Source organism: Stenotrophomonas sp. YJH_SMC_127, from assembly GCF_059372445.1.
The window spans coordinates 1-93,656 of sequence record NZ_JCAFVO010000012.1; the positions used below are offsets into that span (position 1 = coordinate 1).

The following is a 93,656-nucleotide window of genomic DNA, read 5'->3' on the forward strand; positions in this document are numbered from 1 at the left end:
GAAATGGTGATGCCGGGTGACAACGTCAAGATGGTCGTCACCCTGATCAACCCGGTGGCAATGGACGAAGGCCTGCGCTTCGCCATCCGCGAAGGCGGCCGTACCGTCGGCGCCGGCGTGGTCTCGAAGATCATCGAGTAATCTGGTAGTATCTGCGCCCCGATGTTGCCTGGGTAGGGCATCGGGGCGTATCAAATGGGAAAGCAGGCACAGGATGTGCCTTGTGTTCCCCGGACCAGGAAGGGTCAATGCCATTCAGGCGGCGTCAACAGGCGACTGTTGACAGCTGCCTTGCGTGCCATTATGCTTCTACGTCTGGGCAGGCCGGGAAACTGGTCTGCCTACGTTTTTGAGGTCCATGGAGTGACCTTGTCGGCCTGCAGGACTGCGGGCCGTCCGTATTCAGGAATTTCATGGGGCAAAGCAACCCAGAGGCTTTGTCTGTCGCTCTTTTAACGAAGGAACCTACCGCCATGGCGGACCAAAAGATCCGGATCCGGCTGAAAGCGTTCGATCATCGTCTGATCGACCGTTCGGCCAGCGAGATCGTTGAAACGGCAAAGCGGACCGGCGCGCAAGTGCGTGGCCCGATCCCGCTGCCGACCAAGATCGAGCGTTACACCGTTCTCGTCTCCCCGCACGTCGACAAGGACGCGCGTGACCAGTACGAGACCCGCACGCACAAGCGCGTGCTCGATATCGTTGACCCGAATGACAAGACCGTGGACGCGCTGATGAAGCTCGAACTGGCTGCCGGCGTCGACGTTCAGATCAAGCTGACCTGAGGACTACGACCATGACGAAGAAGTATTCGTTGGGCTTCGTGGGCCGCAAGGCCGGCATGAGCCGCGTGTTCACCGAAGATGGCCGTTCCATCCCGGTGACCCTGATCGAAGCAACCCCGAACCGCATCGCGCAGATCAAGACCGTCGAAACCGACGGCTACAGCGCCGTGCAGGTGACCGTCGGCGCGCGTCGCGCTGCCCTGGTCAACAAGCCGGAAGCCGGCCACTTCGCCAAGGCGAAGGTGGAAGCGGGTCGTGGCCTGTGGGAATTCCGCGTTGAAGACGCGCAGCTCGGCGATTTCGCCGTTGGCGGCGAAGTCAAGGCGGACATCTTCGAAGTCGGCCAGATCGTCGACGTCCAGGGTGTCACCAAGGGTAAGGGCTTCCAGGGCACCATCAAGCGCCACAACTTCCGTATGGGCGATGCAACCCACGGTAACTCGCTGTCGCATCGCGCGCCGGGTTCGCTGGGTCAGCGCCAGACCCCGGGTCGCGTTTTCCCGGGCAAGAAGATGTCGGGCCACATGGGCGCGGTGCAGCAGAGCACCCAGAACCTGGAAGTGGTCAAGGTCGACGTCGAGCGCGGTCTGATCGCCGTTCGCGGCGCCGTTCCGGGCGCGGCGGGTGGCGATGTGATCGTCCGTCCGGCGAGCAAGGCATAAGGAGAGATGACGATGGAACTCGTTATCACGGGTAGCAACAACAAGGTCTCGGTCTCCGACGCCGTGTTCGGTCGCGATTTCAGCGAAGATCTGGTCCACCAGGTCGTCGTTGCCTACCGCAACGCCGGTCGCGCCGGCACCAAGGCACAGAAGACTCGCTCCGAAGTGGCTGGTACCACCAAGAAGTCGAAGAAGCAGAAGGGCGGCGGCGCGCGTCATGGCGCACTGACGGCTCCGATCTTCGTCGGCGGCGGTGTCACCTTCGCGGCCAAGCCGCGCAGCTTCGAGCAGAAGGTCAATCGTAAGCAGTACCGTGCCGCCATGTGCGCGATCCTGTCCGAGCTGAACCGTCAGGGCCGTCTGACCATCGTGGAGTCCTTCGATGTCGAAGTGACCAACACGAAGGGTCTGATCGCCAAGCTGGCCGGCCTGGAAGTGGGCAAGCGCCCGCTGATCGTCACCGAAGAAGCGTCCGAGCACCTGTACCTGTCCGCCCGCAATCTGCCGTACGTGCAGGTGCGTGACGTCCAGGGTCTGGATCCGGTCTCGCTGGTGGGTGCCGACACGGTCGTCATCACCGCTGACGCGGTCAAGAAGGTCGAGGAGTGGCTGGCATGAACAGCAACGAAAAAATCTTCAGCGTGCTGCGTGCCCCGCGTGTCTCCGAAAAGACCGCGCGCCTGCAGGAACTCTCCAACCAGTATGTCTTCGAAGTTTCGAACGAAGCCACCAAGGCCGATGTAAAGGCCGCGGTTGAGCAGCTGTTCGACGTCAAGGTCGAAGCCGTCAACGTGGTCAACGTCAAGGGCAAGAACAAGTCCTTCCGTAACCGTGCTGGCCGCCGCGGCGATTGGCGCAAGGCGTACGTTCGCCTGGCCGACGGCCAGTCGATCGATGTAACGGCCAAGGCCTGAGGTACATCCCATGCCATTGATGAAATTCAAGCCCACTTCCCCCGGCCGCCGTTCGGCCGTGCGCGTGGTTACGCCCGACCTGCACAAGGGTGCTCCGCACGCCGCACTGGTCGAGTCGCAGAGCCGCTCGGGTGGCCGCAACCACCACGGCCGCATCACCGTGCGTCACGTCGGTGGTGGTGCCAAGCAGCACTACCGCATCATCGACTTCAAGCGCAACAAGCTGGGCATCCCGGCGCGCGTGGAACGCATCGAATACGATCCGAACCGCACCGCCCACATCGCCCTGCTGTGCTACGTCGATGGTGAGCGTCGCTACATCATCGCCCCGAAGGGCCTGAAGGCCGGTGATCAGGTGATCGCTGGTTCGGATGCCCCGATCAAGGCCGGCAACACCCTGCCGCTGCGCAACATCCCGGTCGGCACCACCATCCACTGCATCGAGCTGAAGCCGGGCAAGGGCGCTCAGATCGCTCGCGCCGCTGGTGCGGCCGTGCAGCTGGTGGCTCGCGAAGGCATCTACGCCACCCTGCGCCTGCGCTCGGGTGAAATGCGCAAGGTTCCGGTCGAGTGCTGCGCCACCATCGGCGAAGTCGGCAACGACGAGCACAGCCTGGAAAAGCTGGGCAAGGCCGGTGCCAAGCGTTGGCGCGGCGTCCGCCCGACCGTTCGTGGTGCTGCCATGAACCCGGTTGACCACCCGCACGGTGGTGGTGAGGCCAAGGCCGGCCAGGGTAACCCGCATCCGGTCACCCCGTGGGGTGTTCCGACCAAGGGTTACAAGACGCGCCATAACAAGCGCACTCAGCAGTTCATCGTCCGCGATCGTAGGGGCTAATCGACCATGGCACGTTCACTCAAGAAGGGCCCGTTCGTCGATCACCACCTCGTCAAGAAGGTGGAGGCCGCTGCGGGCAGCAAGAAGCCGATCAAGACCTGGTCGCGCCGTTCGATGATCCTGCCTGACATGGTAGGCATCACCATTGCCGTGCATAACGGCAAGAACCACATCCCGGTTCTCGTCAACGAGAACATGGTCGGCCACAAGCTCGGCGAATTTGCCATCACCCGGACCTTCAAGGGTCACGGTGGTGACAAGAAGTCGGGCAAGTAAGGAGAGATGACAATGGAAGCGAAAGCCATCCTGCGCACTGCGCGCATCTCCCCGCAGAAGGCTCGTCTGGTCGCTGACCAGGTGCGCGGTCTGCCGGCCGAACGTGCGGTCAACCTGCTGAAGTTCTCGGACAAGAAGGCTGCCCACCTGATCAAGAAGGTGGTGGAGTCGGCAATTGCCAACGCCGAGAACAACCAGGGCGCCGACGTCGACGAGCTGAAGGTTCAGACCATCATGGTTGATGAAGGTCCGACCCTGAAGCGTTTCATGGCGCGGGCGAAAGGCCGCGGTACCCGCATCCTCAAGCGCACCAGCCACATCACTGTGGTTGTGGGCGCCGCCAAGTAAGCGGATAAGGAAAAGACCATGGGTCATAAAGTTCATCCGATTGGTATCCGCCTCGGCATTTCCAAGGACTGGAACTCCAAGTGGTACGCCAACAAGGCCGAGTTCGCCGGTTACCTGGCAGCCGACCTGAAAGTGCGCGAAATGCTGCGCAAGAAGCTGGCCCAGGCCGGCATCAGCAAGATCCTGATCGAGCGTCCGGCCAAGACCGCTCGCGTGACGATCCACACCGCCCGTCCGGGCGTGGTGATCGGCAAGCGCGGTGAGGACATCGAGAAGCTGCGCAAGGAAGTGAGCGAGATGATGGGCGTCCCGGCGCACATCAACGTCACCGAAGTGCGCAAGCCGGAACTGGACGCGCAGCTCGTTGCCGAGTCGATCGCCCAGCAGCTGGAGCGTCGCATCATGTTCCGCCGTGCAATGAAGCGCTCGGTCGGCAACGCGATGCGCCTGGGTGCCCTGGGCATCAAGGTCAACGTTGGTGGCCGCCTCAACGGTGCTGAAATCGCCCGTTCGGAGTGGTACCGCGAAGGCCGCGTGCCGCTGCACACCCTGCGTGCCGACATCGACTATGGCTTCGCTGAAGCCAAGACGACCTACGGCATCATCGGCATCAAGGTCTGGATCTACAAGGGCGAGGTCTTCGATTTCTCCCAGGTTGGCCAGGAAAAGCAGGACGACACCCCGTCGCGCAACGATCGTCATGATCGCGGCGACCGTGGTGACCGTCAGCGCCCGGCCCGTGAAGCGAGGTAACGACAATGTTGCAACCCAAGCGAACCAAGTACCGCAAGGTACACAAGGGCCGTAACGATGGCCTGAGCTGGAGCGCCAACGCTGTCAGCTTCGGCGAATACGGCCTGAAGGCAACCGCACACGGTCAGCTGACCGCGCGTCAGATCGAAGCGGCCCGCCGCTCGATCAGCCGCTACGTCAAGCGCGGCGGCAAGATGTGGATCCGCGTGTTCCCCGACAAGCCCATCACCAAGAAGCCCATCGAAGTTCGAATGGGTTCGGGTAAGGGTAACGTGGAATACTGGGTGGCCCAGATCCAGCCCGGCCGCATGATCTATGAAATCGAGGGTGTTTCCGAGGAAGTGGCTCGCGAGGCGTTCCGCCTGGCCGCCGCCAAGCTCTCGGTCACCACCACTTTCGTGACCCGTACGGTGCGCTGATGGATATCAAAACTCTCCGTGAAAAGTCGGCTGACGAACTCAAGGCCCACCTGATCGACCTGCGTAAGGAACAGTTCTCTGTCCGTATGCAGCAGGTCACCGGCCAGCTGCCGAAGACCCACGACATTCGCCGGGTCCGTCGCGAGATTGCTCGCGTCAAGACCCTGCTCGGCAGCACGAAGTAAGGATGGCCGCTATGAGCGACAATACTGAAAAGAAGACGCTGCGCACGGTCGAAGGCCGTGTCGTCAGCAACAAGATGGACAAGACGGTTACCGTCCTGGTTGAGCGTCAGGTCAAGCACGCGCTGTACGGCAAGTACATCAAGCGCTCGACCAAGCTGCACGCCCACGATGCCGACAACGCCTGCAAGGAAGGCGATGTCGTCCGCGTGACCGAGATTGCTCCGATGTCCAAGACCAAGAACTGGCGCGTGGTGGAAGTCATCACGCGTGCGGCTGAATAAGGAGTCTGAATCATGATCCAGATGCAGAGCTACCTTGACGTCGCGGACAATTCGGGTGCCAAGCAGGTGATGTGCTTCAAGGTGCTGGGTGGTTCCAAGCGCCGTTACGCCGGCATCGGCGACATCATCAAGGTCACCGTGAAGGATGCGATTCCGCGCGGCAAGGTCAAGAAGGGTGAAGTGTATGACGCCGTCGTGGTGCGTACCCGCAAGGGTGTGCGTCGCGCCGACGGTTCGCTGATCCGCTTCGACGGCAACGCTGCCGTCCTGCTGAACAACAAGCAGGAGCCGATCGGTACCCGTATCTTCGGGCCGGTGACCCGTGAACTTCGTTCGGAGAAGTTCATGAAGATCGTCTCGCTCGCTCCCGAAGTGCTGTGAGCGACAGGAGATAATCATGGCTAACCGTATCAAGAAGGGCGACCAGGTTGTCGTCAACGCTGGCAAGGACAAGGGCAAGCAGGGCGAAGTCGTCCGCGTCGACGGCGACCGTGTGGTCGTCGCCAACGTGAACATCGTCAAGCGCCACACCAAGCCGAACCCGCAGGCAGGTGTTGCCGGCGGCGTGGTCGAGCGCGAAGCTTCGATCCATATCTCCAACGTGAACGTGCTGAACCCGGCTTCGGGCAAGGGCGAACGCGTTGGCTTCAAGGTGCTGGAGGATGGACGCAAACTGCGTGTGTTCCGCTCCAGCGGTGAGGCGCTCGACGCCTGAGGAATGTGAAGATGACTTCCCGTCTCGAAAAGATCTACAAGGAAGAAGTGGTGCCGGCGCTGATGAAGCAGTTCGGCTACACCAATCCGATGGAAGTACCGAAGCTCGTCAAGGTCACCCTGAACATGGGTGTCGGCGAGGCTGCCACCAACAAGAAGATCCTGGAAAACGCCGTCGCGGACATGACCAAGATTTCCGGCCAGAAGCCGGTTGTCACCAAGTCGCGTATCTCGGTTGCGTCGTTCAAGATCCGTGATGGTTGGCCGATCGGCTGCAAGACCACGCTGCGTCGCCACAAGATGTACGAGTTCCTGGACCGCCTGATCAACATCTCGCTGCCGCGCGTGCGCGACTTCCGTGGTGTTTCCGGTCGTTCCTTCGACGGCCGCGGCAACTTCAACATGGGTGTGAAGGAACAGATCATCTTCCCGGAAATCGACTTCGACGCCGTCGACGCGATCCGCGGTATGGATATCGCCATCACCACCACTGCGAAGACCGACGCGGAAGCGAAGGCGCTGCTGGCAGCGTTCAAGTTCCCGTTCCGTAACTGATCTGTCGAGGAAACCGAAATGGCAAAGACCTCCATGGTCAACCGCGACATCAAGCGGGAAAAGCTGGCCAAGAAGTACGCTGAGAAGCGTGCGGCTCTGAAGAAGATCGTGTCCTCCGTGGACGCGACCTACGAGGAGAAGATCGACGCCGCAACCAAGCTGGCCAAGCTGCCGCGCGATTCGTCGCCGAGCCGTCAGCGCAACCGTTGCGAGCTGTCGGGTCGTCCGCGTGGCGTGTACAGCAAGTTCGGCCTCGGCCGCAACAAGCTGCGCGAAGCCACCATGCGTGGCGACGTCCCGGGCCTGCGCAAGGCCAGCTGGTAATCCCAGCCGGCCCTGCGATCAGCAGCCCCTGCAGGGGCCGCTGAACCGGGGAGGGGAGGCGTTCAGCTTCCTTTCTGCGAAAAAACCCGAAGAGCCCGACGCAAGTCGGGCTCTTTTGGCGTATACTCCCGCGTCTTGCCCTGTGCAGACGGGGTTGTAGGAGTGGGCCCCGGCCCGCTGCATCAAGGGACCTGGCCCGTTTCCAGGAGACAACAGATTTTCGCGAAAGCGGATATCGGTGCACTCAAAGGTACTCATATGAGCATGACTGATCCCATCGCCGACCTGCTGGTCCGCATCAAGAATGCGGCCGCAGTTGGCAAGCAGACGGTGAAAGCCCCGTCGTCCAAGATCAAGGTTGCGATCGCCCAGGTCCTGAAGGACGAGGGTTACATCACCGACCTGCGCGTGACCCAGCTGGAAAACAACAAGTCCGAGCTGGAAATCGTGCTGAAGTATTTCGAAGGCAAGCCGGTCATCGCGACCCTGAAGCGCTTCTCGCGTTCGGGCCTGCGCCAGTACCGCGGCAAGAGCGAGCTGCCGAAGGTCATGAACGGCCTGGGTATCTCCATCATTTCCACCTCCAAGGGCATCATGACTGATGCGCAGGCGCGCCAGCTGGGCGTCGGCGGCGAAGTCCTGTGCTTCGTGGCCTAAGGCGAAAGGAGTAGAACTATGTCCCGCGTAGCCAAGAAGCCGATCACCCTGGGTAAGGTTGAACTGAACGTCCAGTCGGACAGCGTCACCGCCAAGGGCCCGAAGGGCACCCTGTCGCTGGCCAAGCCGGCCGGCATTGCCATCAACGTCGACAATGGCGTTGCCACCCTGAGCACCGAGAACGCCGAGCTGGTCGCACTGACCGGCACCGTGCGTGCGATCCTGTCCAACATGGTCAAGGGCGTGTCCGAAGGCTTCGAGCGCAAGCTGGAGCTGGTTGGCGTGGGTTACCGCGCTGCCATGCAGGGCAAGGACCTGAGCCTGTCGCTGGGCTTCTCGCACCCGGTCGTGTTCGTGGCGCCGGAAGGCATCACCATCACCACCCCGACCCAGACCGAGATCCTGGTCCAGGGCGCTGACAAGCAGGTCGTCGGTGAAGTCGCCGCCAAGATCCGCGCGTTCCGCAAGCCGGAGCCGTACAAGGGCAAGGGCGTGAAGTACTCCGACGAAGTCATCATCCGTAAGGAAGCCAAGAAGGCGTAAGTGCGAGTCCCTCGCAAGAGCCCGCACATCCATGTGCGGACTCCTCAGGGAGAAGCCCATCCTTCAGCTTTCAAGGAATAATCAAAATGAACAAGAACATCGCCCGCCTGCGTCGCGCCAAGTCGACCCGCGCCCACATCCGTGAGCTCGGCGTCGCCCGCCTGTCGGTGCTGCGCACCGGCCAGCACCTGTACGCCCAGGTCTTCACCGCTGACGGTTCGAAGGTGCTGGCTGCCGCCAACACCACCCAGACCGACGTCAAGGAAGGCCTGAAGAACGGCAAGAACGCCGATGCCGCTGCCAAGGTTGGCCGCATCGTCGCCGAGCGCGCCAAGGCCGCCGGCGTCGAGAAGGTTGCCTTCGATCGTTCGGGCTACCGCTACCACGGCCGCATCAAGGCCCTGGCAGAAGCGGCCCGCGAAGCCGGCCTGCAGTTCTAAGGGACAAGGGCAGGGGGCCGATGGCCTCCTGCCTGCCTGCTCGCCAGCCTGAGCGAGGCTGGACGGCGCCGCTCTTCTGCAGTGGCCCACCGGAACAACGCGTCACTCCACAACCATAAGCGGCCTCGAGCCGTACATACCCAAACAACCAAGGAATCAACATGGCAGAAGAGCGTCAGCAGCGGGGTCGCGATCGCGACCGTAACCGCGAAGAGAAGATCGACGACGGCATGATCGAAAAGCTGGTCGCGGTCAACCGCGTCAGCAAGACCGTCAAGGGTGGCCGCCAGTTCACCTTCACCGCCCTGACCGTTGTCGGCGACGGCGAAGGCAAGGTCGGTTTCGGTTATGGCAAGGCCCGCGAAGTGCCGGTCGCCATCCAGAAGTCGATGGAACAGGCCCGCAAGAACCTGGTCAGCGTTGACCTGAACAACGGCACCCTGTGGCACACCATCAAGGATGGTCACGGCGCAGCCCGCGTGTTCATGCAGCCGGCTTCGGAAGGTACCGGCGTGATCGCCGGCGGTGCCATGCGCGCCGTGCTGGAAGCCGTTGGCGTGAAGAACGTGCTGGCCAAGGCCACCGGTTCGCGCAACCCGATCAACCTGGTGCGTGCCACCGTGAAGGGCCTGTCTGCTGCGCAGTCGCCGGCTCGCATCGCGGCCAAGCGCGGCAAGAAGGTGGAGGAACTCAACCATGGCTAATGAGTCCAACAAGACTGTGAAGGTCCGCCTGGTGCGTGGCCTGCGTGGTACCCAGTCGCGTCACCGCCTGTCGGTGCGTGCCCTGGGCCTGAACAAGCTCAACGATGTGCGTGAACTGAAGGACAGCCCGCAGGTACGCGGCCTGATCAACAAGGTTCAGTACCTCGTCCAGGTTGAGGAGTAATCGACCATGACTCTGCGTCTCAATGAACTGAGCCCGGCACCGGGCGCCCGCACCGAGCGCACCCGCGTCGGCCGCGGTATCGGCTCGGGCCTGGGCAAGACTGCCGGCCGCGGCCACAAGGGTTCGTTCGCCCGTAAGGGTGGCGGCAAGATCAAGGCTGGCTTCGAAGGCGGCCAGACCCCCATGCAGCGTCGTCTGCCGAAGATCGGCTTCCGTTCGCCGATCGCCAAGGACACCGCTGAAGTGCTGCTGTACGCGCTGGACAAGCTGCCGGCCGGTGAGATCGATTTCGCCGCCCTGCGTGCTGCCAAGCTGGTCCCGAGCACCGCAAAGAAGGCCAAGGTCGTCGTCAAGGGCGAAGTGACCAAGGCGTTCACCCTGAAGGGTATTGCTGCCACGGCGGGTGCCAAGGCTGCAATCGAAGCTGCCGGCGGCAGCGTAACGGAGTAAGAAAATCATGGCGCAAGCTGGCATCGGTAACCTCGCGGGCGGAATGGGCAAGTTCACTGAACTTCGCCAACGTTTGCTGTTCGTCGTCGGGGCTTTGATCGTCTATCGCATCGGCTGCTACGTGCCGGTGCCGGGCGTCAATCCCGATGCCATGCTTGCCATGATGCAACAGCAGGGCGGCGGCATCGTGGACATGTTCAACATGTTCTCGGGCGGCGCCCTGCACCGTTTCAGCATCTTCGCGCTGAACGTGATGCCGTACATCTCGGCATCGATCGTGATGCAGCTGGCCGTGCACATCTTCCCCGCCCTGAAGGCGATGCAGAAGGAAGGTGAGTCCGGCCGCCGCAAGATCACCCAGTATTCGCGCATCGGCGCCGTGCTGCTGGCAGTGGTGCAGGGCGGCTCGATCGCGCTGGCCCTGCAGGGCCAGGTCTCGCCGTCGGGCGCTCCGGTCGTGTATGCGCCGGGCATGGGCTTCGTGCTCACTGCCGTGGTCGCACTGACCGCCGGCACCATGTTCCTGATGTGGGTCGGTGAGCAGGTCACCGAGCGCGGCATCGGCAACGGCGTGTCGCTGATCATCTTCGCCGGTATCGTGGCGGGCCTGCCGGGTGCGGTCATCCACACCTTCGATGCCTACCGCGACGGCAACATCCAGTTCATCCAGCTGCTGCTGATCGCCATCGTCGTGCTCGCCTTCACCTTCTTCGTGGTGTTCGTCGAGCGTGGCCAGCGCCGGATCACGGTCAATTACGCGCGCCGCCAGGGTGGTCGCAACGCGTACATGAACCAGACCTCGTTCCTGCCGCTGAAGCTCAACATGGCCGGCGTCATCCCGGCGATCTTCGCCTCGAGCCTGCTGGCCTTCCCGGCCACCCTGGCCATGTGGTCCGGCCAGGCCGCCAACCAGAGCAGCTTCGGCCAGGTCCTGCAGAAGGTCGCCAACGCCCTGGGCCCGGGCGAGCCGCTGCACATGATCGTGTTCGCTGCGCTGATCACCGGTTTCGCGTTCTTCTATACCGCGCTGGTGTTCAACTCGCAGGAAACCGCCGACAACCTGAAGAAGTCCGGTGCGCTGATTCCGGGCATCCGTCCGGGCAAGGCGACCGCCGACTACATCGACGGCGTGCTGACCCGCCTGACCGCGGCCGGCTCGGCGTACCTGGTGATCGTCTGCCTGCTGCCGGAACTGATGCGCACGCAGCTGAACGCCTCGTTCTACTTCGGTGGTACTTCGCTGCTGATCGTGGTGGTGGTGGTGATGGACTTCATCGCCCAGGTGCAGGCGCACCTGATGTCCCACCAGTACGAGAGCCTGCTGAAGAAGGCCAATCTGAAGGGTGGCAACCGCGGCGGTTTTGCCCGCGGCTGATAGGCCTGTTATACTTTCGTCTTCCTGACGTGATGGTCCCTCCGCTTCGCGGACTCCGGCCACACAAACGAAGGGCGGCCCCCGCAGCGGTTCCGGGTGGGGGTGTGATGAGGTGGTCCCGCGCTGGAGTAGCGCGGGCGGCCCCGGGGGAAACCCCAGGTCCAACCCCATCCGGCGCCGGAGCCTGGGCACACTCCCCAGGCCGGGTTCATGAAACCAATGGTTTCACGGGCTTCCATGTAAACCGGAACCTTGTTAGTATCGCTAGTTCACTTTTTTGATCCATCCTGCCGGATTGGCGTGCCCGAGGCGCGCTGTCGGCCATCACTCAGCTGGAGAACCGCGTCATGGCGCGTATTGCAGGCGTCAACCTGCCAGCCCAGAAGCATGTCTGGGTCGGGTTGCAAAGCATTTACGGCATCGGCCGTACCCGTTCGAAGAAGGTCTGCGAAGTCGCAGGCGTTGCTTCGACCACCAAGATCCGCGATCTGTCGGAGCCGGAAATCGAGCGCCTGCGCGCCGAAGTCGGCAAGTACATCGTGGAAGGCGATCTGCGCCGTGAAATCGGTATCGCGATCAAGCGCCTGATGGACCTGGGCTGCTACCGCGGCCTGCGTCACCGTCGTGGCCTCCCGCTGCGTGGCCAGCGCACCCGTACCAACGCCCGCACCCGCAAGGGTCCGCGCAAGGCGATCAAGAAGTAAGGGACTGAGAAATGGCTAAGCCCGCTGCTAAGACCAAGAAGAAGATCAAGCGCGTCGTCACCGACGGCGTTGCCCACGTCCACGCTTCGTTCAACAACACCATCGTCACCATCACCGACCGCCAGGGCAATGCTCTGTCGTGGGCGACCTCCGGTGGCGCTGGCTTCCGCGGTTCGCGCAAGTCGACCCCGTTCGCTGCCCAGGTGGCTGCTGAAAAGGCCGGTCGTGCTGCGCTGGACTACGGCGTGAAGTCGCTGGAAGTCCGCATCAAGGGCCCGGGTCCGGGCCGTGAGTCGGCCGTGCGTTCGTTGAACAACGTCGGCTACAAGATCACCAACATCATCGACGTGACGCCTATCCCGCACAACGGGTGCCGTCCGCCGAAGAAGCGTCGCGTCTAAAGGGAGCGATAAGAAATGGCTCGTTATATCGGTCCTACCTGTAAGCTCGCCCGCCGCGAAGGCGCCGACCTGTCCCTGAAGAGCCCGGCGCGTGCGCTGGACTCGAAGTGCAAGCTGGAGCAGAAGCCCGGCCAGCACGGCGCCACTGCCCGCAAGGGCAAGCTGTCCGACTACGCCACCCAGCTGCGTGAAAAGCAGAAGGTCAAGCGTATCTACGGCCTGCTGGAGCGTCAGTTCCGCAACTACTACAAGAAGGCCTCGACCAAGAAGGGCAACACCGGCGAGAACCTGCTGCAGCTGCTGGAAACCCGCCTGGACAACGTCGTCTACCGCATGGGCTTCGCCGTGACCCGTCCGGCTGCCCGTCAGCTGGTGTCGCACCGCGGCGTCACCGTGAATGGCAAGTCGGTCAACCTGGCTTCGTACCAGGTCAAGGCTGGCGACGCCATCGCCCTGTCTGAAAAGGCTGCCAAGCAGCTGCGCGTCCAGGAAGCCCTGACCGTCGCCGCCCAGCATGACCTGAGCCCGTCGTGGGTTGAAGTGGATTCCGGCAAGTTCACCGGCATCTTCAAGGCTGTTCCGGATCGTTCGGATCTGCCTGCGGACATCAACGAAGCGCTGATCGTCGAGCTGTATTCGAAGTAATTCACATTGGAGAGCCCCCGGCGACGGCCGGGGGTTCACTAGGAGAACCCGCAACATGACGGTTACCGCCAACCAGGTTCTGCGTCCTCGCGGTCCGCAGATCGAACGCCTTACCGACACCCGTGCAAAGGTCGTTATCGAACCTTTGGAGCGGGGTTACGGGCATACGCTGGGTAATGCCCTGCGTCGCGTGCTGCTGTCGTCCATCCCGGGCTTCGCCATCACGGAAGTCGAAATCGACGGCGTGTTGCATGAGTACACCACGGTCGAAGGTCTGCAGGAGGACGTGCTCGAAGTCCTGCTGAACCTGAAGGACGTGGCCATCCGTATGCACTCCGGCGACAGCGCCACCCTGTCCCTGTCCAAGCAGGGCCCGGGCGTTGTCACCGCTGCCGATATCAAGGTCGACCACAATGTGGAGATCCTGAACGGCGACCATGTGATCTGCCACCTGACCAAGGATACGGCGATCAACATGCGTCTGAAGATCGAACGTGGTTTCGGCTACCAGCCGGCTGCCGCGCGTCGTCGTCCGGACGAAGAAACCCGTGCCATCGGCCGCCTGGTCCTGGATGCCTCGTTCTCGCCGGTCCGCCGTGTCGCCTACGCCGTGGAAGCGGCGCGTGTCGAACAGCGTACCGACCTGGACAAGCTGGTCATCGATATCGAGACCAACGGCACCATCGATGCCGAGGAAGCCGTGCGCACCGCCGCCGACATCCTCAGCGACCAGCTGTCCGTGTTCGGTGACTTCACCCACCGCGACCGCGGTGCGGCCAAGCCGGCCAACAACGGCGTGGATCCGGTGCTGCTGCGCCCGATCGACGATCTGGAGCTGACCGTGCGTTCGGCCAACTGCCTGAAGGCTGAAAGCATCTACTACATCGGCGATCTGATCCAGAAGACCGAAGTGGAGCTGCTGAAGACCCCGAACCTGGGCAAGAAGTCGCTCACCGAGATCAAGGAAGTGCTGGCTCAGCGCGGCCTGTCCCTCGGCATGAAGCTGGAGAACTGGCCGCCGGCCGGCGTCGCCAGCCACGGCATGCTGGGCTGATATCGGTAATGCCTGGAGGCTCCACCGCTTGCGGTGGAGCCTTCAACGCAACACACCATGCCACGACGAACCGCAGGTTCGCGGGCAGGTCGTCCAGGACGGGCGGCCAGGACCAACCGCAGTCCGCGCAGTAACGCCAGGATGGCGACAACGATCCACACAGCCGCATCATTAACCAAGGAATATCACCATGCGTCACCAGAAGTCTGGCCGTAAGTTCAGCCGCACCAGCGCCCACCGCGAAGCGATGTTCAAGAACATGGCCGCCTCGCTGTTCAAGCACGAGCTGATCAAGACCACCCTGCCGAAGGCCAAGGAACTGCGCCGCGTTGCCGAGCCGCTGATCACCCTGGCCAAGGTCGACTCGGTCGCCAACCGCCGTCTGGCCTTCGCCCGCCTGCGCGACAACGAAGCCGTGGGCAACCTGTTCACCATCCTGGGCCCGCGCTACGCGAACCGTCCGGGCGGCTACCTGCGCCTGCTGAAGTGCGGTTTCCGCGCCGGCGACAACGCACCGATGGCCTACGTCGAGCTGGTTGACCGTCCGGTCGTGGCCGAGGAAGTGGCCGAGTAATCGGACCGCTCCAACGCGACACAGCGAAAGCCCGGCGCCTGCCGGGCTTTTGCGTTTCCAGGGGTCGGATCCCTTTCCGCAGGAAAGGGCTCTGACCCCAAGCAGGCAGCACCGCAGGTCAGATCCCTTTGCATTCGCAAAGGGATCCGACCCGCACCGTTCCGACAGGCGTCACCTGTGGCGGTTCGAATGGGGCGCGCTCTCGGTTACGCTTGGCGCCTTGATCCATTCGAGCGTTGACGATGAATCCACTGCGCTGGCCCTTCCGCGCCCAGTTCTTCCTGGGCTTCCTGATCTGCGCGGGCCTGCTCGGCTACGCGATCTTCCTGCAGCTGAAGATGGGCCTGGAGCCGTGCCCGCTGTGCATCTTCCAGCGCCTGGCTTTTGCCGCGCTGGGCCTGTTGTTCCTGATCGGCGCGCTGCACGGGCCGTCCAACCGTCCCGGCCGCGCCACCTACGGCGTGCTCGCCTTCATCGCGGCGGCCGTCGGCGTGGGCATCGCTGCGCGCCACGTCTACGTGCAGATGCTGCCGCCGGAGATGGGCGCGACCTGTGGCCCGCCGCTGAGCTTCCTGCGCGAGACCATGGGGCCGCTGGAAGTGTTCCGCACGGTGCTGACCGGTACCGGCAACTGCGGCAACATCGACTGGACGTTCCTGGGCCTGACCATGCCGATGTGGTCGGGCGTGTGGTTCGTGCTGCTGGCGCTGTGGGCACTGGTGGTGTCGCTGCGCAAGGTCAAGCGCTGAAGCAGGATGGGGTCGGATCCCTTTGCATCGCAAAGGGCTCTGACCCCATTCCCGGTGCGGGGTCAGAGCCCTTTCCTGCGGAAAGGGATCCGACCCCTGTCTCCTCAGAAGTCCTGCTGCAGGCTCAGGTAGGCGCCGCGGCGCGGTCCCCATTGCGGGGCGAACACGCCGACACCGCCGCCATCGCGCAGCTGGTAGCTGCGATCCAATGCGTTGATCACGGCCAGCTGCACGTGCAGCGGATGGCCGCTGTCGGCATTGAAATCATGCCCGGCGCTGAGGTTCACCTGCAGGTAGGACGGCAGCTCGCCGCCGTTGGGCACGCCCTCGATATCCGAACGCAGGCCGCTGCCGAACACGTAGTTGGCACCGACCCGGTTGTGCCCGGCGAAGGCGTAGCTGAAGCCCCCCGACGACGTCAGCTTCTGGTCGTGGTCCAGGTGGATCCAGTGGTCGGCCACATAGGCCAGCGCGTCCGGATCGAGGTTGTACTGGCTGGTGATGACCTGGGTGCCGATGGCCTTGTTGTACGCCGCGTTGAAGTAGGCGCTGAACGGACCGCTGCTGTAGTCGGCACTGAACTCCAGCCCACGGATATGGCCGCGGCGGTAGTTGAACGTCGAGTAGATGTAGGCGGCGCCGAACTGGCCTTCGTCCTGCAGGCGCGCGACGCGGCGGTCGTAGGCGTCCAGGCCCAGGGTCAGGTGTTCACCCAGCTGCTGCGAGACGCCGATGTCGTAGTAGTCGCTGCGTTCGGCCAGCGGAATGTTGTTGCCGCCGCCCGGCTGCTGGTTGGTGGTGCCGTCGTACAGGGCGATATCGCTGCTGGCGATCAGCTCACTGGCCGGTGGCGTGAAGTAACGCGAATAGCCGGCATGCACGGTGGTGCTGTCGCTGGCATTCCAGACCGCGCCCAGGCGGGGGCTGAGCTGGCCCTCGGTGCGGCCGAAGGCCTTGTAGCGATCACCACGCAGGCCGTAGTTCACTGTCCAGTCGTCGCCGATCTTCCACTCATCCTGCACGTACACCGCCAGCGTGCTGGCGTGGAAGGCGCTGCGGTCTGGAATCAGCAGTGGCGTGGTGCTGGATTGCTGGCCGGCGCCATCGACCGGGAACACCCAGCTGTTGTTGCTGGCGCGCGCATTCTCGTAGTTGCCGTACAGGCCGTAGCGCAGCGTGTGGTCGTTGCCCAGCGGGGTGGAGAAGTCGGCCTGCAGCGTGTTGGCGCGGTTGCTGCGCTGGACCTGCGAGGCGACGCCACTGAATACCAGATCGCCGATGACATCCGGGTTGAACGCCACGTCGCTGTAGCGCTGCCCGGCGGACAGCTGGTAGGCGGTGCCGCCCAGCGTGCCCTGCAGCACCAGCATGCCGAAGCGGGTGGTCTCGCGCTGGGTTTCATCCAGCTGGCTGGAGTCGAAGGTGGTCGTGTCCTGGTAACCGAACTGCGGGGTCTGCCCGGGATTGACCGGGATCTGGAAGCGATTGTTGGCGAAGCCGGCGAACACGCTCAGGCGGGTGTTCTCGTTGACCAGGTAGGTCAGGTCGGCGAAGGCTTTGCCCTGGTGCGTGTCGTCGTGCAGCGGCTTGCGCGAGCGGGTCGGGTTCTCCAGGCCGACCTCGTTCTGGTCGTAGTTGCCGGTCAGGAACCAGCTCCAGCGCCCTTGATTGCCCCACCACGAGGCATTCGGATTGATCTTGCCGAACGAGCCTGCGGTCAGACCGGCGCTGCCGCCATTGCCGAGCTCGGCGCCGCTGCGGGTGGTGATGTCGACCACCGCAGCGGTGCGCTCGCCGAACTGCGCCGGCAGCGCCCCGTCCATCAGGCGGATGCTCTTGATGGTGCGGGCATCCAGGGTCTGGCCGAAGCCGGAGATCGATTCGGGCAGCAGTACGCCGTTGATGCGGTACTGCAGGTTCGCGTGGTCGCCGCGCACGTGCACGCCACCGTAGGAATCCTGGACCACGCCCGGAGCCTGCAGCAGCACCTGGCTGAGCGGCGCGGAGGCACCCAGCGGCTGCTTCTGGATGTCCTCGGCGGTGATCTGGTACTGGCTGCTGCCGATGTCCGGCGACAGCGCATTGCGGGCCTGGTCGAGCTGGGCGCTGACAGTGACCGTGTCGAGGTCCTTTACGGGAGCGGCGGCATCGGCGGCCATAGCGAGGGTGGGCAGACTGGCCAGGGTCAGGGCGAAGGTAATGCCGGTAGCGAGCAGGGAGGGCTTCATGGCAGATAGGCTGTGGAAGGGGCCGACGGGGACGAAGTGTTACTTCGTAACAGTGCGTGGCGAATCATGCGCCTGTCCGGGCGGCCGTGGCCATGCGGTTTCTGGCCGATCGCGATGCCCTTTCCCCGGCGTTCAGTCATGTGCAGGGCGTGCCCAGCCCTTTGCGCCAGCGGCTGGCTCTGCGACCATGACCGCCCCCCTCCCCGGAAGTCTGCAATGAGCCTGTCCGCCGTTCCGCCCGTCCTCGATCCTGCCGCGACCGCCGCTGGCGCTGCCTGGTCGCCGGAGAGCTGGCGCGGCAAGACCGCGCTGCAGATGCCGACCTACCCGGACCCGGTGGCGCTGGACGCTGCACTGCATGAGCTGAAGCGCCTGCCGCCGCTGGTCACCTCGTGGGAGATCCTGGCGCTGAAGCAGCAGTTGGCCGAGGCCCAGGAAGGCAAGCGCTTCCTGCTGCAGGGCGGCGATTGCGCCGAGAACTTCAGCGACTGCGAATCGGGCACGATTTCCAACCGGTTGAAAGTGCTGCTGCAGATGAGCCTGGTGCTGGTGCATGGCCTTCGCCAGCCGGTGATCCGCGTCGGGCGCTTTGCCGGCCAGTACGCCAAGCCGCGTTCGGCCGATACCGAGACCCGCGACGGCGTGACCCTGCCCAGCTACCGCGGCGATGTGATCAATGCGCCGGCGTTCACCGAGGCGGCGCGCCTGCCGGATCCGAAGCGGATGCTGCAGGCGCATGCGCATTCGGCGATGACCATGAACTTCGTGCGTGCGCTGATCGATGGCGGCTTCGCCGACCTGCATCATCCGGAGTACTGGAACCTGGAGTGGGTGCGGCATTCGCCGCTGGCCGCCGAGTACCAGAAGATGGTGGCGTCGATCGGTGATGCGGTGCACTTCATGGAAACCCTGGCCGGGGCCCGCGTGCACAACCTCAACCGCATCGACTTCTACACCTCGCATGAAGCGCTGCTGCTGCCCTACGAGCAGGCGCTGACCCGGCAGGTGCCGCGCCAGCAGGGCTGGTTGAACCTGAGCACGCATTACCCGTGGATCGGCATGCGCACCGCCGCGCTTGACGGCGCGCACGTGGAATACCTGCGTGGCGTGCGCAATCCGATTGCGATCAAGGTCGGCCCGTCGGTGACGCCGGACCAGCTGCTGCGCCTGATCGATGTGCTCAACCCGCATGACGAGCCAGGGCGACTGAGCTTCATCCACCGCATGGGGGCAGCGCAGATTGCCGATAAGCTGCCGCCGCTGCTGGATGCGGTCAAGCGCGATGGCCGTCGCGTGCTGTGGGTGTGCGATGCGATGCATGGCAACACCGAAAGCACCGCCAATGGCTTCAAGACGCGCCGCTTCGACAACGTGCGTGGCGAAGTGGAGATGTCGTTCGATCTGCATGCGGCCGCAGGCACGCGACTGGGCGGTGTGCACCTGGAACTGACCGGCGAAGACGTGACCGAGTGCACCGGTGGCGCGCGCGAACTGACCGAGCGTGACCTGGAGCGCGCGTATCGTTCGACCGTGGATCCGCGGTTGAACTACGAGCAGTCGCTGGAGATCGCGATGGCGATCGTGCGCAAGCAGGAGCAGGTGCGGTAAGGGCGTTGCGGCAGGGCTTGCAGCCCTGCACCTGCTGACGCAACGGCAACAGCATGCATTCCGTGGGATGGCGGGGCGATGTGGGCAGGCAGGACACGCCGTGAACCCCCCTCCGGGGTCCGGCCCAGCCGCTGGCGGCTGGGCGTTCGGGCGCATGCGAAGCAGTGCTTCGCAAGCAAAGCGCCCTCACCCATGGGGGCTCGATGGCGCCATCCATGGCGCCAACGGTCCTGCCTGCCCACATCGCCCCACCTTTGACAGATTCCGGCAGCTGTTGGTAGGTGTCGACCGTTGGTCGACACGATTTTTCTGTCAGATAGCAGTATTCAAAATGGGCTCCGACTCCGTGCCGACCAACGGTCGGCACCCACCATCAGCAGCAGGTTCCGACAGATCCGGTTACGGGGCGTGAGCCGCATGGGCCCGAGGCATGCCTCGGGCGGGTTGGGCAGGACGCCCAACCCCGGTCTTGCCGTGTGCGCAGGAAAGCGCACACGAGCAAGCGGCGACCGAGCCTCCATGGGCGAGGGCGCTTTGCTTGCGAAGCTCTGCTTCGCAAGCGCCCGAACGCACAGCCGCCAGCGGCTGGGCCGGACCGCGGAGCGGGATTCACGGCGTCTCCCGCAACCGGACCGACCCCGCCATCCCTCGGAATGCACGCTGTTGCTGTTGCTGTTGAGGTTGCCGGCCAGCGGCCGGCACTACCGCAGGTGCAGGGCTGCAAGCCCTGCCGACCCACGCCCCGCTTACGAACGACTGACGTGGCGCTCATGCGCCATGCGCGAGTCTGTCCACTTGGCTGTTCGAGTGGAGGTGGCAACGGTGCACTGGCAAAGCGCACAGGCATACGCATGGCCGTTGGGATTGGCCGTACTGGTGGGCGGCATCGGCGCGTGGCTGATCCTGTGGATCTACCATCGGCTGAAGGGGCGCGATCGTCGGCGCGCGCGTATCGGGCGTGTGCTCGGGCTGCCGATGGCCACCGCATGGCCGCTGCTGCTGTTGATCCCTGCATTGCAGGCCACGCCGCTGCAGGATCCCGTTCTGGGCAACCTGCAACGGGTGCTGCATATCGCGCTGACCGCGTGCTTCATCTGGCTGCTGGTGCGGGCGGTGGCGGCGGGCGAACGTGCCATCCTGCGCAGCCATCCCATCGATGTCTCCGACAACCTGGAAGCGCGCCGCATCCAGACCCAGACGCGGGTGCTCAGCCGTGTGCTGATGGGCGGCATCATCGTGCTGGGCGCATCGCTGGTGCTGCTGACCTTCCCGATGGTGCAGAAGATCGGCACCGCGCTGCTGGCCTCGGCGGGCCTGATCGGCCTGGTGGCCGGTATCGCCGCAAAGCCCGTGTTCGGCAATCTGATCGCCGGCCTGCAGATCGCAGTGACGCAGCCGATCCGGCTGGATGATGTGGTGATCGTCGAAGGCGAGTGGGGGCGCATCGAGGAGATCGGCAGCAGCTATGTGGTGGTGCGCATCTGGGATGAGCGGCGAATGGTGGTGCCGCTGACCTGGTTCATCGAGAACCCCTTCCAGAACTGGACGCGGCGCAGCGCCGACCTGCTCGGCACCGCGTTCCTGTGGCTGGACTATCGTGCCCCGGTGGCAGCGATCCGTGCCGAGCTGGAACGCATCTGCCGCGGTGAAGCGCTGTGGGATGGCAGGGTCTGCGTGACCCAGGTGACCGAGACCAGCGAGCGCGCGATCCAGGTGCGCCTGCTGGTCAGTGCGCGCAGCTCCGGTGATGCCTTCGATCTGCGCTGCCTGGTGCGCGAACGCATGCTCGATTTCCTCGCGCGCGAGCATCCGCAGTCGCTGCCGCAGGTGCGTGCGCGGCTGCAGCATGCAGACGAACTGGACATGCCGCGCGGTCCACGTGCGCGCACTGCGGATGTGCGTTCGCCGGGGGCTGAAGACGGTGAAGCGGCGATCGTGCCGGTAGAGCTGGAGCCCGAGCGGTAGCGCCGGCCGCTGGCCGGCGAGCTCGGTTCTGCCGGCCAGCGGCCGGCACTACCGCAAGCAGGATTTCGCGGCGTTACCGGAGCTCACGGCTCGCCGGCGTCGATCAGGGTGTCGGTGTCGAAGTGCGGCGGGCGTCGCGCGCGGGTGCGCTGTTCGTAGGCGTAGGCCATTTCGATCAGCTTCGGTTCGCTCCAGGCGGTGCCCATGAACAGCAGGCCGACCGGCAGGCCATTGATCTGGCCCATCGGCACGCTGAGGCTGGGATAGCCGGCGACGGCGGCGGCGCTGTAGCTCTCGCCAGGGAAGTCGTCGCCTTCGCTGCGGATCGGCCACGCCACACCGGTGGTCGGCGCCACCAGGGCATCGAGCTGGTGGGCGGCGAGGGCGGCGTCGATGCCTTCCGCGCCGGCCAGCCGGCGCGCATCGCTGCGTGCACGGATATAGGCGGGGTCGGCCAGGCCGGCGGTAGCGTCGGCCGCCACCAGCAGTTCCTGGCCGAACAGGCCCAGCTCCTGCTTGCTGTGCGCCTGGTTGAAGGCGATCAGGTCGGCCAGGCTGCGTAGTGGCGCGCGATGGGTGCTGAAGTAGCGCTCCAGCCCGGCCTTGAATTCGTACAGCAGCACCGTGCGTTCCGCCTCGGCCCAGGCGCCCTGGTTGGGCAGCTCCACCGGCACCACGAAGGCACCCGCCCGACGCAGCTCGGTGGCCGCCTGTTCGATCAGCGGCGGCATGCCGCGGTATTTCAGCAGCGGTGTCTGCAGCAGGCCGATGCGCTTGCCACGCAGGCCCTGCGGGTCCAGGCGCGCGGTGTAGTCGTACACCGCGCGGCCAGGCATGGTCGCCGTGGCCGGGTCGGCATCGTCGCGGCCGGCGATAGCGGTCAGCACGGCTGCAGCGTCGGCGACGCTGCGGGTCATCGGCCCTGCGGTGTCCTGGCTGAAGGAAATCGGGATGATGCCCTCGCGGCTGACCAGGCCGACGGTCGGCTTGAGGCCGACGATGCCATTGACCGCCGCAGGGCAGACGATGCTGCCGTCGGTTTCGGTGCCGATCGCCACGCTGGCCAGGTTGGCGGCGACCGCCACCGCGCTGCCGCTGCTGGAACCGCAGGGCGAGTGGCTGAGGCGATAGGGATTGCGGGTCTGGCCGCCGCGCGCGCTCCAGCCGGACACCGAATCGTTGCCGCGGAAATTGGCCCACTCGCTGAGATTGGTCTTGCCCAGCACCACCGCGCCGGCGTCGCGCAGCCGGCGCACCAGGTAGGCGTCGTCCGGGCGGAACCCCTGCAGGGCCAGCGAGCCGGCGCTGGTGGCCATCGGGGCGGCGTTGATGTTGTCCTTCAGCAGTACCGGAATGCCGTGCAGCGGGCCGCGCAGGCGTCCATCACGGCGCTCGCGGTCGCGCGCAGCGGCTTCCTTCAGTGCATCCGGGTTGAGCTCGATCACCGCGCGCAGGCGCGGCCCGGTGCGGTCCAGGGTGGCGATGCGCTGCAGGTAGGCCTGGGTCAGGGTGGTGCTGTCCAGCTCACCGGCGCTCATCCGCGCCTGCAGGTCGGTGACATCGGTTTCGGCGTACGGGAACGGCACGTTGCGGCTCGCGGGTTCGGCCGCATGCGCGCTGGACGCGGCCGGGCTGCAGCCAGCCGAAAGCAGCGCAGGCAGCGCGGCAAGCAGGCAGGTCAGCAGAGGCGGCAAGGACGGGCGCATGGGGCGGCTTGGTCGGCTCCAATCCCCAGTGTAGCCGGTGCTCAGCGGTGGCGCTTGCGCAGGTCGCGGGCGAGGACGTAGACCACGATCAGGTTGATCGCCAGGATCGTCCACGATGGCCAGCCGGGATGGCGGATGATCGCGAAGATGTCGAAAGGCAGGTACAGGGAGGCGGTCAGGCAGCCCAGCCAGGAGGCCCAGGCCTTGGCCCGCCACAGGCCCCAGGCTTCGACCAGGTGCAGCAGGCCGTAGCCGATCATCCCCGCCGCGGCCAGGTGCACCGCGTCGGGGCTGATCATGTGCAGCAGCGAGGGCAGGGTGCCATGGTCCGGATCCAGGCTGAAACGCCGGATCAGGACCATGATGCCGTGCCGCAGCGGCTGCGGTCCGAGCACTTCCAGCCCGGTGGCGGCCAACAGCGCCAGCATCGCCTTGCTCGCTTCGAGCAGGGCGATGACGTGGAGGCCCGGATGCCGGTGCGGATCCGGGTTGTAGCCGCTCTGGTCCACGGGGTGCTGGCTCAGCCGCCGCGCGAAGCCTTCTTGCGGTCGCTTTCGGTCAGGAACTTCTTGCGCAGACGGATCTCCTTGGGGGTGATCTCGACCAGCTCGTCGTCTTCGATGAAGTCCAGGGCCTGTTCCAGCGAGTACTTGATCGCCGGGGTCAGCTGGATCGCGTCGTCCTTGCCCGAAGCGCGCATGTTGGTCAGCGGCTTGGTCTTGATCGCGTTGACGGTCAGGTCGTTGTCCTTGGAGTGGATGCCGACCAGCTGGCCTTCATACACGTTGTCGCCTTCGGCAGCGAAGAGCTTGCCGCGCTCCTGCAGCGGACCCAGCGAGTAGGCGGGAGTGACGCCCGGCGCATTGGCGATCATCACGCCGTTGATGCGCTTGGCGATCGCGCCCTGTTCCTTCGGACCGTAATGGTCGAACACGTGGAACAGCAGGCCCGAACCCTGGGTCAGGGTCTTGAACTCGTTCTGGAAACCGATCAGGCCACGGGCCGGGATCTGGTATTCCAGGCGCACACGGCCCTTGCCGTCCGGTTCCATGTTCTTCAGCTGGCCCTTGCGGGTACCCAGCTTTTCCATCACGCCGCCCTGGTGGATTTCTTCGATGTCCACCACCAGCTGCTCGATCGGCTCCATCATCTGGCCGTCGATTTCCTTGATGATCACTTCCGGGCGCGACACCGCCAGCTCGTAGCCTTCACGGCGCATGTTCTCGATCAGCACCGACAGGTGCAGTTCGCCGCGGCCGGAGACCAGGAACTTGTCGGCGTCTTCCAGCTGTTCGACCTTCAGTGCCACGTTGTGGACCTGCTCGCGGTCCAAGCGGTCCTTGATCTGGCGGCTGGTCAGGAACTTGCCACCGGACAGGTCCTTGTTGCCGGCGAACGGCGAGTTGTTGACCTGGAAGGTCATCGAGATGGTCGGCTCGTCGACGGTCAGCGCCGGCAGGGCTTCGGGGGTATCCGGGTGGCACAGGGTGTCGGAGATGGTCAGCTCCGGAATGCCGGAGATGGCCACGATGTCACCGGCCTCGGCCGTCTCCTGCTCGATGCGCTCCAGGCCCAGGAAGCCCAGCACCTGGGCGACCTTGCCGTTGCGCTTCTTGCCTTCACGGTCGATGACGGCGACCTGCATGTTCTTCTTCAGGGTGCCGCGCTGGATACGACCGATGCCGATCACGCCCACGAAGTTGTTGTAGTCCAGCTGGCTGATGCGCATCTGGAACGGGCCTTCCGGGTCCACTTCCGGACGCGGGGCGTGCTGCATGATTGCTTCGTACAGCGGGGTCATGTCGCCGTCGCGCACGGTGTCTTCCAGGCCGGCATAGCCGTTCAGGGCCGAGGCGTAGACGATCGGGAAGTCCAGCTGCTCATTGGTGGCGCCGAGCTTGTCGAACAGGTCGAAGACCTGGTCGATCACCCATTCCGGACGCGCGCCCGGACGGTCGATCTTGTTGACCACGACGATCGGCTTGAAGCCCATCGCGAAGGCCTTCTGGGTGACGAAGCGGGTCTGCGGCATCGGGCCGTCCATCGCATCGACCAGGATCAGCACGGTGTCGACCATCGACAGCACGCGCTCGACCTCACCACCGAAGTCGGCGTGGCCGGGGGTGTCGACGATGTTGATCCGGTTCTTGATGCCGGTTTTCTTGTCTTCCCAGGTGATGGCGGTGTTCTTGGCCAGGATGGTAATGCCGCGTTCCTTTTCCTGGTCGTTGCTGTCCATCACGCGCTCGGCGAGGACGGTACGCTCGGACAGGGTGCCGGACTGCTTCAGCAGCTGGTCGACCAGGGTGGTCTTGCCATGGTCGACGTGGGCGACGATGGCGATGTTGCGAAGATTTTCGATGGACATACGAAAGGGGGCCAGTCGGCGCCGGATTTGGAAAAAGAAGTCCAACATTATACGTCGAACTTGACGATTCGCGAAAAGGTGGATTTCACGCCTGTCACGGGGCCCATTCAGCTGGGCATCCGCCGCCCCGGCCGGGGCCGCCAGGACCCGGCTGCGCGGCTCCCCGTCCGGGGGCTGAAGCGGGGCGCTTCACCAATGGTCGAAGCCGCCGCCGACACGAGGCGGGTGTAAACTAGGTGGCTAGACGCATTCCCCTTTGCATCAAGGATCTTCATGTCCCTCATCGCCACTTTCGACACCACCCAGGGCCCGATCAAGGTCGAGCTGTTCGCCGACAAGGCACCGCTGACCGTGGCCAACTTCGTGAACCTGGTCAAGCACGGCTTCTATGACGGCCTGATCTTCCACCGCGTTATCGCCGACTTCATGATCCAGGGCGGCTGCCCGCAGGGTCGTGGCACCGGCGGCCCGGGCTACAAGTTCGAAGACGAGAAGAATGGCGTGAAGCACGAGGTCGGCTCGCTGTCGATGGCCAACGCCGGCCCGAACACCAACGGCAGCCAGTTCTTCATCACCCACATCAAGACCGATTGGCTGGACGGCCGCCACACCGTCTTCGGCAAGGTCCTGGAAGGCCAGGCGATCGTCGATTCGGTCAAGCAGGGCGACGTGATCCATTCGATCACCCTGGAAGGCGACGTCGACGCCGTGCTGGCCGCCCAGGCCGACCGCGTCGCGGAGTGGAACAAGCACCTCGCCGCCTGATCCCCCTTCGAAACGGCCACCCACGGGTGGCCGTTTCCCTGTTCCCCGCCGCCCGCCAGGCCTGCGTGGCTCTGCCCGCGGCGTCCCATCAAACGCTTGCAAGCAAGAGGAAACCCCCATGAAAGCACCCGTTCGTGTTGCCGTGACCGGCGCCGCCGGCCAGATCGGTTATGCCCTGCTGTTCCGCATCGCCTCCGGCGAAATGCTGGGCAAGGACCAGCCGGTCATCCTGCAGCTGCTGGAACTGCCGGTCGACAAGGCCCAGGCCGCCCTGAAGGGCGTGATGATGGAGCTGGAAGACTGCGCCTTCCCGCTGCTGGCCGGCATGGTCGGCACCGATGATGCCGAAGTCGCGTTCAAGGACGCCGACATCGCCCTGCTGGTTGGCGCACGTCCGCGTGGCCCGGGCATGGAGCGCAAGGACCTGCTGCTGGAAAACGCCAAGATCTTCACCGCCCAGGGCGCGGCGCTGAACAAGGTCGCCAGCCGTGACGTGAAGGTGCTGGTGGTCGGCAACCCGGCCAACACCAATGCCTACATCGCCATGAAGTCGGCCCCGGACCTGAAGCCGGAAAACTTCACCGCCATGCTGCGCCTGGACCACAACCGCGCGCTGAGCCAGCTGTCGACCAAGCTCGGCAAGCCGGTCGGTGGCATGGAGAAGCTGGTCGTGTGGGGCAACCACAGCCCGACCATGTATCCGGACTACCGTTTCGCCACCGCCGATGGCGCGTCGATCGCCGATGCGATCAACGACCAGGAATGGAACGCCAACACCTTCATCCCGACCGTGGGCAAGCGCGGCGCGGCGATCATCGAAGCCCGTGGCTCGTCTTCGGCCGCTTCGGCCGCCAACGCTGCCATCGACCACGTTCGTGACTGGGTGCTGGGCAGCAACGGCAAGTGGGTCACCATGGGCGTGCCGTCCGACGGTTCCTACGGCATTCCGGAAGGCGTGATCTTCGGCTTCGCAGTGACCACCGAGAACGGCAAGTACACCCTGGTGAAGGATCTGCCGATCGACGACTTCAGCCAGAAGTACATCGACAAGACCCTGGCCGAGCTGGAAGAAGAGCGCGCCGGCGTTGCCCACCTGCTGGGCTGATGCAGGCGGTACCGGCTCGAGGCGGTACCTCTTTCATCAAGGTAGGTGTCGACCGCTGGTCGGTACATTCCCATCGAGGTAGGTACCGACCGTTGGTCGGTACGCAGAACGGGGAAGCTTCGGCTTCCCCGTTTCTGTTTGGACGGATACGGAGCCGCATGATCCACCTGCATTACATCGACGACGCGCTGCTGGTGGCCGAGAAGCCGGCCGGCCTGCTGTCCGTGCCCGGCCGCGGCGCCGAGAACCAGGATTGCGTGGTCGCGCGCCTGCAGGCGCTGTACCCGGATGCGTTGACCGTGCACCGCCTGGACCAGGTGACCTCCGGCCTGCTGCTGCATGCGCGCGGCAAGGACATGCAGGTGGCGTTGTCGATGCAGTTCGAGCAGCGCCAGGTCGGCAAGCGTTATGAAGCGATCGTGGAGGGGCTGCTTGAAGGCGATGCCGGCGACGTGGACCTGCCACTGATCGTGGACTGGCCAAACCGGCCGAAGCAGATGATCGATCACGAACGCGGCAAGCCGGCGCTGACGCGCTGGCGCGTAATGGCGCGTGATGCCGAAGCGCAGCGCACGCGCGTGGCGCTGGAACCGGTTACTGGCCGCAGCCATCAACTGCGCCTGCACATGGCCAGTCTCGGCCATCCCATCGTTGGCGATGTGCTGTATGACGCCGCGCCTGCGCAGCGCGTGCATCTGCATGCGCGCAGCCTGCGGTTCACCCACCCGGTGACGGGCGAGGCGCTCGCGTTCGAGTCCGCCACTCCGTTCTAGGGGTTCGGCAGGGCTTGCAGCCCTGCACCTGCTACGAACCGGAGCAACGTCAAAGGCCAAGGCGGCGCTGGTCTTCTGCTTGCTGGGCGGGGCGGTGTGGGTGGGCAGGACACGCCGTAACCCCCCCTCCGGGGGCCGGCCCAGCCGCTGGCGGCTGTGCGTTCGGGCGCTTGCAAAGCAGTGCTTCGCAAGCAAAGCGCCCTCACCCATGGGGGCTCGATGGCGCCATCCATGGCACCAACGGTCCTGCCAACCCACACCGCCCCATCCCCGACAGATTCCTGCGGCGGTTGGTAACGGCTGTCGCTGTTGGTGTTGGTAGGTGTCGACCTTGGTCGACACGATTTTTCTGTCAGATATCGAATTGAATATTGAATCTGGGGATCCGACCCCGTGCTCCGACAGATCGCGGAAGTCTGTCGAAGGCGGGGTGGGTCCGGTTGCGGGGGGCCAGATCAGTGAGCCGCATGGATGCGGCGACCGAGCCTCCATGGACGGATTCACGGCGTCCCCCGCAACCGGACCCACCTCGCCATCCCACGGGAAACCCGCTGTTGCTTCGGCTGTTGCTTCTGAGGTTGCCGGCCAGCGGCCGGCACTACCGCGGGTGCAGGGCGCAGCCCTGCATGAAAACCCCACCCCCTACCAAGGTAGGGCGGCCCGCGCGGCAGCGCCGGACTATCCTCGAACCCATGACTTTGTCTGGGAGGGCTGCGTCATGAACTACGAGGAAACCTACCGTCGCTCGATCGACGAGCCGGAGGCCTTCTGGGGCGAGGAAGCCAAGCGCATCCATTGGCACAAACCGCCGCAGCAGGTACTCGACTACAGCAACCCGCCGTTCCGGCGCTGGTTTGTCGGCGGTGAAACCAATCTCTGCTACAACGCCGTCGACCGCCATCTGGCCGAGCGCGCCGACCAGCTCGCGCTGGTTGCCATTTCCACCGAGACCAGCAGCACCCGCGAGATCACCTATCGCCAGCTGTATCGGGAAGTGAACGACTTCGCTGCCGCGCTCAAGCACCTCGGCGTCGGTCACGGTGACCGTGTGGTGATCTACATGCCGAACATGGCCGAGGCGGTATTCGCCATGCTCGCCTGCGCGCGCATCGGCGCCGTGCATTCGGTGGTGTTCGGTGGCTTCGCCGCGCACAACCTGGCGCTGCGCATCGACGATGCCAAGCCGAAGCTGCTGATCGCCGCCGATGCCGGCATGCGCGGTGGCAAGCTGATTCCGTACAAGCCGATGGTCGATGCAGCCTGCGCCGAAGCCACGTCGCCACCGCCGCACGTGCTGATCGTGTCGCGCGGACTGGATGCCGCCGAACCACGCGTGCCGGGCCGCGATGTGGAGTACGCCGCGCTGCGTGCGCAGATCGGTGAGGTCGACGTGCCGGTGCAGTGGCTGGAATCGAGCGAGCCGAGCTACCTGTTGTATACCTCGGGCACCACCGGCAAGCCGAAGGGCGTGCAGCGCGATGTCGGCGGCTACGCGGTGGCGATGGCACAGTCGATGGAAACCGTGTTCGACTGCAGGCCGGGCCAGGTGATGTTCTCCACTTCCGATGTCGGCTGGGCGGTAGGCCATTCCTACAATGTGTACGGCCCGCTGATCGGTGGCTGCACCTCGCTGCTGTACGAAGGGCTGCCGACCAACCCGGATCCGGGCATCTGGTGGGCGCTGTGCGAGCAGTACAACGTGCGCACGATGTTCTCGTCGCCCACCGCTATCCGCGTGCTGAAGAAGCACGATGCGGACTTCATCCATCGCCACGACCTGCGCGCGCTGAAGTACCTGTTCCTGGCCGGCGAGCCGCTGGACGAACCGACCGCGCACTGGATCAGCGAAGCGCTCGGCAAGCCGATCATCGACAACTACTGGCAGACCGAGACCGGCTGGCCGGCGCTGACCCTGCTGCCGGGCCTGGAGATGAAGCCAGTGCGCTTCGGTTCGCCGGGCTTCCCCAACCTCGGCTACCGGATGAAGGTGATCGACGAGAACACCGGTGAGGAAGTCGCACCGGGGCAGAAGGGGGTGCTGGTGGTGTCGCCACCGTTGCCGCCGGGCTGCATGAGCACGGTGTGGAACGACGACAATCGTTTCCTGCAGAGCTATTTCAGCCACTTCAAGGAACTGCTGTACAGCTCGCTGGACTGGGCAATCCGCGACGACGATGGCTACACCTTCATCCTCGGCCGTACCGATGATGTGATCAACGTGGCCGGGCACCGGCTGGGCACGCGCGAGATCGAAGAGGCCATTTCGAGCCACCCGCGCGTGGCCGAGGCTGCCGTGATCGGGGTCAAGGACGAATTGAAGGGGCAGGTGCCGCTGGTGTTCGTCACCCTCAAGCAGGGCCTGGATGGCGAGGATCCGGCGCAAGTGGTGGCCGAGATGATGGCCACGGTGACCACCTCGCTCGGCGCAGTGGCCCGCCCGGCGCACGTGCACGTGGTCAACGCGCTGCCCAAGACCCGTTCGGGCAAGCTGCTGCGGCGCTCGTTGCAGGCGCTGGCCGAGCAGCGCGACCCGGGTGACCTGTCGACGCTGGACGACCCCGGCGCGCTGGAGGAGATCCGCCGGGCGCTGGGCCGTTGATCCGGTCGTGCCGGCCACTGGCCGGCACCCCCATCCACCCCGAGGTTGCCGGCCAGCGGCCGGCACTACCCGCAGTACTTGCGCTAAGCTCGGCCTGTCATCGACCTGCAATACGCGGCTCGCGCCGGGGAACGCGCGTGCCGTCCGGAGATGGCAACACAGGGGGGCGTGCCCGCGAGGGCGCGCCGGCATTGCGCATCGAGCGAGGGGGAGGCAATGGCATTGCTGCACGCCAAGACGGCTGCTGGCCGTCAGGAAATCGAAGACCGTAGCCGGCGCCTGCCGGCGGCACTGCGTTCGATCCTGCTGATGGTCGATGGCCATCGCAACGACACCGAACTGCGTGGCCTGTTCGAAGGCCTGCGGGCACCACCGGACGCGCTGGAGCAATTGTCAGCACAGGGCCTGATCGAAGTGATCGGCGGAAGCGCAGAGGTGGCGCCGGCGCGCGGCATCAGCACCGGGCGCGAACAGGACCCGGCGCTGTACCAGCAGTTGTACGACGCGATGAGCGAGGCGGTGCGCCGCCACCTGGGCCTGAAGGGCTACTTCATGCAGTTGAAGATCGAACGCTGCACCGATGCGCTGGCGCTGGAGCGCTTGTGCCCGGAGTTGCTGGCGGCGGTGGGCAAGGCGCGCAGCCCGGCATTGGCGCAGCGCTGGTGGCAGGAAACCCAGGCGGCGGTGCTGAACGCTGGCAGTGAGATCGTGCAGGCCTGAGCCACCGCGTAAAGTGATCGGTTCACTTCCCTACAAGGAGTCCCGCGTGCAGGACGACCACGACGACACCGACACCCCAGGCTGGGACGCGATCAATGCGGCGCTGGCGCCGCTGTATGCCGGCCAGGAGCCGCGTCACTTCGGCACCGCGCTTCCGTACACGCTCGGTGGCCAGGATCCACTGGATGGCATCAGCGTGTACTGGGCGGATGCGCCGGTACCGCACTGGCATTACATCACCTACGGCTTCTCCGAGCTGTACGCCAAGGAGAGCAGTGATGCAGATGCCAGCGGTTATGGCTTCGAGCTGACCTTCCGTCTGGCTGCCGAGGCCGGTGAGAACGCCGGCAGCACCCCGCCGGTGTGGCCGATGAACCTGCTGCAGAACCTGGCGCGCTACGTGTTCGGCAGTGGCAACGTGTTCGAGGATGGCCATCACCTCAACGCCAACGGTCCGATCGCGCTGGAGACCGGCACGCGGCTGTGCCATCTGGCCTTCATTGCGGACCCGCAGTTGCCGGCGCGGGACACGGCCAACGGCCATCTGCAGTTCCTGCAGCTGGTCGGATTGACCGATGAGGAGATGGAGGCGGTCAAGCGTTGGTCGACGCGTGGCGTGCTGCAGGCGCTGCTGCCGGCAATGCCGCTGTGGATCAGCGATCTGCATCGCGACAACCTGCTGGACGATCCGGCGCTGGCACAGCGGGTGCAGGCCGGCAGCGAACGCGAGGGTTCCAGCACCGGCATGCTGTTCATCGAGACCCTGGACTGGCGGCAGGAGGCGGGCGTCACCACGCTGGTGCTCGGCGCCGGTCAGGTCGCCAGCGTGTGCGAACTGTTGCCGCTGCGCCTGCGCCACGGCAAATCGCTGGAACTGGCCAGCCGCGAGCGGCAGTGGGAGTTCATCGCGCAAGGGGGCGGTGAAGCGGCGGACGTATCCGCCGACAGCGCGCGCTGGTCACTGGACGAGGCGGGCCTGCAGGCCCTGGCAGGGGTGCGCGCCGAGCGCGGGGTTTACCCGGTGGCGGGGGCGCTGCGCATCGAAGTGGTGCCGACCTACCTGCGCGATGCCAAGGGGGAAGTGATCCGCCAGATCGGCTGATCGCGCGAATGATATCGAGAGGTCGGAGCCGCCTGCTGCGCAGGCGGATCCGACCCCGTCTGGTGGCCGGTGGGGTCAGATCCGTCCGCCACGCGAACGGCTCTGACCCCTGACCAAGGTCAGGCCAGGCCTTCGGCCTTCAGCGCGGCCTGCACGCCGGCATCGGCATCCATGCGTGCCTTGTAGGCGGCCAGATTGTCCAGGCCCGACAGGTCGACCTTGGTGCCGGCGGCCCAGCGCAGGGTGATGTAGAAGTACGGGTCGGCGAAGCTGCGGAAGCCGGCCAGCCAGGGCTTGTCGGCCAGCTGCCTGTCGGCGATCTCGAACAGGCCACGCAGGCGCTTGTGCGCGGCGGCGCGGATCGCGTCGTACTGGCCTTCGTCGGCAATGAACTTGCCCGGCGCGAACAGCGGCGAGAAGGCCGGGTGCACGTCGGAATTGACGAACGCCAGCCAGCGGGTGGCTTCGGCGCGCTGGCGCGGGCTGCCGTCACCGCCGAGGCCGGCCTGCGGGAAGCTGTCGGCGATATAGCCCATGATCGCGGCGTTCTGCAGCAGCACGAAGTCGCCGTCGACCAGCGCGGGCACCGCACCGGCCGGATTGATCTTGAGGAATTCCGGACCCTTCAGGGTGTCCTTGTTCAGCAGTTCAACCTCGAACGGCTGGCCGGTCCACTGCAGGGCGATGTGGTCGGCGGTGGAACAGGCACCGGGCTTGCTGTACAGCTTCATGGGAACTCCAGGTGATGCGGGCGGGAAACGCCCACTATCCCAGAGCCTGCCGGCAGGCGGCAACGCTGCCGCCGGCACGGATCGTTACGACTGCCGCGGCTTGAGGTTCTGCACCTTATAGAAGGTGTGATCGCCGATGGTGGCCACCTGGTAGGCATTGCGCCAGTTCGGGCTGGCGATGGACAGCGCGGCGAAGTGGCTGGCACCGGGCACGATCTCGCGGCGCTCGCCGGCCGGCAGCGCCCAGTTGCGCTCGGCGTCGAAGGCCACGTTCATTGCCTCGCTCCAGGCCGCGTCGTTGCCCAACTGGGTGCCGGGGGAGACGATGGTCGGTGCGAACTGCTTGCGCGCGGTGACCACCTGGCACATCGAGTCGCCCCACAGGCCACTGTCGAGACGGCGCAGTGCGACCTCGGCGACGGCCTGCTGGCCGCGCAGGGTCTGGTCGCGGGCTTCCAGGTAAACGGTGGTGCTCAAACACAGTGAATCAGCGGCCGGCTGCGGCAACAACTGCGACAGCCAGAGAATCCAGGCCAGTTTCATATAACTCCTTGCTCCGTATGGGTCGCACTTTCCGGTTCCGGCCGCAGGGCGACAGGAGGCGGGGTACGACTTGGCGTCATGGGGAGGCGGCCATCGGGGCCGCCCCGTGGGCAGCCCCAAAAGAAACGACCAGTACCGATCGTGGGGGGCTGCGCCGGCTCACCGGAAACTGGCTGGTGAGCGGAAAGATGGCGCAAGGTAGGGGGGCGTAGCCGAACGCATCGTGAACCGCTCGGCTTGACATTCAGGTTCAATGAGGGTGACGGAAATCACATTCCGCCCCCCATTCAGGCGCTCATCAGAGTGCGGCGGCAACCCGGCTGCCCTGGTCGATGGCGCGCTTGGCGTCGAGTTCTGCGGCCACGTCGGCACCACCGATCAGCTGCGCGTTGACGCCGGCCGCCTGCAGTTCGGCCTGCAGCGTGCGGTTCGGTTCCTGCCCGGCGCAGATCACCACATGGTCGACCGGCAGCAGCTGTTCGCTGCCGTCCACGCGGATGCGCAGGCCTTCGTCGTCCACCCCGAGGTACTCGACGCCACCGAGCATGCGCACGCCCTTGGCCTTCAGCGTGGCGCGATGGATCCAGCCGGTGGTCTTGCCCAGGCGCGCGCCGGGCTTGCCCGGGCTGCGCTGCAGCAGCCACAGCCGGCGCGGCGAGGTTTCAACCTCCGGCCTGGCCAGTGAGCCGCGGGCCTCGAAGGTGCTGTCCACGCCCCATTCGGCCATCCAGCGCTGCGGGTCGAGGGAGGGGGACTCGCCGGCGTGGCTGAGGAATTCGCCGACATCGAAGCCGATGCCGCCGGCGCCGATGATCGCCGCACTGGTGCCGACTTCGACCCGGCCCAGCAGCACGTCCAGGTAGCTGACCACCTTGGCGTGATCGGCACCGGGGAAATCGACCTTGCGCGGGGTGATGCCGGTGGCCAGCACCACCTCGTCGAAGCCGGTCAGCTGGGCGGCATCGGCGCGGGTGCCGAGGCGCAGCTGCACACCGGTTTCGGCCAGTTTGTGGCGGAAGTAGCGCAGGGTCTCGTGGAACTCTTCCTTGCCGGGGATGCGCTTGGCCACGTTGAACTGGCCGCCGATCTCATCATTGGCGTCGAACAGGGTGACCTGGTGACCACGCTGGGCAGCGACGGTGGCACAGGCCAGGCCGGCGGGGCCGGCACCGACCACCGCAACCTTCTTCGGCGCAGCGGTGGGGCGATAGACCAGCTCGGTCTCGTGCGCGGCGCGCGGATTGACCAGGCAGCTGGCCAGCTTGTTCTCGAACACGTGGTCCAGGCAGGCCTGGTTGCAGGCGATGCAGGTGTTGATCGCCTCCGCGCGGCCGGCACGGGCCTTGTTCGGCCACTGCGGGTCGGCCAGCAGCGGGCGCGCCAGCGACACCATGTCGGCGCCGCCATTGGCGAGGATGCGCTCGGCGACGTCGGGCATGTTGATGCGGTTGGTCGCCACCAGCGGCACCTTCACATGCGGCTTGAGCTTGGCGGTGACCCCGGCGAAGGCAGCACGCGGCACCGAGGTGGCGATGGTCGGAATGCGCGCTTCGTGCCAGCCGATGCCGGAATTGATGATCGTTGCGCCGGCCGCCTCGATGGCCTGCGCCTGCTGCACGATTTCTTCCCAGCTGCTGCCGTCGTCGACCAGATCCACCAGCGACAGGCGATAGATGATGATGAAGTCCGGGCCGCAGGCCTCGCGGATGCGGCGTACGATCTCGACCGCGAAGCGCATGCGTTGGCGCGCGTCGCCGCCCCAGGCATCGGTGCGCTTGTTGGTGCGCGGGGCGATGAATTCGTTGATGAGGTAGCCCTCCGAACCCATCACTTCCACGCCGTCGTAGCCGGCCTCGCGGGCCAGCTTGGCGCTGCGTGCGTAATCGGCGATATGCCGGTCGACGCCGCTGGCCGACAACGCGCGCGGGGTGAACGGGTTGATTGGTGCCTTCAGCTTCGACGGTGCCACCGACAACGGGTGATAGGCGTAACGGCCTGCATGCAGCAGCTGCAGGCAGATCTTCGCGCCGTGCTGGTGCGCGGCGGCGGTGAGCTGGCGGTGCGGCCGCACTTCCCAGGGCCAGGACAGCTTGCCGCCGAACGGCTTCAGCCAGCCGACCACATTCGGTGCGAAGCCGCCGGTGACGATCAGGCCGACGCCGCCCTCGGCGCGCTCGGCGAAGTAGGCCGCCAGCCGCGGGAAGTCGCGGGCGCGATCCTCCAGGCCGGTGTGCATCGAGCCCATCAATACGCGGTTGCGCAGTTGGGTGAAGCCCAGGTCCAGCGGGGCGAACAGATGGGGATAGGCGCTTTCGTTGGCTGGCGACATGGTCGATACGCTTGCGTACGGAAGCGCGAAGCGTGCCGCGAAACGGCGGCCGGGGCAAGGGCCGCTGGATGGCGCCGGCGGCGGCGCCCCCGAACTCCGGGGCGGTCGTGCCGGCCGCTGGCCGGGTACGGGGCAGCTCAGGGTGATTGCGGCTGCCGGGCAGCGGCGGGTACGACCGGGGGGCGGCCGATCCCGAACCAGCCCAGCGTGACGCCGCACAGCGGGCCGATCAGCAGGGCGAAGGCGAGGGTGCCGAGGCCGACATTGCCGCCCAGCCACCAGCCCAGCAGCAATACGCTGCCTTCGATCAGGCTGCGCACCTTCCAGATCGGCCAACCGGTGCGGGCATGCAGGCCAGTCATCAAGCCATCGCGCGGTCCCGGGCCGAGGCGGGCGCCGATGTACAGGCCGGTGGCCAGCGCGACCAGCAGCATGCCTGCACAGAACATCGCCAGCTGCCAGCCCACGCCGATGGCCGGTGGCAGCAGCCACAACCCGAACTGTGCGGAGGGACCGATCAGCATCACGTTGAGCACCGTGCCGACGCCCGGCTTCTGGCGCAGTGGCCACCACAGCAACAGCACCAGTGCGCCGATGACATTGGTCGCCAGCCCGAAGGACAGCGGCGTCTGTGCGGCGATGCCCTGCGACAGCACGTCCCAGGGCGCCACGCCGATGGCGGCACGGATCATCAGCGAGGCACCGAAGCCATACAGGAACAGGCCGGTGATCAGTTGCAGCAGGCGCAGGGGCAGGGCGGTAGGCATGGTGGGCTCGGGGGAGAGGATATCTGTTTCCACCGTATCCCTGATTTCCTTGAGGCCATAGATACAGATCCCAGCCAATCCGCTGGTACAGGCAGCGCCGATCCTGCATGCGGGCGGTTGTGCAGGGCCGCGCCCGTGCTCTGCTGGTGGCGGCAGGCGTAGCAGCCTGGCGTGGGCTCGGCCTACATCACGGCGTCAGTCGTCCCAGCCCACCAGCGCCAGCTTGCCCACCGTGTGCCCGCTGGCCAGGCGCTGATGCGCGATGTCCAGGTTGGCCGCATTGATCGTGCCCAGCGTTTCACTGAGCGTGCCACGCAGCTGGCCGGCATCGATCATGCTGGCGGCGCGGCTGAGGATGCGATGCTGTTCGATGCAGTCGGCGGTGGCGAAGCGCGAGCGCGCGAACATGAACTCCCAATGGATGCCGATGCATTTGGCCTTGTACGGATCGCCGATGCGCAGTGCGCCACGCGGCTCCACGATCAGGCCGACATGGCCCTGTGGTGCCAGCAGCTGGCCCAGTTCGTCCCAGTAGTGATCGGTGTCGGCCAGGTTGAGCGCCACCTGCACTGCGTCGATGCCCAGTGCCTGCAGCTGGGGCTGCAGCGGCTGCCGATGGTCGATCACATGCGTGGCCCCCATCTGCCGGCACCAGTCGATCGAGGCCTCGCGCGAGGCGGTGGCGATCACCTCGAAGCCGGCATGGCGGGCCAGCTGGATCGCCATCGAGCCCACGCCTCCCGCACCGCCGATCACCAGCAGGTGCTGGCCGCCATGGCGGCGATCATCCAGATGCAGCGGCATGCGCTGGAACAACAGCTCCCAGGCGGTCAGCGTGGTCAGGGGTAGTGCGGCGGCTTCGGCGAAATCGAGCGTGGTCGGCTTGCGGGCGACCAGGCGCTCGTCCACCCACTGGTACTGGGCGTTGCAGCCCGGCCGGGTAACGTCACCGGCGAAGTAGACCTCGTCACCAGAGGCGAACAGGCTGGCCTCGTCACCGATGGCTTCGACCACACCGGCGGCGTCCCAGCCGAGCACCCGGGGAACCTCAAGGGTGGCCGGATCGGTAGCGGCCCGCTGCTTGCCATCGACGGGGTTGACCGATACCGCTTCGATCCGCACCAGCAGATCGCGGCCGCGAGGAGGCAGCGGCGGCGGCAGCAGGACATCACGCAGGGCAGGTGCGTATTCACGACTCAGGGCGACGGCTTTCATCACGGCTCCGGCTGGGTTCGTGATCCCATCATAAGGTTCCTCACGTTTCCGCAAACCTGCTGAACCGTGCGATGCAATGTGCTGCGCAGTATGTCGGTTTTCGCGCTTAAACCCCGTCAAACCCTTGCAGCGTGTGGGTCTTGCGGATTTTCATCATCCTGTATAGGGTTTCAACGTCGGACCGGTCGACGGTCGGGCGCAACACTTCACATGTTACGGGACTGTTAACATGGCCTTCACCCGCCTGAGCATAATGTTCGCGGCGGTGGCGTGCTGAATCGGCTGTCGTACATCGACGCACTAGTGCTGGCCCATGCCTCTACCGGTTTCATACCCCCGAAATAGGAGCTGTACTCAATGAACAAGAAGATCCTTACTGCCGCGCTGCTGGGCGGCCTGGCTTTCGCCCAGGCAGCTTCGGCGCAGGAGTTCGATGACCGCTGGTACCTGACCGGTTCGGCCGGCTTCAACTTCCAGGACAGCGACCGTCTGACCAATGACGCTCCGTTCGTGACCCTGGGCCTGGGTAAGTTCATCAGCCCGAACTGGTCGCTGGACGGTGAACTGAACTACCAGAACCCGAACTTCGACAGCAACCAGGACCTGAACTGGTCGCAGTACGGCGTCTCGCTGGACCTGCGTCGCCACTTCATCAAGGAAGGCCGCGGCTGGAACCCGTACATCGTCGGTGGCCTGGGCTACCAGAAGTCGGAAGAAGAGTACGCTGCAATCGACAACAACGGTCCGCGCCAGCGTAAGGACGGCAACGTTGCCGCCAAGCTGGGCGTCGGCCTGCAGACCACCTTCGAGAAGCGTGTTGCTGTCCGCGCCGAAGTGGCCTACCGCGCTGACTTCGACGACCAGAGCATCGCCGCCAAGGACGAGAGCTGGTTCGGCGACGTGCTGGCTTCGGTCGGCGTCGTGATCCCGCTGGGCCCGGCTCCGGTCGCGGCTGCTCCGGCTCCGGCTCCGGTTGCCCCGAGCTGCGCCGACCTGGATGACGACGGTGACGGCGTCAACAACTGCGACGACAAGTGCCCGAACTCGCAGCCGGGTCAGACCATCGGTCCGGACGGTTGCCCGGTTCCGGTCTCCATCGACCTGAAGGGCGTCAACTTCGACTTCGACAAGTCGAACCTGCGTCCGGACGCCGTGGCGATCCTGAGCGAAGCCACCGAGATCCTGAAGCGTTACCCGGATCTGCGCGTTGAAGTTGCCGGTCACACCGACTCGAAGGGTACCGACGCTTACAACCAGAAGCTGTCGGAGCGTCGCGCCACCGCCGTGTACAACTACCTGACCAAGAACGGCGTCGACGCCGGTCGCCTGGTCGGCCCGATCGGCTACGGCGAGAGCCGTCCGATTGCTCCGAACACCAACCCGGATGGTTCGGACAACCCGGAAGGTCGCGCCAAGAACCGTCGTACCGAGCTGAACGTCCAGAACTAAGTTCTGACGCTCTGCCAGTAGGACACAGCAGGACCCGGCTTCGGCCGGGTCTTGTTGTTTCTGCGGTCCGGAACCCGGCGTTTCAGGCGCGGGAGTAACCGTTCGTCGGGATTTTGCCCATAAAACCAATGAGTTGCCGTATTCATTGAAAGTGGCGCTTGAAAGCTGTCGCGGCATTGCTAAACTCGCCGCGTCACTTCCTTTCCTGGATGCCCTTCATGCTGCGCTCTGCATCGGCCGCCTTCCTGGCGCTGGCCCTGGTTCCCGCCGCCCACGCTGCGGTCGATTGCTCGGTCAACACCAGCGCCTCGCCGCTGCCGTTGCCGGCCACGACCATCGCGCCGGTGGCCGACGAGCTCTACATCCGTGGCAACCAGCTGGGCATGCCGGCCGGCGTGCTGAGCAGCAACTACGATCCGTCGCAGTCGCTGGACCAGGTGCTGCAGCGCCTGCGCATCGATGGGTGCCAGAACATCGCCAAGGCCATTCCGAGCGCACCGGCGGTGAAGCCGAACGATCCGGCGGCCTACAAGCCGCAGACCGAATTCGACAACACGCCCTGGCGCTTCGACATGAGCCAGAACGGCAAGCGCATGACCGCCGAAGAGTTCGACGCCTGGATGAAGGCGCGTGGCGTGCGTGTGGTCAAGGCGCGTCCGGCTCCGGCCGCCACTCCGGCTGCGGCCGAAGCACCGGCTGAGACCAAGCCGGTCGACAAGAAGTAAGCGCGGCGGGGAGCAGAGGCTTGCGCACGCGCCGCCCACCTGCTGCCCCCGCTGCCCGCTCCCACGCACCGCGTGGGCGTGCGGTTCCGGATGTCTCCAATGGCGTGCGCCATGGCCTGGCGCGCGTGCTGTCCAAGGCCGGCGTGTGCTCACGCAGCGAGGCCGCGCGCTGGATTGCCGAGGGCCGCGTGCGCGTGTCCGGCCGCATCATCCGTGATCCCGAGTTCCCGATTGCCAGTCCGCACCCGCCGATCGAAGTCGATGGCCGGCCGATGGATGCGCCGCAGCGCCTGTACCTGATGCTCAACAAGCCGCGCGGCGTGGTGACCACGGCGCAGGACGAGCGTGGTCGCGACACGGTGTATCGCTGCTTCGATGGTGCCGGCCTGCCGTGGATCGCGCCGGTCGGGCGCCTGGACAAGGCCAGCGAAGGGCTGTTGTTGTTCAGCAATGATCCGCAGTGGGCGGCGCGCCTGACCGATCCGGAGACCGGCCCACAGAAGACCTATCACGTGCAGGTGGATCGTCTTCCCGATGAGGACACCCTGGCCGCGCTGCGCGCCGGTGTCGAGGACGAGGGCGAGTTCCTCGTCGCCCAGGCCGTGCGCGTACTGCGCAGTGGCGACAAGACCGCATGGCTGGAGGTGGTCCTCGACGAGGGACGCAACCGCCATATCCGCCGCCTGTTGGCGGCCTTCGACCTGCAGGTGCTGCGCCTGGTCCGGGTCGCGATCGGTGGGCTGCTGCTCGGCGATCTCGGCAAGGGGCAATGGCGGGTGCTGGAGGTCAGCGACCAGCAGCGGCTGGGGGCCGCTGCACCGGGCTGATCATCGCCCGCGGCCGGCAGTTGCCGGCCACCGTTCCAGGCGTAGGGGGCGCCTGGTTGCTGAATTTTCCGAACGGAGCCTGCCCATGTACCACCCGACCCTCAACCAAACCCTGCGCTGCGCAGGCCTGCTGCTGCCGATGGTGCTGCTGGCCGCCTGTGGCGGCCACAAGAAGGTGGCCAAGGCGGAAACGCCTGCCGAGACCCCGGTGGTGGAAGTGAAGACCCCGGAGCTGGATGGTCGCGGCAGTTACCGCTTCCTGATGAGCAACGGCGACAAGAAGATGACCGCCGATGAGTTCGATGCCTGGATGAAGGCCAACGGCATCCGCGTTGCCAAGGGCAACGGCCAGGACGCCGCCGCCAAGCCGGTAGTGGTGGCCAGCAAGGAAGAGCCGAAGGGCAAGAAGAAAAAGAAGTGACGCCTGGCGGTGCCGACCCTGGCCGGCACGCCCTCAGGCCACGGCGGGTGCCGACCGTGGTCGGCAGCCATCCAGCCCGGTAGGTGCCGACCTTGGTCGGCACGCTTTGACCAGCGGGGTCAGGGCCTTTTCCGCAGGAAAGGGATCCGACCCCGGCATGATCAGCCCTTGACCACGCCCAGTTCGACACCAATGCGGGTGAACGCATCGATCGCGCGATCCAGGTGCTCGCGGCTGTGCGCGGCGCTGATCTGGGTCCGGATGCGGGCCTGGCCCTTGGGCACCACCGGGAAGAAGAAGCCGATCGCGTAGATGCCTTCTTCCAGCAGGCGCTCGGCGAATTTCTGCGCCAACGGTGCGTCATACAGCATTACCGGGTTGATCGGATGCACGCCCGGCTTCACGTCGAAACCGGCGGCGGTCATCTTCTCGCGGAAGTAGGCGGTGTTCTCGGCCAGCGTGCTGCGAAGGTCGTCAGCGGCAGCCAGCATTTCGAACGCCTTGATGCCGGCGGCCACCACATGCGGCGGCAGCGAGTTGGAGAACAGGTACGGGCGCGAGCGCTGGCGCAGCAGTTCGATCACCTCGGCGCTGGCGCAGGTGAAGCCGCCCAGTGCGCCGCCCATGGCCTTGCCCAGAGTGCCGGTGATGATGTCGATCTTCTCCAGCACGCCCTTGACCTCGGCCGAACCACGGCCGGTAGCGCCAAGGAAGCCGGTGGCGTGGCATTCGTCGATGTGTACCAGCGCGTTGTACTTCTTCGCCAGCGCGGTGATCTCGTCCAGCGGCGCGATGAAGCCGTCCATCGAGAATACGCCATCGGTGGTGATCAGCTTGGTCTTGCAGCCTGCGGCATCGGCGGCCTGCAGCTGCGCTTCCAGATCGGCCATGTCGCAGTTGGCGTAGCGGAAGCGCTTGGCCTTGCACAGGCGCACGCCGTCGATGATCGAAGCATGGTTCAGCGCGTCGGAAATGATCGCGTCGTTCTCGCCGAGCAGCGGCTCGAACAGGCCACCGTTGGCATCGAAGCAGGCCGCGTACAGGATGGTGTCCTGCTTGCCGAAGAAATCGGCGATCTGCTTCTCCAGCTGCTTGTGCAGGTCCTGGGTGCCGCAGATGAAGCGCACCGAGGCCATGCCGAAGCCGTGGGTATCCAGCGCATCCTTGGCGGCCTGGATCAGGTCCGGATGGTCGGCCAGGCCCAGGTAGTTGTTGGCACAGAAGTTCAGCACCTTGCGGCCATCCTCGAGGGTGATCTCGGCCGACTGCGGGCTGGTGATGATCCGCTCGGACTTGAACAGGCCCTGGGCGCGGATGGCGTCCAGTTCCTCGGCGTAGTGGCGGGTCAGGGCGGAGGAGGCGTCGGTCATGGCGTGGGCACGGCTCTGAACGGGGAAACCGTTGATTCTACCGGGCTACGACGGCCTTCGACCGGGCCGGGCAGGGCACCGCCACGGGTGGCACATGTTGCATCGCAATAGCAAACGGGTTAAAAATTCGTGAACTGCGCCTGTCTGGCGCCGGTTGCCCGCTCCCCCTTCCCGCCCCCGCCACCCTCGGAGACGCCCATGAAGCACGCCCGTGCCTGCCTCGCCATTGCCGCTGCCCTGACCCTGGCCGCCCCGTTCGCCGCCAGCGCCCAGGAAAACGAATCGCCGTACAGCTGGAACGTCACCGCTGTTTCCGATTACCTGTTCCGTGGTGTGTCGCAGACCGACGAGGATCCGACCCTGCAGGCCGGTTTCACCTACACCAGCCCGGTTGGCCTGTACGCAGGCGTGTGGGGCTCGGGCGTGGATTTTGGTGCGGGTGACCCGAAGACCGAGGTCGACTACCTGATCGGCTACGGCGTGGACGTCACCGAGCGCGTCAACTTCGACGTGCTGCTGAACCGCTACACCTACCTGAAGTCCAGCCACCAGAACTACAACGAGCTGATCACCACCACCACGCTGGATGACACCTACAAGCTGACGGTGGCCTACACCAACGATGTCTGGAACAGCAGCACCGATGGCTGGTACTTCGGCCTGGGCGGCAGCTGGGGCCTGCCGAAGGACTTCACCCTGAATGCCAACGTCGGTCGCAGCACCTTCGAGGACGGCATCGCCAAGGACTACACCGACTGGAACGTCGGCGTCGCGCGCCAGTTCGGCCTGTTCAACGTCGGCCTGGGCTACTACGGCACCGACGGCAACGGCCGTGACAATTCCGGCAAGCTGGCCCACAGCCGGGTGATGCTGAGCGTCGCCGTCGGCAAGTAACGCCGAAGGCGTTACGGGTAGTGCCGGCCGCTGGCCGGCAACACCAAAGAAAAAGGCGCCCATCGGGCGCCTTTTTCAATTTCAAGGTGTGCCGAGCAAGCTCGGCACCCACCCATCGCGCACGGCGAAGGGTCAATTCCAGCTCAAAACAACCTTGCCGGCCTTGCCTTCTTCCATCAGGTCGAAGCCCTTCTGGAACTCGTCGATCGGCAGCTGGTGGGTCATCACCTTGCCGAGCGGGAAGCCGGACAGCACCAGCTGGGTCATCTTGTACCAGGTCTCGTACATCTTGCGGCCGTAGATGCCCTGCACGGTCAGGCCCTTGAAGATGATCTTGTCCCAGTCGCAGCCGGCGCCCTTGGGCATGATGCCGAGCATGGCGATCTTGCCGCCGTGGTACATGCAGTCGAGCATGTCGTTGAACGCGCGCGGGTTGCCGCTCATTTCCAGGCCCACGTCGAAGCCCTCCATGTGCAGCTCCTTCATCACGTCCTTCAGCGACTGGTTGGCGACGTTGACCACGCGGGTGGCGCCCATGTCGGCGGCCAGCTTCAGGCGGAAGTCGTTGACGTCGGTCACCACCACGTTGCGCGCACCGATGTGCTTGCAGATGCCGGCGGCGATGATGCCGATCGGACCGGCGCCGGTGATCAGCACGTCTTCGCCGATCACGTCGAATTCCAGCGCGCAGTGTGCGGCATTGCCGTACGGGTCGAAGAACGCGGCCAGTTCCGACGGGATCTGGTCCGGAATCGGCCACAGGTTGCTGGCCGGCATCACCATGTATTCGGCGAAGGCGCCGTTGACGTTGACGCCGATGCCGACGGTGTTCGGGCACAGGTGCGGGCGGCCGCCACGGCAGTTGCGGCAATGGCCACAGACGATGTGACCTTCGGCCGAGACGCGCTGGCCGATCTCATAGCCGGTCACCGCCGAGCCGAGCGCGGCAATGCGGCCGACGAACTCATGGCCGATGGTCAGGCCCGGCTTGATGGTGCGCTGGCTCCACTCGTCCCACAGGTAGATGTGCAGGTCGGTGCCGCAGATCGCGGTCTTTTCCAGCTTGATCAGGACCTCGTTCGGGCCCGGGGTCGGAACCGGAACTTCTTCCAGCCAGATGCCCTTGGCCGCTTCGCGCTTGACCAGGGCCTTCATCGTTTGCTGCGCCATCGGGGTGGAACTCATCAGGGGGAAAGCGCGGATTATAGGGTGCCGCGCGGATTTCCCATGTTGCGCTGCGGGTGCAATGGCGGAACGAAAGGCGTGCGCCGACGGGCGTTTCGAACGTGCTGCAAACAGCAGCGCCTCCTTGATTCCTGGGGAGGGCGCGCGGTCACCCTGGCCGGGACACGCAAAAGCCCATCCATGGTGCTCGACGGCGCCTTGCTCGTGCGCGCTATCCTGCGCACACGGCAAGACCGGGGTTGGGCGTCCTGCCCAACCCGCCAGTCGCATGCGCCCGGCCCATGGCGCCAACGGTCCCGGCCAGGGTGACCACGCCCCCTCTGGACGATTCCATGTGCGCGGCCGATGTGCGCATGGCAGAGCAAGAAGTAGGCCCATGACTTCCGGGGTTCGGGCCGGGGCAGGGCGGCGGGCTACAATCGAGGGTTCCACTACCAGGGGCTGCTCCATGCGCTCGAACCTGCTTGCATTCTCCATCGTCGCCAGCCTCGGGCTGGCCCAGGTCGCCCATGCCGCTGAAGGCATGTGGGTGCCGCAGCAGCTGCCGGAAATCGCCGGTCCGTTGCAGAAGGCCGGCCTGAAGCTGTCCCCGGAGCAGCTGTCCAACCTCACCGGCGACCCGATGGGCGCGGTCGTCGCCCTCGGCGGCTGCACCGCCAGCTTCGTGTCGCCGCAGGGCCTGGTGGTCACCAACCACCACTGCGCCTACGGTGCGATCCAGCTGAATTCGACCGCCGAGAAGAACCTGATCAAGGACGGCTTCAACGCGCCGAAGCACAGCGATGAACTGAGCGCCGGCCCGAACGCCCGCGTCTACGTGCTCGACCAGATCACCGACGTCACCGCCCAGGCCAAGGCCGCCATTGCCGCCGCCGGCAACGACCCGCTGGCCCGCAGCCGTGCGCTGGACGCCTTCGACAAGGCCCAGGTCGCCGCGTGTGAAGCCGAGGACGGCTTCCGCTGCCGCCTGTACACCTTCTCCGGCGGCAACACCTACCGACTGTTCCGCAACATGGAAATCAAGGACGTGCGCCTGGTCTACGCGCCCCCGGGCAGCGTCGGCAAGTACGGCGGCGACGTCGACAACTGGATGTGGCCGCGCCACACCGGCGACTTCTCGTTCTACCGCGCCTACGTCGGCAAGGACGGCAAGCCGGCCGCATTCTCGGCCGACAACGTGCCGTACCAGCCCAAGCACTTCCTGAAGTTCACCGACCAGCCGCTGGGCGCCGGTGACTTCGTGATGGTGGCAGGCTATCCGGGCCGCACCAACCGCTACGCGCTGGCCGGTGAGTTCAACGAAACCGCCAGCTGGACCTACCCGACCATCGCCAGGCACTACAACGCAGTGTTGAAGATGATCGATGAGGCGGGCAAGGCCGACGCCGACGTCAAGGTGAAGTACGCCGCCACCGCGGCCAGCATGAACAACGTGGCCAAGAACTACGCCGGCCAGCTGGAAGGCTTCAAGCGCATCGACGCTGCTGGCCAGAAGCAGGCTGAAGAAGCCGCCGTGCTGGCCTGGCTGAAGAAGCAGGGCGCCGCCGGCAAGCCGGCCTTGGCAGCGCACGCGCAGCTGGTCAAGCACCTGGATACCAGCAAGGCGACCCGCGAGCGCGATCTGTTCGTCGGCCAGTTCAACAACACCTCGGCGGTCAACGCCGCCATCGGCCTGTACCGCCTGTCGATCGAGCGCACCAAGCCGGACGCCGAGCGCGAGGTCGGCTACCAGCAGCGCGACCTGCCGACCCTGGAAGGCGGCCTGAAGCAGATGGATCGCCGCTATGTGGCGAAGATGGACCAGCAGCTGCAGACCTACTGGCTGGACCAGTACGTCGCCCTGCCGGCCGCGCAGCGCAACAACGACGTGCTGAACACCTGGCTGGGCGGCAGCGATGCCAGCGCGGTCAAGGCACTGGTGAGCAAGCTGTCGGGCACTGAGCTGGGCAGCCTGGATGCACGCCTGAAGTGGTTCAAGGCCGACCGCGCCGCGTTCGAAGCCAGCACCGATCCGGCCATCCAGTACGCGGTGGCGATCATGCCGTCGCTGCTGAAGCAGGAAGAGCAGAAGAAGATCCGCGAAGGCGAGTCGCTGACCGCACGTCCGCTGTACCTGCAGGCACTGGCTGACTACAAGAAGAGCCAGGGCGAGTTCGTGTACCCGGATGCCAACCTGTCGCTGCGCATCACTTTCGGCAACGTGATGGGCTATGAGCCCAGGGACGGCGTGGCCTACACCCCGTTCACCACGCTGGAGGGCATCGTCGCCAAGGACACCGGCGTCGATCCGTTCGATGCGCCCAAGGCCCTGCTCGACGCGGTCAAGGCCAAGCGCTACGGCGGCCTGGAAGACAAGCGCGTGGGCTCGGTGCCGGTGAACTTCCTGTCCAACCTGGACATCACCGGTGGCAACTCGGGTTCGCCGGTGCTGGACGCCAACGGCAAGCTGGTCGGCCTGGCCTTCGACGGCAACTGGGAATCGGTCAGCTCCAACTGGGTGTTCGACCCGGTGATGACCCGCATGATCGCGGTCGACAGCCGCTACATGCAGTGGATCATGCAGGAAGTGGCGCCGGCGCCGGCGCTGCTGAAGGAACTGAACCTGGCGAAATAAACCCGTTGCGGTAGTGCCGGCCGCTGGCCGGCAACCCCGACCAGATAGCCGGAGTTTCCAAAACCCCGCGATCCACGTCGCGGGGTTTTTTCATGCCCGGCACGGCCCGGTGCGCCGAACGGGTATCATCCCTGTTCCGCGTACTTCACAGGATGTGAACGAAACGCGGAAACCTCCTCCCCCCAGGACCCCTTGCACGCATGCGCATCCTGCTTGCCCGCCACGGCGAAACGCCGTGGAACGCCGAAGGCCGCTACCAGGGCCAGATCGACATCCCGCTTTCGCCGATCGGTGAAGCCCAGGCCCAGGCCCTGGGCGCCCGCCTGGCCTCGGTGGACATCACCCGTGCCGTCGCCTCGCCGCTGTCGCGCGCGCAGCGCACCGCGCAGCTGGCACTCGGTGCCGCCCGTGCCGACATGTTGCTGACCGAGCCGGAGCTGCAGGAAATCGCCCACGGCGAGTGGGAAGGCCTGCTGGCCAGCGAAATCAACGAAAAGGACCCGTCGCGCCTGAAGGCGTGGCGCGAGGAGCCGGACACCGTGCTGATGCCCGGCGGTGAATCGCTGCGCCTGGTGCTGGAGCGCAGTTGGCGGGGCCTGGCCCGCGCCACCGAAGGCCTCGGCGAGCACGACACCCTGCTGGTGGTCGCCCATGACGCGGTCAACCGCGTGATCCTGTGCAGGGTGCTGGGCCTGCCGATCTCCCGCCTGTGGACCTTCCGCCAGGCGCCGACCACGCTCAACCTGCTCGAAGGCGCCGACCTGGACAGCCTGGAAGTGGTGCGCCTGAACGACTGTGCCCACCACACGCCGTTCTTTGGCGAAGCCAAGCACCGCGCACTCTGATCCATCCCCTCGCATCAACTGCTTCTGCTGGAACCGCTGCCGTGACGAACACCCCGACCACCCTGGCCGACTGGCTGGACTACATTGAACGCCAGCACCCGGCGACCATCGACATGGGCCTGGAGCGCGTGCGCGCCGTGGCCACGGCGATGGGCCTGGGGGCGCCGGCCCAGCGCACCATCGTGGTCGGTGGCACCAACGGCAAGGGCTCCACCGTGGCCTTCATCGAAGCCATCGCGCGTGCTGCCGGCTGGAAGGTCGGCGCGTACACCTCGCCGCACCTGCTGCGCTACAACGAGCGCGTGCGCATCGACGGCCACGATGTGGAGGATGCGGCGCTGGCCGCCGCCTTCAACACCATCGAGGCCGCGCGTGGCGATATCACGCTGACCTATTTCGAGTACGGCACGCTGGCCGCGCTGCAGCTGTTCGCCGACGCCGGGCTGGACCTGGCGGTGCTGGAAGTGGGCCTGGGCGGTCGCCTGGATGCGGTCAACATCGTCGACGCTGACGTGGCGGTGATCACCACCGTGGACATCGACCATGCCGAATGGCTGGGCGGGGACCGCGAAGCGATCGGCACCGAGAAGGCCGGCATCATCCGTGGCTGGAAGCCGGTGATCCTGGGCGAGACCGACCCGCCGTCGAGCGTGCTCGCACGTGCCTACCTGGTCGGCGCCAACGCGATCCGCGGCGGCAGCGATTATTTCTACGAACCAATCGATGCCCAGCGCTGGCGCTGGCGCGATGTCGGCCTGCGCATGGAACTGCCGACCCCGGCGATGGCCGGCCCGATCCAGCTGGCCAACGCGGGTGCCGCCATCGCTGCGCTGCGCGCGCTGGACAAGCCGGTGCCGCGTGCGGCGTGGGCTGCTGGTGTCGCGGCGGCGCGCATCTCTGGCCGCCTGCAGGCGTTCGAGCGTGACGGCGTGCAGGTCCGTGTCGATGTCGGGCACAACCCGCAGGCGGCGGGCCAGCTGGCGCGCGCGCTGAAGGCCGAAGCGTCGGCCGGGCGCACCCTGGCGGTGTACGCCGCGCTGCAGGACAAGGACGCGGCGGGCGTTGTGCAGGCGCTGCAGGACGTGGTCGGCGAGTGGACCCTGGCCGGACTGGACGGCCCGCGCGGGCAGAGTGCTGCCCAGTTGCAGGCCCGCCTGGCCGGTACGGCGGCGGCCAAGGCCCAGCGCGCTGATACCGTCGAGCAGGCGCTGGCACAGGTACTGGCCCAGGCCGGGCGCGGTGACCGCGTGCTGGTGTTCGGTTCCTTCCATACCGCCGCTGCCGCGCTGCAATGGTTGCAGGGCGCCGCCTGATCCGCGTTCAGCCAATGCCGACGCCGTCCGGTCCGGCACCCGTATAATCGACCGCAACCTCCGGACAGTTGCCGCCTCACGTGGATACGCCTCTGAAACAGCGTCTGATTGGTGCCATCGTGCTGGTGGCGCTGGCCGTGATTTTCCTGCCGATGCTGGTCAAGGGACCGGCGCCGGACAGCGGTGTGGCCTCGGTGCCGATCGCCGCGCCGGACGCACCGGCCGATGGCCAGTTCGAAACCCGTGAGCTGCCGCTGGTTGCTCCGGCCGGTGGAGCCACCGGCCTGCAGACCGGGCAGGCCAAGCCGCTGCAGGAGACGGCCGCGCCGGCTACGCCGCCGACCGTGGACACGTCTCCGGCGGTTGCCGCCGGCAACTTCGCCGTCACGTTTGGCGCCTACGGCAGCAAGGCCGACGCCGATGCGGTGATCGCCTACCTGCAGCGCTCGCAGCTGCCAGGCTTCGCCGAAACCACCACCATCAGCGGGCGCCAGGCGTGGCGTGTGCGTGTCGGGCCGTATGCCGACCGTGCCCAGGCCGAAGCCGCGCGCCTGCAGGCGGTCAAGATCCGCGCCGATGTGAAGGCAGAAGTCATCACCCTGGATGCGGCGGCAGGCAGCAGTGCGACGGTTGCCGCCACGCCGGCGCCGACCACCAGCACCCCGGCCGCGGCCACCACACCGTCGGCCACCAGCAACCCGGTGCGCAGCGAAAGCCTGCTGCCAAGCACGCCGACGGCGACCACCAAACCAGAGCCGCCCAAGCCGGCACCGAAGCCCGAGGCTCCGAAGCCGGACGCCAAGCCCGAGCCGAAGCCGGAGGCCGCCGCCAACAAGCCGGCGCCTGCCACGCCGACAGCACCGGCAGCCAGTGGCGTCGGCTTCGCCGTGCAGTTGGGCGCGTTCGGCCAGGCCAACGATGCCAACGCGCTGCGCGACAAGGTCCGCGCCGCCGGCTTCAGTGCTTTCGTCGAGCAGGTACGCACTGAAAAGGGCACGCTGCATCGCGTCCGCGTCGGACCGGTGGCCAACCGCGCTGACGCCGAGCAGCTGAAGGCGCAGGTCGCCGCCAAGGTCGGCGTGGCCGGCATGGTCCGACCGCACCCATGATCCACGCGCAGGCCCGTTGCCAGCGCCGCCGAAGGAGCGGGGCGCCATGATCGACGTGGTGCTGCTGATCGTGATCGCCGCCTCGACCCTGCTCGGGATGCTGCGTGGCTTTGTTGGAATCGTCATCGGCACGCTGTCGTGGCTGCTGGCCGCGTGGGCGGCCTTCGCCTTCGGCAACGATGCGGCACGCTGGTGGGCGGCCCCGGCCGCACCCGGCGGCGAGCATTTCGTTGGCGGCTACCTGGGCGTGGGCATTGGCGTGATGATCGTGGTCGCGGTGATCGGCATGGTCATCAAGGCGATGATCCATCGCAGCATGCTGACCAGCCTGGACCGGTTGCTGGGCGGCGTGCTGGGCGCCGTGCGTGGCGGCCTGATCGCGGCGATCCTGGTGCTGCTGGCCGGCTTCACCCCGCTGACCGCCGAACCCTCCTGGAAGCGCTCGGCGGTCCGCCCGGTGCTGAACCCGGCCGTGGCCTGGATGAACGGGAAGCTGCCGCACTGGCAGGTGCCCGGCGCCGATCTGCTGCCCAAGACCTTGCCGACCGACATGCTGTCCCCATCTGCATTGATGGAGCTGGGGAAGAGCGCAGGCGCCGATCTGGGAAAGCCGGGCGCGGCAGGCGATAATGGCATCCTCAACCAGGTAGTGGCGGGCAGCGGATGGCTGCGGCCCGCGAAAGCGGAACAGGGCGACGCATACGATCCGGCCGAAGTGCGCCCGGACGCCCCAGCACTGCCAGACAGTATCGAGCCGGGCGATCCGGCCAATGTCGACCGCAGGCGCGGCGACCACCGCGGCCAGGTACGGCCACCTTCCTTGTAACTGGGCACAGCCCAGCGGAGACTTCGCACCATGTGTGGCATCGTCGGAATCGTCGGCAACCAGAACGTCGCCGGGCAGTTGTATGACGGCTTGACCGTTCTCCAGCATCGCGGCCAGGATGCCGCGGGCATCGCCACGGCCAATGGCAGCCGCCTGCGGGTGCAGAAGGCCACCGGCCTGGTCCGCGATGTGTTCGATGCACGCACCATGTCCACCCTGGAAGGCAGCGTCGGCATCGCCCATGTGCGCTACCCGACGGCCGGCTCGGAAGGCATGGACGAGGCGCAGCCGTTCTACGTCAACTCGCCGTACGGCATCGCGCTGGCCCACAACGGCAACCTGATCAACACCGAGGCGCTGCGCCAGCAGGTGTTCGAGCAGGACCGCCGCAACGTCAACACCGATTCGGACAGCGAAGTGCTGTTGAACGTGTTCGCCTATGAGCTGGAACAGCAGCGCCAGCTGAGCCCGGAAGCCGCGATCCGCGCGGTGGCTGGCGTGCACCGCCGCTGCAAGGGCGGCTATGCGGTGGTCAGCGTGGTGCTGGGCCTGGGCCTGGTGGCCTTCCGCGACCCGCACGGCATCCGTCCGCTGGTGCTGGGCAAGCGCAGCCATGCCGAGGGCGACGAGTACATCGTGGCCTCCGAGTCGGCCGCGCTGGACGTGCTGGGCTTCCAGCGCGTGCGCGATGTGCAGCCGGGCGAAGCCCTGGTGATCACCGCCCGCGGCGAGCTGTTCTCGGAAATCTGCGCCGAGCCGGCCGAGCACACCCCGTGCATCTTCGAGTACGTGTACTTCGCGCGTCCGGACTCGATGATCGACAACGTCTCGGTGCACAAGGCGCGCATGCGCATGGGCATCAAGCTGGGCGAGAAGATCCTGCGCCTGCGCCCGGACCACGATATCGACACCATCATCCCGATCCCGGATACCTCGCGTGATGCCGCGCTGGAGATCTCCAACGTGCTCGGGGTGAAGTACCGCGAAGGCTTCATCAAGAACCGCTACATCGGCCGCACCTTCATCATGCCGGGCCAGGGCGAACGCGTGAAGTCGGTGCGCCGCAAGCTCAACCCGATCCACCTGGAGTTCCGCAATCGCGTGGTGCTGCTGGTGGACGACTCGATCGTGCGTGGCACCACCAGCCAGCAGATCGTGCAGATGGCCCGTGATGCGGGCGCGCGCAAGGTCTACCTGGCCAGCGCGGCACCGCCGGTGCGCTACCCGAACATCTACGGCATCGACATGCCGGCGGCCGAAGAGCTGGTCGCGCACAACCGCACCGTGGAAGAGATCGAGGCCCACCTGGGCTGCGACTGGCTGATCTACCAGGACCTGGAGGACATGGAAGCGGCGGTGAGCGAGGGCAACCCGGCGCTGCGCAACTTCGATTCGTCCTGCTTCAACGGCCACTACCCGACGGGTATCGAGCCGGGCTACTTCGAGCGCATCCAGCAGCTGCGTTCGGACGACGCCAAGCACAAGCGCCGCGCCTGAGGTCCAGGCGTGGTCGATGTACCCGACGTTGGTGGCGACCTGCTGCGCGCAGCGCAGCAGTGCCTGGCCGAAGCCGACCCGCTGCGCAAGGTCGCGTTGACCCAGGCGTATGCCGCCGCGTTCCGTGCCGGCCGCCTGAAGGTGGCTGCCGATGCGCCGCCGCCGGAACCGATCCGCATGCCTGGCCGGCCGGCACGGCTGGTGCTGGTGCATCCGCGCGAAGTGCCCCGGCGCGGGCTGGGCGGCGTGGAAGGACGCGCCGCCTTCATCCACGCCATCGCCCACATCGAACTCAACGCGATCGACCTGGCCTGGGATGCGGTGTACCGATTCCGCGGCCTGCCGCCAGCGTTCCATGCCGACTGGGTCAGTTGTGCCGACGACGAATCGCGGCACTTCATGCTGCTGCGCGAGCGCCTGCAGGCGCATGGCCACGACTACGCCGATTTCCCCGCGCACAACGGCCTGTGGGAAATGTGCGAAAAGACCGCGCATGACGGCCTGGCGCGCATGGCCCTGGTACCGCGCGTGCTGGAAGCGCGCGGCCTGGACGTGACACCGGGCATGATCGAGAAGCTGCGCAATGTCGGTGATGGTGAAACCGCCGACGTACTGGAAGTGATCCTGCGCGAGGAAGTGGCGCACGTTGCCGCCGGTTCGCGCTGGTACCGCTGGTACTGCGATCGCGCCGGCGTCGAGCCGCGTGCGCGCTTCAAGGCGCTGCTGGTGGAATACGCCGGCGGCTACCTGCACGGGCCGTTCAACATCGAAGCGCGCCTGCTGGCCGGCTTCGACGCCGACGAGCTCGCCAACCTGGTCGAACAGGCCGGTTGAACAAAAGGGGACGGAGGGGATTAAGTCGTTTGTGGCACAAACGACTTAATCCCCTCCGTCCCCTTTTTCATGCGTTGGGCAGCACCACGCGCTTGCCATCCACGGTGGGCCGGTTGATGTAGAACAGGCCGGGACCGGGCCGGTAGGGCAGTTCGCTGACGCCGGCATCGGCGGCATAGGTCAGGGCGGTGTCGCCCAGCGCGTCGAAATTCCAGTGCGCCGACTGCATCAGGTAGCGTCGGCGCAGCAGCGCCTCCTGGGTCTGGGTCAACGCCTGCCCTGCCACCAGCCGCCGTGCGATCGGTTGCAGGGCCGACGGCAGTTCCCAGCCGGGAATCTCGGCAGCGCTGGCGCGCCAGGTCACGCCGGCATCGATGGCATGCTGCTGCATCACCTGCAGCGCGATCAACTGGTAGCGCCAGTCGATGCGCCGCCGCAGTACCACGGCGGCAGTCACGTACAGCACCGGGGACAGCAGCACGCTGCGGCTGCCGGCGCGGCGCTGCTGCTGCCACTGGTGCCAGACATCCACCCACACTTCCTTTTCGTCCACGCCCAGCTGCTGCCGCCAGCGCTCGGCATCGGCCTGCGTTTCAGCGTAAGCCGTGGTGGCCTGCAGCATCGCCAGCGGGGGAATCTGGTAGTCGGCAACGGCGGGGCGGCGCAGCTGCTGGCGACGTGGGCGGCTGAGCAGCTTGGGGCCTTCCTCCAGCTGGTTGTAGCCTCCGCCGATGTTGGCGTGCACGCCGGGCAAAGCGATCTCGGTGAACGGCGGTGCCACCGTGGTCAGCGGATAGTGCTGGCGATGCTCGTCGCGCGCGGTCAACTGCACCACGCGCGCAGCGATGCCACTGGACAGGGCAAGCTGCGGTTGTTCGTCGGCGCGGCCACCGCTGACCGCAGCCACGGTATCGAACAGGCCCATGAATCGCAGCACCGGAAGGGCAGGGGCGAAGTCCGGCGTACAGACCAGGCCGGACGACTGCAGCAGTTGCCGCCAACGCGTGGTATCCCAGCCCTGCAGCTGGTTGGCGATATCACGTGCGGCGGCAGCGCCTCGAGAGAACCCGAACAGATCCAGCTGCACGCGACGCAGCGGTTGCCGCCAACGCGTGGACAGTTCTGCAAGCGCAGCCGGCAGCACCACCTGCAGCGCGCGCTGCACCTTTGCGCGGACGCCGCTGGCGCCGATACCGAACGCCAGTCCGATCAGGTCGTCGTCGGCGTCATCGCGGGTACCGACACCTTCCACGTAGATCGACAGCGAAGGCGTGGCCATCGCATCGCGGCGGCTGTCCGGGTACAGCTGCTGCAGGCGTGCGATGTTGGTCAGGCCGTTGTCGTAGCTGCTGGTCAGCCGGCTCTGGTAGGTCGAATCATCATCCGCACGCAGCTGCGCCGGGCGCGGTCGCGGCTGCTGTGGTCGACCACGCGCGAGGTTGTGCGCGTTGTTGCGGGTGCCATCGAAGAACAGGCCGATCCGCAGCAAGCCGACATCTTCGTCCGTGCCCTGCGATGGTGCCATGTGCATTCCCCGTCGTGGCTGCGTCACGGTAGCGCGAAAGTGGTGTGTTGGCGAAGTGTAGTGACGCTTTTGACCTGACTGAACGCAGATGCGGTCGATCACAAATCCTGACTTTCACTCCACTCGCCTATTGAATTCACACGAGCCGCGCAGGCCATATGGCCAAACCCGGCAAACCGGGTCGTGCTGCATCAACGCTGTTCACATCATTCAAGGAGCGACGCAATGTTGTCCAGATCGATTGGCAAAGCGGCAGGTGGCCTGGTGTTGGGTTTGTCGGTGGCGGCGGCCGCGCATGCGGCACCGTTGTTCGAGCCGGTGACGGTCATCAGCCGCGCATCGGCAAACAGTGAGCCCGCGCTGGGCAAGCTGCTGGCCACCCCGTCCACCGCGACGGTACAGGAAGTGCGCGTTGATGCAGCCGCGACTGCACAGCCGCAGCTGGAATTCGAACTGCTCGGCCAGCGCGTGCAGGCCGTGCGCAGCAAGGTGGAAGCGCTGCCCGATGGCGGCAGCATCTGGTATGGCCAGTTCCGTTCGCCCTCGGACAAGCTGACCGCGGCCACCTCCAACGGCCAGGACGACCCCGGCAATTCGCTGATCCTGGTGCGCTCGGGCGATACCATCACCGGCTCGATCCGCAAGGATGGAAAGCTGTACCGCCTGCGCCCGCTGGGCAACCGCCACGTGCTTGTGGAAGTGGACGAGTCGCGGATGCCGGCCGACCATCCGGCCGATTACAACCAGCTGCCGAAGATCCCGATGGGCAACAACGATCGCCTCGGCATCGCGCAGGCGTCGTCCGGCACGCCGGCCACCATCCGCGTGCTGGTGGTGGCGACCAATGCCGCCGTCGCCGCCTATGGCGGCAACATGCAGTCACTGGTGCAGCTGGCCGTGGCCGAATCGAACCAGGGCTATGTCAACAGCAACGTCGGCATCACCATGGAACTGGCCCGCTACGAAACCACCAGTTACACCGAATCGGGCAGCTTCGATACAGACCTGGCGCGTTTCCGTGGCACCAGCGATGGCTACATGGACAGCATCCACACCAGCCGGAATACCTACACGGCTGATGTGGGCGTGCTGCTGATCAACAACACCGCCTACTGCGGCCTGGCCTCGGGCATCGGCTCGACGGCGTCGACCGCGTTCGCGGCCGTGTACTGGGATTGCGCGACCGGCTATTACTCGTTCGCGCACGAGATCGGCCATCTGCAGAGTGCGCGGCATGACATCGCCACCGACTCGAGCACCTCGCCCTATGCCTATGGCCACGGCTACCGCTACGAGCCGGCCACCGGCACCGGCTGGCGCACGATCATGGCCTACAACTGCACCCGCAGCTGCCCGCGCCTGAACTACTGGTCCAACCCCAACATCAGCTACAACGGCATCCCGATGGGCAACGCCAGCACCGCCGACAACCAGCGCGTGCTGGTCAACACCAAGGGCACCATCGCGGCCTTCCGCTGACACTGTCCAGGCGCCGACCAAGGCCGGCGTCTACCCGGGCGCATGCACCTGCTCTGGTAGATGCCAACCTTGGTTGGCACCTTGCGATCCGTTATTCGCGCGCGAGCGTATCCAGCGTCCAGCCGCTGGCATCCACGCGCAGCACCGAACCCTGTTCGTACCAGTCACCCAGCACGATGCGGGTGCGCTCGCGACCACCGGCCTGCAGCGTGTGGATCGCCGGCCGATGGGTATGGCCATGGATCATGGTGTCCACGCCATGGCGCACGAAGGTGGCATCGACTTCGGCCGGGGCCACGTCGGTCACCGACTCGAACTGCGCACGATCGTCCTGCTTCATCTCGGACTGGCGCGCCTGGCTGGCTTCGCGCGCCTTCTGCGCGAACGCGATGCGTGCGGCCAGCGGCTGCGACAGGAACTGCGCCTGGAATACCGGGTCGCGCGTCTGTGCACGGAACTGCTGGTAGGGAATGTCATCGGTGCACAGCAGGTCACCGTGCTGCAGCAGCACCGCGCGGCCGTACAGTTCGATCATGCACGGGTCGGGCAGGATGCGCAGGCCGGCACGGCGCGCGTAGTCCTCACCGAGCAGGAAGTCGCGGTTGCCGCGGATGAAGTACACCGGCACGCCGCTGTCGGACAGCACCTTCAACGCATCGGCCACCGTGTCGGCGGCGGGCGAGGGCGTGTCGTCGCCGATCCAGGCCTCGAACAGGTCGCCGAGGATGTACAGCGCATCGGCGCCGGGCGCCTGCTCGCGCAGGAAGCGCAGGAACAGGTCGGTGATCTCCGGACGGCTGGGGTCCAGGTGCAGGTCTGAAATGAACAGCGTGGTCATGCCCGCATTCTAGGCCATCAATGATGATGGTGGCGCCGCCGGTATTGTGGGGGTCAGATCTCTTTTCCGAAGGAAAAGGATCTGACCCCGGGGCTATACCGGCAGCGGCAGCCAGGTCAGGCTGGCCGAAGCCAGCAGGACGGCGATGCCCGTGGCGGCAAGCACGTCGGAGGGATAGTGCAGGCCGAGCACCACCCGTGACAGTGCGACGCCGAGGGTGAACGGCACCAGCAGCGGCGCCAGCCACGGGTAGTAGGCCAGTGCCACGATGGTGAACGACACCGCATGCAGGGTGTGTCCGGAGGGGAAACTGAACTCGTCCAGCGGCGCCACCCAGGCGCGGATGCGCAGGTCGGCCGCGTAGGGCCGCGGGCGCCGGGTCCAGCGCTTGAGGACCTTGTACAGCAGCAGCGCGGCCAGGCCCGTGGCGGCCATGTGCACCGAGGCGCGCAGGCCGTCGAAGCCGTCCAGCACCACCAGCGCGGCCATCAGTACGTACCAGAACACGCCATCGCCGAGCCGGCTGATGACCGCGAACAGGCGACGCACGCGGCGCCGCCGGCAGTAGTGGTTTGCGCGCCGGCACCAGCGTGCTTCGCGCCCGGCCAGCAGCTCAAGCGGCGTAGTGCGCATGGCCGTTCCTCCGCGACTGTGCCAGTTCGGCCAGCAGTGCATCGAACTCGGCCACCACCTGTTGTGGATGCAGGCGCTTCATCGCCCGTGCGGCATTGCCGCCCAGTTCGCGGCGCTGCGTGTCATCGGCGGCCAGTCGCACGGCGGCATCGATGAACTGATCGTCGCTGTCCACGGCTGCGCCGTTCTCGCCATTGCGCAGGTACTCGCGCGCGGCGCCGTAGTCGAAGGCCACGGTGGCCACACCGCTGGCCATGCTTTCCAGGGTCACGTTGCCGAACGTCTCGCTGCGGCTGGGGAACAGGAACAGATCGCCGCTGGCGAAGTGCCGGGCCAGCGCATCGCCGCGCTGGATGCCACAGAAGATGAAGTCGGGGTTTTCATGTGCCAGCTTCTCGCGGGCCGGGCCATCACCGACCCACACGAAGCGTGCCTTGGGCCGGATCTGCTGCAGCCGGCGGAATGCCTTCACTGCCAGGCCGAGGTTCTTTTCGGCAGCGATGCGGCCGACATAGATCGCCACCAGGCCGTTGCCATCCACGCCCCATTCCTCGCGCAGCGCGGGATCGCGCCGTCCCGGATCGAACTGCTGGCTGTCCACCGCGCGGGCCAGCAGGCGCACGCGCTCGAAGCCCTGTTCGCCGAGGAACTGCTGCAGCTCGCGGGTCGGCACCAGGGTGGCATCGGCCTGGTTGTGGAAACGGCGCATCCAGCGCATGGCTGCGGCCTGAAGCCACGCCACGCCGTAGTCGGGCAGGTACTCGTCGAAGCGGGTGTGGAAGCCGCTGGCGACCGGAATGCCGAGGCGGCGCGCAGTGCGCAGTGCCGACCAGCCGAGCGGACCTTCGGTGGCGATGTAGACCGCATCCGGGCGTTGTTTCTGCCAATGGCGGCCCAGCCGGATCGGTGCCGGCAGTCCGAAACGCAGGCCGGGGTAGCGGGGCAGGGCGGCGCCGGGAACCAGCAAGGTGCCGGGTGCCGAATCCAGCGCTTCGCTGGACTGGCGGGGGCGGACCAGGTCGATCTCGTGCCCGGCTGCGCGCAGACCTTGTTCCAGCCCCTGCACGGTGAGGGCGACGCCGTTCACTTCCGGTGGATAGGTCTCGGTGACGATGGCATAGCGCATGGCGGGCCTCCGGGTTTCCGGCATGCTCGGGCCTGGCGATGTAGCCGACATGACCGCTTTGCGACCATCAGATGACGGTGGCGCCGGCCAGCGCCTGGGCGCGGCGGCCAATAAAAAACCACGGCCCCGAAGGGCCGTGGTCGTCATGCTTCCGTCACAGCGCGATGGATCAGAAGCGCTGCTGGTACTTCATGTAGATGAAGCGGCCGATATCGTAACCACCGTAGTACGAGAAGGCCGAGTTCGGCTTGCTGTACATGACCGGGCCGGTCTTCTCGAACACGTTGTTGGCACCGACCGACACGGTGGCGTCCCACGGCAGCGAGTAACGCACCTGCACGTCGTGGAAGGTGACCGCGCCGCGCTCGTTGTAGTTGCGTGCGCCCTTGTACCACGGTGCGTACACACCCGGATCCGAGCACTCGTCCGGGTACAGCGCGATGTTCGAGCAGGTTTCCTTCACGCCCGAATAGTAACGCGCGGTCCAGCTCGCGCCGAAGTTGCCCCGCTCGTAGCCCAGCACCAGGTTGGAACGGACGCGGAAAGCGCTGCCGATGCCGTTGGTGACGATCGGGACGATCGAGCTGTCGTTGGAGGTGCGGTAGGTCGCACTGGACACGTAGGTGGTGGCCGAGTTCACGTTGAACTTGCCGAACCGGGTGTCCAGACGGTAGCTCACGTCCAGATCGTAGCCTTCGGTTTCCATGAAGCCCGCGTTGCGGTTGCCGAACTTCAGGTTGGTCACGATGCCGGTCACCGGGTCACGCTGGAAGCGCGAGCAGCGCGCGTCGATACCCGATTCGTAGCAGTCCTGCAGGATCTGGGTCGGCGTGTCGGCGATGATCGTGTTGTCGATGCGGATCTTCCACCAGTCCAGCGAGGCGTTGAAGCCCTGGATGAAGCTCGGGCTCCAGACCAGGCCCAGCGTCTTGCTGGTCGAGGTTTCCGGCGTCAGCAGCGGGTTCGACCCGGAGGTGAACGGCACCGGGGTCGCGTCCGTCGACGTGTTCACCGGGGTGCCACCCTGGCGCAGCTGGCGGAAGGTATTCGCATTGGCGATGTCGCGTGCGCAACGTGCACGGACTTCCGCGCTGGAGGCCGAGGAACCGAAGCGGGTGTCGCACGGATCGCTGAACTGCGCGAAGGTCTCCGAACCACCACCGAACAGGTCGCTGATGGTCGGTGCACGGAAGCCCTCGGCCCAGGTGCCACGCACCATCAGCGAGTCGATCGGCTTCCACTTGAAGCCGAACTTGCTGTTGAGCGTGTTGCCGAAGGTGTTGTAGTCCGAGAAGCGGGTTGCGCCATTAAAGGTCAGTTCCTTCGCGCCCGGCAGGTCGGCCAGCACCGGAACGTTCACTTCCAGGTAGGCCTCGTTGACGGTGTAGTCACCGCCGGTCGGGCCCGCGGCCAGGTTGGTGGTCGCGCCGGTCTGGGCCAGGGCATCCGGGGTGTACTTGCCTTCTTCCTTGCGGCTTTCCACGCCGAACGCGAAGCCCAGGTCGCCAGCCGGCAGGGTCACGATGCTGCCAGCGATGTTGGCAAAGAAGTTCTTGGAGGTGGTACGGCCCTTGGTGATCTCTTCCGGGAACAGCCACGCCTGCAGTTCTTCGTTGCCGTACAGGCCATCGGCAGCCGTCGTGCCGTACGGCACCAGCGGGTTCCACGGCTTGCACACGTCATAGGAGATCGGCGCGGCAGCGGTGCCGCACTGCACCTTGCCGGTGGCGGCGTTGTAGAACGACGGGCCGACGCCGCCGGCGACGCGACCCTTGTGCAGGTTGCCGGTCGCCACCGATTCCAGTTCATTGCGGTTGTACTGGTAACCCACTTCCCAGTCGAAGTAGCGGCTGCCGATCTCGAACGAACCGTCGAACGACGCCACCGCGCGGTAGGTCTTCAGCTCGCTGGTGGTCACGCGCGGCACTTCCCAGGTGCGGCGGTTCCATGCCACGGCGGTCGGGGTGGCATACCCGTGCTGGCGGCCGAACGGATTGAAGTAGCTGTTGATCGACATCGAGCCGACACCGGCGGTGCTCGACTGCAGCGGATAGCCCGCGATCTGGCGGGTGGACTCACGCTGGTTGTAGCCCAGCTCGGTGCGGAAGTTGACGTTGTCGGTGATCTTGAACCGGCCGTCGAAATAGACCGAGTCGCGCTTGACCGGATACATCACGTGCATCTGGTCGTTGGCGTTGCTCACGTCACCGGTGAACGGCGTGCTATCGGTGAGGTGGTAATTGGCCGGGTTGGTGGGATCCGCGCCGCGGTTGAGGGAATAGCCGCAGCCCGCAGTGGCGGTACAGCCCGGGCCGCGCAGACCGGTGAACTGGCCGTACTGGCTGATCGTGGTCCAGTTGCTGCTGTCGTACGGATGGCGATCGGTCATGCCGTACTTGCTGAAGCCGCGATCGCGCGCCCACACGCCCTTCTCTTCGGCATGCTCGGCGGACAAGGTCAACGACACGCGATCGTTGCTCCAGCCGGCGACCACGTCGAAGCGGTCACGTGCGCCGTCGCCCTGGCTGTACTGGCCGTGATAGACGTTGGCGGTCACACCGGTGACATTGGAGCGGGTGATGATGTTCACCACGCCGGCCATGGCGTCGGAGCCATAGATCGCAGAGGCGCCGTCCTTCAGCACCTCGATGCGCTCCACGGCGGACACCGGCAGCGTGGAGATGTCCTGGTAGCCGGACGTGCTGATGCCCATGCGCTTGCCGTTGACCAGCACCAGCGTGCGCTGGGTGCCCAGGTTGCGCATGTCGATGTAGGTGCCACCCGCGTTTTCACCCGCGGTCAGCGCATTGGCGCGGCTGATGGTCGGGCTGCCCATCGCGGTGACGTTCTGCAGGATGTCGGCAACCGAGCTGAAGCCCTGCTTTTCGATGTCGTTGCGGCTGATCGCGAACACCGGCTGGGCGGTTTCCACGTCCACCTGGCGGATGCGCGAGCCGGTGATCTCGATGCGGTCGAGGTTGGTGGGCGTTGCGTTGCTGCCGTCCTGGGCAAACGCGGGCAGGGCGGCCAACGTTGCGGTGGTAGCCAGGGCATAGCGGATGGCCTGCCCCAGTGCGGTGGTGCGTGAAGTCATGGCGAGCTCTCTCTCTCAGGTCGTGCACAAGACGCCAAAGTGGGCGTCGAAGGAGCCAGCTGGGTTGATGACCGAGCCGGTGACCCGATAGTAGTCTCGTTAGTTAATGCTCTGTAAAGAGTTCGTATCGATTTATGTCACGGGACACCCCCATCCTTCACAAAAAGTGAACAAAAGCAGGCGCTTACGTGAGAGGTGCGATACGCGATACGGTGCCGTCGTGATGCGAAGCAGCACAAAAAACCGCCAGACTGCGCAAAGTGGGGGTGCGAAGTGCGTCACTCCTGCTGTCCTGTGGACAACAGGCGACGGCGTATTCAGGCTACGAACGGACGGAACTGGATGCCCAGCCCGGCGATCCCGTCGGTCTCGCCGATCAGGTCGGCGCGCAGCAGCGGACGGGCATCGATGAATGCCTGCGGCACGATCAGCGACAGCCGGTTGTCGTCGGCGGTCAGCTCCAGCGCCGGCAGCGGGTCGTCCTCATGCGCGCGGTTGAGCAGCACCGCCAGCCGCAGCAGGGCCGCCAACCGGCGCGCGGTCAGCAGCAGTCGCTCGGGCAGGGCGTCGAAGGCGGTCTTGGTCACGCTGCGGCGATGGCTGCGCACCAGCGCGGCCAGCATCTGCTGTTCCTGGCGGGAGAAGCCGGCGATGTCCGAGTGCTCCAGCACGTAGCTGCCATGCACGTGGTAGCCGCTGTGGGCAATCATCAGGCCCAGTTCGTGCAGGCGTGCGGCCCAGCCGAGCATGCGCGCATCATCGGCATCGAGCTTCCAGCGTTCCTGCACCTGCTCCAGCAGTGACAGAGCGGTGTCCTGCACGCGGTCGGCCTGTACCGTATCGATACCGTAGCGCTGGCTGAGCGCGGCCACCGATTCATCGCGCAGGTCGTTCTCGCCGGCACGGCCGACGATGTCGTAGAGGATGCCCTCGCGCATCGCGGCCTTGCTGACCAGCAGCTTCTGCAGGCCAAGTGCCTGGAACGCCGCTTCCAGCACCAGGATGCCGCCGGCGATGATCGGGCGGCGGTCGCTGGACAGGCCCGGCAACTGGATGTCGTCGATCTTTTTGGCCTTCAGCAGCTCATCGCGCAGTTGCGGCAGGGCCTCGGCGGTGATCGCGCCCTTGCTCAGCTTCATCGTCGCGCAGATCTCGCTGATCGCCTTGTGCGTGCCCGAAGAACCCAGCGCCTCCTGCCAGCCCAGCGCGCGGTACTTGCTGGCGAAGGGCTGGAACTCGCGGCCGATCTCGGCCAGCGCGTCCTTCCAGCGCTTCTTGCTGAGCTTGCCGCCGGGGAAGAAGCGCCGGGTGCTGGCGATGCAACCGGCCTGCAGGCTTTCGCGCTCCAGGGTCTGCATGCCCATGCCGATGATGAATTCAGTGGAGCCGCCACCGATGTCGATCACCAGCCGGCGCTGGCCGGGCTTGGGGGGTTGCGCGTGGGCCACGCCCAGGTAGATCAGGCGGGCTTCTTCGCGGCCGCTGACCACTTCGATGGCGTGTCCCAGTGCAGTTTCGGCCGGGACCAGGAACGACTGGGGAGAACGCAGCTGGCGCACCGTGTTGGTGGCCAGCGCGCGCACCCGATGCGGCGGCACATTGCGGATGCGCTGGCCGAAACGGGCCAGGCACTCCAGCGCGCGCTGCCGTGCGGCGGAAGACAGTCCGCCTTTGCCATCCAGCCCGTCGGCCATGCGCACCGTCTCGCGCAGGCGGTCGATCACCCGCAGCTGGCCGAGCGTGTAGCGCGCGATGACCATGTGGAAACTGTTGGAGCCAAGGTCGATGGCGGCCAGCAGGTCGCCATCCTGCAATGCGGGCGGAGTCGTGGAGGTATGCGGCATGGGCGAATGTTATCCGAAGCGGCGGTGTGCTCGTCACCGCGCGGCCTTCACATTCTGGAAGGAGGCGTGCAGCAGGATTGCAAGGGGTCAGATCCCTTTCCCGCAGGAAAGGGATCTGACCCCGGGCGACCGCTGATCGAATCCCGACCAGCGGTCGGGATCCACCGGGGCAGGATTACAGCCCCTGCATCAATGCCATCTGCGCAGAATGCGGGGCTTCGTCGTGCGCCGGCGCACGCTTGTGGTAGACGCCGTCGGCGTCCAGTTCCCAGGCGTTGAGGTTGTCGTCCAGGTAGTTCTGCAGGACCTCGCGGTACACCCGCTTGGCCAGTTCCGGATCGAGGATCGGGAAGCAGGTCTCGACCCGGCGCAGCAGGTTGCGTTCCAGCCAGTCGGCGCTGGCGCAGTACATCTCCGGCGCGCCGTCGTTGCCGAACCAGTAGACGCGGCTGTGCTCCAGGAAGCGGCCGACGATCGAGCGCACGCGGATGTTGTCCGAGACACCCGGAACGCCCGGACGCAGGGTGCAGGCGCCACGGATGATCAGGTCGATCTGCACGCCGGCCTGCGACGCGGCGTACAGCGCGCGCACCACCTGCGGTTCGTTCAACGCGTTCATCTTGGCGATGATCCGCGCTGGGCGGCCGGCGGCGGCGATGCGCGTCTCGCGCTCGATACGGCCGAGGATGCCGGTGTGCAGGGTGAAGGGCGACTGCAGCAGGCGCTTGAGCTTCATCTTCGAGGCCAGCCCGGACAGCTGCTGGAACAACAGGTGCACGTCATTGCCGATGTCCGGATCGGCGGTGATCAGGCTGATGTCGGTGTACGCGCGGGCAGTGCCGCTGTGGTAGTTGCCGGTGCCCAGGTGCACGTAGCGGCGCAGCTTGCGGCCTTCGCGGCGCACGATCAGCAGCATCTTGGCGTGGGTCTTGTAGCCGACCACGCCGTACACCACCTGCACCCCGGCCTCCTGCAGGCGATCGGCCAGGCCCAGGTTGGCCTCTTCGTCGAAGCGCGCACGCAGTTCGACCACTACAGTCACGTCCTTGCCGTTGCGCGCGGCCTGGATCAGTGCGTCGACGATCAGCGAATCCTTGCCGGTGCGGTACAGCGTCTGCTTGATCGCCAGCACGTTGGGATCGATCGCCGCCTGCCGGATCAGGTCCAGCACCGCGGTGAAGGCATCGAACGGGTGGTGCAGCAGCAGGTCCTGGCGCGCCGTGGTCTCGAAGATGCCGTCGCTGTCGCGCAGCGTGCGCGGGGTCATCGGCGGGTACTTCAGGTCTGGCTGCGCGATCAGGTCGTACAGCTGGATGATGCGGTTGAGGTTGACCGGGCCGTCGATGCGGTACACCGCGTTCTCGGTCAGACCGAAATTCTGCAGCAGGGTGCGCACGATCTCGCGCGGCATGTCGTGGGCGATTTCCAGGCGCACCGCCGGCCGGTAGCCGCGGTCTACCAGTTCGTCGCGCAGCGCCAGCGCCAGGTTCTCCACTTCCTCCTCGTCCACCACCAGCTCGGAGTTGCGGGTGACACGGAACTGGTAGGCACCCTGGACTTCCATGCCCGGGAACAGCTCATCGACGAAGGTCGACAGCACCGAGGACAGGAACACGAAGTTCTGCGATCCGCCGAGCTTCTCCGGCAGCTGGATGATGCGCGGCAGCGAGCGCGGCGCACGCACGATCGCCAGGTGGCCGGCGCGGCCGAACGCATCGGTGCCCTTCAGCACCACCACGATGTTCAGCGACTTGTTGAGGATCTTCGGGAACGGGTGCACCGGGTCCAGGCCCAGCGGCGACAGCACCGGCATGATCTCGTTGCGGAAGTAGGCGCGCAGCCAGCGCCTCTGGCGGTCGGTCCAGGAATGGCGACCGAGCACGCCGATGCCGGCCTCCATCAGCGCCGGGCGCAGCGTCTCGTTCCAGCAGCGGTACTGCTGGTCCACCAGCTCCGCAGCGCGGTCATGGATGGCGTTGAGGATGGCCTGCGGGCTCATGCCGTCCGGCGCCGGCGGCAGGCCGAATTCCTGCGCGTGGCGCACGGCGGCGGCACGGATCTCGAAGAACTCGTCGAGGTTGGTGCAGGAGATGCACATGAAGCGCAGGCGCTCCAGCAGCGGCACCTGCGGGTCCATGGCCTGCGCCAGCACGCGGAAGTTGAAATCCAGCTGCGACAGCTCGCGGTTGATGTACAGCGACGGGTCGCGCAACGGATCGTTGTCCGGGCTCACGGGGAGGGGGAGGGATCCGAGGCTGCTCATGGCGTCATTCTTCGATGGAGGTCAGGGGGGCGGACTCGCGCGGGCGCACGTGGTCGGCATCGAAATGGCAGGAGAACACCGAGCCCTTGCCGACTTCGCTTTCAATCTCCAGCCGTGCGTGGTGCAGGCCGAGGATGTGCTTGACGATGGACAGGCCCAGCCCGGTGCCGCCGCTCTCGCGCGAGCGGCTGCTGGACACACGGTAGAAACGTTCGGTCAGGCGCGGCAGGTGGGTGGCGGGAATGCCGTAGCCGGAATCGCGCACCGCCAGCACGGCGCCGTCGCCTTCGCGGCGGAACTCCACCGCAATGCGGCCCCCGGCCGGGGTATAGCGCACCGCGTTGGTGACCAGGTTGGAGAAGGCGCTGTGCAGTTCCTTGGTCGAACCCTGCAGGTCGACACCGGCCAGATCATCGATGCTGATCTGGTGGCGGCCCTGGCTGTGCGCCTCGGCCTCGCGGCGCAGGGTCGCCAGCATCGGCTGCATGGCCACGGTCTCTTCCTCGCTGTGCTCCTGCGATTCCAGCCGCGACAGGGTCAGCAGGTCTTCCACCAGCTGGGCCATGCGCTGGCTCTGCTTGCGCATTTCTTCCAGCATCGGGCCGGTGCCGGGGAAGTCCTCCGGATCCATCATGTCCAGGTAGCCGTGGACCACGGTGAGCGGCGTGCGCAGCTCGTGTGAAACATTGGCCACGAAGTCGCGGCGCACCTGTTCCAGGCGCAGCAGCTTGCTGACGTCGCGGGCGATCAGCAGCCAGTAATCCGACGAATAGGGAATCAGGCGCAGGTTCAGGCGGATCGCCGGATCGACCGGCGAGGGCACGTCCAGGATCGGTTCGGCATTGCGGCCACCGGCCAGCCAGTGGGCCAGCGGCATCGGCTGCAGGCGTTCGACCAGGGCCTCGCCAAGGTCGCCGGGATGGTGCAGGCCGAGCAGGGCGGTGGCCGCTTCGTTGAACCACTGCACGCGCTGGCTGTTGCGGTCCAGCACCACCACCGCGTCGGGCAATGCGGCGGCGGCGGCGCGGTAGCTGCGCAGCATGTCCAGCAGGCGGCGCTTGCGCACGCGCATTTCCACCTGGTTGCGATACAGCAGGCGGTCCAGTTCGTTCCAGACGCCGGTGCCTTCTTCGGCGGTGTCCCAGCGCTGGCGTGCGGTCAGGCGGCGCAGCACGCTGCGCAGGCGCCAGTAATGCCAGGCCAGGGTGGCCAGCGCGCCCAGCGCGATGCACAACCACAGATGGCCCGTGAACCACCCCACCAGTCCGGCGAACAGCAGTACCGCGGCAACGGTGGCCAGGGTCTTCAACCAGGCAGAGCGGATGTGGCGGGGCATTGCGGTCTCGTCGTTGAGGTGCGGCGGTTCACTGGAGTGAACCAAGGGTTATAGCAGAGTTGCCGGCACCGGCACCCGCAGGTGCGCGGTGCCGGCACGACGAGACTCAGGTGGCAGTGGAGAACCGGTAGCCGGCGCCGCGCACGGTCTGCACCATGTTCTCGGCGTTGAACGGTTCCAGCGTCTTGCGCAGGCGGCGGATATGCACGTCGATGGTGCGCTCCTCCACGTACACGCTGCCACCCCATACATGGTCCAGCAGCTGCGCGCGGGTGTAGACGCGCTCCGGATGGGTCATGAAGAAGTGCAGCAGGCGGTATTCGGTCGGGCCGATCGGCACCGGCTGGTCGTTGGCGAACACGCGATGGGCGGCGCCGTCGATGCGGATCGGGCCGACTGCCACGCTGCCGTCCTCGTCGTCCTCGCGGGCACGGCGCATCACCGCACGGATGCGCGCCAGCAGTTCGCGCGCCGAGAACGGCTTGACCACGTAGTCGTCGACGCCGGCTTCCAGGCCACCGACGCGGTCGTTCTCTTCGCCGCGGGCGGTCAGCATGATGATCGGCACTTCGCGGGTCAGCGTTTCCTTGCGCCAGCGACGGGCCAGGTCCAGGCCGCTGGTGCCGGGCAGCATCCAGTCCAGCAGGATCAGGTCCGGAACGCGGTCGGCGATCGCGGTCTGGGCCTCCCGGGCATCGCCGGCGTGGACCGGTTCGTAATCGCCCTTGCGAAGGGCGAAGGCGACCATTTCACGGATCGCGGGCTCGTCATCGACGATCAGGATGCGTTTCTGCACGAGGACACCGTAGGGCTCGGTTACTGGAGTGGTGCCAGTAGACTACGGTTTGATGACATGTTTGTGACTGCCCGGCCGGAACCGGCCTGGATTGCCATCGGCCGGTCATGCAGCGCTCAGCGCCGGTCCAGGTCCGGGTCCTGCACGCCCTGGCGGCGCAGCTCCAGCACGGTCGGGGTGATCGCTTCGATGCGGGCATCGACCCGCGCGCGGCCAATGTAATCCAGCGCCGGGTTGCGCTTGAGCGCCTGCAGCTGCAGCAGCGCCTGTTCCGGCCGACCGCTGAGGAAGGCGGCCTCGGCATAGGCCTCGCTGGCACGCACGCTGTCGCCGGCCAGCTCGCTGGCGCGGGCAAAGCGCTGCTGGAAGACCGGATCGTTACCGCTTTGCGACAACAGGGGGCGCAGCATCGCCTGCGCGCGCTGGCCGGCCTCGCGGTTGCCCTGTTCGTTCAGGATCTCGGCATAGGTCAGTGCCACCGGGCGGCTGTTGGGGTGTTCGCGCAGCAGCTGCTCGAAGCGGCTGTTGGCCTGGGCCGCCTGGCCTGCCCGCGATTCCGCTTCGCCCAGGCCCAGCGCCAGCCACAGGTTGCCGGGATGGGTCTGGAGCAGGCCGGCCAGGGTCTGCCGGGCCTGGCCGGCGCCGGCACGGCCACCGCGCATGACCGCCAGCGCCTGGCCATAGCGCTGCGCATCGTTGAGACCGTCCTTCTGCCGCTTGGCCAGGTCGGCATACTCGCGTTCCAGCTCGGGGGTGGAATCCGCGCTGAGCACGCGCAGGCGCTCACGTGCCCAGTCGAAGTCGCCGCTGGCGCCACGGTTGAGCTGGCCGATCGGGAGGCGCAGCACACTGCTGGGCAGCAGCGGGTTGTTGCCGCGCAGCAGCGGCTCGCCCAGGCTGGGATCGGCCGGGTCCACCCGCTCCTTGCGCTCGCCGGTGGGGGTGCTGGTGGTCAGCAGCACCGTATCCTTCTTCATCTGCTCGGCGCGGGCCTTGGCTTCGCTGATGCGGGTGATATTGACCGGGTGGGTGCGCAGGAACTCGGGCACGCTGTAGCCCCCTTCGTTGCCACGCATGGCCGCCGACATCCGTTCGAAGAAGCCGGCCATGGCATCCACGTCGTAGCCGCTGCGCGACAGGGTGCGGATGCCGAGGCGGTCGGCCTCGGACTCGTTGGAGCGGGTGTAGTTGATCTGCCGTTGCTGCATCAAGCCCATGCCCGAGCTGATCGCGGCCATCGTCGCGTTGCCGGACGACGTGCTGTTGCTGGCCTGGGCGGCCACCACCGCTGCCAGCATGCCCAGCAGGATCGGGATCTGGTCACGCTGGGCGCGCTCGACGCCGCGCAGCACATGCTGCTGGGTGACGTGGGCGATTTCGTGGGACAGCACCGCAGCGACCTCGTCCTCGCGCTCGGCGGTCAGCACCAGGCCGGCATTGACCCCGATGTAGCCGCCCAGCGTGGCGAACGCGTTGATCTGGCGGTCGTTCATCACGAAGAAGGTGTACGGCTGCCGCGGCTGGTCACTGTTGGAGCCGAGCCGGGTGCCCATGGTCTGCAGCCAGTCGTTGACCAGCGGATCTTCCAGCAGGTAGCCGTAGTTGCGCAGCTCGCGCAGCATCATCGCGCCGTACTCGGCCTGGCGGGCCGGGGTCAGCAGCTCGCCGGCCGAGGAGCCGATGTCGGGCAGCTTCTCCTGAGCCTGGGCCAGCGGCATGGCCAGGGCCAGGGTGACGGCGGTAGTCAGCAGCAGGGCTCGCAAGCAGGAGTTCCTCGGGCGGGGCGCGCCAAGCGTGGCAGGGCGGGGGGCAACCATTCGTTAATCCACAGTGTTGCGGCCGTGGCGTGGAAATTCCAGCGCACCGGTACCATATGTAGACCGTCGATCCATCGTGGAGTTTCCCGTGACAGCCCAGACCGCCGGCGGTGCCCCCGCCATCACCATCTATTCCACCGCCGTCTGCCCGTACTGCGTGGCCGCCAAGAACTTCCTGAAGAGCAAGGGCCAGCAGTGGACCGAGGTCCGCATCGACCTGGACCCGGCCGAGCGCGAGAAGATGATGGCGCTGACCCGCCGCACCAGCGTGCCGCAGATCTTCGTCGGCGACGTCCATGTCGGCGGCTACGACGACATGATGGCCCTGCACCGTGAAGGCAAGCTCGAGCCGCTGCTGGCCGGGCAGGGCCAGGCATGAGCGCGGCCGACGACGGCAGCAAGGACCGCATCGCCGAGTTCACCGAGTTCCGCAAGCGCATGAACGAGCGGATCCTGGGTGAGCCGAACCAGGTGGTGCGCCGCTTCTTCGCGCTGGACACGCAGACCTACCAGGCCGGCGCGCTGGACGTGAAGACCAAGGAGCTGCTGGGCCTGGTGGCCTCGATGGTGCTGCGCTGCGACGACTGCATCAGCTATCACGTGGCCCAGTGCAAGGACGCCGGCGTGACCCGCGAGGAGTTCTTCGAGACCTTCTCGGTCGGCCTGGTGGTGGGCGGATCGATCGTGATCCCGCACCTGCGCCGCGCGGTCGACTTCCTCGACCAGCTTGAAGGTGGCGCCGCCGCCCCGGCAGCGCACGAGCACTGAGGGGCGTGCCGGCCGCTGGCCGGTATTCCCTGAATCCGGCAGGGCCGGGGTTGCCGGCCAGCGGCCGGCACTACCGCACCCGCGAGGGGCCTTCCCACGATCCAACAGCCCAGGAGCCCCCTTGTTGTTCAAGGGGGCGCGCCGACAGGCGCGGGGATAAGGCGGAATGCGCGGGCAATTCTGCCTGGGCCGGGCACTGGGACCATGGTCTATTTGGGACCTCGGCCCCGGCTCAGGCATAATTGCCGGTGAAACTTCCTTTGCGCCGGCGTTTCCGGGCACGTCCGGACGGCGTTTTTCCCCCTGTTCGGAACATCGATCAATGACGCAGAAAATTACGGTCATCCGCGGCGACGGCATTGGCCCGGAAATCATGGACGCCACCCTGTACGTGCTCGACCAGCTCAAGACTGGCCTGGAGTACGAAGACGCCGACGCCGGCCTGGTGGCCCTGGAAAAGCACGGCGACCTGATGCCGGCAGTGACCCTGGAATCGATCGCGCGCAACAAGGTCGCGCTGAAGAGCCCGCTGACCACCCCGGTCGGTGGTGGCTTCACCTCGATCAACGTCAGCCTGCGCCGCCACTTCGACCTGTACGCCAACGTGCGTCCGGCCCACACCTTCCCGAACACCAAGTCGCGTTTCGACAACGTCGACCTGATCACCGTCCGTGAGAACACCGAAGGTGCCTACCTGGCCGAAGGCCAGGAAGTGTCGGCCGACGGCGAAACCGCCTTCTCCGGCACCCGCATCACCCGCAAGGGCTCCGAGCGCATCGTGCGCTACGCCTTCGAGCTGGCCAAGAGCACTGGCCGCAAGAAGGTCACTGCCGTGCACAAGGCCAACATCATCAAGTCGACCTCGGGCCTGTTCCTGAACGTCGCCCGTGAAGTCGCCGCACAGTACCCGGAGATCGAGTTCCAGGAAATGATCGTCGACAACTGCTGCATGCAGCTGGTGATGCGTCCGGAACAGTTCGACGTGATCGTCACCACCAACCTGTTCGGCGACATCATCTCCGACCTGTGCGCCGGTCTGGTCGGCGGCCTGGGCCTGGCCCCGGGTGCCAACATCGGCAAGGACGCGGCGATCTTCGAAGCCGTGCACGGCACCGCGCCGGACATCGCCGGCCAGGGCAAGGCCAATCCGTGCGCGCTGCTGCTGGCAGCCGCGCAGATGCTGGACCATGTCGGCCAGCCGGAGAACGCCGAGCGCCTGCGCAAGGCCATCGTGGCGACGATGGAAGCCAAGGATTCGCTGACCGGCGACCTGGGCGGCACCGGCACCACCATGAGCTTTGCCCAGGCCATCGCCAGCCGCCTGTAAGCGGCCGGCCGACCTCGGTTGGATCCACAGCGGGGCGCCTTCGGGCGCCCCGTTGCGTTGTGGGCCGGCCCGGTAGATCCACGCCGTGCGTGGATGACGGGGCCTTGGTCCGCAGCCACCCATGGGGTGGCTCTACAGGGGAATTGTCTGTGCGTATATTGCACAGATCATGTGCCGCTAGGCGGCTGGTTCGTGCGTCATGTGCTCCGCATCCTGTGCCCACTTCCCAACGCACTGGAGCTCGAACATGAACCTCACCGCCTTCGGCCTGGCCAGCCTGATCGGCATGGCCACCACCGCCCCGGTCGCCGCCGCCGAGCCGGCCCATCCCACCATCCGCCACATGGCTGGCGCGCCGGTCGCGACCTCGCTGGATGCGGCAAAGACCGCCGTGCTGGTCATCGACTTCCAGAATGAATACTTCGATGCCACGGCCGCACCGGGCTTTGCCGGTGGCCGCATGGTCATTCCCGATGGCGTGGCCGCGCTGCGGCAGGCGAAGCGGGTGGTCGAATTCGCCGACGCCCATGGCATCCGCGTGATCCATGTGCAGCACGTGCTGTCGGCGGGTGCGCCGCTGTTCGCACAGGGCAGCGTCAATGCTGCCTTCCATCGCGACCTGCAGCCGCGCCAGGGCGAGACCGTGGTGCAGAAGGACAATGTCAGCGTGTTCGCCGGCGCGTCCGCCACCGTGCTCGACCCGCTGCTGAAGAACGCCGGCATCGACACCCTGATCGTCACCGGCCTGCAGACCCATGCCTGCGTGGCTGGTGCCGCGCGCGACGCGGCGGCCGCGCCCCGTGGTTACCGGGTGATCGTCTCGTCCGATGCCAGCGCCAGCCGTGACCTGGACCTGGCTGGCGGCCGGCGCATCGGCCATCGCACGCTGCATGAAGCCGCTCTGGCCCAGATCGAGGACGCCTTCGGCGATGTCATGACGACTGACGCGATCCTGGCACTGCCGGTGCGCAAGGCCGGCGACGGCGCTTGATAAGCTGGCGGGGCCCGCATGCCGCGGGCTCCGCCACGTGGAGCTGCCCGCCGATGGATCACTTCGCTGCCCTGCGTGCACTGCGCGCCATCGTCGATGCGGGCAGCTTCACCGCGGCAGCCGAGCGCCTCGGTACCACCCACTCGGCGATGTCGCGGCAACTGCGGCAGCTGGAAGAACACCTGCAGGTGCGCCTGCTCGATCGCAACAGCCGCCGGCTGTCGTTGACCGAGGCCGGGCGCGACTACTACCGTGAGGCGGCAACGCTGCTGGACCGCCTGCAGGAAGCCGACGACCGTGCCCGTGCCGGGCAGGCGCAGCCCAGTGGAAGCGTGCGGATCAGCGTGCCGCAGGTGGTGGCCAGCCAGGAGCTGCCGCACTGGCTGCCGTCATTCCTGCAGCGTTACCCCCAGGTCACGCTGGACCTGTCGGCCGATGACCAGCTGGTCGATGTGGTCGGTGGTGGTTTCGACCTGGCCCTGCGCATCGCGGCTTCACTGCCGGACAGCCAGCTGGTCGCGCGCGAGCTGGCCAGCTGCCCGCGCATCCTGGTCGCCGCACCGGCCTACCTGGCACACCACGGACTGCCGCGGCAGGCAGCGGACCTGGCTCATCACACGCTGCTGGGTTTCAGTCCCACGCCAGCAATGCCGCCCTGGCAGTTGCAGGGGCCGCGCGGCGCAACCGCGAGCATCGAAGCCGGGCAGCGCCTGCGCGTGGATGCCACGCCCGCACTGTACGCCGCCGCGCTGGCCGGCATGGGCATCAGCCTGTTCACCGCCTTCACCGTGCAGGAGGATCTGCGCGCCGGTCGTTTGATCCGCGTGCTGCCGGCCTGGCATGCGGGCCAGCGACGCTACTTCGCGCTGTACCCGCATGCACGTGCACTGGCGCCCAAGGTGCGTGCGCTGGTCGAGCATCTCGCGGCGCACTACGCTGCACAGGTGAGCGCGGCAGGGTAGTCGCGCGGTTGCAGCCGGGGTGATGATGGAGTCGGTGTATCTGCTGGTCGCGCTTGGCGCGATCGTCGCCGGATTCGTACAGGGCCTGTCCGGTTTCGCCTTCGGGATGGTAGCGATGTCGTTCTGGGCATGGGGGCTGGAGCCGCGACTGGCCGCTGCGCTGTCGGTGTTCGGCGCGCTGGTCGGTCAGCTGGTGGCCGTGTTCACCGTGCGGCGTGGCTTCAACCTGCGCCTGCTGCTGCCGTTCGTGCTGGGCGGCCTGGTGGGCATTCCGCTCGGCGTGATGGTACTGCCACACCTGGACATGGACTGGTTCAAGGCGCTGCTGGGCGGCTTCCTTGCGCTGTGGTGCCCGGTGATGCTGATGGCGCGATCATTGCCGCCGATCCGCGTGGGTGGTCGTATCGGTGACGCGATCGCCGGCATGGCAGGTGGGGTGCTCAGCGGCATCGGCGGTTTCGCCGGACCGGTGCCGACGCTGTGGAGCACGCTGCGTGGCTTCGGCAAGGACGAGCAGCGCGCGGTCATCCAGAACTTCAACCTGGCGATGCTGGCAGTGACCATGGCCACCTATGTCGGCAGCGGCCTGGTGAGCCGGCAGATGCTGCCGTACTTCGCCATCGTGGCGCCGGCGATGCTGGTGCCGACCCTGCTGGGTGCGCGCGTCTACATCGGCATCAGCGAGGCGCGCTTCCGGCAGATCGTACTGAGCCTGTTGACCGCGTCGGGCATCGCATTGCTGGCGTCGTCGATGCCGGCGCTGCTGGCGCGGTCGTAACCGGTTGAACGTCAGGTCGGGCGGAACATGCGGAAGCGCTGTCCGGCGCCGATGCGGAAGTAGTCGGCAGGCCCGCCGCCGCGCAGGATCGGGGTCGCCGCAGCGGTGTCGTAGATGCCATCGACCAGCAGCCGTTCATCGATATGCACCGTCACCACTTCGCCCAGCACCAGCCAGCCGTTGGTGTCCTGGCCGGCGGCATCGCGCAGGCGGACGATCTGCGTGCAGCGGCATTCCATGCTTACCGGGCTCTGTGCCACGCGGGGCGGTGTGACCTGCGTTGAGGCCAGTGGCGTCAGGCCGGCAAGGACGAACTCGTCGACATCCGGCGCGACCGCACGGCAGCTTTCGTTCATCGCCTCGGCCAGGTCGAAGGTGGCCAGGTTCCAGACGAATTCACCGGTGGCTTCGATGTTGCGCAGCGAGTCTTTGCGGCCCTGGCTGGAGAAGCCGATGATCGGCGGGGTGTAGTTGAAGGCGTTGAAGAAGCTGTAGGGCGCCAGGTTCAACGTGCCCTGTGCGTCGCGGCTGGAAATCCAGCCGATCGGGCGCGGGCCGATGATGGCGTTGAACGGGTCATGCGGCAGACGGTGGCCCTCTGCCGGGCGGTAGCTGTGGAAGGTGTCGGGCATGGGGGCAGGGGACGTGTGGGCTTGCTCGACTCTACAAAAAAGCCGCGACCCTTGCGGATCGCGGCTTGTCTTTCTCGGCGTGGCTGGACTCAGCGCTGCTGGATCTTCGACAGCAGGCGCAGGAACTCCACATACAGCCAGACCAGGGTCACCATCAGGCCGAATGCGCCATACCACTCCATGTACTTCGGCGCGCGCTGGGCCACGCCGGTTTCGATGAAGTCGAAGTCCAGCACCAGGTTCAGCGCCGCCACGACCACCACGAACAGGCTGAAGGCGATGCCCAGCCAGCTGGAGTCGTGGATCACCGGCACGTTGATGTTGAAGAAGCCCAGCACGAACGAGGCCAGGTAGAGCAGGGCGATGCCGCCGGTGGCGGCGACCACGCCCATCTTGAAGTTCTCGGTGGCCTTGATCACGCCGCTGCGGTACGCGAACAGCAGCGCAAACAGGGTGCCGAAGGTCAGCAGCACGGCCTGGAACACGATGCCCGGGAACTTGGCGTTGAACACGGCCGAGATGGCGCCGAGGAACACGCCTTCCACCAGCGCGTACATCGGCGCGGTGACCGGCGACCATTCCTTCTTGAAGATGGTGATCAGCGCCAGCACCAGGCCGCCGATGCCGCCGCCCAAGGCGTACAGCTTGGCCGCGTCCATGACCTGGCCGTAGTCGTCGATGGTCTGGTTCCAGGCGAAAGCGGCCGTCAGCACGGTCAACAGCAGCAGGAAACCGGTCTTGTTGACGGTGCCGTTGAGGGTCATTGCCTGGTCGGGGCTGGTCACCACCGAACCGCTGGCGAGGTCGAGGAAGGTCGACTCGGAAAGAGCCGGGTTGCCGCTGCGCATGCGTGTTCTCCGTGCGAATGAGGGTCAGGACGGCCATCCGGCCGATGGGCGTGAGCATAGCCGATGACTGCTTTCGGCGTTGTGGCAGGCCGCGGAACTGCGCATCCTTCGTTGACAGTTCCCAACGCGCTTGGCGACAATGACCAACTCCCCGGGCCTGACCCGAGGGGATTGCAAGACCGGGGTATAGCGCAGTCTGGTAGCGCGCCTGCTTTGGGAGCAGGATGTCGGGGGTTCGAATCCCTCTACCCCGACCAATCCCACGTCACGTCGGATTGGACACCGTTCCGGTTCGGGCGCCCGTAGCTCAACTGGATAGAGCACCGGCCTTCTAAGCCGGCGGTTACAGGTTCGATTCCTGTCGGGCGCGCCATTGGCGGGACAGCGGGATCGCATCGGCGGATGTGAAGAAGTGCTTGCAAAAGCGTAAAGACTCCACCAGAATATCGGACTCGCTTCGGCGGACCGGAACTTCGGTGACAGTCTCCAGGCAAGGTTTCAAGGTTCCAGTGCTGGCGGTATCGGCGGTGGAGCGAAAGTTTCAGTGGTGGCTGTAGCTCAGTTGGTTAGAGTACCGGATTGTGATTCCGGTGGTCGGGGGTTCGAATCCCCTCAGCCACCCCACTGATTCAACCGCATCGGCGCAGCCGAAACGGTATTGCAATAAACAGAAAGCACGCTACAATGTGCGTCTGAGTTTCACGGGCCGTTAGCTCAGTTGGTAGAGCAGTTGACTCTTAATCAATAGGTCCAAGGTTCGAATCCTTGACGGCCCACCAAGACGGAAGCCACCTGGTACGCCAGGTGGCTTTTTTCTTATAGGTGTGACCCTTTCATTTCAATGGGCCACACGTTGCAGGGCCCCGCCTGGCGTGGATCTGCAACGCATTGGGATCGCAGTGCTGGTTTCAACGATGTTGAAGAAAGTGCTTGCACCCACCGAGCGGATCGGGTCATAATTCGCGCCCCGATTTCGGGCTGTTAGCTCAGTTGGTAGAGCAGTTGACTCTTAATCAATAGGTCCAAGGTTCGAATCCTTGACAGCCCACCAGACGAAAGCCACTTGGTCATCCAGGTGGCTTTTTTCTTGCCCGCACGCCGGGTTGCGCTTCATCCACGCATGGCGTGGATCCACTGAAGCAGTGCTGAAATCAGGGGCATACGCGTCATCAGTGTTTTCAATGCTGTGCACTGCTTCTCACCGCATGGCGTCCTGCATCGCACCCAATAGATCTTCCGCGCCGATGGCGCATGCAGGAAGGAAGATGTTGATGGCTGAGATCACTCGATTGCACGGCACGGTGTGGATTCCCTTCGCGTTGATGGCACTGGCGGCCTGCACGCCGGGCAATGATCCTGCGCAGGCTGTCGAGCGTGATGCGGGCGCAGAGCGCATTCCGGCGCGCCAGATCGACGACGCCATGCAGTTGCGGCCGGCCCGGCCCGCGGAGGGGGAGGTCCTGCCCGGCGCGGTGGACGTACAGCGCAATGCGGACGGTTCGGTGGATGTGCGCAGGGCTGCGCCGGCGTCGGTGGCCCTGCGTCGCACCGACGATGGGGGCGTGGAGGTCCGGAAGGTGGATGCGGCCGTCGACCCGGGCTCAGGCGCGGCGCCGGCCCGCACGGTACCGCAGCAGTAGGCTGCGGCCAGCCCGGCGGGTCGCGCACCCGCCGGGCTGGCCGCGATGCAGCGATGGCGCGGAGCGTAGTGGATTCAGCTTTGTGCAGGCCTTCCGATTCCAGTCGCCGCCTGCGACAATGAACACCTGTGCCGGCCACGCGAAAGTGGCGGAATTGGTAGACGCCCTGGATTTAGGTTCCAGTGCCGCAAGGCGTGGGGGTTCGAGTCCCCCCTTTCGCACCAGTGCTGGCCTGTCCCCGCCCTGATCGGGCCATCGGCGCCCCCTTGACCGGCACGCGCTGGCAGTGCAGGCCGAATTGGGCGAAACTAAAGGGCTGCGGCAAGCAGGCGCGTCCCAGACGTCGTGTCCTAACAACCGTTTCATCCCAATCATCGAGCCGGGGGCCTGGGCCACCGGTGGCAGGAGTCAACATGCAAGCTTCGATCGAATCCACCGGCAACCTGGAACGCCGCCTGAGCTTCTCGCTGCCGGAAGAGCGTCTGCAGAGCCACATCGCCGGCCGCCTGGGCGAAATCGCCCGTACCACCCGCATCAAGGGGTTCCGTCCGGGCAAGGTGCCGGCCAAGGTGATCGAGCAGCGCTTCGGCGCGCAGGTCCGTGGCGAGGCGCTGGACGGCCTGCTGCGCGAGACCTTCGACGCGGCCGTGCGCGAGCACGACCTGCGCGTCGTCGGCAGCCCGCGCATCGACAAGGGCGACGAGGGTGAGTTCTCCTTCGTGGCCACCGTGGAAGTGGTGCCGGACTTCGGCGACATCGACGTCAGCAAGCTGACCGTCGTGCGCCACACCGCCGAGATCACCGACGCCGACATCGACCAGATGATCGAGAACCTGCAGAACCAGCGTCGCACCTGGGCCCCGGTCAGCCGTGGCGCGCAGGACGGCGACCTGGTCGCGGTGGAAACCTGGTCGCAGGCCGGCGAAGAGCGCCTGCCGGCCGAGGGCACCGAGAAGGGTTCGATCGTGCTCGGCCAGGGCATGATGTTCGACACCATCGAAAAGGGCCTGGTCGGCCTGGCCAAGGGCGAAGAGAAGACCCTGGACGTCGAGTTCCCGGCTGACTGGCGCGTGCCGGTGCTGGCCGGCAAGACCGTGCAGGTCACCGTCAAGGTTGCCGAAGTGTCCGAGCCGGTCGTGCCGGCGGTCGACGAAGCCTTCATCAAGAGCTTCGGCGTGAAGGGGGGCGACGTCGAGCAGTTCCGCAGCGACATCCGCGCCAACCTGGAGCGTGAGCTGAAGGGCGCGCTGATGAACCGCCTGCGCCGCGAAGTGGGCGAGCAGCTGATCGCGGCCTACTCGTCGGTGGAAATGCCGCCGCGCCTGGTCGAGAACGAAGCCCGCGCCATGCTGGCCCAGCAGGTCGAGCAGCTGCGCCGCAACGGCCAGAACGTCGGCGAGATCCCGGCCGATGCCCACGAAGGCTTCAAGGACGCCGCCGCCAAGCGCGTGCTGGTCGGCCTGCTGGTCGGTGAAGTGGCCCGCATCAACGACCTGCGCCTGGAAGCCAAGCGCCTGAACGAAACGATGCGTCTGATCGCCTCGACCTACGAAGAGCCGGAGCAGGTCATTGAGATGTACCGTAACGACCCCCAGCTGATGTCTGGCCTGCAGAACCGTGTGATGGAAGAGCAGGTGATCGACTGGATCGCCGAGCGTGCCCAGCACACCGAAGAGAAGCTGTCGTTCCAGGACGCGATCCGCCAGTAAGCCGGCGGATCACCGGATGCCCCGCGCCTTTGCCGGCGCGGGGTTGTTGCCCCCCAAGATAGGTACCTCACGTAATGGACAACCGAACCAAAGCCCTGAACCTGGTTCCGATGGTGGTCGAGCAGACCAGCCGCGGCGAGCGTGCCTACGACATCTATTCGCGCCTGTTGAAGGAGCGCCTGATCTTCCTCGTGGGCCCGATCGACGATCACATGGCCAACGTGGTGGTGGCGCAGTTGCTGTTCCTGGAATCGGAGAACCCGGAAAAGGACATCAACATCTACATCAACTCGCCGGGTGGCGTGGTCACCGCCGGCATGGCGATCTACGACACCATGCAGTACATCAAGCCGAATGTGAGCACCACCTGCATCGGCCAGGCCGCCTCGATGGGCGCCCTGCTGCTGGCCGCGGGCGAAGCCGGCAAGCGCTATGCGCTGCCGAACTCGCGCGTGATGATCCACCAGCCGCTGGGCGGCTACCAGGGCCAGGCCACCGACATCGACATCCACGCGCGTGAGATCCTGACCCTGCGTTCGCGCCTGAACGAGATCCTGGCCAAGCACACCGGCCAGTCGCTGGAGACGATCGCCCGCGACACCGAGCGCGACAACTTCAAGAGCGCCTTCGAGGCGCAGGCCTACGGTCTGGTCGACCAGGTCCTGGAGCGTCGTCCGGATGAGTCGATCCAGGCCGGTTGACCGGCCTTCACGGGGCCAGGGAGGCCCCGTTCCTGCAGGGTCGGGCGGGACTGGTGTCCCCTCGGCCCTGTGCTATTCTCGAATCGAACCCCCGTTCAGCGGGTGGGGTAACTGGGTAAGCGAAGCATGAGCGAAGACCGCCAAGGTCGTTCCACGGACACCGGCAAGATCCTCTACTGCTCTTTCTGCGGCAAGAGCCAGCATGAAGTGCGCAAGCTGATTGCGGGTCCGAGCGTATTCATCTGCGATGAGTGCGTGGAGCTGTGCAACGACATCATCCGTGAGGAACTTGAGGAAAAGGCGCAGTCGGCGCGCAGTTCGCTGCCCAAGCCGCGCGAGATCCTCGAGGTCCTCGACCAGTACGTGATCGGCCAGAACCGCGCCAAGCGCACCCTGGCCGTGGCCGTGTACAACCACTACAAGCGCATCGAGAGCCGGCAGAAGAACGACGACGTCGAACTGGCGAAGTCGAACATCCTGCTGGTCGGCCCGACCGGTTCGGGCAAGACGCTGCTGGCCGAAACCCTGGCCCGCCTGCTCAACGTGCCGTTCACCATGGCCGACGCCACCACGCTGACCGAAGCCGGTTACGTGGGCGAGGACGTGGAGAACATCATCCAGAAGCTGCTGCAGAAGTGCGACTACGACGTCGAGAAGGCACAGCAGGGCATCGTCTACATCGATGAAATCGACAAGATCTCGCGCAAGAGCGAGAACCCGTCGATCACCCGCGATGTGTCCGGCGAAGGCGTGCAGCAGGCCCTGCTGAAGCTGATCGAAGGCACCGTGGCCAGCGTTCCGCCGCAGGGCGGGCGCAAGCATCCGCAGCAGGAATTCCTGCAGGTGGACACCAAGAACATCCTGTTCATCTGCGGCGGCGCGTTCGCCGGGCTGGACAAGGTGATCCAGGCCCGTTCCACCGACGTCGGCAGCATCGGCTTCGGCGCCAAGGTGAAGAGCAGCGAGCGCAAGCAGGAAGTGGGCAAGGTGCTGGCCGAAGTCGAGCCGGAAGACCTGATCAAGTTCGGCCTGATTCCGGAGTTCGTCGGCCGCCTGCCGGTGGTGGCGACCTTGGAGGAGCTGGACGAGCCGGCCCTGATCAAGATCCTGACCGAGCCGAAGAACGCCATCACCAAGCAGTTCAAGAAGCTGTTCGAGATGGAGAACGTCGAGCTGGAGTTCCGTCCGGACGCGTTGTCGGCCATCGCCAGGAAGGCGCTCAAGCGCAAGACCGGTGCCCGTGGCCTGCGCACCATCGTCGAATCGGTCCTGCTGGACACCATGTACGACCTGCCGTCGCAGGAAAACGTCAGCAAGGTGGTGGTGGACGAATCGGTGATCGAGCACAAGTCCGAGCCGTACCTGATCTACCAGACCCCGGCGGTCCCTGAACAGAAGGCCGCAGGCGCCGAGTGATCCTTCCAGGTTGTTGATTGGAAAGGATTTTCAAGGAATGCCTTGCATCTGAAAGCCGATGGCCCCATAACGGGGCCATCGGCTTTTTTTGTCTCCGGAAGATGCCCTCCCGGAGGCGGTTTTCCCCCTTCCCTGGAGCCCCCATGGCCCGTTCCCCAAGTGAAACCCTCGACCTGCCGGTCCTGCCGCTGCGCGACGTAGTGGTGTTCCCGCACATGGTCATTCCGCTGTTCGTCGGCCGTGACAAGTCCATGCACGCGCTCGAACAGGCAATGGAGGCGGACAAGCGCATCCTGCTGCTGGCGCAGAAGTCGGCCGAAACCGACGACCCGCATGCGGCCGACCTCTACCAGGTCGGTACGCTGGCGCAGGTGCTGCAGCTGCTGAAGCTGCCCGACGGCACCATCAAGGTGCTGGTCGAAGGCCTGTCGCGCGTGCAGGTCACCCACGTTGACGAGCGCAACGGCTCGCTGCACGGCCAGGCCGTGGAGATCGACGCCAGCGACGAGCGCGAAGCGCGCGAGGTCGAGGCGATCGCCCGCTCGCTGATGTCGCTGTTCGAGCAGTACGTGAAGACCAACCGCAAGCTGCCGCCGGAACTGCTGCAGACGCTGTCGGGCATCGATGAGCCGGCGCGCCTGGCCGACACCATCGCCGCGCACATCAGCGTGCGCCTGGCCGACAAGCAGCGCCTGCTGGAAACGCTGGCCGTCGGTGACCGCCTGGAGATGCTGGTCGGCCTGGTCGACGGCGAGATCGACGTGCAGCAGATGGAGAAGCGCATCCGCGGCCGCGTGAAGTCGCAGATGGAGAAGAGCCAGCGCGAGTACTACCTCAACGAACAGATGAAGGCCATCCAGAAGGAACTGGGTGACCTGGACGATGCGCCTGGCGAGCTGGAAGAGCTGGCGCGCAAGATCGCCGAGGCCGGCATGCCGAAGGCCGTTGAGGCCAAGGCGCGCAACGAGCTGAACAAGCTCAAGCAGATGTCGCCGATGTCGGCCGAAGCGGCGGTCGTGCGCAACTACCTGGAGTGGTTGCTGGGCGTGCCGTGGAAGAAGCGCAGCAAGGTTCGCAAGGACCTGAAGGTGGCGCAGGACACCCTCGATGCCGATCACTACGGGCTGGAGAAGGTCAAGGAACGCATCCTTGAATACCTGGCGGTGCAGTCGCGCGTGAAGCAGATGAAGGGCCCGATCCTGTGCCTGGTCGGGCCGCCGGGCGTGGGCAAGACCTCGCTGGGACAGTCCATCGCCAAGGCCACCAACCGCAAGTTCGTGCGCATGTCGCTGGGCGGCGTGCGTGACGAGGCCGAGATCCGTGGCCACCGTCGCACCTACGTCGGTTCGATGCCGGGCCGCATCGTGCAGAACCTCAACAAGGTCGGCAGCAAGAACCCGCTGTTCGTGCTCGACGAGATCGACAAGATGTCGATGGACTTCCGCGGCGATCCGTCCTCGGCGTTGCTGGAAGTGCTCGACCCTGAGCAGAACAACGCGTTCAACGACCACTACCTGGAAGTGGACCTGGACCTGTCTGAAGTGATGTTCGTGGCCACCTCGAACTCGCTCAACATTCCCGGCCCGCTGCTGGACCGCATGGAAGTGATCCGCATCCCCGGCTACACCGAGGATGAGAAGCTCAACATCGCCACCCGTTACCTGGTGCCCAAGCAGGTCAAGGCCAACGGCCTGCAGCCGGAAGAGCTGGAGATCGGCAGTGACGCCATCCAGGACATCGTGCGCTACTACACGCGCGAGTCGGGCGTGCGCAACCTGGAACGCGAGATCGCCAAGATCTGCCGCAAGGTGGTGAAGGAGATCGCGCTGGCCGGCCCGCAGCCGGTGAAGGCGAAGAAGGGCGCGAAGAAGAAGGCGCTGGTGAGCGTGTCCAGCAAGAACCTGGACAAGTACCTGGGCGTGCGTCGCTTCGACTTCGGCCGTGCCGAGGAAGAGAACGAGATCGGCTTGGTCACCGGCCTGGCCTGGACCGAGGTGGGTGGCGATCTGCTGCAGATCGAATCGACGCTGGTGCCGGGCAAGGGCCAGCTGATCCTGACCGGCCAGCTCGGCAACGTGATGAAGGAATCGGCTTCAGCGGCGCTGTCGGTGGTGCGTTCGCGCGCCGTCGGCTTCGGCATCGACAGCGACTTCCTGCAGAAGCACGACGTGCACCTGCATGTGCCCGATGGCGCTACGCCGAAGGACGGCCCGAGTGCCGGCGCGGCGATGGTCACCTCGCTGGTATCGATGCTGACCAAGGTGCCGGTGCGTGCCGACGTGGCGATGACCGGCGAGATCACCCTGCGTGGTCGCGTCACGGCCATCGGTGGACTGAAGGAGAAGCTGCTGGCCGCACTGCGTGGCGGAATCCGCACGGTCATCATTCCCGAGGAGAACCGCAAGGACCTGGCCGACATCCCGGCCAACGTCACCCGCGATCTGGAGATCGTGCCGGTGAAGTACATCGAAGAAGTCCTGGACCTGGCGCTGGAGCGTCCGTTGGCACCGAAGAAGGCGCGCAAGAGTGCGCAACGTGTCACGGTGCGCAGCAAGGCCAAACCGAGTGGAAACGCGCGCGTCAAGCATTGACGCGCGCTGTCCAATGGCCCGAAACCCGCGTCGTTGCTGGCTTTCCAGCTTGCGTGGGGGTAGGGCCACTGGTATAAAAGCAGCACTCGCGAATGAGTGATCGCAGTCTGGCGATCGCTGAATTCGGCGAACCGTTTCCACATGGCGGCCGCATGCAGAGCGCGTGCGGTTGCTTCCCTGTCGAATAAGCGGAACCCACCGCCAAAGGAGTTGTAGAGAATGAACAAGACCGAATTGATCGATGCCGTTGCTGAAGCTGCAGACCTGACCAAGGCCGAGTCCAGCCGCGCTGTCGATGCCGTCGTTGCTGCCGTCACCAAGGCGCTGAAGGACGGCGATGCGGTCACCCTGGTTGGCTTCGGTACCTTCCAGGTCCGCGACCGTGCTGCCCGCACCGGCCGCAACCCGAAGACCGGCGACACCATCAAGATCGCTGCTTCGAAGAATCCGTCGTTCAAGGCTGGTAAGGCCCTGAAGGATGCTGTAAACTAAGCGGCTCGCTGGGGTGCTTAGCTCAGCGGTAGAGCGTCTCCTTTACACGGAGAGGGTCGGGGGTTCGAAACCCTCAGCACCCACCACAGCACCGCGGTAAAAGTTTGAGTGTGGAGCGGTAGTTCAGCTGGTTAGAATGCTGGCCTGTCACGCCGGAGGTCGCGGGTTCGAGTCCCGTCCGCTCCGCCATTCAACGAGGCCTCCGGCCAAAAGCTGGAGGCTTTGTTTTCTCCCCGGTCCAGGCCGGCTGAAAGCAAAAAAGGTAACAACGCGGAGCGGTAGTTCAGCTGGTTAGAATGCTGGCCTGTCACGCCGGAGGTCGCGGGTTCGAGTCCCGTCCGCTCCGCCACTACATCGAGGCCCCCGGCCTGAAGCTGGGGGCCTTGTCTTCTCACCGACAGGTTCGGAAGGAAGGCGAAAAGGTTTTTGCAAGAACGGAGCGGTAGTTCAGCTGGTTAGAATGCTGGCCTGTCACGCCGGAGGTCGCGGGTTCGAGTCCCGTCCGCTCCGCCATTGCAGAATTCTTAAGTCCCTGTGAAAAAACTTTGAAAAAAGTGTTCATCGGGCTGGGTTTCCAGGGAGTCTTCGGATATACTGGGCGCCTGCAAAGTTCAAGCGCGGAGCGGTAGTTCAGCTGGTTAGAATGCTGGCCTGTCACGCCGGAGGTCGCGGGTTCGAGTCCCGTCCGCTCCGCCAACTTCAAAAGCCCTCGGCGCAAGCCGGGGGCTTTTTCTTTGCGCCATGGTGGAAATGGCCGACACGCGGATGGCGCATGCCTGCCGATGTGGGCGCAGGCCGCGCTGGCGCTGCTTTTGGTCCCTGCGGCGAAGCGGGTTACACTGCCGGGCTCGCCAATAAGGCCTTGTGATTCCTCACCATGCTGCAGAAACTCCGCGACAAGACCTCAGGCTGGATCGTCACTGTGATCCTGGGGCTGCTGATGATTCCGTTCCTGTTCGTGATCGACAACAGCTACCTCGGTGGCGTTGGCGCACAGAACGTGGCCAAGGTTTCCGCGCCGCCGACCTGGTGGCGTTCGGCGCCGTCGTGGTGGCCGGTGCGCATGCTGTGGCAGCACCACGAGATCAGCTCGCAGGATTTCCGCACGCGTTTCGAGCAGGAGCGCATGCGTGAGCGCCAGCAGCAGGGCGACAACTTCGACCCGCGCGCGTTCGAGAGCACCGAGAACAAGATGGCCGTGCTCGACCAGCTGATCGACGAGCAGGTCGTGCGCCTGGTCGGTGAGCAGGCGGGCGTGGTGATCGGCGACGGCGCGGTGCGCGAGTACATCGCGACCATGCCCGCATTCCTCGATTCGAACGGCAAGTTCAACGAGAACAACTATCGCCTGGCCCTGGCCGGCGGCAACCCGCCGCGTACGCCGACCCAGTTCCAGGAGCTGGTGCGCGAGAGCCTGCAGCAGTCGGTGATTCCGTCGGGCCTGCAGAGCTCCGGCTTCGTCACCCAGGCAGAGACCGAGCGCCTGTTGAAGCTGCTGGGCGAAACCCGCGACGTCGAGCTGGCCGCGTTGCCGCCCGTACCGGCCGATACCGCGCCGGTCACCGATGAGCAGATCAAGCAGTGGTACGACAGCCACGGCAAGGATTTCCGCCAGGCCGAGAGCGTGTCGCTGGAGTACGTCGAGATCAACGGCGCGAACCTGCCGGCACCGGCGGCGGCCGATGAAGCCACCCTGCGCAAGCGCTATGAAGACGAGAAGGCGAAGTTCACCTCGCCGGAGCAGCGCCAGGCCTCGCACATCCTGATCACCGGTGACGGTGCAGAAGCGAAGGCGAACAAGATCGCTGCCGAAGCCAAGGCCGCTGGTGCCGATTTCGGCGCGCTGGCCAAGGCCAATTCGGAAGATCCGGGCTCCAAGGACCAGGGCGGGGACCTGGGTTGGGTCGAGCGCGGTGCGATGGTGAAGCCGTTCGAGGACGCGCTGTTTGCGGCCAAGGCCGGTGATGTGATCGGCCCGGTGAAGACCGAGTTCGGTTACCACATCATCAAGGTGGCCGCTGTGCGCGGTGGCCAGGGCAAGTCGTTCGAGGAAGTGCGTGACACGCTGGCCGCCGAACAGCTGAAGGCCGACGGTGAGCGCGGCTTCAACGAGCTGGCCGGTCGCCTGGTCGATGCCATCAACAAGAGCCCGAGCGACCTGGCCGCTGCCGCCAAGGAAGTGAACCTGCCGCTGCAGACGCTGGGCCCGATCACCCGCGCGACCGCCAGTGGCATTGCCGCTGACCCGGCCGTGCTGCGTGCGGCGTTCTCCGACGTGCTGGTGCAGGACGGCACCGCCAGTGACCCGATCGCCCTGGGGGGCGCGACCAACCACAGCGTGGTCATCCGCGTGGCTGCGCACACCCCGGAACAGGCCCTGCCGCTGGACAAGGCTCGTGACCAGGTGATCGCCGCGATCCGCGCTGACCGCCAGCGCCAGGCCAGCGACAAGGCGGCCGATGCCATCCTGGCCAAGCTGAAGGCGGGTGCCACCCTGCAGTCGCTGGCCGCCAGCGAGAAGCTGCAGCTGAGCCCGATGCCGGGCCTGCCGCGCAGCCAGCCGGTGCCGACCCCGGAAATCAACCGCGCGATCTTCAGTGCGCCGGTGCCGGCCGAAGGCAAGCCGAGCTATGGCAAGGTCGACGTCAATGGCCACGCGCTGCTGTTCGCGGTGAACAAGGTCAATCCGGGCGACATCAAGGAAGTGACTGCAGAGCAGCAGAAGCAGCTGAAGGAACAGCTGAGCCAGATCGATGGCATGGCCGCGGCCAAGGCCTACATCGAGGCGATGCGCAAGAAGTTCGTGATCCAGACCACCGAGGCGAACCTGTAAGCCTTGCGGTTGCATCCATGAAAAAGGCCCGGCACTGCCGGGCCTTTTTTTGTGCCTGCCGATGTGTAGCGTCGAGCCATGCTCGACTGCGTCTGCCGGGCGCAGGCATGAAAAGGCCGAGCAAGGGCTCGGCTCTGCAGGAAACAGGGCAGGGCGCGGCGGTGCCGCGCCGGACTCAGTCTTCCACGCGCAGCACGGCGCCCGGCTTCAGCACGCTGCTGCCGCTCAGGCCGTTCAGCGACAACAGGGCCTTGACCGGCATGCCGTAGCGGCGGGCGATGGTCCAGGCCGACTCGCCATCACGCACGGTGTGGCGGCGGCTGCGCGGACGATCAGCGATCGCGGCGACGGTTTTGGCCACCTGCGGCGTCGGTGCTGCGGTGGCGACTGGCGCAGCGCTGGCGACCAGGGCGGATGCGGTGTCCGCCACCGTCGCATTGGCAGCCGAGACAGGAGCCAGCACGCGGGTGGTACCCGACGAGGCGCGGCCACCGCCCGCCAGGGCGGGGTTGAGGCGGGCGATCCTGGCCGGGTCCAGGGCGCGCTGTGCGGCCCACTGCTGGACGCTGGTGCCGGCGGGCAGGGTGTGGTCCTTCAGCACCGGCACGGTGCGGTCCAGCGAGGCCATCACGCCCGGCTGGTCTTCCACGTCTTCCAGCACGCAGGCCAGGGCATGCAGCTTCTCGACGTAGGCATGGGTGACCGGCGACAGGCCGGGCAGCGCCGACGGCTTGGCGTTCTGCGCGTTCATGCCGGCCTTGCGCATGGACTGCAACACGCGGTACTCACCGGCGTTGTAGGCCATGGTGGCCAGGCGCCAGTCGCCGCCGAACATGCCGTGCAGGGTCTTCAGGTAGCGCACTGCGGCCTGGGTGGAATCGACCGCCGACAGGCGGCCATCGTAGCCGTTGGCCATGGGCACGCGGTGGTTGCGCGCGGTGGTGGCGATGAACTGCCACAGGCCGGTCGGGCCGCTGCCATTGCGGGCATTGGGCCGGTAGCCGCTTTCCACGAACGGGATCAGTGCGAATTCGGTAGGCAGGTTGGCCTTGCGCAGCTCTTCAACCACGTAGCCGAACAGCACCAGCGCATCGTCATCCTGGTTGGCCAGGCGCGACGGGGCGTGGGCGAACTGCTTCTGCCAGCGCGGGCTGGTGGCCTCGGCATTGCAGGTGGGCTCGGCCAGGCCGTCGCGGAAGCTGGAGAAGATCTCCTGGCCATTGCGGACCGACGCGGCCGGCAACGCGGCCGGATCCAGCGGCAGGGCCGCCGCGGCGGCCAGGTTCTGGCCGATGCCCGCGCCCAGCGACTGGGCACCGGCGGTTCCGGCCAGCCCCAGGACCAGGCCCAGGGCCAGCGGCAGACTTCGGCGCATCATGCGCGGAAGCCGTCTTTCCAGTGCCGGAGACCGGCCATGACGTCGACGTCGTCAACGACGTCGCGGCCCAGGTGCGCCGACACTGCCGCGCGGATCGGCGCCGTGTGCACACGCAGGAACGGATTGCAGTCGAATTCGTTGGCCAGGGTTACCGGCAGGGTGGAACGGTCATCGCGGCGCATAGCCAAAGCCTCCTCTTGGCGCTGCCACAGGGCAGCGTTGGCGGGGTCGACATGCCGCGCGAAGACGGCATTTGACACGGTGTACTCGTGGGCGCAACAAAGCAGCAGTTGCGCGGGCAAGGTACCCAGCTTGCGCATCGATGCCAGCAGCTGGGACGGCGTACCTTCGAACAGGCGTCCACAGCCCAGGCTGAACAACGAATCTCCGCTGAAAAGATGTTCAGCAGTGTGAAACGCGATGTGGCTGCGGGTATGCCCGGGCACGGATAGTACGTGGAACGTCCGGCCCAGTGCCTGAACGCGTTCACCTTCGCCGACCCGCTCGGTCGCTGCAGGGATGCGCTCCTCGACGGGCGCGATGACCCGTACACCGGGAAAACGTGCCTGCAACGCGGGCACGCCACCGATGTGGTCATCGTGGTGATGGGTGAGCAGGATCGTGTCCACGCGCAGGCCCTGATCGGCCAGCGCAAGCACCGGCGCGGCATCGCCGGGATCGACGACCACGGCGGCGCCAGCGTCGTCGATCAACGTCCAGATGTAGTTGTCCGCAAATGCGGGCAGGGCAGTCAGTCGCATAGAATTGGACCATGCCCGCGCTGCAGAGCACCCGTCAAGCGAGCCAGGCCCCGTGGTTCGACACTGAACCGGCGGGCTCCTTGCGCGTGCTGGAGCGGCAGTTGCTGCTGCCGCAGCTGTCTGTCCTGCCGACGCAGCCCTGGCTGTGGATCGCACCGAGTGCGGCCTGGCTGGAGGATGCGCAGCTGGGCGGGCGCGGGCTGCGGCTGTTCCGGCAGGGCCAGGGCTATGCCGGCGACACCCGCTGTGCGCTGCCGCTGCCGCTGGCCAGCGAGAGCGTCAACGCGGTCGTGCTGCAGCATGTGACCGCGGGCGATGCGGAGCGACTGCTGGACGAGTGCGAGCGTGTGCTGATGCCGGGCGGCCACCTGTGGCTGAGCAGCCTCAACCCGTTCAGCCCTTACCGCACGCATTGGCGCCAGCACGGACTGGTGGTGCGCACGCCACAGCGGATCCGCCTGCTGCTCGGCCGCCACGGGCTGGAGTGCGACGATATGCGTTACCTCGGCCCGCTCTGGCGCGGTGCAGGCAGTCGCCGCACGGGCGGTTGGGCGCCGCTGCGCGCGGCCTGCCTGTTCCATGCTGAAAAGCGCACGCTGGCCCTGCCCGGGCCGAAACCGTTGCCGGTGCGTTGGCTCGGCACCGTTGCCACCTGATCTGGAGTTGTATTGAAAACCATCGAAATCCACACCGACGGTTCCTGCCTTGGCAATCCCGGCCCCGGCGGCTGGGCTGCGCTGCTGCGCTACAAGGGCCACGAGCGTGAACTGAGCGGCGGCGAAGCGCACACCACCAACAACCGGATGGAGCTGATGGCGGCCATTTCCGGGTTGGAGACGCTCACCGAGCCCTGCAACATCGTGCTCTATACCGATTCGCAGTACGTGCGGCAGGGCCTGACGCAGTGGCTGCCCGGCTGGATCCGCAAGAACTGGAAGACCGCCGGCGGCGACCCGGTGAAGAACCGCGAGCTGTGGGAGCGCCTGCATGCCGCGACGCTGCGGCATCAGATCGACTGGCGCTGGGTAAAGGGCCACTCCGGTGACCCGGACAACGAGCGGGTGGATACGCTGGCGCGCAACGCGGCCATCCAGATCCGCGACGCCAGCCCGGTAAACTGAGCCCATGCGTCAGATCATCCTCGATACCGAAACCACCGGCCTGGAATGGAAGAAGGGCAACCGCATCGTCGAAATCGGCTGCGTGGAGCTGTTCAAGCGCCGCCCGACCGGCAACAACTACCACCAGTACATCAAGCCGGACTGCGAGTTCGAACAGGGCGCGCAGGAAGTCACCGGCCTGACCCTGGAGTTCCTGGCTGACAAGCCGGACTTCGCGCAGATCGCCGATGAGTTCCTGGCCTTCATCGATGGCGCCGAGCTGATCATCCACAACGCGGCGTTCGACCTGGGCTTCCTCGACAACGAGCTGTCGCTGCTGGGCCCGCAGTACGGGAAGATCACCGATCGCTGCACGGTGATCGATACCCTGGTGATGGCGCGCGAGCGCTTCCCGGGCCAGCGCAATTCGCTGGATGCGCTGTGCAAGCGACTGGGCGTTGACAACTCGCACCGTGCGCTGCACGGCGGCCTGCTCGATGCGCAGATCCTGGGTGACGTGTACATCGCGCTGACCTCGGGGCAGGAAGAGATCGGATTCGGCCTGGGGGATGACGATGGCGGTGGCGCCGGTGCGGCGCTGCAGGCCTTCGATACCAGCAAGCTGCTGCCGCGCCCGCGCGTAGTGGCCACGCCGTCGGAGCTGGAAGCGCATGCCGCGCGGCTGGAGCGGCTGCGCAAGAAGGCCGGCCACGCACTGTGGGATGGGCCGAAGGTGGAAGAGCCCGCCAGCGCGTAATGCCTGGAAGAGGTAGTGCCGGCCGCTGGCCGGCATCTGCGTGAACACGTTTCCCGGTGAGCCGGCCAGCGGCCGGCACTACCGCCTCCACGCATGGCGTGGATCTACGGGTTAATGGCAGCGCACCAGGATCACGCTGATGTTGTCGCGGCCACCGCCGTCGAGCGCGGCGGCGACCAGCGTGTCCACGCATTCCTGTGCGCTTGCATCCTCGAAGGCGAGGGTGCGGGCGATGCCGCGGTCGTCCACTTCCTCGGTCAGGCCGTCACTGCACAGCAGCAGCTGCATGCCGGGGCGCAGCTCGCCGCTGGTGGTGGCCACGTTCAGATGTGCCGGATCGGTGACGCCCAGCGCCTGGGTGACCACGTTGCGATGTGGATGCGCGCGTGCCTGTTCGGCCGTCAGGTTGCCCTGCGCGACCAGTTCCTGCACCACGCTGTGATCCTGGCTGAGCTGTGCCAGCTGGCCGTCACGCCAGAGGTAGGCACGGCTGTCGCCGACCCATGCCACTTCATAGCGATTGCCCTGCACGCGTGCGGCGACCACGGTGGTACCCATCGGCAGGGTGTCGTTGCGCCGCCGCGAGGCGCGGATGATCTCTTCGTCGGCGGTGCGGATGGCCTGGGCCAGCGGCGCGCCACGGCGGATCTCGCGCACGATGGTTTCGCGCGCCAGCGCGCTGGCCACCTCGCCGCAGGCGTGGCCGCCCATGCCATCGGCCACCAGCCACAGGGCCAGCTCGCTGTCACCGTAGTAGGTGTCTTCGTTGAGCTCGCGGCGCAGGCCGGGGTGGGTGAGGTGTCCGAATTCGATCATGGTGTGCAGGGGCGGGGTATTGCTGGGGAGACAGGCATCATCGGGGGGCTGCGGGCATCCGGCAAGGCATGCATCCAGGAAATTTTCACTTCATTGACCGGAATGACTTGTCGTCGGCCTGACTTCCTCGTATGATGCGCGTCCCCGGTCCGCCGGGGACCACCCGGAGAGGTGGCAGAGTGGTTGAATGTACCTGACTCGAAATCAGGCAGGCGTTTATAGCGCCTCGGGGGTTCGAATCCCCCCCTCTCCGCCAGATAAAGAAAAAGGGCTGCCGAAAGGCAGCCCTTTTTCTTTATCTGGCGCGGGACGCGACGCGCTCTGCGCGTCGCCCCACACGTTGCTGCGCAACGCGTGGGCCCCTCCCTTTGCCGGCCTCTCCCCGCCCCTGTCGGGGCAGCCCCTCAACAGAGGGGCTTGGTCCTCCAGATGCATCAC

General features: G+C 66.0%; 92 protein-coding genes and 12 tRNA genes. 78 read left to right on the top strand and 26 right to left on the bottom strand.

Annotated elements, in window-relative coordinates:
* The 29 genes from AC5QAB_RS19210 to AC5QAB_RS19350 all read left to right on the top strand — a co-directional run.
* Positions 1-141, top strand: a 141-nt coding sequence (locus AC5QAB_RS19210; protein ID WP_487247787.1) for an EF-Tu C-terminal domain-related protein, incomplete at its 5' end; no start/stop codon positions are given.
* A gap of 332 nt (positions 142-473) precedes the next feature.
* Positions 474-785: a 30S ribosomal protein S10 gene (gene rpsJ, locus AC5QAB_RS19215; protein WP_005408208.1), complete on the top strand. Its 312-nt coding sequence runs from the start codon at positions 474-476 to the stop codon at positions 783-785.
* 11 nt (positions 786-796) lie between these two features.
* Entirely contained in the window at positions 797-1,447 is a 651-nt protein-coding gene (gene rplC, locus AC5QAB_RS19220) for a 50S ribosomal protein L3 (protein WP_004145336.1), read from the top strand.
* Between the two features lie 12 nt (positions 1,448-1,459).
* Positions 1,460-2,065, top strand: coding sequence for a 50S ribosomal protein L4 (gene rplD / locus AC5QAB_RS19225; RefSeq protein ID WP_004145337.1), 606 nt, complete (start codon positions 1,460-1,462; stop codon positions 2,063-2,065).
* On the top strand, positions 2,062-2,361 hold the full coding sequence (gene rplW, locus AC5QAB_RS19230) for a 50S ribosomal protein L23 (RefSeq protein WP_004145338.1): 300 nt from the start codon (positions 2,062-2,064) through the stop codon (positions 2,359-2,361). Before rplD ends, rplW begins: the two co-directional genes overlap by 4 nt.
* Positions 2,362-2,371: 10 nt before the next feature.
* Positions 2,372-3,199 carry a 50S ribosomal protein L2 gene (rplB, locus tag AC5QAB_RS19235; protein ID WP_004145339.1) on the top strand — a complete coding sequence of 276 codons (828 nt, stop codon included), beginning with the start codon at positions 2,372-2,374 and terminating at the stop codon, positions 3,197-3,199.
* Between the two features lie 6 nt (positions 3,200-3,205).
* The gene (rpsS, locus tag AC5QAB_RS19240) at positions 3,206-3,475 is read left to right on the top strand and encodes a 30S ribosomal protein S19 (protein WP_005415413.1); all 270 of its coding nucleotides are present in this window, start codon (positions 3,206-3,208) and stop codon (positions 3,473-3,475) included.
* A 12-nt stretch (positions 3,476-3,487) separates the two neighbouring features.
* Positions 3,488-3,823, top strand: coding sequence for a 50S ribosomal protein L22 (gene rplV, locus AC5QAB_RS19245; protein WP_004145348.1), 336 nt, complete (start codon positions 3,488-3,490; stop codon positions 3,821-3,823).
* A gap of 18 nt (positions 3,824-3,841) precedes the next feature.
* Positions 3,842-4,576 carry a 30S ribosomal protein S3 gene (rpsC, locus tag AC5QAB_RS19250; RefSeq protein ID WP_004145350.1) on the top strand — a complete coding sequence of 245 codons (735 nt, stop codon included), beginning with the start codon at positions 3,842-3,844 and terminating at the stop codon, positions 4,574-4,576.
* 5 nt (positions 4,577-4,581) lie between these two features.
* The gene (gene rplP, locus AC5QAB_RS19255; RefSeq protein WP_004154486.1) at positions 4,582-4,995 is read left to right on the top strand and encodes a 50S ribosomal protein L16; all 414 of its coding nucleotides are present in this window, start codon (positions 4,582-4,584) and stop codon (positions 4,993-4,995) included.
* Complete coding sequence (gene rpmC, locus AC5QAB_RS19260) at positions 4,995-5,180, top strand: 50S ribosomal protein L29 (RefSeq protein ID WP_004154487.1); 186 nt, start codon at positions 4,995-4,997, stop codon at positions 5,178-5,180. Before rplP ends, rpmC begins: the two co-directional genes overlap by 1 nt.
* Before the next feature lie 11 nt (positions 5,181-5,191).
* Complete coding sequence (gene rpsQ / locus AC5QAB_RS19265; RefSeq protein WP_004154489.1) at positions 5,192-5,461, top strand: 30S ribosomal protein S17; 270 nt, start codon at positions 5,192-5,194, stop codon at positions 5,459-5,461.
* A 12-nt stretch (positions 5,462-5,473) separates the two neighbouring features.
* Positions 5,474-5,842, top strand: coding sequence for a 50S ribosomal protein L14 (gene rplN, locus AC5QAB_RS19270; protein ID WP_010483978.1), 369 nt, complete (start codon positions 5,474-5,476; stop codon positions 5,840-5,842).
* A 16-nt stretch (positions 5,843-5,858) separates the two neighbouring features.
* On the top strand, positions 5,859-6,176 hold the full coding sequence (gene rplX / locus AC5QAB_RS19275; RefSeq protein ID WP_004154490.1) for a 50S ribosomal protein L24: 318 nt from the start codon (positions 5,859-5,861) through the stop codon (positions 6,174-6,176).
* Positions 6,177-6,187: 11 nt separating this feature from the next.
* Positions 6,188-6,730 (top strand): 50S ribosomal protein L5, encoded by a 543-nt coding sequence (rplE, locus tag AC5QAB_RS19280; protein ID WP_005415416.1) that lies wholly within the window; start codon positions 6,188-6,190, stop codon positions 6,728-6,730.
* Between the two features lie 18 nt (positions 6,731-6,748).
* Complete coding sequence (rpsN, locus tag AC5QAB_RS19285; protein ID WP_005408209.1) at positions 6,749-7,054, top strand: 30S ribosomal protein S14; 306 nt, start codon at positions 6,749-6,751, stop codon at positions 7,052-7,054.
* A 258-nt stretch (positions 7,055-7,312) separates the two neighbouring features.
* The gene (gene rpsH, locus AC5QAB_RS19290; protein ID WP_005408210.1) at positions 7,313-7,711 is read left to right on the top strand and encodes a 30S ribosomal protein S8; all 399 of its coding nucleotides are present in this window, start codon (positions 7,313-7,315) and stop codon (positions 7,709-7,711) included.
* A gap of 18 nt (positions 7,712-7,729) precedes the next feature.
* Complete coding sequence (rplF, locus tag AC5QAB_RS19295; RefSeq protein WP_014646052.1) at positions 7,730-8,254, top strand: 50S ribosomal protein L6; 525 nt, start codon at positions 7,730-7,732, stop codon at positions 8,252-8,254.
* 80 nt (positions 8,255-8,334) lie between these two features.
* On the top strand, positions 8,335-8,694 hold the full coding sequence (gene rplR / locus AC5QAB_RS19300; protein ID WP_169411773.1) for a 50S ribosomal protein L18: 360 nt from the start codon (positions 8,335-8,337) through the stop codon (positions 8,692-8,694).
* A gap of 161 nt (positions 8,695-8,855) precedes the next feature.
* Complete coding sequence (gene rpsE / locus AC5QAB_RS19305) at positions 8,856-9,398, top strand: 30S ribosomal protein S5 (RefSeq protein ID WP_005408213.1); 543 nt, start codon at positions 8,856-8,858, stop codon at positions 9,396-9,398.
* Positions 9,391-9,582 (top strand): 50S ribosomal protein L30, encoded by a 192-nt coding sequence (rpmD, locus tag AC5QAB_RS19310; protein WP_005408214.1) that lies wholly within the window; start codon positions 9,391-9,393, stop codon positions 9,580-9,582. The genes rpsE and rpmD overlap by 8 nt, the downstream gene beginning before the upstream one ends.
* Positions 9,583-9,588: 6 nt before the next feature.
* Positions 9,589-10,032 (top strand): 50S ribosomal protein L15, encoded by a 444-nt coding sequence (gene rplO, locus AC5QAB_RS19315; protein WP_004154498.1) that lies wholly within the window; start codon positions 9,589-9,591, stop codon positions 10,030-10,032.
* 7 nt (positions 10,033-10,039) lie between these two features.
* Positions 10,040-11,407 carry a preprotein translocase subunit SecY gene (gene secY / locus AC5QAB_RS19320; protein WP_005415420.1) on the top strand — a complete coding sequence of 456 codons (1,368 nt, stop codon included), beginning with the start codon at positions 10,040-10,042 and terminating at the stop codon, positions 11,405-11,407.
* 347 nt (positions 11,408-11,754) lie between these two features.
* Positions 11,755-12,111 carry a 30S ribosomal protein S13 gene (gene rpsM, locus AC5QAB_RS19325; protein ID WP_004154500.1) on the top strand — a complete coding sequence of 119 codons (357 nt, stop codon included), beginning with the start codon at positions 11,755-11,757 and terminating at the stop codon, positions 12,109-12,111.
* 11 nt (positions 12,112-12,122) lie between these two features.
* The gene (gene rpsK / locus AC5QAB_RS19330; RefSeq protein ID WP_004145443.1) at positions 12,123-12,512 is read left to right on the top strand and encodes a 30S ribosomal protein S11; all 390 of its coding nucleotides are present in this window, start codon (positions 12,123-12,125) and stop codon (positions 12,510-12,512) included.
* A gap of 15 nt (positions 12,513-12,527) precedes the next feature.
* Positions 12,528-13,157 (top strand): 30S ribosomal protein S4, encoded by a 630-nt coding sequence (rpsD, locus tag AC5QAB_RS19335; protein WP_004145446.1) that lies wholly within the window; start codon positions 12,528-12,530, stop codon positions 13,155-13,157.
* 55 nt (positions 13,158-13,212) lie between these two features.
* Positions 13,213-14,211, top strand: a complete 999-nt coding sequence (locus AC5QAB_RS19340) for a DNA-directed RNA polymerase subunit alpha (protein WP_005408216.1) — start codon at positions 13,213-13,215, stop codon at positions 14,209-14,211.
* 190 nt (positions 14,212-14,401) lie between these two features.
* Complete coding sequence (gene rplQ, locus AC5QAB_RS19345; protein ID WP_005408217.1) at positions 14,402-14,785, top strand: 50S ribosomal protein L17; 384 nt, start codon at positions 14,402-14,404, stop codon at positions 14,783-14,785.
* Between the two features lie 242 nt (positions 14,786-15,027).
* Entirely contained in the window at positions 15,028-15,534 is a 507-nt protein-coding gene (locus AC5QAB_RS19350; RefSeq protein ID WP_005415421.1) for a disulfide bond formation protein B, read from the top strand.
* 104 nt (positions 15,535-15,638) lie between these two features.
* Here the strand turns inward: AC5QAB_RS19350 and AC5QAB_RS19355 are convergent, their stop codons facing one another.
* Positions 15,639-17,762 (bottom strand): TonB-dependent receptor, encoded by a 2,124-nt coding sequence (locus AC5QAB_RS19355; RefSeq protein WP_495233572.1) that lies wholly within the window; start codon positions 17,760-17,762, stop codon positions 15,639-15,641.
* A 216-nt stretch (positions 17,763-17,978) separates the two neighbouring features.
* Between AC5QAB_RS19355 and AC5QAB_RS19360 the strand changes: the two genes are divergently transcribed.
* Together AC5QAB_RS19360 and AC5QAB_RS19365 are read left to right on the top strand one after the other, a co-directional pair.
* A complete protein-coding gene (locus AC5QAB_RS19360) occupies positions 17,979-19,370 on the top strand; it encodes a class II 3-deoxy-7-phosphoheptulonate synthase (protein ID WP_014646058.1) in 1,392 nt (463 codons plus the stop codon).
* 777 nt (positions 19,371-20,147) lie between these two features.
* A complete protein-coding gene (locus AC5QAB_RS19365) occupies positions 20,148-21,335 on the top strand; it encodes a mechanosensitive ion channel family protein (RefSeq protein ID WP_277877620.1) in 1,188 nt (395 codons plus the stop codon).
* Positions 21,336-21,418: 83 nt separating this feature from the next.
* On the opposite strand, the gene AC5QAB_RS19370 is transcribed toward AC5QAB_RS19365, so the two are convergent.
* From AC5QAB_RS19370 to typA, 3 genes are read right to left on the bottom strand one after another with little or no spacing between them, the layout of a single operon-like run.
* Positions 21,419-23,041, bottom strand: a complete 1,623-nt coding sequence (locus AC5QAB_RS19370) for an amidase (protein WP_032955869.1) — start codon at positions 23,039-23,041, stop codon at positions 21,419-21,421.
* A 41-nt stretch (positions 23,042-23,082) separates the two neighbouring features.
* Positions 23,083-23,550 (bottom strand): DUF2127 domain-containing protein, encoded by a 468-nt coding sequence (locus AC5QAB_RS19375; RefSeq protein WP_032955872.1) that lies wholly within the window; start codon positions 23,548-23,550, stop codon positions 23,083-23,085.
* Positions 23,551-23,561: 11 nt separating this feature from the next.
* Positions 23,562-25,409: a translational GTPase TypA gene (typA, locus tag AC5QAB_RS19380; protein ID WP_046429077.1), complete on the bottom strand. Its 1,848-nt coding sequence runs from the start codon at positions 25,407-25,409 to the stop codon at positions 23,562-23,564.
* Between the two features lie 273 nt (positions 25,410-25,682).
* Between typA and AC5QAB_RS19385 the strand changes: the two genes are divergently transcribed.
* From AC5QAB_RS19385 to AC5QAB_RS19410, 6 genes are all read left to right on the top strand, one after another.
* Positions 25,683-26,174 (top strand): peptidylprolyl isomerase, encoded by a 492-nt coding sequence (locus AC5QAB_RS19385; RefSeq protein WP_005408225.1) that lies wholly within the window; start codon positions 25,683-25,685, stop codon positions 26,172-26,174.
* A 118-nt stretch (positions 26,175-26,292) separates the two neighbouring features.
* On the top strand, positions 26,293-27,279 hold the full coding sequence (locus tag AC5QAB_RS19390) for a malate dehydrogenase (protein WP_004153634.1): 987 nt from the start codon (positions 26,293-26,295) through the stop codon (positions 27,277-27,279).
* A gap of 158 nt (positions 27,280-27,437) precedes the next feature.
* Positions 27,438-28,052 carry an RluA family pseudouridine synthase gene (locus AC5QAB_RS19395; RefSeq protein ID WP_032955877.1) on the top strand — a complete coding sequence of 205 codons (615 nt, stop codon included), beginning with the start codon at positions 27,438-27,440 and terminating at the stop codon, positions 28,050-28,052.
* 718 nt (positions 28,053-28,770) lie between these two features.
* Positions 28,771-30,651, top strand: a complete 1,881-nt coding sequence (gene prpE, locus AC5QAB_RS19400) for a propionate--CoA ligase (RefSeq protein WP_197562092.1) — start codon at positions 28,771-28,773, stop codon at positions 30,649-30,651.
* A gap of 216 nt (positions 30,652-30,867) precedes the next feature.
* Positions 30,868-31,371 (top strand): hypothetical protein, encoded by a 504-nt coding sequence (locus tag AC5QAB_RS19405; protein WP_401748094.1) that lies wholly within the window; start codon positions 30,868-30,870, stop codon positions 31,369-31,371.
* 46 nt (positions 31,372-31,417) lie between these two features.
* Positions 31,418-32,473, top strand: coding sequence for a suppressor of fused domain protein (locus tag AC5QAB_RS19410; RefSeq protein ID WP_495233573.1), 1,056 nt, complete (start codon positions 31,418-31,420; stop codon positions 32,471-32,473).
* 119 nt (positions 32,474-32,592) lie between these two features.
* Here the strand turns inward: AC5QAB_RS19410 and AC5QAB_RS19415 are convergent, their stop codons facing one another.
* The 5 genes from AC5QAB_RS19415 to AC5QAB_RS19435 form a co-directional block, all read right to left on the bottom strand.
* Positions 32,593-33,204 carry a glutathione S-transferase N-terminal domain-containing protein gene (locus AC5QAB_RS19415; protein ID WP_197561684.1) on the bottom strand — a complete coding sequence of 204 codons (612 nt, stop codon included), beginning with the start codon at positions 33,202-33,204 and terminating at the stop codon, positions 32,593-32,595.
* A gap of 84 nt (positions 33,205-33,288) precedes the next feature.
* A complete protein-coding gene (locus tag AC5QAB_RS19420) occupies positions 33,289-33,747 on the bottom strand; it encodes a cell wall hydrolase (RefSeq protein WP_004154513.1) in 459 nt (152 codons plus the stop codon).
* A gap of 298 nt (positions 33,748-34,045) precedes the next feature.
* Complete coding sequence (locus AC5QAB_RS19425) at positions 34,046-36,076, bottom strand: FAD-dependent oxidoreductase (RefSeq protein ID WP_197561685.1); 2,031 nt, start codon at positions 36,074-36,076, stop codon at positions 34,046-34,048.
* A gap of 137 nt (positions 36,077-36,213) precedes the next feature.
* The gene (yczE, locus tag AC5QAB_RS19430; protein ID WP_014646070.1) at positions 36,214-36,843 is read right to left on the bottom strand and encodes a membrane protein YczE; all 630 of its coding nucleotides are present in this window, start codon (positions 36,841-36,843) and stop codon (positions 36,214-36,216) included.
* 195 nt (positions 36,844-37,038) lie between these two features.
* A complete protein-coding gene (locus AC5QAB_RS19435; RefSeq protein ID WP_032955885.1) occupies positions 37,039-38,058 on the bottom strand; it encodes a zinc-binding alcohol dehydrogenase family protein in 1,020 nt (339 codons plus the stop codon).
* A gap of 357 nt (positions 38,059-38,415) precedes the next feature.
* On the opposite strand from AC5QAB_RS19435, the gene AC5QAB_RS19440 reads away from it, so the two are divergent.
* The 4 genes from AC5QAB_RS19440 (at position 38,416) to AC5QAB_RS19455 (ending at position 41,480) form a co-directional block, all read left to right on the top strand.
* A complete protein-coding gene (locus tag AC5QAB_RS19440; protein ID WP_014646072.1) occupies positions 38,416-39,507 on the top strand; it encodes an OmpA family protein in 1,092 nt (363 codons plus the stop codon).
* A gap of 218 nt (positions 39,508-39,725) precedes the next feature.
* Positions 39,726-40,232, top strand: coding sequence for a hypothetical protein (locus AC5QAB_RS19445; protein ID WP_014646073.1), 507 nt, complete (start codon positions 39,726-39,728; stop codon positions 40,230-40,232).
* A 20-nt stretch (positions 40,233-40,252) separates the two neighbouring features.
* Positions 40,253-41,059 (top strand): pseudouridine synthase, encoded by an 807-nt coding sequence (locus tag AC5QAB_RS19450; RefSeq protein ID WP_219634426.1) that lies wholly within the window; start codon positions 40,253-40,255, stop codon positions 41,057-41,059.
* A gap of 85 nt (positions 41,060-41,144) precedes the next feature.
* Positions 41,145-41,480: a hypothetical protein gene (locus AC5QAB_RS19455; RefSeq protein ID WP_005415439.1), complete on the top strand. Its 336-nt coding sequence runs from the start codon at positions 41,145-41,147 to the stop codon at positions 41,478-41,480.
* A gap of 161 nt (positions 41,481-41,641) precedes the next feature.
* Here the strand turns inward: AC5QAB_RS19455 and kbl are convergent, their stop codons facing one another.
* Positions 41,642-42,850: a glycine C-acetyltransferase gene (kbl, locus tag AC5QAB_RS19460; protein WP_495233574.1), complete on the bottom strand. Its 1,209-nt coding sequence runs from the start codon at positions 42,848-42,850 to the stop codon at positions 41,642-41,644.
* A gap of 198 nt (positions 42,851-43,048) precedes the next feature.
* Between kbl and AC5QAB_RS19465 the strand changes: the two genes are divergently transcribed.
* On the top strand, positions 43,049-43,744 hold the full coding sequence (locus tag AC5QAB_RS19465) for a TorF family putative porin (RefSeq protein WP_005412357.1): 696 nt from the start codon (positions 43,049-43,051) through the stop codon (positions 43,742-43,744).
* Positions 43,745-43,876: 132 nt separating this feature from the next.
* Here AC5QAB_RS19465 and tdh read toward each other — a convergent pair whose 3' ends face one another.
* On the bottom strand, positions 43,877-44,899 hold the full coding sequence (gene tdh, locus AC5QAB_RS19470) for an L-threonine 3-dehydrogenase (RefSeq protein WP_032955954.1): 1,023 nt from the start codon (positions 44,897-44,899) through the stop codon (positions 43,877-43,879).
* A 478-nt stretch (positions 44,900-45,377) separates the two neighbouring features.
* Here tdh and AC5QAB_RS19475 point away from each other — a divergent pair, with 478 nt between their 5' ends.
* The 7 genes from AC5QAB_RS19475 (at position 45,378) to AC5QAB_RS19505 (ending at position 53,967) form a co-directional block, all read left to right on the top strand.
* Entirely contained in the window at positions 45,378-47,543 is a 2,166-nt protein-coding gene (locus AC5QAB_RS19475) for a S46 family peptidase (RefSeq protein ID WP_046429104.1), read from the top strand.
* Between the two features lie 200 nt (positions 47,544-47,743).
* Complete coding sequence (locus tag AC5QAB_RS19480) at positions 47,744-48,388, top strand: histidine phosphatase family protein (protein ID WP_049440278.1); 645 nt, start codon at positions 47,744-47,746, stop codon at positions 48,386-48,388.
* A 41-nt stretch (positions 48,389-48,429) separates the two neighbouring features.
* Positions 48,430-49,701 (top strand): bifunctional tetrahydrofolate synthase/dihydrofolate synthase, encoded by a 1,272-nt coding sequence (folC, locus tag AC5QAB_RS19485; RefSeq protein ID WP_495233575.1) that lies wholly within the window; start codon positions 48,430-48,432, stop codon positions 49,699-49,701.
* Between the two features lie 80 nt (positions 49,702-49,781).
* A complete protein-coding gene (locus AC5QAB_RS19490) occupies positions 49,782-50,810 on the top strand; it encodes an SPOR domain-containing protein (protein WP_478426384.1) in 1,029 nt (342 codons plus the stop codon).
* 46 nt (positions 50,811-50,856) lie between these two features.
* Entirely contained in the window at positions 50,857-51,636 is a 780-nt protein-coding gene (locus AC5QAB_RS19495; protein ID WP_014036126.1) for a CvpA family protein, read from the top strand.
* A 30-nt stretch (positions 51,637-51,666) separates the two neighbouring features.
* A complete protein-coding gene (gene purF / locus AC5QAB_RS19500) occupies positions 51,667-53,133 on the top strand; it encodes an amidophosphoribosyltransferase (protein ID WP_005408246.1) in 1,467 nt (488 codons plus the stop codon).
* 9 nt (positions 53,134-53,142) lie between these two features.
* Complete coding sequence (locus AC5QAB_RS19505; protein WP_126411770.1) at positions 53,143-53,967, top strand: ferritin-like domain-containing protein; 825 nt, start codon at positions 53,143-53,145, stop codon at positions 53,965-53,967.
* Positions 53,968-54,034: 67 nt separating this feature from the next.
* Here AC5QAB_RS19505 and AC5QAB_RS19510 read toward each other — a convergent pair whose 3' ends face one another.
* Complete coding sequence (locus AC5QAB_RS19510; RefSeq protein ID WP_197561690.1) at positions 54,035-55,492, bottom strand: DUF2235 domain-containing protein; 1,458 nt, start codon at positions 55,490-55,492, stop codon at positions 54,035-54,037.
* A gap of 225 nt (positions 55,493-55,717) precedes the next feature.
* Between AC5QAB_RS19510 and AC5QAB_RS19515 the strand changes: the two genes are divergently transcribed.
* Positions 55,718-56,971 carry a M12 family metallo-peptidase gene (locus tag AC5QAB_RS19515; protein ID WP_197561691.1) on the top strand — a complete coding sequence of 418 codons (1,254 nt, stop codon included), beginning with the start codon at positions 55,718-55,720 and terminating at the stop codon, positions 56,969-56,971.
* 91 nt (positions 56,972-57,062) lie between these two features.
* Here AC5QAB_RS19515 and lpxH read toward each other — a convergent pair whose 3' ends face one another.
* The 9 genes from lpxH to AC5QAB_RS19560 all read right to left on the bottom strand — a co-directional run bounded on the left by lpxH (position 57,063) and on the right by AC5QAB_RS19560 (position 70,664).
* Positions 57,063-57,809, bottom strand: a complete 747-nt coding sequence (gene lpxH / locus AC5QAB_RS19520) for a UDP-2,3-diacylglucosamine diphosphatase (RefSeq protein WP_032955937.1) — start codon at positions 57,807-57,809, stop codon at positions 57,063-57,065.
* 93 nt (positions 57,810-57,902) lie between these two features.
* A complete protein-coding gene (locus AC5QAB_RS19525) occupies positions 57,903-58,442 on the bottom strand; it encodes a phosphatase PAP2 family protein (RefSeq protein WP_100449389.1) in 540 nt (179 codons plus the stop codon).
* The gene (locus tag AC5QAB_RS19530; protein WP_197561977.1) at positions 58,423-59,568 is read right to left on the bottom strand and encodes a glycosyltransferase; all 1,146 of its coding nucleotides are present in this window, start codon (positions 59,566-59,568) and stop codon (positions 58,423-58,425) included. The genes AC5QAB_RS19525 and AC5QAB_RS19530 overlap by 20 nt, the downstream gene beginning before the upstream one ends.
* Before the next feature lie 169 nt (positions 59,569-59,737).
* Positions 59,738-62,662 (bottom strand): TonB-dependent receptor domain-containing protein, encoded by a 2,925-nt coding sequence (locus tag AC5QAB_RS19535; protein WP_032955931.1) that lies wholly within the window; start codon positions 62,660-62,662, stop codon positions 59,738-59,740.
* A 317-nt stretch (positions 62,663-62,979) separates the two neighbouring features.
* Positions 62,980-64,506: an exopolyphosphatase gene (gene ppx, locus AC5QAB_RS19540; protein ID WP_032955928.1), complete on the bottom strand. Its 1,527-nt coding sequence runs from the start codon at positions 64,504-64,506 to the stop codon at positions 62,980-62,982.
* Positions 64,507-64,681: 175 nt separating this feature from the next.
* On the bottom strand, positions 64,682-66,769 hold the full coding sequence (gene ppk1 / locus AC5QAB_RS19545) for a polyphosphate kinase 1 (protein WP_032955925.1): 2,088 nt from the start codon (positions 66,767-66,769) through the stop codon (positions 64,682-64,684).
* A 4-nt stretch (positions 66,770-66,773) separates the two neighbouring features.
* Positions 66,774-68,105 (bottom strand): phosphate regulon sensor histidine kinase PhoR, encoded by a 1,332-nt coding sequence (gene phoR / locus AC5QAB_RS19550; protein ID WP_005415460.1) that lies wholly within the window; start codon positions 68,103-68,105, stop codon positions 66,774-66,776.
* 106 nt (positions 68,106-68,211) lie between these two features.
* Positions 68,212-68,901, bottom strand: coding sequence for a phosphate regulon transcriptional regulator PhoB (gene phoB / locus AC5QAB_RS19555; RefSeq protein WP_005408258.1), 690 nt, complete (start codon positions 68,899-68,901; stop codon positions 68,212-68,214).
* 116 nt (positions 68,902-69,017) lie between these two features.
* On the bottom strand, positions 69,018-70,664 hold the full coding sequence (locus AC5QAB_RS19560; RefSeq protein ID WP_014646090.1) for a M48 family metalloprotease: 1,647 nt from the start codon (positions 70,662-70,664) through the stop codon (positions 69,018-69,020).
* A gap of 142 nt (positions 70,665-70,806) precedes the next feature.
* Here AC5QAB_RS19560 and grxC point away from each other — a divergent pair, with 142 nt between their 5' ends.
* The 6 genes from grxC (at position 70,807) to AC5QAB_RS19590 (ending at position 75,544) form a co-directional block, all read left to right on the top strand.
* Complete coding sequence (grxC, locus tag AC5QAB_RS19565; RefSeq protein WP_004154541.1) at positions 70,807-71,097, top strand: glutaredoxin 3; 291 nt, start codon at positions 70,807-70,809, stop codon at positions 71,095-71,097.
* Positions 71,094-71,486, top strand: a complete 393-nt coding sequence (locus AC5QAB_RS19570) for a carboxymuconolactone decarboxylase family protein (RefSeq protein ID WP_004154542.1) — start codon at positions 71,094-71,096, stop codon at positions 71,484-71,486. The genes grxC and AC5QAB_RS19570 overlap by 4 nt, the downstream gene beginning before the upstream one ends.
* Positions 71,487-71,808: 322 nt before the next feature.
* Positions 71,809-72,813 carry an isocitrate dehydrogenase gene (locus AC5QAB_RS19575; RefSeq protein WP_495233576.1) on the top strand — a complete coding sequence of 335 codons (1,005 nt, stop codon included), beginning with the start codon at positions 71,809-71,811 and terminating at the stop codon, positions 72,811-72,813.
* Between the two features lie 247 nt (positions 72,814-73,060).
* Entirely contained in the window at positions 73,061-73,804 is a 744-nt protein-coding gene (locus AC5QAB_RS19580) for a cysteine hydrolase family protein (protein ID WP_197562148.1), read from the top strand.
* Between the two features lie 53 nt (positions 73,805-73,857).
* Positions 73,858-74,766, top strand: a complete 909-nt coding sequence (locus AC5QAB_RS19585; RefSeq protein ID WP_032961780.1) for a LysR family transcriptional regulator — start codon at positions 73,858-73,860, stop codon at positions 74,764-74,766.
* A 25-nt stretch (positions 74,767-74,791) separates the two neighbouring features.
* Complete coding sequence (locus AC5QAB_RS19590) at positions 74,792-75,544, top strand: sulfite exporter TauE/SafE family protein (protein WP_069118519.1); 753 nt, start codon at positions 74,792-74,794, stop codon at positions 75,542-75,544.
* An 11-nt stretch (positions 75,545-75,555) separates the two neighbouring features.
* Here the strand turns inward: AC5QAB_RS19590 and AC5QAB_RS19595 are convergent, their stop codons facing one another.
* On the bottom strand, positions 75,556-76,176 hold the full coding sequence (locus AC5QAB_RS19595; RefSeq protein ID WP_197562149.1) for a flavin reductase family protein: 621 nt from the start codon (positions 76,174-76,176) through the stop codon (positions 75,556-75,558).
* Between the two features lie 89 nt (positions 76,177-76,265).
* Entirely contained in the window at positions 76,266-77,024 is a 759-nt protein-coding gene (locus AC5QAB_RS19600) for a Bax inhibitor-1/YccA family protein (protein WP_032961785.1), read from the bottom strand.
* 180 nt (positions 77,025-77,204) lie between these two features.
* Here AC5QAB_RS19600 and AC5QAB_RS19605 point away from each other — a divergent pair.
* The 18 genes from AC5QAB_RS19605 to AC5QAB_RS19690 all read left to right on the top strand — a co-directional run bounded on the left by AC5QAB_RS19605 (position 77,205) and on the right by AC5QAB_RS19690 (position 88,406).
* Positions 77,205-77,281: transfer RNA gene (locus tag AC5QAB_RS19605), tRNA-Pro, on the top strand.
* Between the two features lie 39 nt (positions 77,282-77,320).
* Positions 77,321-77,397 (top strand) — tRNA-Arg (locus AC5QAB_RS19610).
* A 174-nt stretch (positions 77,398-77,571) separates the two neighbouring features.
* A tRNA-His gene (locus tag AC5QAB_RS19615) sits at positions 77,572-77,648 on the top strand.
* A gap of 79 nt (positions 77,649-77,727) precedes the next feature.
* A tRNA-Lys gene (locus AC5QAB_RS19620) sits at positions 77,728-77,803 on the top strand.
* Positions 77,804-77,999: 196 nt separating this feature from the next.
* Positions 78,000-78,075 (top strand) — tRNA-Lys (locus AC5QAB_RS19625).
* A 220-nt stretch (positions 78,076-78,295) separates the two neighbouring features.
* Positions 78,296-78,664 (top strand): hypothetical protein, encoded by a 369-nt coding sequence (locus AC5QAB_RS19630; protein WP_100449487.1) that lies wholly within the window; start codon positions 78,296-78,298, stop codon positions 78,662-78,664.
* Between the two features lie 139 nt (positions 78,665-78,803).
* Positions 78,804-78,888: transfer RNA gene (locus AC5QAB_RS19635), tRNA-Leu, on the top strand.
* Between the two features lie 189 nt (positions 78,889-79,077).
* Positions 79,078-80,373 carry a trigger factor gene (gene tig / locus AC5QAB_RS19640; protein ID WP_032961818.1) on the top strand — a complete coding sequence of 432 codons (1,296 nt, stop codon included), beginning with the start codon at positions 79,078-79,080 and terminating at the stop codon, positions 80,371-80,373.
* A gap of 74 nt (positions 80,374-80,447) precedes the next feature.
* Positions 80,448-81,074 (top strand): ATP-dependent Clp endopeptidase proteolytic subunit ClpP, encoded by a 627-nt coding sequence (gene clpP, locus AC5QAB_RS19645; protein WP_019659528.1) that lies wholly within the window; start codon positions 80,448-80,450, stop codon positions 81,072-81,074.
* Between the two features lie 126 nt (positions 81,075-81,200).
* Positions 81,201-82,490, top strand: coding sequence for an ATP-dependent Clp protease ATP-binding subunit ClpX (clpX, locus tag AC5QAB_RS19650; protein WP_014646099.1), 1,290 nt, complete (start codon positions 81,201-81,203; stop codon positions 82,488-82,490).
* A 143-nt stretch (positions 82,491-82,633) separates the two neighbouring features.
* Positions 82,634-85,081, top strand: a complete 2,448-nt coding sequence (lon, locus tag AC5QAB_RS19655; RefSeq protein ID WP_014646100.1) for an endopeptidase La — start codon at positions 82,634-82,636, stop codon at positions 85,079-85,081.
* A gap of 219 nt (positions 85,082-85,300) precedes the next feature.
* Complete coding sequence (locus tag AC5QAB_RS19660; RefSeq protein WP_004146343.1) at positions 85,301-85,573, top strand: HU family DNA-binding protein; 273 nt, start codon at positions 85,301-85,303, stop codon at positions 85,571-85,573.
* An 11-nt stretch (positions 85,574-85,584) separates the two neighbouring features.
* Positions 85,585-85,659: transfer RNA gene (locus AC5QAB_RS19665), tRNA-Val, on the top strand.
* Between the two features lie 26 nt (positions 85,660-85,685).
* Positions 85,686-85,762 (top strand) — tRNA-Asp (locus AC5QAB_RS19670).
* An 83-nt stretch (positions 85,763-85,845) separates the two neighbouring features.
* Positions 85,846-85,922: transfer RNA gene (locus tag AC5QAB_RS19675), tRNA-Asp, on the top strand.
* Positions 85,923-86,009: 87 nt separating this feature from the next.
* Positions 86,010-86,086 (top strand) — tRNA-Asp (locus AC5QAB_RS19680).
* 106 nt (positions 86,087-86,192) lie between these two features.
* A tRNA-Asp gene (locus tag AC5QAB_RS19685) sits at positions 86,193-86,269 on the top strand.
* Between the two features lie 181 nt (positions 86,270-86,450).
* Entirely contained in the window at positions 86,451-88,406 is a 1,956-nt protein-coding gene (locus tag AC5QAB_RS19690; protein WP_197575003.1) for a peptidyl-prolyl cis-trans isomerase, read from the top strand.
* 175 nt (positions 88,407-88,581) lie between these two features.
* Here AC5QAB_RS19690 and AC5QAB_RS19695 read toward each other — a convergent pair whose 3' ends face one another.
* A complete protein-coding gene (locus tag AC5QAB_RS19695; protein WP_046429131.1) occupies positions 88,582-89,784 on the bottom strand; it encodes a lytic transglycosylase domain-containing protein in 1,203 nt (400 codons plus the stop codon).
* A complete protein-coding gene (gene gloB, locus AC5QAB_RS19700) occupies positions 89,781-90,545 on the bottom strand; it encodes a hydroxyacylglutathione hydrolase (protein ID WP_014646155.1) in 765 nt (254 codons plus the stop codon). The genes AC5QAB_RS19695 and gloB overlap by 4 nt, the downstream gene beginning before the upstream one ends.
* 11 nt (positions 90,546-90,556) lie before the next feature.
* Here gloB and AC5QAB_RS19705 point away from each other — a divergent pair, with 11 nt between their 5' ends.
* From AC5QAB_RS19705 to dnaQ, 3 genes are read left to right on the top strand one after another with little or no spacing between them, the layout of a single operon-like run.
* Positions 90,557-91,201 (top strand): methyltransferase domain-containing protein, encoded by a 645-nt coding sequence (locus tag AC5QAB_RS19705; RefSeq protein WP_041863105.1) that lies wholly within the window; start codon positions 90,557-90,559, stop codon positions 91,199-91,201.
* Positions 91,202-91,213: 12 nt separating this feature from the next.
* On the top strand, positions 91,214-91,666 hold the full coding sequence (gene rnhA / locus AC5QAB_RS19710) for a ribonuclease HI (protein ID WP_014646157.1): 453 nt from the start codon (positions 91,214-91,216) through the stop codon (positions 91,664-91,666).
* A 4-nt stretch (positions 91,667-91,670) separates the two neighbouring features.
* A complete protein-coding gene (gene dnaQ / locus AC5QAB_RS19715) occupies positions 91,671-92,402 on the top strand; it encodes a DNA polymerase III subunit epsilon (RefSeq protein ID WP_014036152.1) in 732 nt (243 codons plus the stop codon).
* Between the two features lie 111 nt (positions 92,403-92,513).
* Here the strand turns inward: dnaQ and AC5QAB_RS19720 are convergent, their stop codons facing one another.
* Positions 92,514-93,218 (bottom strand): PP2C family protein-serine/threonine phosphatase, encoded by a 705-nt coding sequence (locus AC5QAB_RS19720; RefSeq protein ID WP_014036153.1) that lies wholly within the window; start codon positions 93,216-93,218, stop codon positions 92,514-92,516.
* 165 nt (positions 93,219-93,383) lie between these two features.
* Between AC5QAB_RS19720 and AC5QAB_RS19725 the strand changes: the two genes are divergently transcribed.
* Positions 93,384-93,474: transfer RNA gene (locus AC5QAB_RS19725), tRNA-Ser, on the top strand.
* The last annotated feature ends 182 nt before the right edge of the window (positions 93,475-93,656 follow it).

Bases quoted from the DNA above. Each gene is read 5' to 3' on its own strand.
- AC5QAB_RS19510 (WP_197561690.1), bottom strand. From the start codon at position 55,492: ATGGCACCATCGCAGGGCACGGACGAAGATGTCGGCTTGCTGCGGATC.
- AC5QAB_RS19355 (WP_495233572.1), bottom strand. From the start codon at position 17,762: ATGAAGCCCTCCCTGCTCGCTACCGGCATTACCTTCGCCCTGACCCTG.
- rpsD (WP_004145446.1), top strand. From the start codon at position 12,528: ATGGCTCGTTATATCGGTCCTACCTGTAAGCTCGCCCGCCGCGAAGGC.
- rpsJ (WP_005408208.1), top strand. From the start codon at position 474: ATGGCGGACCAAAAGATCCGGATCCGGCTGAAAGCGTTCGATCATCGT.
- rpsM (WP_004154500.1), top strand. From the start codon at position 11,755: ATGGCGCGTATTGCAGGCGTCAACCTGCCAGCCCAGAAGCATGTCTGG.
- rpmC (WP_004154487.1), top strand. From the start codon at position 4,995: ATGGATATCAAAACTCTCCGTGAAAAGTCGGCTGACGAACTCAAGGCC.
- tdh (WP_032955954.1), bottom strand. From the start codon at position 44,899: ATGAAGGCCCTGGTCAAGCGCGAAGCGGCCAAGGGCATCTGGCTGGAA.
- rplQ (WP_005408217.1), top strand. From the start codon at position 14,402: ATGCGTCACCAGAAGTCTGGCCGTAAGTTCAGCCGCACCAGCGCCCAC.
- AC5QAB_RS19660 (WP_004146343.1), top strand. From the start codon at position 85,301: ATGAACAAGACCGAATTGATCGATGCCGTTGCTGAAGCTGCAGACCTG.
- rpsS (WP_005415413.1), top strand. From the start codon at position 3,206: ATGGCACGTTCACTCAAGAAGGGCCCGTTCGTCGATCACCACCTCGTC.
- purF (WP_005408246.1), top strand. From the start codon at position 51,667: ATGTGTGGCATCGTCGGAATCGTCGGCAACCAGAACGTCGCCGGGCAG.
- AC5QAB_RS19590 (WP_069118519.1), top strand. From the start codon at position 74,792: ATGGAGTCGGTGTATCTGCTGGTCGCGCTTGGCGCGATCGTCGCCGGA.
- typA (WP_046429077.1), bottom strand. From the start codon at position 25,409: ATGTCCATCGAAAATCTTCGCAACATCGCCATCGTCGCCCACGTCGAC.
- AC5QAB_RS19445 (WP_014646073.1), top strand. From the start codon at position 39,726: ATGCTGCGCTCTGCATCGGCCGCCTTCCTGGCGCTGGCCCTGGTTCCC.
- AC5QAB_RS19340 (WP_005408216.1), top strand. From the start codon at position 13,213: ATGACGGTTACCGCCAACCAGGTTCTGCGTCCTCGCGGTCCGCAGATC.
- AC5QAB_RS19595 (WP_197562149.1), bottom strand. From the start codon at position 76,176: ATGCCCGACACCTTCCACAGCTACCGCCCGGCAGAGGGCCACCGTCTG.
- tig (WP_032961818.1), top strand. From the start codon at position 79,078: ATGCAAGCTTCGATCGAATCCACCGGCAACCTGGAACGCCGCCTGAGC.
- rplD (WP_004145337.1), top strand. From the start codon at position 1,460: ATGGAACTCGTTATCACGGGTAGCAACAACAAGGTCTCGGTCTCCGAC.
- clpX (WP_014646099.1), top strand. From the start codon at position 81,201: ATGAGCGAAGACCGCCAAGGTCGTTCCACGGACACCGGCAAGATCCTC.
- rplB (WP_004145339.1), top strand. From the start codon at position 2,372: ATGCCATTGATGAAATTCAAGCCCACTTCCCCCGGCCGCCGTTCGGCC.
- AC5QAB_RS19495 (WP_014036126.1), top strand. From the start codon at position 50,857: ATGATCGACGTGGTGCTGCTGATCGTGATCGCCGCCTCGACCCTGCTC.
- rplF (WP_014646052.1), top strand. From the start codon at position 7,730: ATGTCCCGCGTAGCCAAGAAGCCGATCACCCTGGGTAAGGTTGAACTG.
- AC5QAB_RS19455 (WP_005415439.1), top strand. From the start codon at position 41,145: ATGTACCACCCGACCCTCAACCAAACCCTGCGCTGCGCAGGCCTGCTG.
- AC5QAB_RS19630 (WP_100449487.1), top strand. From the start codon at position 78,296: ATGGCTGAGATCACTCGATTGCACGGCACGGTGTGGATTCCCTTCGCG.
- rplP (WP_004154486.1), top strand. From the start codon at position 4,582: ATGTTGCAACCCAAGCGAACCAAGTACCGCAAGGTACACAAGGGCCGT.
- AC5QAB_RS19370 (WP_032955869.1), bottom strand. From the start codon at position 23,041: ATGCGCCCGTCCTTGCCGCCTCTGCTGACCTGCCTGCTTGCCGCGCTG.
- secY (WP_005415420.1), top strand. From the start codon at position 10,040: ATGGCGCAAGCTGGCATCGGTAACCTCGCGGGCGGAATGGGCAAGTTC.
- AC5QAB_RS19475 (WP_046429104.1), top strand. From the start codon at position 45,378: ATGCGCTCGAACCTGCTTGCATTCTCCATCGTCGCCAGCCTCGGGCTG.
- clpP (WP_019659528.1), top strand. From the start codon at position 80,448: ATGGACAACCGAACCAAAGCCCTGAACCTGGTTCCGATGGTGGTCGAG.
- lon (WP_014646100.1), top strand. From the start codon at position 82,634: ATGGCCCGTTCCCCAAGTGAAACCCTCGACCTGCCGGTCCTGCCGCTG.
- AC5QAB_RS19570 (WP_004154542.1), top strand. From the start codon at position 71,094: ATGAGCGCGGCCGACGACGGCAGCAAGGACCGCATCGCCGAGTTCACC.
- AC5QAB_RS19465 (WP_005412357.1), top strand. From the start codon at position 43,049: ATGAAGCACGCCCGTGCCTGCCTCGCCATTGCCGCTGCCCTGACCCTG.
- AC5QAB_RS19390 (WP_004153634.1), top strand. From the start codon at position 26,293: ATGAAAGCACCCGTTCGTGTTGCCGTGACCGGCGCCGCCGGCCAGATC.
- gloB (WP_014646155.1), bottom strand. From the start codon at position 90,545: ATGCGACTGACTGCCCTGCCCGCATTTGCGGACAACTACATCTGGACG.
- rplN (WP_010483978.1), top strand. From the start codon at position 5,474: ATGATCCAGATGCAGAGCTACCTTGACGTCGCGGACAATTCGGGTGCC.
- lpxH (WP_032955937.1), bottom strand. From the start codon at position 57,809: ATGACCACGCTGTTCATTTCAGACCTGCACCTGGACCCCAGCCGTCCG.
- AC5QAB_RS19525 (WP_100449389.1), bottom strand. From the start codon at position 58,442: ATGCGCACTACGCCGCTTGAGCTGCTGGCCGGGCGCGAAGCACGCTGG.
- AC5QAB_RS19360 (WP_014646058.1), top strand. From the start codon at position 17,979: ATGAGCCTGTCCGCCGTTCCGCCCGTCCTCGATCCTGCCGCGACCGCC.
- AC5QAB_RS19580 (WP_197562148.1), top strand. From the start codon at position 73,061: ATGAACCTCACCGCCTTCGGCCTGGCCAGCCTGATCGGCATGGCCACC.
- AC5QAB_RS19515 (WP_197561691.1), top strand. From the start codon at position 55,718: ATGTTGTCCAGATCGATTGGCAAAGCGGCAGGTGGCCTGGTGTTGGGT.
- rpsK (WP_004145443.1), top strand. From the start codon at position 12,123: ATGGCTAAGCCCGCTGCTAAGACCAAGAAGAAGATCAAGCGCGTCGTC.
- rpmD (WP_005408214.1), top strand. From the start codon at position 9,391: ATGGCTAATGAGTCCAACAAGACTGTGAAGGTCCGCCTGGTGCGTGGC.
- AC5QAB_RS19440 (WP_014646072.1), top strand. From the start codon at position 38,416: ATGAACAAGAAGATCCTTACTGCCGCGCTGCTGGGCGGCCTGGCTTTC.
- rplX (WP_004154490.1), top strand. From the start codon at position 5,859: ATGGCTAACCGTATCAAGAAGGGCGACCAGGTTGTCGTCAACGCTGGC.
- AC5QAB_RS19365 (WP_277877620.1), top strand. From the start codon at position 20,148: ATGCGCGAGTCTGTCCACTTGGCTGTTCGAGTGGAGGTGGCAACGGTG.
- rplC (WP_004145336.1), top strand. From the start codon at position 797: ATGACGAAGAAGTATTCGTTGGGCTTCGTGGGCCGCAAGGCCGGCATG.
- rplV (WP_004145348.1), top strand. From the start codon at position 3,488: ATGGAAGCGAAAGCCATCCTGCGCACTGCGCGCATCTCCCCGCAGAAG.
- AC5QAB_RS19690 (WP_197575003.1), top strand. From the start codon at position 86,451: ATGCTGCAGAAACTCCGCGACAAGACCTCAGGCTGGATCGTCACTGTG.
- kbl (WP_495233574.1), bottom strand. From the start codon at position 42,850: ATGACCGACGCCTCCTCCGCCCTGACCCGCCACTACGCCGAGGAACTG.
- rplO (WP_004154498.1), top strand. From the start codon at position 9,589: ATGACTCTGCGTCTCAATGAACTGAGCCCGGCACCGGGCGCCCGCACC.
- phoR (WP_005415460.1), bottom strand. From the start codon at position 68,105: ATGCCCCGCCACATCCGCTCTGCCTGGTTGAAGACCCTGGCCACCGTT.
- AC5QAB_RS19535 (WP_032955931.1), bottom strand. From the start codon at position 62,662: ATGACTTCACGCACCACCGCACTGGGGCAGGCCATCCGCTATGCCCTG.
- prpE (WP_197562092.1), top strand. From the start codon at position 28,771: ATGAACTACGAGGAAACCTACCGTCGCTCGATCGACGAGCCGGAGGCC.
- AC5QAB_RS19600 (WP_032961785.1), bottom strand. From the start codon at position 77,024: ATGCGCAGCGGCAACCCGGCTCTTTCCGAGTCGACCTTCCTCGACCTC.
- AC5QAB_RS19385 (WP_005408225.1), top strand. From the start codon at position 25,683: ATGTCCCTCATCGCCACTTTCGACACCACCCAGGGCCCGATCAAGGTC.
- ppk1 (WP_032955925.1), bottom strand. From the start codon at position 66,769: ATGAGCAGCCTCGGATCCCTCCCCCTCCCCGTGAGCCCGGACAACGAT.
- rpsE (WP_005408213.1), top strand. From the start codon at position 8,856: ATGGCAGAAGAGCGTCAGCAGCGGGGTCGCGATCGCGACCGTAACCGC.
- AC5QAB_RS19530 (WP_197561977.1), bottom strand. From the start codon at position 59,568: ATGCGCTATGCCATCGTCACCGAGACCTATCCACCGGAAGTGAACGGC.
- AC5QAB_RS19705 (WP_041863105.1), top strand. From the start codon at position 90,557: ATGCCCGCGCTGCAGAGCACCCGTCAAGCGAGCCAGGCCCCGTGGTTC.
- rplE (WP_005415416.1), top strand. From the start codon at position 6,188: ATGACTTCCCGTCTCGAAAAGATCTACAAGGAAGAAGTGGTGCCGGCG.
- AC5QAB_RS19415 (WP_197561684.1), bottom strand. From the start codon at position 33,204: ATGAAGCTGTACAGCAAGCCCGGTGCCTGTTCCACCGCCGACCACATC.
- AC5QAB_RS19405 (WP_401748094.1), top strand. From the start codon at position 30,868: ATGGCATTGCTGCACGCCAAGACGGCTGCTGGCCGTCAGGAAATCGAA.
- rpsN (WP_005408209.1), top strand. From the start codon at position 6,749: ATGGCAAAGACCTCCATGGTCAACCGCGACATCAAGCGGGAAAAGCTG.
- yczE (WP_014646070.1), bottom strand. From the start codon at position 36,843: ATGCCTACCGCCCTGCCCCTGCGCCTGCTGCAACTGATCACCGGCCTG.
- AC5QAB_RS19420 (WP_004154513.1), bottom strand. From the start codon at position 33,747: ATGAAACTGGCCTGGATTCTCTGGCTGTCGCAGTTGTTGCCGCAGCCG.
- AC5QAB_RS19720 (WP_014036153.1), bottom strand. From the start codon at position 93,218: ATGATCGAATTCGGACACCTCACCCACCCCGGCCTGCGCCGCGAGCTC.
- AC5QAB_RS19480 (WP_049440278.1), top strand. From the start codon at position 47,744: ATGCGCATCCTGCTTGCCCGCCACGGCGAAACGCCGTGGAACGCCGAA.
- AC5QAB_RS19435 (WP_032955885.1), bottom strand. From the start codon at position 38,058: ATGAAAGCCGTCGCCCTGAGTCGTGAATACGCACCTGCCCTGCGTGAT.
- AC5QAB_RS19585 (WP_032961780.1), top strand. From the start codon at position 73,858: ATGGATCACTTCGCTGCCCTGCGTGCACTGCGCGCCATCGTCGATGCG.
- AC5QAB_RS19395 (WP_032955877.1), top strand. From the start codon at position 27,438: ATGATCCACCTGCATTACATCGACGACGCGCTGCTGGTGGCCGAGAAG.
- rpsQ (WP_004154489.1), top strand. From the start codon at position 5,192: ATGAGCGACAATACTGAAAAGAAGACGCTGCGCACGGTCGAAGGCCGT.
- AC5QAB_RS19350 (WP_005415421.1), top strand. From the start codon at position 15,028: ATGAATCCACTGCGCTGGCCCTTCCGCGCCCAGTTCTTCCTGGGCTTC.
- AC5QAB_RS19425 (WP_197561685.1), bottom strand. From the start codon at position 36,076: ATGTCGCCAGCCAACGAAAGCGCCTATCCCCATCTGTTCGCCCCGCTG.
- dnaQ (WP_014036152.1), top strand. From the start codon at position 91,671: ATGCGTCAGATCATCCTCGATACCGAAACCACCGGCCTGGAATGGAAG.
- rpsH (WP_005408210.1), top strand. From the start codon at position 7,313: ATGAGCATGACTGATCCCATCGCCGACCTGCTGGTCCGCATCAAGAAT.
- ppx (WP_032955928.1), bottom strand. From the start codon at position 64,506: ATGCCGCATACCTCCACGACTCCGCCCGCATTGCAGGATGGCGACCTG.
- AC5QAB_RS19695 (WP_046429131.1), bottom strand. From the start codon at position 89,784: ATGATGCGCCGAAGTCTGCCGCTGGCCCTGGGCCTGGTCCTGGGGCTG.
- rplW (WP_004145338.1), top strand. From the start codon at position 2,062: ATGAACAGCAACGAAAAAATCTTCAGCGTGCTGCGTGCCCCGCGTGTC.
- AC5QAB_RS19575 (WP_495233576.1), top strand. From the start codon at position 71,809: ATGACGCAGAAAATTACGGTCATCCGCGGCGACGGCATTGGCCCGGAA.
- rpsC (WP_004145350.1), top strand. From the start codon at position 3,842: ATGGGTCATAAAGTTCATCCGATTGGTATCCGCCTCGGCATTTCCAAG.